At 61.6% G+C, this 115,343-nt stretch carries 91 protein-coding genes and 1 other RNA gene (2 of these 92 cut by a window edge); 39 read left to right on the top strand and 53 right to left on the bottom strand.

Annotated elements, in window-relative coordinates:
• Positions 1-812: the 3' portion of a M48 family metalloprotease gene (locus tag Pan216_RS14075; protein WP_145258596.1), read on the top strand. The gene continues 1,111 nt to the left of window position 1, outside the view; only the last 812 of its 1,923 coding nucleotides appear in the window; the start codon falls outside the window, past its left edge; it ends in the stop codon at positions 810-812.
• Positions 813-950: 138 nt separating this feature from the next.
• Here Pan216_RS14075 and Pan216_RS14070 read toward each other — a convergent pair whose 3' ends face one another.
• The gene (locus Pan216_RS14070) at positions 951-2,159 is read right to left on the bottom strand and encodes an alpha/beta fold hydrolase (RefSeq protein WP_419192507.1); all 1,209 of its coding nucleotides are present in this window, start codon (positions 2,157-2,159) and stop codon (positions 951-953) included.
• Positions 2,160-2,479: 320 nt separating this feature from the next.
• Between Pan216_RS14070 and Pan216_RS14065 the strand changes: the two genes are divergently transcribed.
• The 3 genes from Pan216_RS14065 to Pan216_RS14055 all read left to right on the top strand — a co-directional run bounded on the left by Pan216_RS14065 (position 2,480) and on the right by Pan216_RS14055 (position 8,295).
• Complete coding sequence (locus tag Pan216_RS14065) at positions 2,480-3,247, top strand: ABC transporter ATP-binding protein (RefSeq protein ID WP_145258595.1); 768 nt, start codon at positions 2,480-2,482, stop codon at positions 3,245-3,247.
• 71 nt (positions 3,248-3,318) lie between these two features.
• Positions 3,319-6,033, top strand: a complete 2,715-nt coding sequence (locus tag Pan216_RS14060) for a Gldg family protein (RefSeq protein WP_145258594.1) — start codon at positions 3,319-3,321, stop codon at positions 6,031-6,033.
• Positions 6,034-6,078: 45 nt separating this feature from the next.
• The gene (locus Pan216_RS14055) at positions 6,079-8,295 is read left to right on the top strand and encodes a DUF4340 domain-containing protein (protein WP_145258593.1); all 2,217 of its coding nucleotides are present in this window, start codon (positions 6,079-6,081) and stop codon (positions 8,293-8,295) included.
• Positions 8,296-8,380: 85 nt separating this feature from the next.
• Here the strand turns inward: Pan216_RS14055 and metG are convergent, their stop codons facing one another.
• The gene (metG, locus tag Pan216_RS14050) at positions 8,381-10,057 is read right to left on the bottom strand and encodes a methionine--tRNA ligase (RefSeq protein ID WP_145258592.1); all 1,677 of its coding nucleotides are present in this window, start codon (positions 10,055-10,057) and stop codon (positions 8,381-8,383) included.
• 737 nt (positions 10,058-10,794) lie between these two features.
• On the opposite strand from metG, the gene Pan216_RS14045 reads away from it, so the two are divergent.
• The 6 genes from Pan216_RS14045 (at position 10,795) to Pan216_RS14020 (ending at position 17,302) form a co-directional block, all read left to right on the top strand.
• On the top strand, positions 10,795-13,761 hold the full coding sequence (locus Pan216_RS14045; protein ID WP_145258591.1) for a tetratricopeptide repeat protein: 2,967 nt from the start codon (positions 10,795-10,797) through the stop codon (positions 13,759-13,761).
• Positions 13,762-13,772: 11 nt separating this feature from the next.
• Positions 13,773-14,225, top strand: coding sequence for a flagellar export chaperone FlgN (flgN, locus tag Pan216_RS14040; RefSeq protein WP_419192506.1), 453 nt, complete (start codon positions 13,773-13,775; stop codon positions 14,223-14,225).
• Positions 14,226-14,230: 5 nt separating this feature from the next.
• Complete coding sequence (locus Pan216_RS14035) at positions 14,231-14,671, top strand: flagellar basal body rod protein FlgB (protein WP_145258589.1); 441 nt, start codon at positions 14,231-14,233, stop codon at positions 14,669-14,671.
• 76 nt (positions 14,672-14,747) lie between these two features.
• Positions 14,748-15,173 (top strand): flagellar basal body rod protein FlgC, encoded by a 426-nt coding sequence (flgC, locus tag Pan216_RS14030; RefSeq protein WP_145258588.1) that lies wholly within the window; start codon positions 14,748-14,750, stop codon positions 15,171-15,173.
• 30 nt (positions 15,174-15,203) lie between these two features.
• On the top strand, positions 15,204-15,497 hold the full coding sequence (gene fliE, locus Pan216_RS14025; protein WP_145258587.1) for a flagellar hook-basal body complex protein FliE: 294 nt from the start codon (positions 15,204-15,206) through the stop codon (positions 15,495-15,497).
• 197 nt (positions 15,498-15,694) lie between these two features.
• Positions 15,695-17,302, top strand: coding sequence for a flagellar M-ring protein FliF C-terminal domain-containing protein (locus Pan216_RS14020; protein WP_145258586.1), 1,608 nt, complete (start codon positions 15,695-15,697; stop codon positions 17,300-17,302).
• Between the two features lie 85 nt (positions 17,303-17,387).
• Here Pan216_RS14020 and Pan216_RS14015 read toward each other — a convergent pair whose 3' ends face one another.
• On the bottom strand, positions 17,388-18,653 hold the full coding sequence (locus tag Pan216_RS14015) for a molybdopterin molybdotransferase MoeA (RefSeq protein ID WP_419192505.1): 1,266 nt from the start codon (positions 18,651-18,653) through the stop codon (positions 17,388-17,390).
• Between the two features lie 158 nt (positions 18,654-18,811).
• Here Pan216_RS14015 and Pan216_RS14010 point away from each other — a divergent pair, with 158 nt between their 5' ends.
• The 3 genes from Pan216_RS14010 (at position 18,812) to thiS (ending at position 22,167) form a co-directional block, all read left to right on the top strand.
• The gene (locus Pan216_RS14010) at positions 18,812-19,663 is read left to right on the top strand and encodes a metallophosphoesterase (protein WP_419192504.1); all 852 of its coding nucleotides are present in this window, start codon (positions 18,812-18,814) and stop codon (positions 19,661-19,663) included.
• An 18-nt stretch (positions 19,664-19,681) separates the two neighbouring features.
• Positions 19,682-20,776: an FAD:protein FMN transferase gene (locus tag Pan216_RS14005; RefSeq protein ID WP_145258583.1), complete on the top strand. Its 1,095-nt coding sequence runs from the start codon at positions 19,682-19,684 to the stop codon at positions 20,774-20,776.
• A 368-nt stretch (positions 20,777-21,144) separates the two neighbouring features.
• A complete protein-coding gene (gene thiS / locus Pan216_RS14000; RefSeq protein ID WP_145263976.1) occupies positions 21,145-22,167 on the top strand; it encodes a sulfur carrier protein ThiS in 1,023 nt (340 codons plus the stop codon).
• A 154-nt stretch (positions 22,168-22,321) separates the two neighbouring features.
• Here the strand turns inward: thiS and pstS (Pan216_RS13995) are convergent, their stop codons facing one another.
• From pstS (Pan216_RS13995) to aroB, 3 genes are all read right to left on the bottom strand, one after another.
• The gene (pstS, locus tag Pan216_RS13995; protein ID WP_419192503.1) at positions 22,322-23,470 is read right to left on the bottom strand and encodes a phosphate ABC transporter substrate-binding protein PstS; all 1,149 of its coding nucleotides are present in this window, start codon (positions 23,468-23,470) and stop codon (positions 22,322-22,324) included.
• A gap of 523 nt (positions 23,471-23,993) precedes the next feature.
• Positions 23,994-24,863, bottom strand: a complete 870-nt coding sequence (locus Pan216_RS13990; RefSeq protein ID WP_419192502.1) for an MBL fold metallo-hydrolase — start codon at positions 24,861-24,863, stop codon at positions 23,994-23,996.
• A gap of 41 nt (positions 24,864-24,904) precedes the next feature.
• The gene (gene aroB / locus Pan216_RS13985) at positions 24,905-26,014 is read right to left on the bottom strand and encodes a 3-dehydroquinate synthase (protein ID WP_145258580.1); all 1,110 of its coding nucleotides are present in this window, start codon (positions 26,012-26,014) and stop codon (positions 24,905-24,907) included.
• 254 nt (positions 26,015-26,268) lie between these two features.
• On the opposite strand from aroB, the gene Pan216_RS13980 reads away from it, so the two are divergent.
• From Pan216_RS13980 to Pan216_RS13970, 3 genes are all read left to right on the top strand, one after another.
• Entirely contained in the window at positions 26,269-28,071 is a 1,803-nt protein-coding gene (locus Pan216_RS13980) for a flagellar basal body P-ring protein FlgI (RefSeq protein ID WP_145258579.1), read from the top strand.
• A 283-nt stretch (positions 28,072-28,354) separates the two neighbouring features.
• On the top strand, positions 28,355-31,975 hold the full coding sequence (gene smc, locus Pan216_RS13975) for a chromosome segregation protein SMC (RefSeq protein WP_145258578.1): 3,621 nt from the start codon (positions 28,355-28,357) through the stop codon (positions 31,973-31,975).
• A 277-nt stretch (positions 31,976-32,252) separates the two neighbouring features.
• The gene (locus Pan216_RS13970) at positions 32,253-33,233 is read left to right on the top strand and encodes a hypothetical protein (RefSeq protein ID WP_145258577.1); all 981 of its coding nucleotides are present in this window, start codon (positions 32,253-32,255) and stop codon (positions 33,231-33,233) included.
• On the opposite strand, the gene Pan216_RS13965 is transcribed toward Pan216_RS13970, so the two are convergent.
• Both Pan216_RS13965 and Pan216_RS13960 read right to left on the bottom strand, forming a co-directional pair.
• The gene (locus Pan216_RS13965; protein WP_145258576.1) at positions 33,124-35,355 is read right to left on the bottom strand and encodes a DUF11 domain-containing protein; all 2,232 of its coding nucleotides are present in this window, start codon (positions 35,353-35,355) and stop codon (positions 33,124-33,126) included. The two genes, Pan216_RS13970 and Pan216_RS13965, sit on opposite strands and share 110 nt — an antisense overlap.
• 410 nt (positions 35,356-35,765) lie before the next feature.
• Entirely contained in the window at positions 35,766-36,854 is a 1,089-nt protein-coding gene (locus tag Pan216_RS13960; protein WP_145258575.1) for a PA0069 family radical SAM protein, read from the bottom strand.
• A gap of 255 nt (positions 36,855-37,109) precedes the next feature.
• Between Pan216_RS13960 and Pan216_RS13955 the strand changes: the two genes are divergently transcribed.
• Both Pan216_RS13955 and Pan216_RS13950 read left to right on the top strand, forming a co-directional pair.
• Positions 37,110-37,343 (top strand): hypothetical protein, encoded by a 234-nt coding sequence (locus Pan216_RS13955; protein ID WP_145258574.1) that lies wholly within the window; start codon positions 37,110-37,112, stop codon positions 37,341-37,343.
• Between the two features lie 100 nt (positions 37,344-37,443).
• Entirely contained in the window at positions 37,444-38,337 is an 894-nt protein-coding gene (locus Pan216_RS13950) for a deoxyribonuclease IV (RefSeq protein ID WP_145258573.1), read from the top strand.
• Positions 38,338-38,996: 659 nt separating this feature from the next.
• Here Pan216_RS13950 and Pan216_RS28360 read toward each other — a convergent pair.
• The gene (locus tag Pan216_RS28360) at positions 38,997-39,170 is read right to left on the bottom strand and encodes a hypothetical protein (RefSeq protein ID WP_419192501.1); all 174 of its coding nucleotides are present in this window, start codon (positions 39,168-39,170) and stop codon (positions 38,997-38,999) included.
• A gap of 115 nt (positions 39,171-39,285) precedes the next feature.
• Positions 39,286-39,498, bottom strand: a complete 213-nt coding sequence (locus Pan216_RS13945) for a hypothetical protein (protein ID WP_145258572.1) — start codon at positions 39,496-39,498, stop codon at positions 39,286-39,288.
• Positions 39,499-39,914: 416 nt separating this feature from the next.
• On the opposite strand from Pan216_RS13945, the gene Pan216_RS13940 reads away from it, so the two are divergent.
• The gene (locus Pan216_RS13940; protein WP_145258571.1) at positions 39,915-40,130 is read left to right on the top strand and encodes a hypothetical protein; all 216 of its coding nucleotides are present in this window, start codon (positions 39,915-39,917) and stop codon (positions 40,128-40,130) included.
• Positions 40,131-40,483: 353 nt separating this feature from the next.
• Here Pan216_RS13940 and Pan216_RS28355 read toward each other — a convergent pair whose 3' ends face one another.
• Together Pan216_RS28355 and Pan216_RS13930 are read right to left on the bottom strand one after the other, a co-directional pair.
• On the bottom strand, positions 40,484-40,729 hold the full coding sequence (locus Pan216_RS28355; RefSeq protein WP_419192500.1) for a MoaD/ThiS family protein: 246 nt from the start codon (positions 40,727-40,729) through the stop codon (positions 40,484-40,486).
• The gene (locus Pan216_RS13930) at positions 40,726-43,662 is read right to left on the bottom strand and encodes an FAD-binding and (Fe-S)-binding domain-containing protein (protein WP_145258569.1); all 2,937 of its coding nucleotides are present in this window, start codon (positions 43,660-43,662) and stop codon (positions 40,726-40,728) included. Before Pan216_RS13930 ends, Pan216_RS28355 begins: the two co-directional genes overlap by 4 nt.
• A 155-nt stretch (positions 43,663-43,817) precedes the next feature.
• Between Pan216_RS13930 and ispF the strand changes: the two genes are divergently transcribed.
• Genes ispF through Pan216_RS13915 form a run of 3 tightly spaced genes read left to right on the top strand, consistent with a single transcriptional unit; the run spans position 43,818 to position 46,410 of the window.
• A complete protein-coding gene (gene ispF / locus Pan216_RS13925; protein ID WP_145258568.1) occupies positions 43,818-44,315 on the top strand; it encodes a 2-C-methyl-D-erythritol 2,4-cyclodiphosphate synthase in 498 nt (165 codons plus the stop codon).
• Positions 44,312-45,922, top strand: coding sequence for a cysteine--tRNA ligase (gene cysS / locus Pan216_RS13920; protein WP_419192499.1), 1,611 nt, complete (start codon positions 44,312-44,314; stop codon positions 45,920-45,922). Before ispF ends, cysS begins: the two co-directional genes overlap by 4 nt.
• The gene (locus Pan216_RS13915) at positions 45,898-46,410 is read left to right on the top strand and encodes a crossover junction endodeoxyribonuclease RuvC (protein ID WP_145258567.1); all 513 of its coding nucleotides are present in this window, start codon (positions 45,898-45,900) and stop codon (positions 46,408-46,410) included. The genes cysS and Pan216_RS13915 overlap by 25 nt, the downstream gene beginning before the upstream one ends.
• A gap of 363 nt (positions 46,411-46,773) precedes the next feature.
• Here the strand turns inward: Pan216_RS13915 and Pan216_RS13910 are convergent, their stop codons facing one another.
• The 14 genes from Pan216_RS13910 to Pan216_RS13850 all read right to left on the bottom strand — a co-directional run bounded on the left by Pan216_RS13910 (position 46,774) and on the right by Pan216_RS13850 (position 58,082).
• On the bottom strand, positions 46,774-47,292 hold the full coding sequence (locus Pan216_RS13910) for a hypothetical protein (protein ID WP_145258566.1): 519 nt from the start codon (positions 47,290-47,292) through the stop codon (positions 46,774-46,776).
• Positions 47,289-47,564 carry a hypothetical protein gene (locus Pan216_RS13905; RefSeq protein ID WP_145258565.1) on the bottom strand — a complete coding sequence of 92 codons (276 nt, stop codon included), beginning with the start codon at positions 47,562-47,564 and terminating at the stop codon, positions 47,289-47,291. The genes Pan216_RS13910 and Pan216_RS13905 overlap by 4 nt, the downstream gene beginning before the upstream one ends.
• A gap of 206 nt (positions 47,565-47,770) precedes the next feature.
• Positions 47,771-47,908 carry a hypothetical protein gene (locus tag Pan216_RS28350; RefSeq protein WP_419192498.1) on the bottom strand — a complete coding sequence of 46 codons (138 nt, stop codon included), beginning with the start codon at positions 47,906-47,908 and terminating at the stop codon, positions 47,771-47,773.
• A gap of 39 nt (positions 47,909-47,947) precedes the next feature.
• On the bottom strand, positions 47,948-48,811 hold the full coding sequence (locus Pan216_RS13900) for a hypothetical protein (RefSeq protein WP_145258564.1): 864 nt from the start codon (positions 48,809-48,811) through the stop codon (positions 47,948-47,950).
• 476 nt (positions 48,812-49,287) lie between these two features.
• A complete protein-coding gene (locus Pan216_RS13895; protein ID WP_145258563.1) occupies positions 49,288-49,833 on the bottom strand; it encodes a hypothetical protein in 546 nt (181 codons plus the stop codon).
• A gap of 66 nt (positions 49,834-49,899) precedes the next feature.
• A complete protein-coding gene (locus tag Pan216_RS13890) occupies positions 49,900-50,484 on the bottom strand; it encodes a hypothetical protein (RefSeq protein WP_145258562.1) in 585 nt (194 codons plus the stop codon).
• A 323-nt stretch (positions 50,485-50,807) separates the two neighbouring features.
• Positions 50,808-51,935 (bottom strand): A/G-specific adenine glycosylase, encoded by a 1,128-nt coding sequence (gene mutY, locus Pan216_RS13885; RefSeq protein ID WP_145258561.1) that lies wholly within the window; start codon positions 51,933-51,935, stop codon positions 50,808-50,810.
• Positions 51,936-51,980: 45 nt separating this feature from the next.
• Positions 51,981-53,156, bottom strand: coding sequence for an FHA domain-containing protein (locus Pan216_RS13880; RefSeq protein ID WP_145258560.1), 1,176 nt, complete (start codon positions 53,154-53,156; stop codon positions 51,981-51,983).
• Between the two features lie 400 nt (positions 53,157-53,556).
• The gene (locus tag Pan216_RS13875) at positions 53,557-54,378 is read right to left on the bottom strand and encodes a flagellar hook-basal body protein (protein WP_145258559.1); all 822 of its coding nucleotides are present in this window, start codon (positions 54,376-54,378) and stop codon (positions 53,557-53,559) included.
• A 218-nt stretch (positions 54,379-54,596) separates the two neighbouring features.
• On the bottom strand, positions 54,597-54,947 hold the full coding sequence (locus Pan216_RS13870) for a YbaB/EbfC family nucleoid-associated protein (RefSeq protein WP_145258558.1): 351 nt from the start codon (positions 54,945-54,947) through the stop codon (positions 54,597-54,599).
• A gap of 22 nt (positions 54,948-54,969) precedes the next feature.
• Positions 54,970-56,757 (bottom strand): DNA polymerase III subunit gamma/tau, encoded by a 1,788-nt coding sequence (gene dnaX / locus Pan216_RS13865; RefSeq protein WP_145258557.1) that lies wholly within the window; start codon positions 56,755-56,757, stop codon positions 54,970-54,972.
• A 281-nt stretch (positions 56,758-57,038) separates the two neighbouring features.
• An RNA gene (ffs, locus tag Pan216_RS13860) (signal recognition particle sRNA small type) lies at positions 57,039-57,136 on the bottom strand.
• A 47-nt stretch (positions 57,137-57,183) separates the two neighbouring features.
• Complete coding sequence (locus Pan216_RS13855) at positions 57,184-57,723, bottom strand: peptidylprolyl isomerase (protein WP_145258556.1); 540 nt, start codon at positions 57,721-57,723, stop codon at positions 57,184-57,186.
• Positions 57,724-57,866: 143 nt separating this feature from the next.
• The gene (locus tag Pan216_RS13850; protein ID WP_419193643.1) at positions 57,867-58,082 is read right to left on the bottom strand and encodes a hypothetical protein; all 216 of its coding nucleotides are present in this window, start codon (positions 58,080-58,082) and stop codon (positions 57,867-57,869) included.
• 63 nt (positions 58,083-58,145) lie between these two features.
• On the opposite strand from Pan216_RS13850, the gene Pan216_RS13845 reads away from it, so the two are divergent.
• A complete protein-coding gene (locus Pan216_RS13845; protein ID WP_145258555.1) occupies positions 58,146-58,556 on the top strand; it encodes a VOC family protein in 411 nt (136 codons plus the stop codon).
• A 276-nt stretch (positions 58,557-58,832) separates the two neighbouring features.
• Here Pan216_RS13845 and Pan216_RS13840 read toward each other — a convergent pair whose 3' ends face one another.
• Positions 58,833-60,239, bottom strand: a complete 1,407-nt coding sequence (locus Pan216_RS13840) for an FAD-dependent oxidoreductase (RefSeq protein WP_419193642.1) — start codon at positions 60,237-60,239, stop codon at positions 58,833-58,835.
• 82 nt (positions 60,240-60,321) lie between these two features.
• Positions 60,322-61,230: an alpha/beta hydrolase gene (locus Pan216_RS13835; RefSeq protein WP_419193641.1), complete on the bottom strand. Its 909-nt coding sequence runs from the start codon at positions 61,228-61,230 to the stop codon at positions 60,322-60,324.
• A gap of 517 nt (positions 61,231-61,747) precedes the next feature.
• On the opposite strand from Pan216_RS13835, the gene Pan216_RS13830 reads away from it, so the two are divergent.
• The 3 genes from Pan216_RS13830 to Pan216_RS13820 all read left to right on the top strand — a co-directional run bounded on the left by Pan216_RS13830 (position 61,748) and on the right by Pan216_RS13820 (position 64,067).
• A complete protein-coding gene (locus Pan216_RS13830) occupies positions 61,748-62,425 on the top strand; it encodes a hypothetical protein (RefSeq protein ID WP_145258554.1) in 678 nt (225 codons plus the stop codon).
• Between the two features lie 158 nt (positions 62,426-62,583).
• Positions 62,584-63,423, top strand: a complete 840-nt coding sequence (locus Pan216_RS13825) for a C1 family peptidase (RefSeq protein WP_419193677.1) — start codon at positions 62,584-62,586, stop codon at positions 63,421-63,423.
• Between the two features lie 284 nt (positions 63,424-63,707).
• Complete coding sequence (locus Pan216_RS13820; RefSeq protein ID WP_145258552.1) at positions 63,708-64,067, top strand: hypothetical protein; 360 nt, start codon at positions 63,708-63,710, stop codon at positions 64,065-64,067.
• A gap of 277 nt (positions 64,068-64,344) precedes the next feature.
• On the opposite strand, the gene der is transcribed toward Pan216_RS13820, so the two are convergent.
• A complete protein-coding gene (gene der / locus Pan216_RS13815; protein WP_145258551.1) occupies positions 64,345-65,712 on the bottom strand; it encodes a ribosome biogenesis GTPase Der in 1,368 nt (455 codons plus the stop codon).
• A gap of 1,084 nt (positions 65,713-66,796) precedes the next feature.
• Between der and Pan216_RS13810 the strand changes: the two genes are divergently transcribed.
• From Pan216_RS13810 to Pan216_RS13800, 3 genes are all read left to right on the top strand, one after another.
• On the top strand, positions 66,797-69,067 hold the full coding sequence (locus Pan216_RS13810; protein WP_145258550.1) for a putative PEP-binding protein: 2,271 nt from the start codon (positions 66,797-66,799) through the stop codon (positions 69,065-69,067).
• A 44-nt stretch (positions 69,068-69,111) separates the two neighbouring features.
• Positions 69,112-69,987, top strand: coding sequence for a radical SAM protein (locus Pan216_RS13805; RefSeq protein ID WP_145258549.1), 876 nt, complete (start codon positions 69,112-69,114; stop codon positions 69,985-69,987).
• Between the two features lie 213 nt (positions 69,988-70,200).
• On the top strand, positions 70,201-71,211 hold the full coding sequence (locus tag Pan216_RS13800) for a DUF1559 domain-containing protein (protein ID WP_145258548.1): 1,011 nt from the start codon (positions 70,201-70,203) through the stop codon (positions 71,209-71,211).
• A 158-nt stretch (positions 71,212-71,369) separates the two neighbouring features.
• On the opposite strand, the gene Pan216_RS13795 is transcribed toward Pan216_RS13800, so the two are convergent.
• On the bottom strand, positions 71,370-71,795 hold the full coding sequence (locus Pan216_RS13795) for a DoxX family protein (RefSeq protein WP_145258547.1): 426 nt from the start codon (positions 71,793-71,795) through the stop codon (positions 71,370-71,372).
• A gap of 470 nt (positions 71,796-72,265) precedes the next feature.
• Entirely contained in the window at positions 72,266-73,618 is a 1,353-nt protein-coding gene (locus Pan216_RS13790) for a hypothetical protein (RefSeq protein WP_145258546.1), read from the bottom strand.
• A gap of 639 nt (positions 73,619-74,257) precedes the next feature.
• On the opposite strand from Pan216_RS13790, the gene Pan216_RS13785 reads away from it, so the two are divergent.
• Positions 74,258-75,043 carry a hypothetical protein gene (locus tag Pan216_RS13785; RefSeq protein ID WP_145258545.1) on the top strand — a complete coding sequence of 262 codons (786 nt, stop codon included), beginning with the start codon at positions 74,258-74,260 and terminating at the stop codon, positions 75,041-75,043.
• Positions 75,044-75,161: 118 nt separating this feature from the next.
• Here Pan216_RS13785 and Pan216_RS13780 read toward each other — a convergent pair whose 3' ends face one another.
• Positions 75,162-76,370, bottom strand: a complete 1,209-nt coding sequence (locus Pan216_RS13780) for an ExeA family protein (RefSeq protein ID WP_419193640.1) — start codon at positions 76,368-76,370, stop codon at positions 75,162-75,164.
• A gap of 357 nt (positions 76,371-76,727) precedes the next feature.
• On the opposite strand from Pan216_RS13780, the gene Pan216_RS13775 reads away from it, so the two are divergent.
• A complete protein-coding gene (locus Pan216_RS13775; RefSeq protein WP_419193639.1) occupies positions 76,728-77,297 on the top strand; it encodes a sigma-70 family RNA polymerase sigma factor in 570 nt (189 codons plus the stop codon).
• Between the two features lie 78 nt (positions 77,298-77,375).
• Positions 77,376-79,148, top strand: coding sequence for an anti-sigma factor family protein (locus tag Pan216_RS13770; RefSeq protein WP_145258542.1), 1,773 nt, complete (start codon positions 77,376-77,378; stop codon positions 79,146-79,148).
• Between the two features lie 65 nt (positions 79,149-79,213).
• Here the strand turns inward: Pan216_RS13770 and Pan216_RS13765 are convergent, their stop codons facing one another.
• The 6 genes from Pan216_RS13765 to Pan216_RS13740 all read right to left on the bottom strand — a co-directional run bounded on the left by Pan216_RS13765 (position 79,214) and on the right by Pan216_RS13740 (position 87,264).
• Positions 79,214-80,665: a glycogen synthase gene (locus tag Pan216_RS13765; RefSeq protein ID WP_145263962.1), complete on the bottom strand. Its 1,452-nt coding sequence runs from the start codon at positions 80,663-80,665 to the stop codon at positions 79,214-79,216.
• A 67-nt stretch (positions 80,666-80,732) separates the two neighbouring features.
• Positions 80,733-81,806 carry a molybdenum ABC transporter ATP-binding protein gene (gene modC / locus Pan216_RS13760; RefSeq protein ID WP_145258541.1) on the bottom strand — a complete coding sequence of 358 codons (1,074 nt, stop codon included), beginning with the start codon at positions 81,804-81,806 and terminating at the stop codon, positions 80,733-80,735.
• Positions 81,793-82,494, bottom strand: a complete 702-nt coding sequence (gene modB, locus Pan216_RS13755) for a molybdate ABC transporter permease subunit (RefSeq protein ID WP_145258540.1) — start codon at positions 82,492-82,494, stop codon at positions 81,793-81,795. Before modB ends, modC begins: the two co-directional genes overlap by 14 nt.
• Complete coding sequence (modA, locus tag Pan216_RS13750) at positions 82,491-83,264, bottom strand: molybdate ABC transporter substrate-binding protein (RefSeq protein ID WP_145258539.1); 774 nt, start codon at positions 83,262-83,264, stop codon at positions 82,491-82,493. Before modA ends, modB begins: the two co-directional genes overlap by 4 nt.
• Positions 83,261-86,392, bottom strand: a complete 3,132-nt coding sequence (gene glnE / locus Pan216_RS13745; protein ID WP_145258538.1) for a bifunctional [glutamate--ammonia ligase]-adenylyl-L-tyrosine phosphorylase/[glutamate--ammonia-ligase] adenylyltransferase — start codon at positions 86,390-86,392, stop codon at positions 83,261-83,263. Before glnE ends, modA begins: the two co-directional genes overlap by 4 nt.
• 158 nt (positions 86,393-86,550) lie before the next feature.
• Entirely contained in the window at positions 86,551-87,264 is a 714-nt protein-coding gene (locus Pan216_RS13740) for a cytidylate kinase-like family protein (RefSeq protein ID WP_419193638.1), read from the bottom strand.
• Positions 87,265-87,445: 181 nt separating this feature from the next.
• Here Pan216_RS13740 and Pan216_RS13735 point away from each other — a divergent pair, with 181 nt between their 5' ends.
• Positions 87,446-88,009 (top strand): adenylate kinase family protein, encoded by a 564-nt coding sequence (locus Pan216_RS13735; RefSeq protein ID WP_145258536.1) that lies wholly within the window; start codon positions 87,446-87,448, stop codon positions 88,007-88,009.
• 5 nt (positions 88,010-88,014) lie between these two features.
• On the opposite strand, the gene Pan216_RS13730 is transcribed toward Pan216_RS13735, so the two are convergent.
• The 5 genes from Pan216_RS13730 to pstS (Pan216_RS13710) all read right to left on the bottom strand — a co-directional run bounded on the left by Pan216_RS13730 (position 88,015) and on the right by pstS (Pan216_RS13710) (position 92,756).
• Positions 88,015-88,581 carry a VOC family protein gene (locus tag Pan216_RS13730; protein WP_145258535.1) on the bottom strand — a complete coding sequence of 189 codons (567 nt, stop codon included), beginning with the start codon at positions 88,579-88,581 and terminating at the stop codon, positions 88,015-88,017.
• 353 nt (positions 88,582-88,934) lie between these two features.
• A complete protein-coding gene (gene pstB, locus Pan216_RS13725) occupies positions 88,935-89,759 on the bottom strand; it encodes a phosphate ABC transporter ATP-binding protein PstB (protein ID WP_145258534.1) in 825 nt (274 codons plus the stop codon).
• A gap of 11 nt (positions 89,760-89,770) precedes the next feature.
• Positions 89,771-90,661: a phosphate ABC transporter permease PstA gene (pstA, locus tag Pan216_RS13720; RefSeq protein ID WP_419193676.1), complete on the bottom strand. Its 891-nt coding sequence runs from the start codon at positions 90,659-90,661 to the stop codon at positions 89,771-89,773.
• Between the two features lie 8 nt (positions 90,662-90,669).
• Positions 90,670-91,614 (bottom strand): phosphate ABC transporter permease subunit PstC, encoded by a 945-nt coding sequence (pstC, locus tag Pan216_RS13715; RefSeq protein ID WP_145258533.1) that lies wholly within the window; start codon positions 91,612-91,614, stop codon positions 90,670-90,672.
• Positions 91,615-91,721: 107 nt separating this feature from the next.
• Positions 91,722-92,756 (bottom strand): phosphate ABC transporter substrate-binding protein PstS, encoded by a 1,035-nt coding sequence (pstS, locus tag Pan216_RS13710; RefSeq protein ID WP_145258532.1) that lies wholly within the window; start codon positions 92,754-92,756, stop codon positions 91,722-91,724.
• 263 nt (positions 92,757-93,019) lie between these two features.
• Here pstS (Pan216_RS13710) and Pan216_RS13705 point away from each other — a divergent pair, with 263 nt between their 5' ends.
• Together Pan216_RS13705 and Pan216_RS13700 are read left to right on the top strand one after the other, a co-directional pair.
• A complete protein-coding gene (locus Pan216_RS13705; protein WP_145258531.1) occupies positions 93,020-93,712 on the top strand; it encodes an ABC transporter ATP-binding protein in 693 nt (230 codons plus the stop codon).
• Positions 93,709-94,506 carry an ABC transporter permease gene (locus tag Pan216_RS13700; RefSeq protein ID WP_145258530.1) on the top strand — a complete coding sequence of 266 codons (798 nt, stop codon included), beginning with the start codon at positions 93,709-93,711 and terminating at the stop codon, positions 94,504-94,506. Before Pan216_RS13705 ends, Pan216_RS13700 begins: the two co-directional genes overlap by 4 nt.
• Before the next feature lie 192 nt (positions 94,507-94,698).
• On the opposite strand, the gene egtB is transcribed toward Pan216_RS13700, so the two are convergent.
• Positions 94,699-96,024 (bottom strand): ergothioneine biosynthesis protein EgtB, encoded by a 1,326-nt coding sequence (gene egtB / locus Pan216_RS13695; RefSeq protein ID WP_145258529.1) that lies wholly within the window; start codon positions 96,022-96,024, stop codon positions 94,699-94,701.
• A gap of 646 nt (positions 96,025-96,670) precedes the next feature.
• Here egtB and egtD point away from each other — a divergent pair.
• The gene (egtD, locus tag Pan216_RS13690; RefSeq protein WP_145258528.1) at positions 96,671-97,669 is read left to right on the top strand and encodes an L-histidine N(alpha)-methyltransferase; all 999 of its coding nucleotides are present in this window, start codon (positions 96,671-96,673) and stop codon (positions 97,667-97,669) included.
• Positions 97,670-97,915: 246 nt separating this feature from the next.
• Here the strand turns inward: egtD and Pan216_RS13685 are convergent, their stop codons facing one another.
• The 3 genes from Pan216_RS13685 to Pan216_RS13675 form a co-directional block, all read right to left on the bottom strand.
• A complete protein-coding gene (locus Pan216_RS13685; protein WP_145258527.1) occupies positions 97,916-98,422 on the bottom strand; it encodes a GNAT family N-acetyltransferase in 507 nt (168 codons plus the stop codon).
• Positions 98,423-98,437: 15 nt separating this feature from the next.
• On the bottom strand, positions 98,438-98,908 hold the full coding sequence (locus Pan216_RS13680; protein WP_145258526.1) for a cupin domain-containing protein: 471 nt from the start codon (positions 98,906-98,908) through the stop codon (positions 98,438-98,440).
• Between the two features lie 200 nt (positions 98,909-99,108).
• Positions 99,109-103,503 carry an AAA domain-containing protein gene (locus tag Pan216_RS13675; protein WP_419193637.1) on the bottom strand — a complete coding sequence of 1,465 codons (4,395 nt, stop codon included), beginning with the start codon at positions 103,501-103,503 and terminating at the stop codon, positions 99,109-99,111.
• 366 nt (positions 103,504-103,869) lie between these two features.
• On the opposite strand from Pan216_RS13675, the gene Pan216_RS13670 reads away from it, so the two are divergent.
• Positions 103,870-104,673 carry a TrkA C-terminal domain-containing protein gene (locus Pan216_RS13670; protein ID WP_145258524.1) on the top strand — a complete coding sequence of 268 codons (804 nt, stop codon included), beginning with the start codon at positions 103,870-103,872 and terminating at the stop codon, positions 104,671-104,673.
• 705 nt (positions 104,674-105,378) lie between these two features.
• On the opposite strand, the gene Pan216_RS13665 is transcribed toward Pan216_RS13670, so the two are convergent.
• A complete protein-coding gene (locus tag Pan216_RS13665) occupies positions 105,379-106,416 on the bottom strand; it encodes a sensor histidine kinase (protein ID WP_419193636.1) in 1,038 nt (345 codons plus the stop codon).
• Between the two features lie 992 nt (positions 106,417-107,408).
• Between Pan216_RS13665 and Pan216_RS13655 the strand changes: the two genes are divergently transcribed.
• On the top strand, positions 107,409-107,831 hold the full coding sequence (locus Pan216_RS13655; RefSeq protein WP_419193635.1) for a DUF4112 domain-containing protein: 423 nt from the start codon (positions 107,409-107,411) through the stop codon (positions 107,829-107,831).
• 155 nt (positions 107,832-107,986) lie between these two features.
• On the opposite strand, the gene Pan216_RS28345 is transcribed toward Pan216_RS13655, so the two are convergent.
• The 5 genes from Pan216_RS28345 to Pan216_RS13635 form a co-directional block, all read right to left on the bottom strand.
• Complete coding sequence (locus Pan216_RS28345; RefSeq protein ID WP_419193634.1) at positions 107,987-108,157, bottom strand: hypothetical protein; 171 nt, start codon at positions 108,155-108,157, stop codon at positions 107,987-107,989.
• Positions 108,158-108,538: 381 nt separating this feature from the next.
• Positions 108,539-109,207, bottom strand: coding sequence for a response regulator (locus Pan216_RS13650; protein ID WP_419193633.1), 669 nt, complete (start codon positions 109,205-109,207; stop codon positions 108,539-108,541).
• Between the two features lie 510 nt (positions 109,208-109,717).
• A complete protein-coding gene (locus tag Pan216_RS13645; protein WP_419193632.1) occupies positions 109,718-110,566 on the bottom strand; it encodes a gamma-glutamyl-gamma-aminobutyrate hydrolase family protein in 849 nt (282 codons plus the stop codon).
• A complete protein-coding gene (locus Pan216_RS13640) occupies positions 110,538-111,884 on the bottom strand; it encodes a carboxylate--amine ligase (RefSeq protein WP_419193631.1) in 1,347 nt (448 codons plus the stop codon). Before Pan216_RS13640 ends, Pan216_RS13645 begins: the two co-directional genes overlap by 29 nt.
• 412 nt (positions 111,885-112,296) lie before the next feature.
• Positions 112,297-113,742, bottom strand: coding sequence for a sigma-54-dependent transcriptional regulator (locus Pan216_RS13635; protein WP_145258518.1), 1,446 nt, complete (start codon positions 113,740-113,742; stop codon positions 112,297-112,299).
• A 537-nt stretch (positions 113,743-114,279) separates the two neighbouring features.
• Between Pan216_RS13635 and Pan216_RS13630 the strand changes: the two genes are divergently transcribed.
• Positions 114,280-115,343, top strand: the 5' portion of a protein-coding gene (locus Pan216_RS13630) for a hybrid sensor histidine kinase/response regulator (RefSeq protein WP_419193630.1). It continues 1,687 nt past the right edge of the window; the window shows 1,064 of its 2,751 coding nt (coding positions 1-1,064); its start codon is at positions 114,280-114,282; its stop codon lies off the right edge, out of view.

The raw sequence follows: 115,343 nt of genomic DNA, 5'->3' as shown, positions 1-115,343 counted from the left end.
TCCTGCTCCCGGCGCTGCTCGGGGCAAACTTGACCGCTCCCCGGTCGACGCACCTACGCTATGCCTCGGCACTCCTGGCGGAATTGCCGACCAAGCTACGACAGGCCTCGGCATCGGTCGACTCGGCCCAGGCCCTCGCTTGCGCGTTGCTTCTGTCCAAAGGCCGCGGCGTGCGCGAACGTCAGTGGGAAGCGCTCAAGAACGAGATTCCTCGTGGCGTTCTGGAGCAAATCCCGCCCTTGATGGGGGAGGTGGCGGACCTGCCACGCTACGCTCGGTTGCCGCTCGTCGAGTTGGCGATGCCGTCGCTGCGTCAGTTGTCGCGATCGGCACGGAGGGAGTTTCTCAATGTCGTCGACAAGCTGGCCCATGCCGATGATGAACTCGACGTGTTCGAGCTTGCGCTGAGTTACACCATGACCCACCACCTCGAGATCGACACCTGGGGAGGCAAGGCCGGCTATCACAGTCTGCGTTCCCTTCGCGATGAGGTTTCGATCCTGCTCTCTGTTCTCGCGGAGATCGGCCATCGGGATCTGGCGAAGGCCAGCCTAGCATTTCAGGAGGGAGCCAAGCGGCTCGGCTCGGCTGCGGGCGAGTTGACGTGGACGCCAGCCGGGGCGAAGGGGCCCAAACTATTCGCGGCAACTTTTCCCACGATCATCAACGCTTCCCCCGCGATCAAGCGGCGGATCTTGGAGGCGTCTGCCGCGTGTATCGAATACGACCGCAAGCTGTCCGTCGACGAGGCCGAACTGATGCGGGTGATCGGCAGCGGCTTCGATTGTCCGATCCCGATGCTGGTTCGGTGAGGGGGAAAGGTGAAGGGGGATGCGGGGCCACCATTCGCTTGGAGGGACGAGTACACGGGAGAGTCGTCCAAGCATGCCCACGCAAGCGTGAGCATGGCACCCTGACCTTTGATTCGACGAATTGTCCCGATCTGACCTCTACGACTTCGCTTTGGCCTTCTGACGGGCGCGACCTTGGCGGCGCTGTTCCCGAGGGGCTTCGACGATCGGTTCGTCGGAGATCTCCACCTCTTCGCCGCGCAGTTGCTTGTCGAAGAATTGGCCGATCCGCTTGTTGACCTCGGGGCTACGAAAGCCGCCGTGGCCGCCGCCTCGCACCTTGATGAGGGTCGAGGAGACGCCCGCTTCTTTGAGCTTCTTGTGGAGCTTTTCGGACTGGTGATAAGGGACGAGCTTGTCCTCGGATCCATGGATGATCAGGAAGGGAACGTCGCTTGAGGAGACGTGGGTCGTCGGGGAGGCGTCGCGGGCGACTTCCTTGGTCTCTTGCAGCGGTCCGCCGACGAGCTTCGATTCCGGGGAGTTGGGCGCATCGTGATCGAACGCGCCTGATCCCTGGCTCATCGTCAAGAGGTCGGCCGGGCCGTACATGTCGACGACACAAGCCACTCGGCTGTCTTGCCCGGTGTGCCCACCGAGTTCTCCCTCCAGGGCCGAAACATCGCCACCGGTCCCGAGCATCGCGACGAGATGTCCCCCGGCCGAGGTCCCGATCACCCCGATACGTTCGGGATCGAGATGATATTTCTCGGCGTTCGCCTTGATCCAGCGAATCGCCGCCTTACAGTCGTGGATCTGCGAAGGCCAGCTTGCCTCGTCGGTCAGTCGATAGCCGACGCTTGCTCCGGCGTAGCTGCCAGTCGCGACGATGGGAGCCACCCGCGCGACCCCCGAACGTTTGTCGCCGTTCTGCCAGCCGCCGCCATGAATGAAGACGACCACGGGCAAGGGCTTGTCGCTCTTGGGGGTCTTGGGAAGAAGCAAGTCGAGCCGCTGCCGTGGGTTCTCGGTCCCGGCGTAGGGGAGATCTTGCTTGAGGTCGATCTCCTCGGCGAGGCGCCGCATTCCCGTGGCTCCTTGCCGAAATCGTTGGCGGGCCTCCTCGAATTCCTTCCGCGTCAGCGTTCCATCGCTGTTGGTGTCGGCTCTACCGAAGAGTGTCCGAGCCCGCTGCGGGAGATCCTCGAGAGCGACCTTTCCGTCGCTATCGCGGTCGAGGCGGGAGAAGACGTCGGTCGTTCGGCCAGGGCGCTGCTTGCGAGCGTTCTCCTTTTCCTTGGCCTTTGGAGTCTCCGGCGGAGCCGCCATCAAGAAGCAACTGCAAGCGATGAATGCGAAACTCGACATGACCCCATCCTCATCTGATCGGTAACGGTTTCCCTTTCGGCGGCGTGCCGAGCGTTCAGCGGCAGCGGCGTCGGGTAACCAGAAATTGCGGTCGTGGCCGCCGCCATTGATTAAACTCCGGACTCGGAGGCAGGTTTCGCACTTGCTCCACAGCGTGGTGGACGACTTTTCGTTTTCCGAGCCACAGAAGACAATTGACGGCGAATTGGTACACGAATACACCTACAGGTGCGAGCCACGCCCCGTTCACCGACGGGCGCGAGGGTTCGCATCGGTCTGACACGCCAGGGGACGCGAGCGGACCAACCGGACAATCCTGAATGACGGATTCGACATCAACCCGAGAGGACGCGGTGAGTACACAGACATCCGAATCTCCGGCCATTGTCGCTGACGGCATTAGCAAGATCTACGGATCGTTCGCGGCGATCCGCGAGGTTTCCTTCACCATCCCGCGCGGACAAGTCGTCGCCTTTCTGGGCCCCAACGGCGCCGGTAAGTCGACGACGATGAAGATTCTCACCGGCTACATGTCGCCAACGCGCGGCCACGCCTACATCATGGGCCACGACGTGAGCCACGATCGGCTCGCCGTCGCCGGCTACGTGGGCTATCTTCCCGAGAATGGTCCGCTCTACCACGACATGACGCCGCGGGCGCTGCTGCGTTTTCTGGGCCAAGCTCGCGGTCTCTACGGCAGCCGGCTGAAGGATCGCATCGAGGCGGTGGTCAAGCGATGTGCTCTCGAAGCGGTCATCGGTAAACCGATCGGCAAGCTCTCCAAGGGTTATCGCCAGCGGGTGGGGATGGCGCAGGTGCTGCTTCACGAGCCCGAGGTGCTCATCATGGATGAGCCGACCGCGGGACTCGATCCGAATCAGATTCGCGAGGTGCGCCAGACGTTGAGAAACCTCGGCGAATCGAAGACAATCCTGCTCTCGACGCATATTCTCCAGGAAGTCGAGGCCGTCGCCCAGCGAGTGATCTTCATCCATGAGGGACGCATCGTCTTCGACGGCAGCGTCGACGACTTCAAAGCTCAAGGCGACATGGACGCCAAGTTCGCGGAGTTGACCTCCGCCGCGTGAACCTACCAAACGAACGTGTCGTTTCTCGCCGGTATCAAACGTTGAACGACTGACGATGGGGAGCCAGCAACGTGCAGTGGAATGTGGTCCGCGCCGTCTTCGCCCGAAACTTTATCAGCTATTTCAGCAATCCGATCGGCTACTTGTTCATCACGGCCTTTGTCTGGGGCTGTGCCTACTTCGCCTTCTGGCACAACGATGCCTTTTTCGCGAGTAACTTGGCCGATCTCGAGCAGCTCAACACCTTCTTTCCCTACTTGCTGCTCTTTTTCATCCCCGCGATCACCATGTCGACTTGGGCGGACGAACGCCGCTCGGGAACCGAGGAACTCCTCCTCACGCTCCCGGCGAGCGATCTCGAAATTGTCCTCGGCAAGTACTCCGCCAATCTCGCGATCTATACCGTCTCGCTGATCTTCTCGTCGAGCAATGTTCTCGTCTTGGCCTATCTCGGTGATCCCGACATCGGGCTGATGTTCAGCACCTTCCTCGGCTACTGGCTCATCGGCGCGGCGCTGCTCGCGGTCGGCATGATCGGTTCGCTGCTGACGACCGGCGTCACTGTGGCGTTCATCGTCGGGGCGGGGTTGTGTCTCTTGCTCGTTTCGAGCGACGAATTGGCGGTTATCTTCGCCCGCAACAGTCTCCTACGCGAGATGATCGAGAAGGTCGGCGTCATCCATCAGTTCGACGACTTCGGCAAGGGGCTCGTGCCGATTTCCGGGCTCCTCTACTTCGCGGCGATCATCGTTGTCGCGATTTACGTCAATATGCTCCTCCTAAGCCGTCGCCATTGGGCCGGCAGTGAGGGCGCATTGCTGCAGTGGACGCACGGCCTGGTTCGCTCGGGGGCTCTCGCCCTCGCCGCGGTCGGTTTGGTGTTGCTCGTCAGCCGGGTCGGAACCTACGCCCGCGCCGACGTCACCGAAGAGCGTATTCACTCGCTTTCCCAAGACACCAAGAAGGTGCTCGCCGAGATTCCAAGCAACAAACCGGTCTTTGTCGAGGCCTTCGTCAGTCCCGCCTCGATGATCCCGACCGCGTATGTCGAAACCTATCGTGACTTGATCGATTTGCTCCGCCAGTACGACGCTCGGGGCGGCAGCAATCTCCATGTCCGCATCATCGAGACCGAGCCCTTCAGCGAGGAAGCCCGCGACGCGGAGCGCAACTTCGGCATTCAGCCGGAAGCGGTCGTCGTGGAGGATGATGGCCGATTCGCCCAGGAGAACCTCTTCCTCGGCATCGCTTGTCGCAGTGGTCTCAACGAGCGGACGATTCCGTTCTTCTTCCGTGGCTTGCCGATCGAATACGAACTGACGCGGCTGATCCGAACGGTCACCGACGAGGCCAAACGCAAGGTCGGGGTGCTGACGACCGACGCGGGGCTCTTCGGCCAGTTCAACTTCCAGTCGATGCAGCCACCGGCTGACTGGCAGATCGTTCAGGAACTTCGGCAACAGTATGACGTCGTGCAGGTCTCGCCCGCCGAGCCGATCGTCGCGGAGATCGACTGTTTGATCGTGCCGATGGCGTCGTCGCTGACCCAGCCGGAGATGATGAACCTGATCGCCTATGTCTCCGCGGGCAAACCTGCATTGATCCTCGACGATCCGGTGCCGTTCATCAATCCGGACCTGGCTCCGCGCGAGCCGAAGCGTCCGGCGAACTCGCCGATGATGGGCCGTCAGCCGCCGGCGCAGATGAAGGCCGACCTGACGCAACTCACCAAACTGCTCAACATCGAGTTCGACACCGGCCGGATCATTTGGCAGGACTGGAATCCCCATCCGCAGTTCAAGGATCTTCCGCCCGAGTACGTCTTCATCGGCTCGGGCAGCGGGGGCGGAGCCTTCAATGAGGAGATTCCGATCACCGACGGGTTGCAGGAAGTCCTCATGCTCTACCCTGGGGCGATCCGGCCTGGCCCGGCGAAGAGCCCGACGTTCGATCCGCTGCTGACGACCGGTCTCTTGACGGGGACGATTCGCTACTCCGACGCGTTCACCAGGTCGCTTCTCGGCCGGGTGCCGAACCCCAATCCTCGCCGGACGCCGACGCGCACGGAGTATGTGCTCGCGGCCTACATCACTGGCCCGTTGGCGACCACCGCGAAGTCCCAGACTCCCGGCAACGCCAAAGACCAGAAATCGCCCGAGGGCGGGGCCGAGGCCAACGTCATCTGGGTCGGCGATCTCGACATGATCTCCGACTTTTTCTTCGATCTTCGTCGAGCCCGCATCGAGCAACAAGACGATATCCAGTTCGACAACGTCACGTTCATCCTCAACTGCGTCGACTTCCTTGCCGGGGATGAGTCGTTCGTCGAACTCCGCAAGCGCCGTCCCAAACGCCGCACGCTCGATCGGCTCGTCGAGATGACGCAGTCGGTTCGTCAGGAGTCCCGCCAAGAGGAACTCAAGGCGGAGGAGAACTCGCAGAAACAACTCGACGAAGCCCAACGCCGTCTCGACGAGTCGGTGCAGAAGATCCGCAACCGCACCGACATCGACGCTCGCTCCAAGGCGGTGCTGATCGAGAATGCCCGCCGGACGGAGCAACGTCGTCTCGACGTCCTCAAGGCGGAGATCGAGGATCAGAAGGCGGGCCGAATTCGCCAGATCCGCGCCGATCTGCAGCGGCAACTTCGGGCCGAACAACGGGGAATCAAACTCGCGGCGGTCTTGCTGCCGCCCATTCCCGCCCTCGTCCTGGGACTGATCGTCTTCCTGGCGAGGCTGCGTGGCGAGCGCGAAGGGGTCGACCCCAAGCGACTCGTTGGCTAGGTGGTAGGAGTCGAGACGTCTCCAAGGAGATAGGCAGGCAGTTTCATGACTGAGTTGCAAAAGACAGGTGTTTACGTCGCGGTCGCGTTTGCGTTGCTGTTGCTGGCCTTCGTCACGCAACCGAGAGTGACGCGGGATCCGGCCATCTTCGACGACACCGGCGAGGGGTTCTACCCCGAACTGACCGATGCTTCCATCCCCAAGGCGCTGGAAGTCGTCGCCTACGACGATGAGCTGGGACAGGCCAAGCCGTTCAAGGTCCAACAGGGCAAGGATGGCCGTTGGACCATCCCGTCGCATCACGACTACCCCGCCGACGCCGCCGACCGCTTGTACAAGACCGCCGGGTCGATCATCGGCCTGCGCAAGGATTCGGTCATCTCCGACAATCGCGAGGAGCACGATCTCTACGGCGTGGTTGATCCACTTGAGGACGACAGCAGCCGCAAAGGCTGGGGCACGCGCGTCAAGCTGTTCGACAAGGACGGCAACGTCGTCTCCGACCTGATCTTCGGTGAGCCGGTCGAGGGCCGCGAAGGCTTCCGATACGTGCGCGTTCCCGGCAAGGATCGCGTTTACGCGGTCAAGTCGAGCGACGTCGATCTTTCCGCCTCTTTTAGCAATTGGATCGACACCAAGCTGATCGACGTGCCGTCGGGGACGTTCGACAAGATCGTGCTCAACGACTACAAGCTCGTTCCGGTCCGTGGGGCTCTCGGGCTCGAGAACCGTGGGTCGACCACCCTCGAGAAGGAAAAGGGCAAGTGGGCGGTGACCGAGCTTGGCAAGGATCAAGTGACCAACGAGACCGCCGCCAAGGAGATCGCCACCGCGATCGGTGACCTGAAGATCACTGGCGTCCGCAAGAAGCCTGCGGGGATCAAACCCGACTTGCGACTTCCCGAGGGCATCCAACTGGCGATGTCGATGCAGAACCGGGGCTTCTACGTGTCGAACGGGCGCGTTCTCTCGGAGGATGGCGAGGCGGTCGCCGAGACCGATGACGGGATCGTCTACACCCTCCGCTTTGGCGGACTCGCGGTCGCGTCGGGCGACGAACTGACCGCCGGCAGCGAGGATGAAAAGGCGATCAAGTCCAAGGACGACGAGGCCGCCAAGGACGAGAAGGACAAGCCAGCCAAGCCGAAGGGACAGGAAGTTCGCTTCCTGCTTGTGAGCGTCGACTTCGACGAGAGCAAATTCCCACCGATCGCCGATCCCGAGCCGGCCGCGTCCGACGACGAGCCCGCGAAGGAGGAACCGACCGAGCCGAAGGAGAAGGAAGACGGCGAGGCCGAGGCGAAGAACGGCGACGACTCCGCCGCCAAGGAGAAGGCGAAGAAGGAAGCCGAGGCGAAAGCCAAGCAGCAGGAGGTCGCGCGCAAGCGAAAGGAACGCGAGCAGAAGATCGCGAGTGGGAAGAAGAAGGCCGAAGAGCTCGCCGCTCGCTACGCGGAGTGGTTCTACGTCATCCCGAATGATTCCTACGCGAAGATCATGGTCGCTCGGCCGAAGCTGATTGAACTCGACAAGAACTCGACCAATCCCGGCACGCCTCACGGCAACCAGATCATCCCGACGGTCCCGCCTGGAGCGTCGCAGCCGGCGTCGACCGGGCTCCCCGCCATGACAAAGGAGGTTCCGCCGACGTCCCCGAAGGGGACGGACAAGCCGGTCTCCCCGAAGGGGACGGACAAACCGACGAGCCCGGAGCCCCCGGAGAAGCCCGCCGCACCGGCCGAGTCCAAGGCGATGCCCAAGAAAGAGGCCTCCGCTCCCAAGCCGGAGAGTCCAAGCACTCCCGCCAAGGAGAGTTCCAAGACTCCTTCCGCAGAGTCGAAAGAGTCGCCCAAGACCCCCGCGACGGAGTCGAAAGAGTCGCCCAAGACCCCCGCGACGGAGTCGAAAGAGTCGCCCAAGACCCCCGCGACGGAGTCGAAGGAGTCGCCCAAGACCCCCGCGACGGAGTCGAAGGAGTCGCCCAAGACCCCCGCGACGGAAAGTCCCAAGGCTTCCAAGGAAGAAATGAAGCCGAAAGCGGAAGAGCCGAAGAGCCCCACCCCAGCGAGTTCGCCGAAGGGGGAAGAGCCCGGTACTCCGAAGAAGGCGGAGACGCCGAAGGAGTCGAGCACCCCAAAGAAGGCGCCCGAGCCAACGAAGGCCGACGACGCCGGCGAATTGAAGGACTCCTCGAACGCTTCCGATCCCAAGGAAGCGTCCGACGCGAAGAACGCCGACTCCGAAGAGAAGCCCGCCGACTAGACCTCGACCGGAACCCTCACGGACCCGAACCCGCCGAAGGTGGGTTCGCCCGTGTCACGACAGCGTCGCCCGCGAGGGGGGACGATTATTTCTTCTCCTGCTCCTGGAGCTTCTTGAAGAGCATGGTCGGATCGGCAAGGGCCGTGCCCGCGGGAAGCTCCGTCGTGGCCTGGTCCCACTGAAGGGCCGACTCGTCGAGTTGGAGCATCTCCAGACATTTGCGGGCGGAGAATGGCAGGAACGGCTGCATGAGCACCATCAGCGCGCGGACGACCTGCAGGCAGACGTTGATCGTCGTGCCACACGCCGCGAGGTCTTCCTTCCGCTGCGACCACGGCTTCTTCTCGTCGAGATACAGGTTGCCTGCGCGGGCGAGCGCCATCACTTCGGTGAGCCCCGCCTTGAAATGAAATCCCTCCAACTGTTCGGCGACCTTTTCCGCTTGCTCGCCGCATAGCCGCAAGAGCTTCTCGTCCACCTCGCTCCTTGCGCCGACCTCGGGGACCTTGCCATCGAAGTACTTGTGGGCGAAGGTGATGTTCCGATTGACGAAGTTGCCAAGCGTCGCCAGAAGCTCGCTGTCATTGCGCACGAGGAACTCGTCGGGATCGTACGCGGTCCGCGCGTTTTCGGGGGCGATCGCGGTGAGATAGTAACGCAAGGGATCGGGATCGAACTCGGTGAGGTAGTCCTCAATCCAGACCGCGGTCCCGCGGCTCTTGCTGATCTTCTCCTCATCCTTGCCGGGGAACTTGATGTTTAGAAAGGAGTTGGCGACGACCTGATGCGGGAGCTGGTAGGTTCCCTCGGCCATCAACATCGCGGGCCAGATGATCGCGTGGAAGACGATGTTGTCCTCGCCGATGAAGTGGACGATCTTGCAGTCGGGACTCTTCCACCACTCTTCATAGTCGGACGGCGATCCGCCCTGGCGCTCGAGCAGCGTCGAGGAGAAGGAGACATAGCCGATCGGGGCGTCGAACCAGACGTAAAGAACTTTGCCCGCCGCATCGGGATCGTCCAAGGGAACGGGGATGCCCCAGTCGAGATCGCGCGTCATCGCCCGTTCGGGCAGGCCGAGTTTGATCTGCCCTTTGGCGAAGTTGAGCACGGTCGGTCGCCAGCCCTCTCGCTCCTCAAGCCACTGGGCAAGCGGTTCCTGGAACTCGTCGAGTCGCAAGTACCAGTGAGTCGTCTCGCGAACCTCCGGCGTGGTGCCGGAAAAGACGCTCTTGGGATCCTTGAGTTTCAGGGGATCCATTGAGTGGCCGCACGCCTCGCACTGGTCGCCGTAGGCCCCCTCGGCCCCGCAGAGGTAGCAGGTTCCGGTGACGTAGCGATCGGGCAGAAAGCGATCGGCTTGGACGTCGTATAGCTGGCTGGTGGTTCGTTTGGTGAAGTATCCCTTGTCGTAAATCGACTTGAAGAACTCTTGGCTAAGCTCGGTATGTCGCTCGACGTAGTCGGGCGTATGAGTTCCCCCGAAGACGTCGAAGTCGATACCAAGCCCCTCGAAGGCCCGTTGTTGGGAGGCGTTGTATTTGGCGACGATCTCCGGCGGTGTCAGTCCCTCCTTCTGGGCGCTGAGCGTGATCGCGACGCCATTGTCGTCGCTGCCGCAGACGAAAAGAACGTCGTCGCCGCGGGAACGCAGGTAGCGGACATAGATATCGGCCGGTAGGTAGGCGCCCGCGATGTGGCCGACGTGAAGTCGCCCATTCGAGTAGGGGAGGGCACCGGTAATGAGAAATCGACGTGTCATGGCCTGTTACTTTTCCTTACCCAACGGTTTCCGACTTCGGCGCCATGGCCGAGTCGACATCTTGCCGACTCCGGTCGACTTCGTCAATCGAGGGCGGAATCTCCAATCCACGAAAACGCGGCCTCGGTCCGGTGCGCAACTTTGGCGTGCGTCCTCGAGTCGTCGCCAGGGAACTGATGGCGTACCCCTACCGCGAACGAAGAAACGATGCAAATGATGCGCCCGCGAAGAGGGGCGTTTCTCGTCGTCGCCTTCGGTCGGGATCCCATTTCATCTTGACAAATTCGTGCTCGAAACCGATAGGTCCGCCACCAATCGAGGAATACCACTACTGAGACGCAACGCCAGCAAACGGTTCGGTGCCGCTCCCATTTGGGGACGCGGCCCGTTGGCCATCGAACGATCGAGCCGGTGGTCGGCTCTCGTGATGCTGGCTCAACGGTGATGTTGCCTTCTTGTGAAGAAGTGGGCGCGTGTCGCGGCAATCTCGTTTCGGGGACGAGGTGTCGCCGGACTTGTGGCGTGGCACGATGGGTGTATCTCCCCAACAGTGAGAGCGGGGTAAGATAGGAGTCGAGGAGTACCTGTACTTGATCGTCGGGCATTCCGGTGGTGGGCAAGGAGTCATCAATCTGTATCCGCCGACTGAGGAGCAGTCCGCGGCGTCCGGAGTCTTGCGGCTGGCAAGGCTCTAGGCGGGAGGGGGCACTTTCGCGGGCAGTAATGGACACCCTTCGATGGCGGAGCAGGGCTACTTCAGCGAGCACGAGGACGCTTCCGACTCGTTCGACCTGTCGCGCCATTGGCCCATTCCGGCGTTGGTGCTTGGGGCGTTGATGTTGGGGGCGGTGGTCCTGCTTTGGAAGGGCCCCATCGATGCTTGGCACCGATTTCAGCTTCTCGAGGCAATGCGGGAAGCTCGGGAGTGGTACGAAAGCCCGACCCGGGCCGAACAAGCATGGGGAATGCTCGACATCCTCCGGGGGCGGGTCGAGAGTGGGATCTGGAGGGAGCCGTCGTTGCGGGGGGAAGCCGACTTTTTTCTCGGCACCGCTTACCGCGACTTGTCCCTTCGGGCCCAGGGTGAGCCGGAGACCCGGTATCGTCTCCGAGCCTTGGGTTACTTTCGATTGGCGAAGCAAGAGGGCGTTCCCGAGGAGTTTCGTTTGCCGTTTGCCGAAGCGTACGGCGTGACGCTCTTTGAGGAGGATCGCTACGCGGAGTCGAGCGAGGTCTTGCAGATGCCGCTCGATTGGCGCCGGCGTATGGCGGCGCTGATCGACCGACGCTTGGCGCAAGTGGCTCTGCTGGAACTGCCTCCGCGGATCGAAGACGCCAAACGACTTGTCGAGCGTTGGAAGAACATTCCGGGCCTCTCGACCAAGGAGATTGCCCGGGCGACGTCGGTGGCGAACAACATCGACGAAGGAACACTCAAACGAGGTCGGGAGCTACTCGACCAGTTGCCGGTGTACGGCAAAGAGCAATCGCAGCTTCGCGATCTCGATCGTCAACTGGATGACGATATCGGTGCGGACGAACTGGAGAAGGCGCGCCAAGTGCTTGTGGCGCAGCGCGAGTCGAACGACGAAGGGCTTTCACGCTTGCTGAAGACACTTTCGACGTCATCGACCCGAACGGTTCCTCCGCGGCTGGAGACGGCGCTCGAGTATGCGGCCGAACGTGCGAGTCTGTCCGCGCTGGGCGAGGCGGAACGTGCGGATGCTCGCAATCGGGAGGCGGAACTGCTGCTCCAACTCGATCGTCCGGTCGAGGCTCGGTTCGCGCTGCTCGACGGGAAAAGTGATCGCGAGTCTCAAGCCTCCGCGATGACGCGTTTTCTGCTCGCCGAATCGTTCTTCGAGGAGGGTAAGCAGTTCTCTCGTCCTGGGGGAGAGGAGAACGCCGACCTCAATCGGTTCAGCGACTTCGCCGGCGCGGCCGATGAGGTCCGTCGCTGGCTCCGCGCGGGGACCGACGAGTTGATCGCGAGAGTCCCATTCGTCTCCGAGGAGCGAAAGCGACACTGGCGGAGCGAGCTAGTGCCGCGATTGGCGCCGTCGAGTATGCGAAGGTTTGTCGCCGATGCGGCCCACGCCAGCGCCGAGGGGATTCTCGGACAACTGGTCGACGAGAAGGATCATCTCGATCGAGAGTACCTCGGACGGGCGCTGTTGATGCTCGGGTCGAGCGAAGCGGCCCTCGGCGATTTGGCGAAGGCGGCGGAGACCTTCGATCGACTGATCAAGCGGTATCCGGACACGGACTTGGAACGGGCGGCGCTCTTTCGACGCGCGGACGTCTTGCGGCGGCTGGGGTCGCCGGACGCACTCGACGCGTTCGCCGACGCGGTGACGGCGTCGAAGGCGGTCAACGTCTATCGCAATCGCTATCTTCCGCTGGAGGAGTTGCGACGGATCTTCGAGGATGCGTGGCTTTCGGCGATGGAGGCCAACAAGCCGCGCGAGGCGATCGCCTTGGGGACACTCTACGGCAGTTTCGCTCCCCCTGGAGAAGCCGATGAGTTCGTCGGGGACGCGAGCAAGAGTTTGGCGCAGCGACTTCAAGCGTCGGGGACGTCGGCGGACGACAAGCTCGCCGAGCAGCGATATCGCGAGGCCGGAGAGGCTTACCGCAAGGCGGCGTGGGAGAAACGCACGACGCTACAGTACGCCGACTATCTTTGGCAATCGGCGGTCGCGTTTTTCGATGGCGAGGACTATCAAGCCGTCCGGGCTCCGCTCGACGAGTTCCTGTTGATCCATGGTCGCGGCGAACGCGATCTGCTCGCTCGCATCTACCTGGCGCGGTCCCAAATGGCGCTTGGGGAACTCGTCGACGCGAAGGAGACACTCGAGACCGCGCTGAAGCGGGATCCGCGATCGCCGAACCGGTTCGAGGGGCGACTGTATCTCGCTCGCGTCTATCGCGACATGGCCCGGCTCCTGGAGCTTGAGGGAGGGACGCCGACGCCCGAAGGGAAGGACCAACGACGTCAGTTATTGGAAGCGGCGAAGGATGTCTTGCTCGCGAACACCGATGGGCGGACCCCGGATCTCGAGCCGAGCGCTCGGGAGTGGCGGCTGTCGCTGTTCGAACTGGGGGAGGTGCATTACTCGCTTCGCGATTTCGATGACGCGATCTCCTTATTGACCGAGGCGGTACGCCGATTTCCGAACGATTCGCGGGTGAGTGACGCGCTCTTCCTGATCGCCCGGTCGCATTGGAGCAAGGCGGACGAGTACGGGGAGCGATCACGAGCCGAGGAGGTGCCGCGGCTTCAAGCCGAGTTCCGGCGTCTCGAAGACGACCAACGGCGCGCGGCGCGGGATGAATACACGCGGCTCGCACGACGGTTGATCGACGAACAACAGCGGCGGCCACTGACCGCCTCGGAGCAAGAGCTAGCGTATCGCTCGCTCTTCGGTGTCGGTGAGGCCAGTGAAGCGCTCGGCGAGACCGACGCGGCGGTCGCCGCGTATGAGGAAGCGGCGCTGCAGTTCTCCGACAGCGCGGAAGTGCTGACGGCGCTGTTGCGAACCGCGAACATCTACTTGGAATCGAATCGTCGCGAGGACGCCCTCAGCGCGATTCGCCAAGCCGACACGATCATCAAGAAGCTCGACGATGCCGCGTTTGAAAAGTCACGGCTGAAGAAGGCGGACTGGGAACGACGCCTCGCGGCCCTGGTCAGCCAGACATGAAAGGACCGGGTGTGAACGACAGCAACCTCTCGGAGATGCTGGAGTACTTTGGGCAGGAGCAGGCGTGCTACACGTCATTACTGGATCTGTCCCGCCGACAGCGGTCCATCATCGAATCCGGTGATGTCGACGCGTTGATGAACGTGCTGCAGGAAAAGCAGCGCGTCCTCAATCGCGTGACGAGCATCGAGAAGAAGCTCCGCCCCTACAAGGAGAACTGGCCGCGGCTCAAGCAGGGCTTCGACGAGAACGATCGCCAAGTCGTCTCCGAGGCGCTGCGCACCGTCGAGGAACTGCTCGCCGAACTGATCGCCTCGGAGAAGGAGAGCGAGGATCTCCTTCGTGGTCAGCGCGACGAGGTTCGCCAGGAGCTTGTCTCCAGCGTGCACGGTGGCAAGGTGCATCAAGCCTACACCGGGCAGCAGGGCGGCGAAGAGGCACGGTTTCTCGACATCAAGGAGTGACGTCGATGAGCCTGCTCAACCTTCTCAACACGAACGCGACGAGCATGCTCGAGCACGTCGTCGCCTTCACCGGCGATCGCATGAAGGTGATCGCCAGCAACATCGCCAACATCGACACGCCCCAGTACCGGATGCGCGACCTCGACGCGAAGTCGTTCGATCGGGAACTGGCGGGAGCTCTCAAGCGGAGCGAGCGGGTCAACGCCAATCTGCCGATGGTCGATTTGCCGTCGGTCGACCAGGTGGCGAGCTTCGAGGCGTCGGCCGATTCGCCCGATGCCCAGAAGCTGCGTGGGATCGTCTTTCACGACGACAACGACCGGAGCGTGGAGAAGCTGATGGTCGCGATGCAGCGCAACGCGGACCGCAACTCGCAAGCGGCCAATCTCTTGCGAAATCAGGTGCGTCTGCTCCGTTCGATCATCGCCGAGCAGGTCAACACGTAGGCCGACGTCAAACGCGATCGAGGGCGTCCTCGAGCCAGACCGGTGACGCCGCAATCCCTGGGAAAGGAGTTCCCCGATGGTGAGTTCGATCGAGATCAGCGCCAGCGGCCTGGTGGCCCAGCGTCTGCGGATGAACACGATCGCGACCAACATCGCCAACGTCAGTACGACCCGAAACGAGGCCGGCGAAGCCGAACCGTTCGTCCGCAAGCGAGTCATCTTTCAAGTCGGCATCCCCGGGCAGGACGCGAGCGAGGGGGTTCACGTCTCCTCGGTCGAGGATGACGTGCCGGGAGAGTCCCCGACCGCGGCGCCCTTTCGGCTGGCTTACGAACCAAATCATCCGGACGCCAACGACGAGGGTTACGTCCGTTACCCCAACGTCGACTTGGCGCGCGAGTTCGTCAACGCGCTCGAGGCGAGCCGAGCTTACGAAGCGAACATTCAGGCGATTGAAGTCTTCAAGGCGATGGGCAGCAACGTCTCACGCCTTCTCGAGTGAGTCGAAAGCCGCTAGGTGGGAGGAGAAGTGATGAGAATCGATCCGACCGGCGATGTGGGCCAGTTCCCCTTGGCGCGGCCCACCCAAGCGACCGATGCGCCCAACAGCTCGTTTGTCGACGTGCTGGGGCGGGCGGTGCAACAGGTCAACGCCAAGCAGTTGCACGCGGAGAACATCATCGAGCAAGTGGCGTCCGGGGAGGAGATTCCCTCCGCGGTGGTGGCCTCGGCGGTGGTTCAGTCCGACTTGGCGTTCCGGACGATGATTCAAGTTCGCAACAAGCTGGTCGAGGCCTTCAACGAACTGCGTCAGCTTCAGGTCTAGGCGCTTCCGGTGGGCCTTGACTCACTGCGATGGGCGGTTATCGGAGGCACTGGCTGACGAGCAGCCAGTGGCACCCAGCGTGGGGCGAACTCGACCCACCCTCTCGGACGATCGGAAGCACAGGTGACCTAGCGTCGGGTGGACGCTAAACAATCTCGTTCGCGGGAAGCATTCGGGTACGGGAGAGCACGCTCACGATGGCGACCGACGGGACGGAGACGGCCGAAACGACCACCAACCGCGGGGTGTTGGACTACTGGAACGACCTGTCGCTGAACTCTCGGGTCGCGCTGGTCGGTCTCGTGGGGGCGGTGCTCGTCGTCATCGGGTTCGGGGTGACGATGGCCGGGCAGGGCGATGTCGCGCTGAGCCCGTTGCTCGCGGGAGACTTCACCCCGGTCGAGCGATCCCAAGCCCTCAAGGCCTTCTCGCAGGCCGGGCTCAAGAACTACGTCTACGACGGTGCCACGATCCTCGTTCCCTCGAACGAAGTCCCACGTTACCTCGCGGCCCTGAGCGAGAACGACGCGCTGCCGGGCAACTTCTACAAAGCGATCGACGACTACATCACCAATCAGCGAACCTGGTGGGCGAGCCAGACCGAGTCCGAACGACTCTTCAGTGTCGCCAAGGAGCGGATGCTCGCCTCGGCGATCGAGACCTTTCCCGATATCTCCAATGCACTCGTCACGGTTACCCAGGTCCCTCGCTACGGGCTGAGGCGAACGGGTATCCGCAAGGCCTCGGTCAAAGTCACGACCATCGGCAACAAACCACTCGGTCCCATGGTCGCCGAGGAGATCAAGAACCTCGTCGGCAACGCCTTCAGTGACCTGACCCCCGCCCGCGTGGAAGTGGTAGGGGGAGGGATGGCCGGCCACAACGCCTCCTCGGGAGACGGCGACACCTGCGTTCCGACGGAACTCGCGGGGATGAAGAACGAACTCTTGCAGAACAAAGTCCTCTACGCTCGCTGCATCGAGGACCGCATTCGACGCATGCTCTCGTACATGCGGGACGTCGAGGTGGTGGTCAACGTCGAGGTCGAGAACGAACGCAACGTTCAGCAGCGACTGGTCGAGTTCGATAAGGGCGCCGTCAAGGAACAGGACACGTCGCAGATGTCCTCCTCGTCGCGCCGGGGTGGTCCCGCTCAGGGCGAGCCGGGGGTTCCTCCCAACGTCATTCCTCCCGGCGTCCCCAACCAGGGGGCCTCCGCCAGCGTCAGCACCCAGGAGGACACTGAGGAGGAGTCGAACACCTCCTACGACAACAATCAGGTCGAAACGACCAAACAGTTCCAGGACTTTCCGATCAAGTCGGTCGGCGTCGTGATCAACGTGCCGCGCAGCTATCTGGACGCGACCGACAACCCGGTCGATCCCACGCAGATCAGCGAAGCGGTCGCCTCGCTCGGCTTTCCCGGCTTGACCGCCGACACCGTTCGCATCGTTCCATTCACCGCCCCGGAACCCGAGGAGGTCACCGAACCCTCCTTCAGTGTCATCGAGCTCCTCGTCGACAACGGCCGATCGCTAACGCTTGGCCTCTTCGGCCTTGTCGCGGTGATTGTCGCGGCGCTGATCGCGCGTCGGGCGATTGTGCCGCCACTTCCCGAGATTCCCGAGTTGCCGGCGCAGGACGACGAGGGAACGAGCGACGAGGACGAGGATCTACTGCCCCAGGTCGAGACCTCCGAGCAGCAAAAACGCGTTGGGCAGATGAAGACCTCCATCCAACAACTCGTCGACTCCGACCCCGACAGCGCGGCGGCCATCGTTCGCCGCTGGGTCCAGTCCGAATAACGCCTTCGTCAGTCCCAAAATGTCGGGTGCCACTGGCTGCTGGTCAGCCAGCGCCCAAGGTGTTGAGGCTTCACCAACACCTACTTCAGATAGGAATATCCTCGATCGTGTTGGGCTCTTCCTGGGCGTCGTAGTGATGGAAGACGACCTCACAGCCCTCGGCAAGGCTCTCCACGTCAGCGGGGACGAGAAGGAACCCATCCGCCTTGGCGGTCGAGGAGAGAATCGACGCTCCCCCCATCAAGAGGGGATAGACCTCGCCCGCCTCGTTCAGCTTGGCCCGAACATAGTCGAATCGACCGACTTGGGACGCGATCGGCTGGGCCAGACGCCGTCGACTCGTCGGGTAGGGGAGATGCGTCGGCATCCCCTGAAGGTGCCGAACCGTCCGGCGCGCGATCAAGTCATACGCCGCCAGACAAGCGACGGGGTTGCCCGGCATCAGGAAGACCGGTCGCCCGTCGATCTTGCCGTATCCCATCGGCCGTGCCGGTTTCATCGCGATGCCGTGAACGATCAAATCGCCAAGTTCCGCGAGCAACCGCGGCGCGTGATCCTCCTTGCCGACCGACGTTCCCCCCGAGACGAAGAGACAGTCCGCATCGCAGGTTCGGAGGGCCTCTCGTAGCACCTCCGGGTCATCCGGGAGAATGCGCGGCGACCCCTGCTCAGACGCGAGGACGATGCCCCCATCGCGTTCGACCAATGTCCGCAAGATGATCGAGTTTGTATCGACGATCTGAAAGGCGCTGGGGAATTGGCCGGCGTTCACGAGCTCATTTCCGGTCACGAGCATCGCGACGCGTGGTTGACAATAGACGGCAAGGCTGCCGAGTCCCGCCGCCGCGGCGACGGCGACATCCTGCGGGCGCAGGGTGCGCGGAGGTTCGAGGATCGTCGATCCCGCCGCGACATCCTCGCCGATCCCCGAGACATTCTTGCCCAAGGGCGGGGCTTCGAGGATGTGGACCTCGTCGTTTTCCTGACAGGTCATCTCCACCATGACGACCGTATCGGCGCTGTCGGGCACCGGGGCGCCGGTCATGATGCGGATGGCTTGTCCCGCTTGAAGGGGTCGAGTGGCCGGACGGTTGGGAAACGACTCGTCCACGATGTGGAGAACTGCGTCGCCGGCGGTGCCCGCGAGCGCGATATCCTGGCTGCGGACCGCGAACCCGTCCATCGCCGCGCGGCGAAACCCCGGAACATTCGCTTGGGCGATCACGGGACTGGCCAGACGCCTTCCGACGGCACGCTCGAGCGGAACCGATTCCGTTCGTAGCGGATAGGTGCTTTGGTCCAGCAGTTGAATCAATTCGGCGACCGCAGTGAGTCGACCAAAGCCTTTCATCCGGACGTCTCCACCCGTCATAATATTTCCATGTCCGATTGATAGGGATGTGGACCGATAACCTTCCACGGAGAATGATCGACCGCTGACTCGTACCTTTATAGGCGGCTTCGGTCCGGTGGCGGCGTTTCAAGGGGATAGGAGTACCGCGAACCAAGGTGGATGCCGAGAAACTAATCCGAACGATTCGAAACGCCGCTATCTGCCTGCGAGCGACGCGCGGTCGCCGGGGCAACGTGGTTCACCTCGACGATGCCGACGACGTGGTGATCGGCGGCGACCTCCACGGCAATCTCGACAACCTGCGAGGCCTGCTCGAACTCGCCGACCTCGAGAAGAGGACGAATCGCCATCTCGTGTTGCAGGAGTTCGTCCACGGCAGCGCTCGCTACCCCAATGGGGCATGCACTTCCCACCAACTCTTGGATGTTCTGGCGACCCTCAAGTGCCAGTATCCGCACCGAGTCCACCTCTTGATGGGTAACCACGAACTCGCGGAATGGACTGGTCGACGAATTGCCAAGGATGGGGTTTCCTACACCGAGTTGTTCGTGGCGGGAGTGGAAACCGCGTACCCAGGTTGTACCGAAGAGGTAATGGCGGCCTATCGCGAGATGATCTCCTCAATGGTGTTGGGAGTTCGAACGCCGAACAGGATATTCGCGAGCCACAGCTTTCCCCCTCGGGAACGACTCGACGAGTTCGACGTAAGCCTCCTCTCGGGCTTTGGGATCGCCGAGCCGCAGCTCGAGCGACGCTCGAGTCTCTACTACCTGCTGTGGGGACGCGACGTCTCTGCCGAGGCGGCGGACCGCTGGGCCGAAGTCGTCGATGCCGACCTTTTCGTGACGGGGCACATCGCGTGCGAACAGGGATACAGTGTTCCCAATCACCGCCAGGTGATCGTCGACTGTGTTGATGAGCCCGCCTGCTGCGTGGTTGTCTCCGCGACGGAGGCGATCGAGCATCAGCAATTGAGGGAAAGTGTCGTTGTCTTGCCGGGACGCTGACACTCGTGGGAACCGACCATGCCGTTGACCGATCCATCGAAGCGACGACCGAACAAGGTCCTGCTCGCGCTGCTGGTCTTCATGCTCGGCGCCGTGGCCTTTCGCGCCATCACTCCTCGTTCCAAACCCGAACCGGTCGTGGTCGAGGGCGAAACGATGGGAACGACCTATCGGGTCGTGCTCGATGCGAACGTTTCCCCCAAACAGAAACTGCGCGTCAAGAAGGCCATCGACAAGCTCCTCGCGAAGATCAATCGTCAGATGTCGACGTACGACCCCGAAAGCGAGATTTCGCGGTTCAACAACTCCACCTCCACCGAGTGGGTCAACGTTTCTCTCGGTTTCGCCAAGGTGGTCGAGGAGGCGAAACGGATCCACGAGCAAAGTGGTGGCGCGTTCGACGTCACGGTCGGTCCGCTGGTCGACCTCTGGGGATTCGGCGCCAAGGGCCGACGCGATGACCCGCCCACGGAGGAGGAAATCGGTGAACTGCTCGATTCGCTCGGCTCCGACCGGCTCGAGGTGCGGCTCAGTCCCGCGTCGCTTCGCAAGAGTGTCGGCACTCTTCGGGTCGACCTGAGCGCCATCGCCAAGGGGTACGCGGTCGACGAAGTGTCGACGTTTCTGCTGTCGCGGGCTTACCGGCGTCATTTGGTCGAGATTGGCGGAGAAGTCGTCGCCCGTGGCGCCGCTCCCGGCGGAGGTCCATGGCTTGTCGGCATCGAGACGCCCACGAAGAGTCCGTCCGAAGGGCAACGCGTCGGCAAGATCATTCGGCTGAACAACCGCGCCTTGGCGACATCGGGCGACTACCGCAACGTCTTCGAGGCGGATGGCCGGCGGTTCTCCCACACCATCGATCCACGCGACGGGCAGCCGGTCACGCACGATCTGGCCAGCGTCAGCGTCGTGGCTCCAACGTGCGCTCTGGCCGACGCGTTGGCGACCACGGCGATGGTGCTTGGCCCCGAGAAAGGGCTCGCCATGCTGAGCGGCCTGCCGGATGTCGAAGCCCTCTTGCTTGTCCGCGCCGCCGACGGAACCTTCAAGGAAGTCCCCACCGCGGGCATGGAGGCGTTGATGGCGCCTCTTCGGTCGCCCGCACCGCGTTGACAAGCCCCGATCGTCGCCTTTAATGAGCATTTGAACGCGTGCGTCGATGGGGCGTCGATCCGTTCGACACCCGCCGCCGTCCGCGCTTTCCGGTACCCTCTCGGGTGGTGCCTTTCGGGTGCCCATGCCCAGGCTTGCGTGGGCATGCGGAGAGGATTCACGCTTGCGTGGGCATGCGGAGAGGATTCACGCTTGCGTGGGCATGCGGAGAGGATTCACGCTTGCGTGGGCATGCGGAGAGGATTCGGCCGAAGGCGGCGGTATTCCGAGTACGCTCGGGGGCCGCGAGCCCACCCTGCGAGAGAGCCGGACAACGTGTTCAACCAGTGCCTATTTCTCGAACGACCTGTCAGTGCGAGGTTTCGATGATGAACGTCACCGTCAACGGTGAGTCCCGCGAAGTTCCCGACGGATGCTCGCTCGAGGATCTTCTGCGAACGCTGGATTTACCTCGCGATCAGGTCGCCGTCGAACGCAATCTCGAGATCGTGCCGAAGCAGCACTACCAGGCATGCCGCTTGGAGACCGGCGACCAGCTCGAAATCGTGACGCTCGTGGGAGGTGGGTCGGTCGATTCGCCGGAAGCCCCGAGTGACTCGGATTTGGACGAGCCGCTTCGTCTCGGGGACCACGTCTTTCACAGCCGCCTCTTCGTCGGTACCGGCAAGTATGCCACGTTCGCCCAGATGAAGACTTGCCTGGAAGCGAGCCAGACCGAGTGCGTGACGGTGGCGGTTCGGCGGGTCAACCTGCGGGATCGCGGATCGGAGTCGCTGCTCGACTACATCGATCGCGACCGCTGCCTGATCTTGCCCAATACCGCGGGTTGCTACAGCGCCGAAGACGCGGTGCGCTACGCTCGCCTGAGCCGGGAGGTTCTGGGGACCAACCTCGTCAAGCTCGAGGTCCTGGCGGACGAACGCACGCTCTTGCCCGATCCACTGGCGACGCTTCGCGCCGCCGAACTGTTGGTCGAGGAAGGGTTCACCGTCCTTTGCTACACCTCCGACGATCCGGTCATGGCGCGTCGCTTGGAGGGGGCGGGAGTGGCGAGCGTGATGCCGGCGGGAAGTCCGATCGGCAGCGGGCAGGGGGTGCTCAACCCAAACAATATTCGGATCATTCTCGAAGAGGCGAAGGTTCCGGTTATCTGCGACGCGGGGGTCGGGACCGCGAGCGACGTCGCGATCGCGATGGAACTCGGTTGCGCCGGCGTCTTGCTCAACACGGGAATCGCGCACGCCCAGGATCCGATCCGGATGGCGCACGCGATGCGACATGCTTGTGAAGCGGGGCGGCTCGCGTATCTGGCGGGGCGGATTCCGAAGAAGCTCTACGCGACCGCGTCGAGTCCCACCGAAGGTCACATCTCCGGGATCAAACCTCAGTAGCCAGCCGTGGCGAAGGGTGACATGCTCTCGTTGGCGCCGGCAGACGCCCGCGGGCCAGACGTCTTGCGTCTTGCCACGCGAGCGTAGGTTTCATCTACAAACCCACTCTGGCGCTCGTCCCATCATCCGACGCCCGAGGTAGCGTTCGGGTGGTCTACTTGCTGGCGGGTTGCTTGGCGTCGGCCTTCTTCGAGGGCGCCTTTTTGGCTGGCGGTGCGGCAGCGTCCGCCTTGTCCTTGGTGGAATCGGGACTCTTTTCCGTCTTGGACTGGCCGATGGTTTCGACCGCTTCGAGCACCGCGGTCGCGACGTGCTCGGGGATCGGTATGTAGCCGAGCGGTTCAGCGTGCTGCTGGCCATCGGTCATGCAATAGCGGATCAGGGCCTTGAGGTGGACCGCTTCCTGAAGTTCCTCGTACTCCTCGTAGAGCAACAGCCACGTAAAGGTGACGATCGGGTAGGAGTTTTGCCCCTGAGGATCGGGAACTTCAATCCGCAACTCGGGGGTGATCTTGACCTCTTGCAGAGCCGCTTTGCCGTTCTCGACCGTCGGGGGAACGAAGTTGCCGGCCGCGTTCTGGACGTGGGCCCGAGGCATCCCGGCCAACTTGGCGTAACTCGATTCGACGTAGCCGATTGCTCCGGTGTTGCGTTGGATGAGACCGGCGACCTCGCCGTTGCCCCGTCCGCCGATGCCGACGACCGGCCAATCGACGCTCAAGCCTCGGCCCACCTCCTTGGCCCATTGCGGGTCGACGGCGCTGAGATGATTGGAGAACGCGTACGTCGTGCCGCTATCGTCGGCGCGATAGACGGGGATGATTCGAAGGTCGGGAAGCTCGACGTCGGGGTTGTCCTTCTCGATGCGTTCGTCGTTCCAGTGGGTCACGCCACCGTTGTAGATCCCGGCATAGACCTCGCGGGAGAGCTTCAGGCCCTCGCCGACTCCAGGAACGTTGTAGGCGAGGGAGACGTTGCCGGCGGTGACGGGCAGGAGTTGGACGCCTCGCGGCACCTTCGCCATCTGCTCGTCCGACATCGGGGCGTCACTGCCGCCGAAGTTGACCATCTGATTCATGAACTGTTCGATGCCGGCGCCGCTCCCGAGGGCCTGGTAGCTAACGAGCACTTCGGGGCGAAGGTCGTTGAACTCATCGAACCAGCGATCGTAGATGGGAGCGGGAAAGGTTCCCCCGGTCCCTTGATAGGTATTGCCGTTCTCTTGCGGGCCGGATTGTGAGCATGAGCAGCAAACAACTGCCGCAAGCGCGATCGCGTTTCGAAGGAGCCGTCCGGCCTTCATCTTGGGGAGTCTCCAATGGGTGCAGCTCGACAGTCCCAACTCTAAACGTCTGCACAGTAGCTGGCCACGTGGCGGGGCCATTTTCAACAAGTCTTCACAATTCGCCCTTAGAGCCCGTTGATTGAGCACGAAGGGAGCTACTGGGAGTATTCGGTCAAGAGTGTAGATACGATCGGATTGACTTGTTTCCAGTGGGAGAGGCAAACGATTCAATTCCACGTCAACCAGATGGGGATGTGGTTGTTGGGTCGTACCATTGGGGCTGGAACGATCCGCGAACGCCGCCGCGTGAGACTTGATGACCGCGACACCTTGTCGCGGGGGGGGGTCGCGACTTTCGCCCGGCCATCGGCGAGTCATTCGTTGGGGCATGCCGACAAGTAGGTCCTCCTCCTCGGGGACGAGGCGATCGGTGTCTTCAGCGCCAAACGAGAAGCGATCGAGGAGGGACGGCGCCTGATTGGGGAGGCGCGCTCCCTGATCCAACGGCTTTCGAAGAGCACCTCGCGTCGGTGTTGGGCCGCTAAATCCACAAGAGCAGACGCCCGCGAAGCGAGGCGGGAAGCCGACGCTCGACCATGCGGCGAATCTGCTGTTCGTGGTAGCGCGTGCTGAAGTGACTGGCGATGATCAGTTCGTTTTCGAAGCGATCGGCCCGCTCGACGATGTCGTCCAAGTGCATGTGCCCGAACTTATGAATCTTCTCGCGACGATGGCCGGCGGCGACGAAGGTCATCTCGAGGATGAGAATACGCGAGCGATAGCAGTCGGGGTTGGTGTCGAGGACGCTCGGGTTGCTGTCGCCGATGAAGGTCACCAGTGGAAGGCGAACCTCGTGGGTGACGTCGACTCCCGAGAGTCTTAGGTCGCGGATCTCGTGACCTTCGAGCCCCAGGTACTCTTGCTTGAGTTTCTTACGCCGATCCCAAACCGTATAGCCGAGCGACGGGATGGTGTGGTTCGTCGCGAACGAAGAGAGGACGTGCTCCCGCGAGAGATCGAACTCCTCGTCGGCGCGGCAGGGAACCAAATTGCACGGAAGACGACCGCGATCGAGCCGTTGATAGGCGCCGAGCAGCGTCTTGACGTCATTGACCGCCGAGGCCGGCAGATAGATCGTCGGCGGCGCCATCCGCATCAAACGCCGTCGCGCGACGTAAACCGGAAGCGCCGCGATGTGATCCATGTGGGCGTGACTGACCGTCCACGTCGGCGTCGTCATGAAGGACCAGGGTTGCAGCCCAAGATCGAACCCGATCTTCAGCTCGACGACGCGCCAGTAGGTCTGCACCGCGGCACGCGAGTAGCCCTCGATCGTCAGATCCTGATGTTGGTGACGGCGCACCGGGGCGTTATCGACTTGGATGTCATCCGCTTCGTGGGGTAGATCCAAGGCCGCATGCTCCGTTTCCTCTGGACGCGCGGGTCGTCGACTCATCCGCTGATCACCTCTAGCATCGAACGCTCGACCATTTCCGGGTCGACATCCTTGACGGTATCGACATGGCCGATCTTCGTGGGCAGCACCAGTCGCAGCTTGCCGCCCACCGTCTTCTTGTCACTGTACATGATCCCCAGCAACTCGCCGGGATGGAAGGGGCGAGGCAAACGGATCGGCAATCCGAGCGTCGACCAGAGCGTCTTTTGTCGCTGGTTGAGCGAGGGGTCACATCGATCGAGCATCTCGGCCAACTTGGCCGCCGCCACCATCCCGACCGCGACCGCCTCGCCGTGCAGCATCAGCGAATAGTCCGACGCCGTCTCAAAAGAATGGGCGTAGGTATGCCCGTAGTTGAGGATCGCGCGCCGGCCGGAGGTCTCGCGTTCGTCCTCGGCCACGACTTGGGCCTTGAGCTGGCAGCTGCGCGTGACGATTCGCCCGAGGACGTCGGCCTGCTTCGCCACGATCGCCGGCGTCGTCTCTTCGAGCCAGGCGAAGAACTCCTCGTCCATGATCACGCCGTATTTGACCACTTCGGCCAGGCCCGCCCGGAAATCCCGCTCGGGCAAGCTGTCCAGCAGTGCCAAATCGCAGACGACCAGCGTCGGCTGATGGAAGGCGCCGATCATGTTCTTGGCTCGGGGGTGATCGACGGCGACCTTGCCCCCCACGGAGGCGTCGACCATCGCCAGCAGCGTCGTCGGCACTTGGACGAAGTCGATCCCGCGGGCGTAGGACGCGGCCACGAAGCCGGCGAGATCGCCCACGACGCCACCACCGAGAGCGACGACCGCCGAGTGACGGTCCGCCTTGATCGCGACCAGCGTGTCGAGCAGTTGGGAGTAGTGCTGGAGCGTCTTGGAGCCTTCTCCGGCGGGAATGACGGCCAGATGGGCTTCCAGGCCCGCTTCCCGGAGCGACTTGATCGCTCGCCCGCCGTGAAGGGGCGCGACGTTGGTGTCGCTAACCAGGAGAATCCGCTGTCCACGGATCCGTTGCTTCACCAGGTTGCCGAGGCCGTCAAGTCGGTCGCGTCCAATGTGAATTTCGTAGCTTCGCTCGGCCAAATCGACCGGCACGACCGTCTCCAAAGCGGCCTCCATCAGCAATGAGTCGTGTGTTGGGTCTTTCTTCCCCGTCGTTTTCAATCTACGGGCGCTCCGGAGCCCGACAAGGTTCGGACCGGCTTGACTCAATCGCTCCAAGGATCTATTGCGGCTGATCTTGGGGGATTCTCGCGACGGACGGTTTGGTCGGCGAACCTCAAGCTAGATCGACATCCAACGCACCGTGTGGCCTCGATGGTGAATCGGGCCGACGACTTTGCGTGTCCTCAGATGCGATAGGGAGATCTTCGATGCGGCATGGAGGCCCGGTTCGTTCGGTTGCTCATGGTATGGGCGCGATGGCCCTCGCGGGATGGCTCGCGACCACGGTCCTGGCCGCTTCCGAGAAGGGCCCCCTCGACTATCCGATGGTTGGTGATCGCACCAGCATGGAAGGTCTGCTGCCGATCAAGGTCGAAGGCCTCGGCCTGGTCGTCGGCCTCAATGGCACCGGCAGCGATCCCCCCGCCAACCAGGTTCGCGACCGCATCATGGAGATCATGCGCAAACGCAACGTGGTCAAAACCGAGCATGTGCTCGCCAGCAAGTCGACCGCGGTGGTGTTGCTGCGGGCCTTCATTCCGCCAGGCGCTCGCAAGGGCGACCCGATCGACGTCGAGGTCTACGTTCCCCCGGGTGATCCCGCGTCGAGTCTCCAAGGCGGACGACTGCTCGAGGCCGAACTCTCCGAACAATTCGTGACCCAAAGCAAAGCCGCTATCGGCGGCGACTCTCTGATGACGGTTGGGGGGCCGATCCTCGTCTGGGGTGACGCCGATGACGGATCGCTCAAGAAGGGCAAGATCCTCGGTCAGGGCCGCTCCAAAATTGATCGCAACTTTCGCGTCATTCTCGATCGGGAGGATCGCTCCGCCCGGCTGACGCGAATGCTGGCGGTCAAGATCAACGAACGCTTTCACTCGCCAGGGCAGGGGATTCGCGAAGGACTTGCCACCGCGAAGGACGAAAAGATCATCGAGTTGAAGCTCGATTCCCGCTACCGCTACGACATCGACCGCTTTCTGCACGTCGTCCGCCGGATCCCGATCAGCCGCTCCGAAACCTTTCGCCATCGCTTGCAAGAGGAATTGGCCGATCGGCTCAACCGGCCCGAATGGGCGCTCGAGGCCGCGCTACGGCTCGAAGCCTTGGGCCGAGTCTCGAGCCCGGTTCTCAAGGATGGGCTTAAGTCCAAGAACCAACACGTCAAGTTCGCCTCGGCCCAGTCGCTAGCGTACTTGGGGGATGGCTCCGGCGTGCAGGTCCTCGCGGAACTCGCCAAGAGCGATCCGCTCTATCGTGCTTACGCTCTCTCGGCCCTCGTCGCTCTCGATCACCCCATCAGCAGGATGGAGTTGAGCGAGTTGATGAAGACCGAGAGCGCCGAAACTCGCTACGGAGCCTTTCGGGCTCTCCTGGCACTCGATCGCTTCGATCCGAACGTCCGGGGAAAGAACGTGGGCGAGGAGTTCAGCCTGCACCGAGTTCCTTCGGAAGTCTCGCCGATGATCCACCTTTCGCGGAACTTTCGGCGTGAAATCGTGCTGTTCAACTCGAACCATCAGCTCCGGACCCCGCTTAGTCTGCGAGCCGGGAAATTCATACTTCTGAATGCGGGTGCGGACAACAAGGAGATCCATCTCGCCTCGTTTCGCCCTGGTCCCAAGGGCACCATCGAGCAGCGCGCGGTCAGCAGCCTTCAGGTGGGGGAGGTGATCGAGAAGATCGTCGAACTTGGTGGAACGTACCCCGACGTCGTGGCGATGCTGCAACAGGCCTCGGAGACGGGCAATCTTCCTGGACGATTGGAAATCAACACGCTGCCTAAGAGTATCTCCCTGTCCCGACTGGCCGCGATTGGCGGAGATAGGGGTCGCGAGGGTCGTTCCACTCTTGACGGCGACGCCCCGAGCCTTTTCCGGGTCACGGATTCGAATTCGGCTTCATCAAAGCCTAAAATGACTACGGCTTCCAAGCCTGATGAGGACGAGGACGTGGAAGAGGAAAAGCCGAAACGCTCCCGGTTCAACATCTTTCGCCGCTTCGCCGACTAGGTATTGGTCCTAGTGCTTTGTCAGAACCAAAAGGTTGGGTGGCACTGGCTGCTTGTCGGCCAGTGAGAAGTGATCGTGGATTCACAACCCGAGATCTCGCGTTTGACGCAGCACTAGTGCGTCTTCGGGTGCCATGGGCTGCTTGACAGCCCGTGAGAAGAGGTTGAGACCTACCTCGGCCGAAGTTCAGACGTTGAAAGAACTCTCGTTCGTTTGCTAATCCTGAGGAATCTCGTCCAACGCGCCGCGCCAAGAGCGGACGCAAAGCGGCGTTGGTGGTTGCATGCTCAAATGGCTCCAACTCGTCGGCTTCAAGAGCTTCGCCGACAAGACGCGCTTTGGCTTCGGGGACGGCGTCACCGGGATCGTTGGTCCCAACGGCAGCGGGAAGAGCAACGTCGTCGACGCGATTCGCTGGATTCTCGGCGAACAAAGCGCCAAGAGCCTTCGCGGCAAGGAGATGGCCGACGTCATCTTCAACGGTTCCTCCACCCGCCGGAGCCTCGGCCTCGGCGAAGTTTCCCTCTGCCTGGACAATTCCCGCCGCTACCTTCCCGTCGAGAGCGACGAGGTCGTCCTGACCCGCCGCGTCTATCGAAGCGGGGAAGGCGAATACCTCATCAACAACCGACTCGCGCGCCTGCGCGACATCCGCGAACTCTTCCTCGGTACCGGGGCGGGGGCGTCGACCTACTGCATCATCGAGCAGGGCAAGGTCGAGCGCATGCTTCAAGCTTCGACCAAGGACCGCCGGCAGATCTTCGAGGAAGCGGCCGGGACGAGCCGGTTTCGCGCCAAGAAGATCGAATGCCTTCGCCGACTCGACCGCGTGGAACAGAATCTCGTCCGCGCCCAGGACATCTGGGAAGAGGTCGACAAACAACTTCGGGGCCTGCGCAGTCAAGCCGGCAAGGCGCGTCGCTACAAGGAGATGTCCGATCGGCTGCGCGAACTGCGCTTGCAGGTCGGAGCGGCCAACTTCTACGAGCAGTCCCGTGAACTCAAGGCGATCGAGGATCAACTCGGCGGCGCCGACGAGGAGACCACCAAGAGCGAGGAGCGCCTCAAGGAGTCCCAACGCCGTTTTCGTGAGTTGGACGAGACCCTCACCGGGCAGGAAGAAGCGATTCGCGAGGTGACCGAACGACTCTCGGCGGTGCGCGAGCAGACCGCGACGCTCGAGTCGGCCGTCGCCAGCGATCGCAGCCGCCACGAGGAACTCTCGGCGGAAACCAACGACGGTTTCCTACAGCTTCGTTCGCTGCGTCTTCGAGCCAACCAAGCTCGGGTGGAGCACCGGCAGCATCGCGAGCAAGTCGCGACCGAAACGACCCGGCGCGGCGAAGCCGCCGAGGAACTCCAGCGGCTTCAGCAAGAGGCCAAGCAACGATCACAGGAACTCGAACAAGCGACCAAACGCCTCGAGGAGGACCGCGCCAAGTCCGACGAGGTCATCAAGCGACTCGCTCGATTCGAGAACGAGCAGTCGGCGATCGAAAGCCAGCTCGCGATTCTTTGGCAACAGTCCGAACGGCTCGCCGAGAAGTACGCCGACTACGATACCGGCATCCGCCGGCTCCAGCGCGAACAAACTCTCCTGCGACCGCAGGCCTTGGCCGTCGAGGCCCAAGTCGGTCGGCTGCGTAACCAGGGCGGGACGCTGCGTCGCGACCACAAGCGATTGCTCGAACAGCGCAGCGATCTGCTCGATCGCCTCGCCCATCTTCGCGATCGCCGGACGGCCCTTTCGAGTCGCGCCGAGGTCTTGGAGAATCTCGCGGTCCGGCATGAGGGATTCGAGGGGGGCGTTCGCCAAGCGCTCAACCGCAAGGCCGCCGGCCAAGAGATCTGGCGCCCCGTCCTGGGGGTCCTCGCCGAGTGCCTCGAGGTCGACTCCGACCATGCCGATCTTGTCGAGTTGGCCCTCGGTCCTCGGGCCCAGGCGCTGATCGTTCGCTCGACCGAGGAGTTGTCCGACGAGTTGTTGCACGCCGCGAGAGAACTCAACGGCCGCGTTCCCTTCCTGCTCATCGACGACGGGTCGGGCGATCATCTCGACGTCTTCCCCGATGAGATGGACGCCCTCTGCCTGGCGGACCTGATTCGCTGCGCGGACGAACTGCGTCCGTTGGTGGAAAGGTTGCTCGGGACGACCTTTGTCGCCGACGATTTGGCCTCGGCTCGTGACGCGGCCTCCCGCTTCGCCGATCTGCGTTTCATCACGCCGCAAGGGGACTTGCTCGAGCCGGGCGGATGTTTGTCGGTCGGCCCGCTGCATCGTTCCCAAGGACTCCTCTTGCGGGCGGCGGAACGACGGGAAATCAAAGGCGACATCGAGAAGACCGAGGAGGAGATTCGCGTCGAGGAGGTCGCGCTGGCCCGGCTGGATGCCTCGATCGACGAGATGGAGTCGACGCTCAGTTTGCAGGACGTGCTCGAGTCGACGTTGTCGGAGCAGGCGCGGCATTTCGCTTCCGTTCTCGGCCGCAACGTCGATCGTTGCCAGGAACTGAGCCGGTCGCGCAAAGCCGCCGCAAGGGAACGCGCCGAGAACGATCGCGAACTTGATCAAGTCAACCAACAGTCCGACGACGTCGAGAAACGGATCGCGGAGTCGCACGATCAGCTTGCCGCCTTCTCTTCGGGGATGTCGCGAACGGAGCAGGGGGTCGAGGAACTCCGCGCCCAAATGGCGGAACTCAACGCGACGATCAGCGATCGCAAACTCGAGTTCGCCAAGGCCGAACAGCGGTTGGCATCGCTGAGCGCCGGCCTCGATCAAGTCGCCGCCGCGGAGGTCCAGCGGCAACAGGAACTCCAGGACCACCTCGCCCGATTGCAGACCGCCCGCTCGCGCGGCGAAGCGGTCGAAGCCCGACTGCTGCTCAACACCGCGGCGCTCGCGGAGCTCTATCATCAAAAGGACGGGATCGCGTCGGTCAACGGTTTCGACCCGGCGCGGGTCGCGAAGATGCGCGAGGAACGCCGCGTCTTGAGCGCGTCGATCGAATCCGATCGAACGGCGCTCGACCAACTTCGCTCGCGTCATCATAAGGCGGAGCTGCGGCTGACCGAAGTGCGGATGAGACGCGACAATCTCGTCGCACGGCTTAGCGAGGACTACGACATCGACGCCTCGACGCTGATCGGGGCCGATTACGAGCCTCCCACCGAGCCCCTTGATGAGGCGCGTTCGGAGATCGATCAGCTCACCGCGAAGATCAGTAAACTCGGCACCGTCAACACCGCGGCGGTCGAACAACTCGACGACTTGGAAGAGCGGAGCGGCACGCTGCGCCACCAACTCGATGACCTGCAAGCGGCGAAGAAGCATCTCGACAGCGTGATCGCCCGCATCAACGAGGAGAGTCGCCGGCTCTTTCTCGATACCTTCGAGACCGTCCGCGAGCACTTCCAGGACCTCTTCCGCAAGCTCTTCGGCGGTGGCAAGGCGGATCTGTTGCTCGAGGACGACGCCGACGTGCTGGAAGGGGGAATCGACATCATCGCCCGTCCTCCCGGCAAGGAACCGCGGAGTATTTCGCTGCTCAGTGGTGGCGAGAAGACGATGACGGCGGTCGCGATGCTGATGGCGCTCTTCCGCTCCAAGCCGAGTCCCTTCTGCGTGCTCGACGAAGTCGACGCCGCCCTCGACGAGGCCAACATCGGTCGGTTCACCGAGATGTTGCGCGAGTTCCTCGACCAGTCGCAGTTTATCATCGTGACTCACTCGAAGACGACGATGGCCAACACCGACGTGCTCCACGGTGTCACGCAACGCGAGCCGGGCATCTCGACCCGCGTGTCGGTTCGTCTGGAGGACATCGGTCAGGACGGTCGCATCAGTGATGAGGCCGGCGCCGAGGAAGAAGTCGAAAGCGCGGCGGAAGAATCGTCATCCTGACGAATGGCCCGCTGTCAACTTCCTCGTGCGAACATCCTTCACTTCTCCTAACGAACATGAGTGGAATTGGAAGAAAAGCGATTCTTCCGCGCGGCATCCGCCATTTTTATCCTCGCCCCTTCGCCCAATCGCGTCGTCGGCCGCTCGCAGCGGATATGTTCCCCTTGGAAGCCGGATGCGATCTATTCATCACCGCCTGATGAGATCGCCCCTTGGCACCCGCTGATCGGACGGCCGAACAGTGTGAGGAGACCATTGGGCGGGTTAGAGGGAAATCATGCTGCTGACCACGACGCGGCGCGTACTCCTGTCGACACTATTCGCGGCGCTGGTTGTCTCGACCAGCGGTTGCTGTGTCGGTTACTACGTCAAGCCGTGCGGCAATCCGATGCAAGGTTGCTGCGCCAAGCACAAACACAAGCACAAGCATTGGAAGAAGAAGAACAAATCGTGCTGCTGCCCCTGCAGCGCCAGTACGGTGGAGCCGGCGTGCACCATCTGCGGCAAGGAAGACGTTTCCTACGCTCTGCCGGCCGTCGAGGAAGCGGGCGGTGAGATCTTCATGCAGACGCCCGATGGTCAGCTCTTGCCGATGCCCAACGACGGGGCGATGACGCTGCCGCCGCCGCAGTGCGAGGGTTGCTTCTCGGCGCCGAGCATCCACATCGAATCCGTTCCCGATGGGCAGCCGCAGATCAGTCATGCGCCGCCGGTCGATGACGAGCCCCGTTGGGAGTCGTTCCGGCCCGCTCCCAAGCCGGAGAAGAGCAAGCCCGCTCCGAAGAGCGAGCCGAAGAAAACCGAGTCGGCCCAGAAGCAAGTCAAGCCTCGCAAGGGGTCGCTCGCGTTGCGGGTCAGCTCCGATCCGGGGTTGGTCGCGGTGGGTGAGGAGATCACGTTCGAGCTGACGTTGCTCAACGAGGGTAACGCTCCGATCGAGCGGGTCGACCTCGCCGCTCGCGTGAGCGAGAACGTCGACATCACGTCGATCAAGCCGGCTAAGACGGGAACGTCTCAGGGCGGCTTGGTCACCTTCGAGCCGATCACCAACCTGATGCCGACGTCGATGCCCCTTCGCTATCAGATTGTCGGAAAAGCTCTCAGGCCGGGAGCGGCTCGGATCAGCGTCGAGGCGGGAAGCTCGGTGCTCAGTTCGGGTCCGTTGACACGGGAGGCGGCGACACAGGTGACGGACGACGAGGAGCCGGGGGCTTCGACGCAGGAGGAAGCGGAGGAGACGTCGTTGGCCGCGGAGTAGTCTCCTCTTCGATCAACGTGCTCTCTTCGACCTTTAGTCCGTTCTTTCCCAATGTCTGGTGATGCAACGTCACCGAGATCCTGCCTTCGCCCGCCTTCTCGGCCGTCACCCAAACGTCGACGGCCATCCGATCTCCCGGGGCCAACGTTTCGATCGGCCCCAACCGCAGCACTTTCCCTTCGATCTTCTCGCGAATCGCCCCCTCGACACGCTCGAGTTTCAGGTGTGGCGCCATCGTGACGTCGAGATCGAGCCCCTTCGCACTGTCATTGCCGCGATTGCGGACAACGACGCGGTAGGCGAACTCCTCGCCGATCTCGACCGGATCGCGTTGGTCGGCGACATCGAGTTCCAACGACGCGTAGCCGCGCGCGTCGAGCCGGTCGGCCTGGGTGGCAAGCAGTTCATTGCCGCGTCGCGCGACTGTCACCACTTGTTGTTGCTTGAGCGTCTTAGTCGGACGGGCGGCCAGCGTCATCGTGACCGTTTGCTTGGGAGCCAACTTGAGGTTCTTCCACGTCACCAAGCCGCCATCGACCACCGCCGGCGGGGTGGTTTTCTCGATGGTGACTCCCGGCGGAAGGGCCTGCGAGACGCTTAATCCCTCAAGAGGGAGAGGGCCAACGTTGGCGAGGGTGGAGAGGACTTCCAACTTGCCGCCGACGCGACTCCCGGCCGGCACGGATTGCGTCAATTTGACGGCCGGTTCCGCGAAGAGAATCTTCGCATTGGCTGACGCGAGCAACTTGTCGGCCCCAAGGATGTCGAACCGAACATCACTCGCGCCTGGCTTGCCGCTCTTAATGGTCCTCGTCCAGGTCCAACCCTCCGTCGTCCGCTCGGGGCCGGTGCCGTCGAGTAGTTCGATCTCCTTTCCGCCGACAACGAGCCGGAGTCGACTACCGTCGAGGGGTTGCGAGCACGTCGCCGCGATGGTGTACGTCGCGACGCGACCGACCTCCACGAGGGAGGGGCCCGCGGCGCGAGCGCGGAGCTTGGGGACCTCCCAGCGGACGGACGTCTTGGCCGACTGCAAGACGGTGACGATGCCGGGGCTCGACTGCTTGCCGATTAGCTCACACGAGAGTTCGCAGGTGCCGGTCGCGAACCCGGCCGGCTCGACGGGAAGGGACGCTTGGCCCTTGGAGTTCGTGGTGACATCGATCGACTTGGCGTGTCCGGGCAGGTGGGCCGGGCCGCTCTTGGTCAAGGTGTAGCGGACGGTGTATCCGGCCAGTGGCTTCGATTTGTCGATATCCCTGACTTCGGTCGTCACCGTGGCCGGGTTGCCCGCGACCGCGGCGATCGGCTTGGGGAAGGTCGCGACCGCGGAGTCCCAGTGGACATTCAGGAATTGCTGACGCGTTTTCGGGTTCTCGATGCCTTCGACGAGAACCGTGAGGACCATGTCGCCCGCCTGCCTCGATTCGCACAAGCACCAAGCTTGGCCGATGCCGACGTTGACGCCGGAGAGTTCCTTGCCGAGATCGACTTGGTGAGCGGTCGCGGCGGTGAAGGTTCGCGCGAAGGTCGGCAGAACTCGCTCCCCGGCGCGGTTCGCGTCATCGGCCTCGGGGACCTTTGAGATGTGGGCGGGGCTTTGACGGTCGATGATCCAGTCGACTTGGGCGTTCGCGACCGGCTTACCCTCTTTGTCGACGACGGTCGCGACCAGCAACAGCGGCGTGCCGACGCGAAGGATCGATGGCGGCTGGGTCACGGTAAACGCGACCGGTGGCACCACCTTGAGCAGCGCCGGGGCCTTCGGCTTCTCGAGGCCCGTCTGGATCACGCTCTCGTCTCGTCGCTCGAACCGGGGAGCCTCGTTCCGCTCAAGCGGCAGTGCCGACAACTTCGGCATGCTCGCCAGGGCGGGGGACGGCTTCTTCGGTTCCTTCTTGGGTTCAGGCTCGACGGGGGGCGACGGTTCCGGAACTGGTGCGGTGCCCTTGGCGATCAGAGGCGATTCGCCAATCGTCGAGGTCGTCCGAAGCACGATCGCCAGCAGCGCGACGATCACGATGGCGACAATGGTGCGGATCACCGCTCCCAGACGCGGTCGATTGTCGTATGCGGCTTTCTTCTCGGCCGTTTCGCTCTCGGACCGGTCGACATCAACCACGTTGGCTTTCCTTGCATCTCGGCAGTTTCGCTACGTCGCCTCATTTGCTTACCCCATTGGGAGAATTCCGGCAACACGAGTCGGCCGTTGGGGTTTGGGCGAACTTGTCTCAAGGACTCGTCACGTCCCCCGGTCGAGGAACGGAGATTCCGGTTGGTTGGGCGAGACCTATTGCGTCGAGTCTAGCAGGAGGGCGGACGGAACCGAAGGGCTACTCCCCAATGAATCGGCTCCCTGTCGCCGGACAAGCGTCGGCGCTGTCGGCAAAACTGCATCGGTTTCGCCAAATTGCCACCGTTTCGGACAAATCTTCGCGCCAAACGCGCCGATCAGCCTCCAAAGGGAACGCTATTCCCCCAATCCGGGACCGTTTCGCGCAAAAACGCGCCCAGGTCGCGCACGGAGGTCGTCTATTCCTCGAAAAGCGTCAGTTGCCCATCCAGCCTCGGTCGGCGGAACTGACTCGAGTCGAGCGGCGGCGGCTTCATCCGAAAGCCGAGCTTGGTCCGGAAGAGGTTGAAAGTCGCTTGGATCTGTTCGGCGATCGGCCCGCTTCCTACCAATCGCTTGGAGAAACGGGTGTCGTTGAGCTTGCCGTCGCGGCAGGCCATGATACGCTGCTCGACTCGGCTCGCCCGATCGGGAGCATGCCGCGAAAGCCAGTCGAGAAAGATCGGCCGAACCGCGTGGGGAAGCCGCAATAGGACCTTTCCCGCGGCGATGGCGCCCGCGTCGCGCGCCGCCTTGAGGATCGCGGGGATCTCGTGATCGGTCAGTCCCGGGATGACCGGGGCAACCATCACGCCCGCCGAAACGCCCGCGTTGGTCAATTCCTCGATCGCACGCAGTCGGCTCTCGGGACGCGGCGCCCTCGGTTCGAGCGTCGAGGCGAGCTTGGGATCGAGAGTCGGCACGCTCAGGAAGACATGGATCAACTGGAGAGCCGCCATCTCGGCGATCGGGGCTAGATCGCGAAGTAGCAGACTATTCTTGGTGATGATGATCAGCGGTTGACGGCAGGCAAGAGCCACATCAATGCAACCCCTTGTCAGCACAAGTTTTCGTTCGATTGGCTGGTAGCAGTCGGTGACCCCCGACAATGCGACCGGCTCACCTTGCCACGATCGCTTGGCAAGATGGGCCTCAAAAAGCCGCGGAGCGTCCGGCTTGTAGAGGATGCGCGTCTCGAAGTCGAGGCCCGCGTTGAGTCCGAGATACTCATGCGTGGGGCGGGCGTAGCAGTATGCACAGCCGTGCTCGCAGCCGCGATAGGGGTTGAGGCTGAAGCGAAATCCGACGTCGGGACTGTCGTTCTCGGAGATGATCGACTTAGAGTGGTCGGGAAGAAACTCCGTCGTCCGCTTGCGCCATCGCTCCTCGAGGTCCGACTCGTATTGCAGGTGCTCGAAGTCCTCCTCGTGGCGGTGGGCTTCGAAACGGTTGGGAGGATCGATGGATGAACCTCGCCCTTTGAGGGTCTGTCGTCGTCGATAGGACATGAAGACGTTGCTCCCACCGTGGGGGGTACCCGCAACCCGCATTGGTGTTCAATTGTACACTTTATGGGCGGCGTGAGAATTCCAGTTAGGTAAAGATTTCCTAACATCTTGAAGCGAAAAGGTTTGTGCTGCGACGGATTTGGCCGCCTGCGGGGTGCTCGCTTCGGCGATCTTGGTCCGATGGTGCTTTGCGGAGCGCTAGGCATTTCGCTAAACTGACTCTTTCCCTGCGACATAGAGAAAGGTTTCAAACAAATGGCTGGAACGCGTGACCGCGATATGCGGCTTTCCGATCGCCTTCCTGTTGACTGGCGGAAGCGAATCTCCGCCTATCGCGGTGCTCCCTTGCAGCACTACCGGCGGGTCATGAAGACGTTGGCGTCCTTCGATTGGATGACACAAGAGGAACGAGAACGAGCGGCTTTCGTGATCGTCGAGAAAGAGCAGCTTCGCGAACAGGGGCAATCCCTGGAAGAGGACGACGAATAGTCGTCGAAGCGGATCGCATCCCACCTCATGGCCCGCTCGTTCCGAGTGTCGGCCCATCACCCATCAGCTAGCCGGGAACGGATTCGGACGAAGGAAGCAGATGCCGATCTTTGGTTCACACCTCTCAATCGCGGGAGGCTACTACAAAGCGGCTCAGGAGGCTGGCCGCTTGGGGCTTCAAGCGGTTCAGATCTTCACCAAGAACAACAATCAGTGGCGGGCCAAGCCTCTCGTCGAACAGGACGTCGAACTGTTTCAGAACGCGTTCGCCGAGGCTGGGCTGCTCCACGCGATCTCTCACGATTCCTATCTCATCAATCTGGCCTCGCCGGACGACGAGCTTTGGAACAAATCGATCGATGCGCTGGTGGTCGAATTGGAGCGGGCCAAAGCGTTGGGTATTCCCCACGTGGTGGCCCATCCGGGAAGCCATCCGGGTGAGGAGTCGGTCGGGTTGGCTCGAATCGCCGCCGGACTCGATCAGGTCTTCTGCCGCACGGCGGAGCTCGCGGCGACGGTGGCGCTCGAGACGACCGCGGGGCAGGGGAACAATCTCGGTCATCGCTTCGAGCATCTCGGGGCGATCATCGAGCAGTGCGCGTATCCCGAGCGCCTGACGCTCTGCGTTGATACGTGTCACATCTTCGCGGCGGGTTACCCACTCGCGCCAAAGAGGCGCTACAACCAGACCATGCGGGAGTTGGAGGAAGCGGTTGGCTTCGATCGGCTCGTCGCGGTGCATGCCAACGACAGTAAGAAAGCGTTTGGAAGCCGCGTCGATCGGCATGAGCACATCGGTCGCGGGTTCTTGGGGCTGGAGCCGTTCGAGCACTTGGTCAACGACCGGCGTTTTCGCGATGTGCCGCTCTACCTCGAAACGCCCAAGGGAGAAGATCCCGAGACCAAGCGGCCTTGGGACACGATCAACGTCGAGACCCTTCAGGGACTGGTGAAGAAACGCCCGACGACGAAGCGTTCTCAGTCGCAAGCGTGATGAATGCGGCCGAAGGCTATGGCGACCAGTCCCCCGCCTCGGCGACCCCCGGTTGATTCAACCGGGGCCGACGCCGTCGGCTGGAAGTCTCTTGGGCGACGCCTGTCGTGGGGGAACCATCCGTTCATGGCGTTCAACCCCCACCCGCGACTTCTTGCGTGCTTCGCACGCCCCGGTAGCGAAGCAACCGGGGGTAGCCGAAGAGGTTGTAGCCGAAGAGGTGACTTTTAGCCGAAGAGGTGACGCCCCGAAGGGCGACCCCCGGTTGATTCAACCGAGGCCGACGCCGTCGGCTGGAATTCTCTTGGGCGACGCCGGTCGTGGGGGAACCATCCGTTCGTGGCGATCAACCTCCACCCGCGACTTCTTGCGTGCTCCGCACGCCCCGGTAGCGAAGCAACCGGGGGTGGCCGAAGAGGTTGTAGCCGGAAAGGTGACTTGTGGCCGGAGAGGTGACTTGTGGCCGGAAAGGTGACGCCCCGAAGGGCGACCCCCGGTTGATTCAACCGGGGCCGACGCCGTCGGCTGGAATTCTCTTGGGCGACGCCGGTCGTGGGGGAACCATCCGTTCATGGCGTTCAACCTCCACCCGCGACTTCTTGCGTGCTCCGCACGCCCCGGTAGCGAAGCAACCGGGGGTAGCCGAAGAGGTGACTTATTCAACCTCCACCCGCGACTTCTTGCGTGCTCCGCACGCCCCGGTAGCGAAGCAACCGGGGGTAGCCGAAGAGGTTGTAGCCGGAGAGGTTGTAGCCGGAGAGGTTGTAGCCGGAGAGGTTGTAGCCGGAAAGGTTGTAGCCGGAAAGGTGATACCCCGCAGTGAAGGTCACCAAGCCGGGTGCCACCATGGCCCACGTTTGCAGGGGCGACGCAACTGGATGCTCACCATCGGAAATGGTTGCGCAGCAAGCGTTCAGACGCGGGAGTATCGGTTCGCGGAGGCGAAGGTCACGCGGTCTTCAGGGCGGCCGTGGCTCGCAGGTCGCGACGGATCATTTCGACCGGTCGGATCGCGGCCATCGCCCGTCGTCTGGCGGCGGCTTGCTTCAAAAAATCGTTCGCGAGCGAGAGGTCGCCGGAGGCTTCGGCGCTGCGGGCTTGTTCTTCCTTGGCAGCGGCTTCGGCCGCCCATCGCTCAAAGAGGACTTCGTCGTAGATCATGGTTCGTGCTTCCCACCGCCACGGTGAATGTTGTGTGGCGTGAACGATCTCAAGCAGAATTCAGTACGGAAAAACGGGGCCTCGACCACCCTTGGTGGTGAATATCAATGAAGTTTTTTTTGGTCGAGGCCCCTTTCGACCAAAACAACATCGGCTTTTGTTCGCTCGACGTTGAGAAAGCGGAACGCTTCCCACCAATATTTGGCGTCACTAGGAGTGCGGCGTTGGCGAACGAGCCGGTTGTGACGGGCCTGGCAGCCCGTTGATCTATTCGCTGCCGGCTGCGACGGGCGGCATGGGGGTAAACGCGTTGATTGATGACGCCGCGATGGTAACGTAGCCATCGGCAAGCGGGGCTCGTTTCCCGACGAATCAAGTGACTTCACGCGTCGTGATGGCGAAGGGGATCTCAGGGCATGTCGAAACTAGGTGTGGCGTTGTCGTTGGCGGGATTGATCGCCGTGTTGAGCGTCGGAATCCAACTCCTGCAGTCGACCCCGAAGCCCGGCTCGCCGGGGATGCAGTGGGACGGCTACAATACCGACCCCTCCGCCGCGAAAACGCCTGCCGAGAAAGAAGCCGCTCCCAAAACATCGGGGGAGAAGGAGGAGGCTGACGGCGACTCGACCTGAGCGAACCACGAGGTTCGTCGGATGAGAATCCCCTTGTCGGATGCCCCCTCACCCCAGTAGATGGGAATTTGTCCTCTCCTCTCCTTGGGGAGAGGTCGGCGAACGTCGTGAGCCGGGTGAGGGAGTTTCCGGCTCGGGAGGACAAGCGATTTTTTCGAAGACGAACCCCCTCACCCCTAACCCCTCTCCCACAGGGAGAGGGGAACAAGAGGCTCACTCTCCCACAGGGAGAGGGGAACAAGAGGCTCACTCTCCCACAGGGAGAGGGGAACAAGAGGCTCACTCTCCCACAGGGAGAGGGGAACAAGAGGTTCACTCTCCCACAGGGAGAGGGGAACAAGTCAGGACGAGGGCTAACCGCCGCTGACGGGCGGGATGCACGCGACCTCATCTCCGTCGGAGATGGCCGCGTCGTCGGAGACGTAGGTCTCGTTGAGGGCGAACATCGACCGACCGACGATCGGCCCCAGATCGGGGAACTCGTCGACGATCTTCCCACGTAACTCGCCGATGGTGGCCGCTTGGCCGACTTCCATCGTCACGTCCGACGTGCCCGCGACTTCCGCGGCCCCCGCAAAGAGAAGCAAGTGAATCTTCATTCGTCGAGCAACGTCCCCTTGGGGTGGCGAAAGATTCGCTCCGGCCGCGTGACGAGCCCGTAGGCGACGGCGAACCATTTCGCCGGATGAATCGTCCTTTTCCCCGTTCCTTGTTCCATTTGAAGCCGACAGGCCGAGCATTGGGTCACGCCGAAGTGCGAGTCACCTCGGGCAAAGCGGTCGAGCAACGCCTTGCCGGCGCGGAGCGAATCCTCGCTGGTGTTGTCCCGCAAGCCGTGCAGGCCCGCCATGCCGCTGCATCCGAGGTCGATGTCGATCACGGAAAGCTCCGGGATGCGACTGAGCAGACGGCGGGCGGAGTAGGGCGGAGCGAGCACCCGCTGGTAGCATGGTTCATGGTAACCAATCGTGAGGGGGATCGGCTTGAGGTCCGCCTTGAGGCCCCCCGCTTGGTTGAGGATGCCGAGGTACTCGGTGAACTCGTAGCTAACGCGACGGACGAGTTCGACATCGACATCGTCCAGCAGGTTGGCGGCGTCGTCTCGCAGCATCACGATCGCCGAGGGTTCGGTGCTGATGATCGTGAAGCCCTCTCGGGTGAGATCGGCAAGGACGCGAAGGTTCTCGCGGAGTTTGACGCGGGCATGCTCGAGGTCGCCGGCCAGGAGCGGGGCCATGCCGCTGGCACCCTGCTGAGGCGGGACATAGACGCGATGGCCCAAGTGCTCGAGAACGCGGACCGCGCATTCGCCGAGGTGGGGATCGTTGTGATTGACGAAGGTGTCGGCGAGGAAGGCGATCTTCTTTCGCGGGGTGCCGGCAGGAGGCTTCTTCGTCCAGCCGTTTCGCGCCGCTCGACGCAGGAAGGTCTGGTGGTGGAAGCGGGGGAGGCGTCGGGTTCGCGAGAGTCCCCACATCTTCTCGGCGAACCAGCGAAAGGTTCGGTTGCGCAAGAGCCGGTTGGCGAGGATCGCGTTGGCGCTGGCGCGACGCGACCAACGATCGATGTTGGAGAAGAACCAGTCGCGTCGGCTGAGCCCCGACTCGGCGACGTTGGCCGCTTTCGCCTCGAGCATGAGTTTGGAGATGTCGACGGCCGAGGGGCATTCGACCTTGCACATCTTGCAGGAGACGCACAGATCGGCGACGGAGCGCAACTCGTCGCTGCCGAGCAGCGTCGGGTCGAGACGCCCCGTGAGGATCTGACGCATGAGGTTGGCTTTGGCCCGCGGGCTCGCCAGTTCCGAGTCGTCGATCTTGAACGAGGGGCACATGCGGATCTCGTCGCGTCCGGTTCGGCAGCCGCCGCAGCCGTTACAGCGTTCGGCCATGTCGACGGCGGAGAGCCCTTTCCAGTTGAGGACGGGCAGGGCGGACTCGGCGGAGGGGGATCGGTCCGCGTTGCGTAGGGCCAGGATCGGGAAGTCGGGAACCGCGCCGACGATTTTGCCGGGATTGAAGAGGTTCTCGGGATCAAAGAGTGTTTTGATGCGGCGAAACGCGGGATAGAGTTTGGGGAACTGGCGCGGGATCAGTCCAGAGCGCAGCAGTCCGGCTCCGTGCTCGCCGAGGCTGGTGCCCCGACAGTGGATCGCGGCCTCGCTGACCTCCTTGGTAAGGGCCTCGAGGAGGGTGCGGTGATCGGCCCGGTGGATGTCGAGCAGGGGGCGTGTGTGGAGAATGCCGACGCCGGCGTGGGCGGTGTAGGTCGCGGTGACGCCGTGCCGCTTCATGATGTCTTGTACGTGCCTTAGGAAGGTCGGAAGCCGCTCTGGAGGGACCGCGGTGTTCTCGACGAACGCGATCGGTTGGGGCTTTCCGAGCGATCGCCCGATGTCGCGAGTGGCCCGGTCGCGCATCTCCCAACAGAGAGCGAGTTCCGCGTCGGTCTCGACGACATTGGTCGACAGGACATAGCGCTTCGCGCCGCCGAGTTTTTTGGCGACTTGGTCGAGGCGCGCCCGCAGGGCCTTGGCGTTGTCGGCCTCGAACTCGACCAGAAGCATGCCCTCGGCCGAGTCGGGGATCCAGCGACGATAGCGCCGATGCGACTCCCGGACGACGCTCAGCGATCGGCGGTCGATCAGTTCGCACGCGGAGGGTTGGAAATCGAAGGTCTCGAGCACCGCGTGAGCCGCCGCGTCGAGGGTGCTGAAGGAAGTTAGGACGATGCCGCGCAGGGGTGGTTTGGGCAGCGTCGCCAGTTCCGCTTCGACGATCATCGCGAGGGTTCCCTCGGAGCCGACCAGCAAGCGTGCCAGATCGACGCGTTGGCGGTGGATGACGTCCCGGAGGTGGTAGCCGCCCGGCTTGAGCAGCGTCGCGGGCTGTTCGGCGCGGATCTCGTCCGAAAACCGCGAGAGCGTATGGGCGACACGGCGGGCGAGCACCTCGGCGGTGGAGGTGCCGTTTTTGCCTGGCGGTTGGTCCATGCGTTCCTGGCCGACCTCGATGATCTCCCCGGAGGCGAGGAGGATCTTCAGTCGGCGGACGTAGTCGCGGGTGGTGCCGTAACGCAGGGAGTGTGGTCCAGCGGCGTCGGTGCCGATCATGCCCCCGATGGTGCAGCGGTCTCCGCTGATCGGGTCGGGCGGGAACATGCGTCCCAGGGGGGCCAGTCGCCGCTGGAGGTCGCGCCAGCGAGTTCCCGGTTGGACGCGGGCGGAATATTCGCCGACGTCGAGGATTTGATTCAAGTAGCGACTGGTGTCGACGACGAGCGATCGTCCCAGCGATTCACCAGCCAGGCCGGTCCCGGCACCGCGCGCGTGGATCTTCAGGCCGAACTCGACGGCATATTTGACGATCCCGACGAGTTCCTCGTTCGTCTTCGGGGCGATGACGGCCAAAGGTCGGACTTCGAGGATGCTCGCATCGGTGCTGAACGCGGCGAGAGAGAGCTCATCGACGAGGATGTCGCCCGTGACGATGTCGTGGAGATCTTCGACAATCTTTCGCTGCTGTTCGTCCAACGCTCAATCCTGGCCAGGTCCCGCGTCTCTCTTGGTCGCATTCTACGAGTCGGACGGGCCGCGCAGTCGCATTGCCAAGAAGGTTCTCTCCCATTAGTATTCAGTCGCGCGGGTTTAGGGCCGTGCGGCGGTATGGGAAGAGGAAGGATTCCAGCATGGTGACGCCGATGCGCGTCGGTCACGGTCATGACACTCACCGCTTCGGGGAGGAGCGACCCCTGCTGATTGGCGGGGTCGAGATCCCTCATCCGATCGGTTTGGTTGGCCACAGCGACGCGGACGTGCTGTTTCACGCGGTCACCGACGCCCTCCTGGGAGCGACGGGGCAGGGAGACATCGGCGAGTGGTTTCCCGACACCGATCCGGCCCACAAGGACCAGGATTCCCGCGAATTGCTCGCGGACGTCGTCGCCTCGGTTCGGAAACTCGGGGCCGAGATCGTGAACATTGACTGCACGATTCACGCCCAACGTCCGAAATTAAGCCCTCACAAACCGGCAATTCGCGAATCGGTCGCGAGAACGCTGGGTATTCCGGCCGATCGAGTCAATATCAAGGCAAAGACGGGCGAAAAGGTCGGACCGATCGGCCGCTCGGAAGCCATCGTCGCCGACGCTGTGGTGCTTGTTTCCATGGAAGGAACAGGTTCGTGATTCAAAAAGTCGCCAATCAAGAGAACGCCGAACGTCCAACCACGGACACCGAGAGTGATGGGAAGTCGATGAGCACACGGATCTACAACACGCTCAGTCGCCAGAAAGAGGTCTTCGAGCCCGTCGTCCCTGGGAAAGTCGGTATCTACTGCTGCGGCCCCACGGTCTACGCCCCGAGCCATGTCGGGCATGTCGTCGGTCCCGTCATCTTCGACACCGTCAAACGCTTCCTGCGTTACCGGGGTTACGACGTCACGTTCGTGATCAACATCACCGATGTCGACGACAAGATCATCAACAAGGCCGCCGAGGAGAAGACGAGCACCGAGGAACTCGCCGAGCGGATTACCGCCGACTACATCGAGCATTTGGGACGGCTCGGCGTCGAGGTCGATCACTTTCCGAGGGCGACGAAGTACATTCCCCATATGCTCGCGATGATCGAGACGCTGGTAAAGAAGGGCTTCGCGTACCCCTCGGGTGGCGACGTTTACTTCGACGTCACGCGCCATCCCGCCTACGGGAAGCTCAGCAATCGCAACATCGACGAGATGATGGCCGGCGCCCGCAAGGAGGTCAGCGACCTCAAACGCCATCCCTCCGATTTCGCCCTCTGGAAGGGAGCCAAGGCGGGCGAACCGGCTTGGGAGAGCCCATGGGGCCCAGGGCGTCCGGGATGGCATATCGAGTGCTCCGCGATGAGCATGGACCTGCTCGGCGAGACCTTCGACATCCACGGCGGTGGCCTCGATCTCTGCTTCCCCCATCACGAGGACGAGATCGCCCAATCCGAGTGCTGCACCGGCAAGACCTACGCCAAGTACTGGATGCACAACGGGCTGATGCAGTACGGCGACGATACCCGCAAGATGGGTGGTCGCTGCATGGCGGAGGAGGGGGATATCGCTTCGCAGGAAGCGGCGAAAATGTCCAAGTCCAAGGGCAACATCGTCACCCTCGCGAAGCTCTTGTCCGACTATTCGCCGGAGCTGATTCGCTTCTTCCTGCTGTCGACGCACTATCGCAGCCCGATCAGCTTCAGCGACGAGCGGCTCAAGGAAGTCGGGGCTCTCTTGGAGAAAGCCCACACCTTCGCCGAACGCTACGAGCAGGTGATGGGATCGGCGTTCTACGAGCTCAAGGCGCCCCAGACGTGGGCGGAAGCTCCCTTCGAGGCGGGCGGCTCGGAGTTCCTCGGTCGCGTGGTCGAGCTCCGCAATCGCTACCTCGAGTTCATGGACGACGACTTCAACACCGCCGGCGCGATCGGCACGATGGCCGAGCTGATCACCTTGCTCAATCGCCAGGCGGGCAGCTACGAGAGCTCCAAGGACGAGGCGACAAAGACGGAGTTCGCGGCCGGCGCCGTGGTGCTCAAGGAACTCGCCGACATCTTGGGGATTTTGACCAAGGCTCCCGAGTCGGCCGGCGGGGACGATCAGTTGACCGCGTCCTTGCTGGACTTGTTGCTGAAGGTCCGTCAGATGGCTCGCCAGGAGAAGAGCTTCGCGCTCTCCGACGCGATCCGCGATGAACTCGCCGAGCTTGGCGTGACGATTAAAGACGGCAAGGAGGGGAGCAGCTGGAAGATCGAGTCCTCTCACTAACGCCCGGTATCGTCGTCGGTTTCGACCCTGGCCTCGAGCGGACCGGTTATGGGGTGCTCGACGGCCGCGCGCCAAGTCCAGTCATCGTCGAGGCGGGAGTGATCAAGCTCTCGCCGCGCCGGTCGTTGGGCGAGCGCCTCGAGGAGTTGCATGCGACCGCCGCGGAGATCCTCGAGGAGCACCGACCCTCCGCGATCGCGATCGAGGATCTTTTCCACCACTACGAGCGTCCGCGGACCGCGATCCTGATGGGGCACGCGCGAGGAGTGCTCTTTCTCGCCGCGGCTCAATTGGGCGTCGAGGTGAGTGGCTATTTGCCGACCAAGGTCAAAAAGCACCTCACCGGCAGCGGGCGGGCCAACAAGGAGCAGATGCAGCTCGCGATCCAAGCCCAGTTCGGCCTGGCCGAACCTCCTCAGCCCTCCGATGTCGCCGATGCCTTGGCGATCGCTCTGTGTCATCTCAACCTGCTTCGTTGTGCCGGGTGAAGTGCGACGGGCGCGCCAGTGCGCGGCCAGCGATCGCCGGTAGCGTAGTGGTTCATCTACGCCCCGAGTGTCAGGTTCTCCTCACCTCTCCTTGGGGAGAGGTCGGCGAACGAAGTGAGCCGGGTGAGGGAGTCCACGACTCGGTAAAACACGGTTTTTTACGAAGACAAGCCCGCTCACTCCTGGCCCCCTCTCCCACCGGGTGAGGGGAATCATGCCGACTGACACCTTGAGATACCCTGACCCACGAAAGAGGCCTCCTGCTCGCAAGAGTCCCGCAAAAACGACGACAAGCCCACGCGAACGCGGGCTTGTCACCATCGTTTTCAACAGTTCACCGACTGCCTGCGAACATTCGAGCGACTACGCGGTCTGTGCTCCGCCGGAACTGCGGAAGACGGTCTCGTAGAGCTTGCCGATTCGGTCGAAGACGTACGCGACCGCGACGACGGCCGTACCGGTGAGAAAACCCTCCCAGACGGCCGGGACGATGATCGCTTCCAGATCGACGCTCCGGTGAGCGAGGTACTGGAGCAGGGAAGTGCGCGATAGGAGCACCGCCGACGCCAGGAACCAGGCGACACCGACACTTCGGAACAACTTGTCCATCGCGAACCAATGCTTGATGCCTCCGAAGGCATACCCGATGACGACGATGCTCAACATCGTCGATCCCAGTTTCGGTCCCCAAAGCAGGCCGTCGGCGAAGCCGATCAGCCCGGCGATCGCGAACGCCAGCGGGTGTTCGATCGTGATTAGCGCCAAAATCGCGATGACCAGCACCCCGTCGGGCAGAAACTCCCACCCCTGAAGCTCGGGACCGAGGACCGTCTTCGCGGCTAGTGTGGCGTACACGAGCAGTCCCCACTTGATCCAATTCATCGATGCCTCCCGGAAGTCGACTCTTGAAGGGTAGCGGTTTGCGTCGAAGGGACGCTGCGCGATGCCTGACGGTATAGCCGGTATGCCTTGACGCTCGCCCACCGGACCACTTCACTTCCCGGGGCGAGCGCTTGCTCGACGCCGCGGCGAAGTGGTTTGACGGTTGAGGGAGAGATCCAAAGCAGGCCGGTCGCCATCCCGGTCATCACGAGAAAGATCCAGAACGGGCGCAGCCCAAAGGGAAGCCCGCCCTCCGAGGATGATCGTGACATGGTGTTGCTTCTCGGCTAACGGTTGTGATACTCCACGATTGGGATCGGCGAACCGAGGCGCCTTGCCATTCCAAAAACGTCGAAACGCCCCCGAAGAAGACCTTGAGGGCGTTACGTTGTGCGAGTTGTTCGGTTCGGGGATCATGCCGGGAGGACGCGGTCCTTGAGGGTGAACCGTGTCGGAGAAGCTGGCAAAACCTCAACCGCTAGCTGAGCGAGCTGTACTCGATGTACATCAAGAGCGTTGCCAGGGCGGTCGCGACACAGGTCGCGATCAAGATGAGCGTGTAGACGTCGAATCCAGGCTTCTGAACCGGAATGCCTTCGCGTTTTCGTGCCATCATCGTGGACGACTCTCCTCCATCGGGACGCGGGGACCGTTACTACTCCGCGTGAATCATGATCCTAGGGCCGACGCGATCGTTGGGCTGAATTAGTCCACTGACCGAGATCGGCTGGACGACCGACTTGGTCGCCTCGGTGGTGAAGACCTTCACCTTGCCGAGATACTTCGGTTCAGGGGTCGTCCGCCAAATCTCCAGCGACTGCCCCTGGCGTAGGCCGTCGTCCTCGCCGAGGCTGATCTCGACAAAGCGCCCGGTGTCGTGAACTCGCGTCACGATGCCCTCGACGTCCGGCGGGGGAGGCGTGCCCTCTTGCGTCTCCAGTTCGATCGCGCTGGGAAGCTGACCCGTCTGCCGTTTGACGTAGGTCTCGAGCTGGGTCAACTGGCTGGCGATCTGCTGATTGCGGTTGGTCGCAATCTCGAGATTGTTCTTCGTCTGAGCGAGTTCGTCTTTCAGGTCGGTGTTCTGGGTGACCAGTTCCGTCACGCGCTCGTTAAGCTCGTCCCGCTTGGAGCGGAGGGCGTCCACTTCCTGCTTGCGCTGTTGCTGCTCGATGGTCGCCGACTGAATGCCCTCGTTGAGCTTCGAGCCGGTGCGGCGAGCGTTGTCGGTCATCGTGATCTGGCTGTCGAGGTCTTCCTGAAGTCGTCCGACTTGATCCTGAAGACGCTTGAGGTCGAGCTCGGCTTGCGCCTTGGCGTCGTTAAGCGACTTCTCGACTCCCTGTTTTTCCGACTCGAGGTCGGAAAGCTGTTGTCGGGCGCTACTGAGATTCTTCTTCGTCGAGTCGAGCTGTTCCTTGAACTCGACGCGAGCCTGGTAGACAAAGAAGGCGAACGATAAGAAGACGAAACTCAGGACTGCATTGGCGACCGCGAAACCCTTGCCAACTGCGTTCATTCCCCAAACCTCCACGCCATGACATGGCTTCCGACCGTTCCCGTCGATTCTCATCGGGTCGGGTTAGCTTCCGTACCGGCATGATTTCTAGTATGGCAGATCGTGTGAGCCGGCGATACCCTCGGGTGCGTTGCGACGGACTTACAGCCGGAATCCTCATTCCCGTCAACCCGTATTACGCAGAAAATGGGCGAATGATCGGGAATAGAGACAAAGAGGATCGCGATTGGGTGGAATCTCCCAACGTGGGGGCAGCTTAGGGGAGAAGGGGGGAGTCATTGCCTTTTCCTCGCGTTCATGGCCGATTCCGGTGCCATGACGCCGCACGCTTGCTTGGGCAATCAAACAGATTCACGCTTGCGTGGGCATCCAAAGAGATTCACGCTTGCGTGGGTATGTGGAGGAGACTTGGCGGGAGGGATAAATTCCGGGTGCCACGGGCTGCTTGTCAGCCCGTGGGAGCGGTCGATGAAGTACTAAGACTTGTCCTTGAGTTCAGTCAGACGCTTCTGCATCAGTTCATTGCGGCGTGAAGCGGAGGAGAGGTAGTTCTGAAGTTGCGTCAGCTCATTGCGCTTCGTCTTGCGGGTAGCGTCGAGGACTTCGTTTTCCTGCTGTAGCGTCGCCAAGTCGCTTTCGAGGTTGCGAACGACCTCGCGGGCCCGCCCCTGCTTGGCGAGAAGCTCGAGCAATTGAGCCTGCTTCATGTCTCCCTCGTCGGCGGTGGCGACGTGCTGCTTGCGCAGGCGTTCGATCTCGCCGTTGAGTTGCTCGATCGTCTTGGCGTTGTCGGCCGAGGCGGTTTCGACCTTCTTGGTGGTCTCCTCGAGCTGCTTGGCGAGGGCATCGACCGAGGCTTGCATCTCGGTCTTCTTCTGGTTGAGCTTCTGCGAGACCGCTCGGACGGCGTCCCCGCGTGCCTTGAGGTCGACCCGGCTCACGCGAGCCATGACCGATGTGCCCAAGCAGGCGCAGGCGAAGAAGAAGTTCAGGATGAGCAGGATTCTTCCGGCGAGTGCCATGCGTTGGCCTCCTTCGCGTTTCCCGCGGCCATGTGGGGGCGGCCGCTGGGAAGGTCGTGGGTGTTCTTATTTGCCAGCGGCGGTGCCCAACATGGAGAGGCGATCTTCGCTCGCTCCCTCCAAGCGAACGAGTTCGCGATAGTTCTCTTGGATCTCGCGGAGCGTTTCGATGAGCTGTGTGCGGGTTTTCTCAATCCCTTCCTCGAGCTGCGCGATCTCCCGCGTTCGTTCGCCCTTCTCGGCGCCGTCTCGGGCGATGACCCCTTCGAGATCCATCGCCTCGGTGGTGCGGTTGGCGATCTCGTTTTCCACACTCCGCGTCGCGACCCCGACGCCGCGAACGCGATCTTCTTCGTCGTTGATCCGGTCGGTCAGGCTCGCGATCATTCGTTCGCGAAGTCCCTTCTCGTTGAGGCCGGTGGTGACGACATGGATCAAGGAGTCGGTGGAACGGCCGATGTCGTCGAGAAGAACTCGCTTCTCGCGCTCAAGCGTCAGCACCGACTCTTCCAATTGCGGAATCCGCTTGGCATCGGCCTCGATCTTCTTCCAGGTGTCGAGTCGATGTTGAGCGACAGGCGCGAGCAGCAGCATGAAAATCGACGCGAGAAAGAGATTCAGGACAACGAATACCTTGGAGGCCGTGCTCATGGATTCCACCCGTCCTTGACTTGCCAATACCGCAACCGGCGTCGGCGGCGAGAAGTCCTCAATGCCCCTGTGGCGTTGGGGCGTTGCGGTGTCATTCGATTGATTCCCGGGATGAGGAGTCTGATCGCACTCGACATGCCGGGCGAAGAGAGGAGGGGAGCGAACGAAGGAGAAGAAGACGTTCTTTCACCACCTCTAGTCTATCTTTCCGCGCTTTTGTCCATTCTCCAAGCAATTCGAGCAGGATTCCTCGCCCAAATCGACCGATTTTCCTCCCCGACAGTCACAATCACCCCCAAGGGAACTCCAGGTCGGACTCGCCGTCAACGTTTTCGCGATTCATCCAAGAGTGTGCCTTGGAAGCTTGGGGACTCTTGCACGCTGGCCACCAAGCGGCGTTGCGGCGAACTGAACGGGAGCTTCGTCAGTGCCTCGGGCTCCACCCAGCGAGTCGATTCGTCGGGGAGCCGCGTCCCTTCGTTAAGAAGGACGTCGAAGCACTTGAGATGGACGCGATAGTGCATGATGCCATGCCGAATCGCCTTCCGCTCCGCGCCCAACGTCGCCTGGCCGGCGCAGTAAGTTCGAATCGCTCGCCAAGCCGCGTCGGTCCAATTCTCGGCGTCTGTCCGCTCGACCCGCGGAAACTCCCAGAGGTTCGCCCAGGGGCCGGTCTCGGGTCGCTTGGAGATCAGCACCTTGCGATGGTGCCAGATGACCACCGAAACATGATCGACGTTTTCTTGAGCCCTCTTTTCGGGAAGTTCGGGGAAACGCTCGACAAGCCCTTCTTCGTGGGCCCGACAATGCGTCGAAACCGGACAGCGATCACAAGAGGCCTCGCGCGGCGTGCAGATTGTCGCCCCGAGGTCCATCAACGCTTGGTTGAAGTCTCCCGGTTCCTTCCGGGGCAGGGCCTCCTCGGCCACGTGCCACAGATCGTTGCTCACCGGCGGCTTGGTTGGATCGCCCCTCATCGCACAGATACGACTCCAGACCCGCAAGGTGTTGGCTTCGAGAATCGGAACCCGGGCGCCGAAGGCGAAGGAGGCGATCGCGTTGGCGGTGTAACGTCCCAAACCGGGAAGGGCTCGAATCGTCTTTGGATCCGAAGGCATGACCCCGTCGTGTTCCTCGAGGATTCGTTTGGCGGCTTGATGCAGAAAACGCGCACGTCGGTAATAGCCGAGCCCCTGCCACGCATGCAGGACGTCAGCTTCCGACGCGCAAGCCAGTGAATCGATGTCGGGAAAACGAGAGAGAAACTCATGGAAACGCCGCTCGACGGTCGCGACGGTCGTTTGCTGAAGCATCACTTCCGAGACCCAAACGTGGTAGGCGCTGGACGACTCGCGCCACGGTAGGTCTCGACCGTGCTTGCGATACCATCGGAGAAGGGCTCGCCGAAAGTGCGGCAGGTCGGCCGCGGCGAGCCAAGTCTCAGCGTTCAAGGGGGTTGCGGGAACTCGTTGGAGATTGCGGTGTCGGACGAAAGATTACTTGGAGCCGTCGTCGGCGTCCGAGTCGGTTCCCCCCGAGCTGCTGTCGCTGTTCGAGTCGGCGAGCATCAAGTCGTTGTCGTTGAGCAGGATGTCGTCGAGATCGTCGAGGACGTCGGCCTCGCTACTGGAGGCGTTGGCGTCGATCGTGTCGGCGTTGCTCATGCCGGGAGCCATCTCGTCGTCAAAGAGGCCGTTGAGGTCATCGTCCTCGGCGAAGCTCTCGCCCTCGGAGGTATCATTGGCGGAGAGATCCGAAACGGTTTCCGCCTCGGCCGTCGGGGCGGCTGGTTTCGCCTCTTCGTCGCTGCCACCAAGATCGGGGAACTGTGAATCGTCGTCCGATCCACCCTCGGCATCCAGGAGGAAGTCGAGGGCGTCGTTGCTAAAACCGCTCGCTTGTTGTTCGTCGACGTCAAGAGCCGCGCCCATGACGTCTTCCTCGTCACCGGTTCCTTCGGCCACCTTCGGCGTCTTGCGTTTCTTCTTCTTGGCGTCCGGCTTCTTCGGCGAGACTTCCTCATCGGAAGCTGTCGCCTTGGCGACCGGCTTCTCCATCTCTTCGGAGTCGCCTTCGAGGAGTTCCCCGAAGTCACTGTCGTCGAGCGCCGGATCGCTCGAGGCCGCGGCTGGCTCAGGGGTCGGATCGGCCGTTGGCCGCGGGGTCAATCCAGCCGCTGAATCGGCCGACGGATCGGCGAGAGCCTCGGCGAAGAAGTCCTCCTCGGCCTCGGCGTCGTTGTCACTCAAGGCGGCTTCCACTTCGACCGGTTCCGCGGGCGCCGCGCTCTCGGCGGGAGTTTCATCTTTCGCGGGTGCGGCCTCGGTGGCGGCGGAGGCCGTCGGGGCGGCCGACGAACCCGTTGACTCGGCGGAAGCGGGGGAGATGACTCGGGTCTGGAAGACCAACTTTCCAAACGTGATGATGTCACCGTCGTTCAGGAGAGTTGGGGAGTCGATGGTCTGGCCGTTGACTCGCGTCCCGTTGGTGCTGCCGAGATCGCGGATGAGCACTTCGTTGTCGGTAATCGAAATGACACAGTGCCGCTTGCTGACAAGTGTGTTGTTGGGGCGGAGATGGCAACGGGGGTCTCTGCCGATAAAGAACTCCGTTCGTTTGATCGGAACTTCGACGCCGGGCTTTCCCTTAAGGCAGACAAGACTCACCTGCATCGTTTTATTTTCCTCTCACGGAACTCCAGCCGGCGAACAAAGGGAATGAACCTTGGGGCCTGTCCGGATGAAGCGCCGTGATCGATCGCGCTTACGCAGGCTCCCGCAGCTTTTCACCGAGGAGCTGAGACCCCCGACGTGAATGGCAGCGAGGATCCATGTCCCCCCTCTTCCCAAACCTAATCCGTCGACCTCCGGCTTGCAACCCAAATGTGGAACACATCTTCGGGAAAGGGGGGCCTGGTGTTGCGGTTGCGGCGCGAGGAATGAAAGGAGGATGGTGCGTCCAGGAGTCGTTGCCATCAAGGGCGGAATTCGCTTGACCGCGTGGATCGGACGTTGGTCCGAAAGAGTGATGAGGGCTCGAGGGGATCCAGCCGGATGGGAATGGCTTGTTGACTTACGTCTGTTGGAACAAATCGAGGGTCGTCGTCAGCTCCTCGTTGGCGGTTTGAAAGGCCTGGGCACTCGATTGGAACATCTGACTCGCCTGGATCAAATCGACCAGCTCGATGGTCAGGTTTACGTTCGATCCCTCGAGCGTGTTGTCCAAGATTTCGGTGTCAATGAAGTCCCCCTCGAGTGGGAAGCCGTCGATCGGGTCTCCGGAGCTACCCGAAGGGACGTAGAACGTTTGACCAAGCTGAACGAGGCCATCGGGATTCTGAAAACGCGACAGTTCGATCCGCCCAATGGGGTCGGGATTGTTTCCCTCGAAAACAAATCCGTCTCGACTGACACTCGCGCCCCCTGGATCGCCGGTGAGCGTGATCGGGGGATCGATAGGGTAGGAGACGTTGTTGATCTCGAGCCGAAGTTGGCCTTGCGCTCCGGCGGCCTTGGGCTCGAAGGCGCCGTTGCGGGTATAGAGGATGTTGCCGTCGGGATCGGTCACGCGAAAGAATGCCGGGAAGTCGCTCTGGGGACTGTTGATGTAGAGGTCGAGTGGCAATCCCTGAATGGGAGGCCCTTGATTGTAGTTGGTCGTCACGCTGACGACTTGAACGCCGTCGCCGAACTCCTTGCCGAGAGGGCTCTCGGTTTGCGGATTGAGCCCGATCCCCGGACTGAGGATCAAGTCATAGAAGAGATCGGCGAAGTCGACGCGTCCCGACTTGAAGGCGGTCGAGTTGACGTTCGCGATGTTGTTGCCGACGACGGAGACTTTGGTTGTCGCTCCCAACATGCCCGTCGCGGACGTCTGTAGCGCGTCGAACGACACGTCGCTCTGGCCTCCGCGGGAGATTCGCCGGTGACTGCCCGTTTCGCGGAAGTTCCTCCTCAAGCGCGCGGCCCCGGAGTCACTTCCGTCTGATGGAAGTAGTCTCGGCGATTTCGCGGAGACGAACGCTGACCAATACCGCGAAGAGAAGCGGCAACCCCGCGGGAGTGGGGCGGTTGATCACGTCGTTACGATCGTGCGGAGCGAAAGGCGATCGGTCAGGGCTTGGGAATCAGGTTGCCGAGAATACCGGAGAGGTCGGGCATATCGAGTTGTTCCCCGAGTCGCTTCTGCATGTACTCGGCCGATTTCTGCTTCGCCTCGACGATGGCCGAGTTGGTGGCGGAGACGATCAGGTCCTCGATCAGCTCGCGATCATTGTCCTCGACCAGCTTCGGATCGATGGTGCAGTTGATCATCTGCTGGGCGCCATTGACGCGAACGATCACCATGTCGGCGCCGGCTTTGCCCTCGAACTCCATTTTGGAGAGTTCTTGGGTCGCGGCCTGAACTTCCTCTTGGATCTTGGAGAGGTTGCCCAGGTTTCCGAGCATCTTGAAGAGATTCATGAATGGAAGACTCCGTCTCCGGTCAATCTGATGGTCTCTCGGCCGAAGCGGGCCGAATCGATTCCACGCTCTTTAGCTGGGCGTCGAGGATCTCTTGGGCGCGAACGACAAGCGGATCCTTGGCCGCCAACTCCCGCAACTTTCCATAGACACCCGGCTTGGCGATGCGTGTATTGTTGGGGTCTTCCGCCCCAAGTTCAACGCGCACCCGAACGCTCTTTCCCGCGACCGCGCTGCACGCGGTCTCGATCCGGGCCAGCCGTGCGGGATCTTCGCAATTCTTCTTCGATGCGGCGAACTGACCCGGGAAGTGAAAGACGATCAGTTCCGGTTCGCGCAATTCCAAACGGTTGGCGTTCGAGAGGGCCGTGACCGCGACGATGTCCTTGAGCTGTCCGCTCGCCACTTTCCAGAATTGATCGACGTTTTCGGGCGTCAGCTCCATCGAGGGAACCGCGGGCGTTTCCTGAGGGGGGGATTTCGAAGCACCGACGGGGGGAGGAGTCTGGCCGCGAGCCATCGGGGGCGCGCCGGCGCTCGGCGCGGGAGCCACAACCGGTTGGCTCATCGCGGCCGGTTCACCGGGGTCGACTTTTTTTTTAGCCTTCGGGGCGGAACTGGGCGCGGACGAGACCATCGGCGGCGCCGAAGTCATCATCGTCCCGAGATTCAGGAAGTGATCGAGTCGGCAGAGACGAACGATCGTCATTTCCCAAAGGATGCGCTCGTGGGTGCTCGCCTTCATCCGGGCCCGGCAAGTCGCGACCAGATCCATCATCTCGAGGATCTTCTCGACCGAGGCGCCAGTGGCTTGTTCGGTCATCGTCGGCCGCATCCGGTTGGGCATGCTCACCAGTTGCACGTCCGGAGCGATCGAGACCGCCATCAAGTCGCGGAAGTACGCGAGCATCTGTTCGGCCCACTCGCCAAGCTGAATACCGGTCTCGGCGGCCTCGGTGACTTGTGTCAACGCGTCGGCGGTGCGGCCTTCGAAGATCGCCGAGGCGAGGGCGATGACCCGTTCCTCGCCCGCTGAGCCGAGGACGCGATGCACGTCGTCGACCCCGAGAGAGCCCGAGGCGAACGCGAGGAGTTGGTCGAGTAGGGACTGACTGTCACGCATCGAGCCGCCGGCGCGGCGGGCGATCGCCTCGAGGGCTTCGGGCTCGGCGGAGAACCCTTCCGATTCGGTGATCGCTTTCAGGCGGTCGACGATGCGTCCGAGTTCGATCCCCGAAAAGTCGAAGCGTTGGCATCGCGAGAGGATCGTGATCGGAATCTTCTGCGGCTCGGTCGTCGCGAAGAGGAACTTGGCGTGGCCGGGCGGTTCTTCGAGTGTTTTGAGCAGGGCGTTGAAGGCCTCACGCGTGAGCATGTGGACTTCGTCGATGATGTAGACCTTGTAGCGGCTTCGGCTCGGGCGGTAGTTGACCCCTTGACGGAGTTCGCGGACTTCCTCGATGCCGCGATTGGAGGCTCCGTCGATCTCGATGACGTCGACATCGTCGCCGCCGGCGACGGAGACGCAGATGTCGCACACGCCGCAGGGATGAGTGGTCGGACCTTGTTGGCAGTTGAGGGCCTTGGCGAAGATCCGCGCCATCGAGGTCTTGCCGACACCGCGGGCTCCGGTGAAGAGGTAGGCGTGAGCGACGCGGCCGGTCTCGATCGCGTTGCGCAGCGAGTGAGCGACGTGCTCCTGGCCGATGCACTCCTCGAACTGCTGCGGGCGGTAGCGGCGCGCAAGAACGGTATAGGCGGCCGAAGCGGCACCGGCGGTTGCGTCGTCAGACTCGTCGACGGAAGCCATCGTTGTTTCGTCCGAGGGTCTTGGAGACGGACCGATCCATCGTCATGAGGGGAAGTCGAGTCGAACGTTCGAGGTCGCGTCGCTCGCCCCAATTGCCGTTGGCCTGAGGAGAACGATCACTGGGCGAACGGTCATGTTCGCTCGACCGGTAGCCCAGCTGCTCTCGCTGGCTGACGATCAGCCTGTGGCCCCGGCGTCAACGGCGGCACGATGGGCTCGTCACACGGATCACGGGCGCCTTCGAGAGCGAAGAAGGCGAGAGAACCATCCGGCCCGGGAGGACAGGTGGGAGCACCCACGGGCATGGAAGAGTAAGCTTATGGCTGCTGCCGTCAAGCCCTGACCAGGTTCACCACTTCCCATCCAGCAGGGTCCCACCCGTCCTCACGGGTCGGAGGTTCTCTCGGAACTCCTTATCGTACGCGCTTATGCGGCCGTTTCCAACACCTCGACCTTTTTGATCACGACATCTTCCTTCGGCCGATCGGCGGCGCCGGTCGCCACCTTGCCGATCGACAGGACGACCGCGAGGCTCTCGTCGTCGGCGGTCTTGCCGAACGCGGTGTACTGACGATCGAGGTGCGGGGCGCGGGCGACGCAGACGAAGAACTGCGAGCCAGCCGAGTTCGGATCACTGGTGCGGGCCATCGAGAGGACGCCTGGGACGTGCTCGCGATCGTTGAACTCCGCGTTGATCGTGTAGCCGGGGCCACCGCGACCGTCGCCGAGGGGGCAGCCGCCCTGGATCATGAAGCCATCAATGACTCGGTGAAACTTCAGTCCGTCGTAGAAGCCGATCTTCGCCAGGGCCGCGATGTTGGCGGCGTGGCCGGGAGCGACGTCGGACCAGAGGTCGACGGTGAAGTCACCCTTGGAGGTCTCGAACTTGAGCTGGTACTTCTTGCTGGCGAAATCGAGTTCGGCCGCCGCTTTGTCGACGTCCGCTTTGCAGTTTTGTTTGTCCATGAGTGTTCCCCGTCATGAGAGTCGTTAAGGTCGAGACACTTGTGCTTTGTCAATTCCCAGGATTTAGGTGCCCTTGGCTGCCATTGAGCCAGTGGGAACAGTCCGTAGCGATCGCTGGCCGAGTTCTCGCGGTTGACCGATCGCTACTCGTCGTCTTCTTCCTGAAGCTCGGCTTCGGCCAAGTAGTCCTTGAAATCGCCGATCTTGTAGGAGATGAACAGGCAAGCGTGATGAAGCGCCTGGTACATCGGGTCTTCGGGGTCGTCGTTGTATTCCTTGCGAAGTTCGAAGAGCTTTGCGAGTACTTCCTCGGCGCTGATCATCGTGAGCCAACCTCGTCGTGAAATGGCGAAGAGCAAGACTGCTCCTTGTCGGCCCGCTGTTGTATGAGGACCGCGACCGAATCTCCAACGGAGAAGCCGATGCGACCGATCCAGCGAATCGTGGAAACCGCGCTGTGCGTGGACGATCTCAACGCCGCCGAGGCCTTTTACCGCGATGTCTTGGAATTTGAGGGGAAGGGGAACGAGGCGGGACGACACGTCTTCTTTCGCGTCGGCGCTGACAGTGTGTTGCTCTTGTTCAGCGCCGAGAACACGCGGAAAGGGGAATTGTTGCCACCTCACGGAACCTCCGGTGCCGGCCACGTCGCCTTTGGCGTCGGCGCCGAGGAACTCGACCAATGGCGGCGCAAACTGGAAAGTAAGGGCGTCGCGATCGAACACGAACAGGTTTGGTCGGAAGGCGTTCGCTCGATCTATTTTCGCGATCCCTCGGGCAACTTGCTCGAGTTGATCACCCCCGGATTGTGGGGCCTGCCCAGCGGCTGGTAGGGGCTGGTTTCGCCGATTAGTGCACCGTCAAGACCCTGATGCCCGGGTGCCACTGGCTGCTCGTCAGCCAGTGAGAACGAGCGACATCCCAAAGCTGGACCTTTGACCATGCACTAGCAGCCCGTTGATCGATTCGCTACCGGCTGCGAACGGCTCTCTTGACCAATCTCGGCGTTGGAAAACCTCGACGAATCGACCGATTGGCCTGCGCTTCTCCTCCTTGATCTTGGCCAACATGGCTCGTTTTCGCCTTGGCCCGCTTAGATCAACCGACTGCTAGCCGAGATTCCGCACGCGCTGGAGCTCTGTCTCAAGCTCCGAGTACGCCACTTCGTGAGGCATCCGCTTCGACCGCGCCGCGAGGGCCGAGGTAACGCCTGCCGCTTCGCCCATCGCGACCGAGTTGCCCGTCACCCGGTAGCTGGCGTGGGAGAGGAAGTCGCCGCTGATGCAACGACCGGCCAGCATCAACCCGTCGACGTCGGCGGCGATGAGCGCCCGCAGCGGAATGTCGAAGGCCTTCGCTTTGATGCCGTGGTTGCTGTAGGCGCTCTTGCGATTATTCTCCATCGACGTGGCGTGGACATCGACGCTGAAGGTCGAACGGCAGATCGCATCCTGGTGACGGGCGCCCTTGATCACGTCATCAACGGTCACGAAGTAACGACCTCGAATCCGGCGGCCGTCGCGAATGCCGATCTGCTCCGCGGTTGCGATAAGCCGTGTTCCGTCCCATTTACCGCCGAGCTTGTTGAGCGCGCGGGCGACCTCGAAGAGTTCGCGCCGGGCGTTGATGGTCGCGTCAGAGATCGCCTCGGCGTCGAAGGGCTTGATGCCGTATTCGTGGTTGAGCATCACCGCGGCGATCGGCCCCTCCATGTGCCAGAGTGTCGGCTTGCCATAGGTCGGCTCCATGCCGGCTTTCTCGATCTCCTCTCGAAAGCGATCCTTGTTCTTGCCGCTTCCCTTGAGATTCGTGTAGTCCGCGAGTACCTCGGGGTCGGCGGTGATGAATCCCATGAGAGACATCGGCTGACAGGGGCAATCCTTGTCGCGGCCGACTTCCCAGCGGCAGCCGGCGAGGGCTCCGACATCACCGTCGCCGGTCGCGTCGATGAAGACGGGAGCCTGCCACGCTTGTCGGCCCGCTTTCGACTCGGTGAGAAGGGTCGTCATCCGCTTCGAGTCGTCTTTCAGGACCCCAACGGCACGGGTGTGAAGCTGTGTCTTGATGCCGAGTTGCTTGCAGAGGTCCTCGAGAACGATTTTCATCGCTTCGACGTCGTACATGTAGTTCTTGACGCCGCGGTTGGCGCGGGCGTCGTACTTGTCGAGGCGAGTGACGAGTTCCTTGTTGAAGCCGGGCTTGTCGGCATCGATGACGAAGGAGAGAGCCCCGCTGGTCCAAACGCCGCCGAGGCAGCCGTGCAGTTCGAAGAGACGGACCTTCGCTCCGGTCCGCGCCGCCGCGATCGCCGCGGCCACTCCCGCCGGCCCGCCGCCACAGACGATGACGTCCGCGTCGGTGTTGACGGGGATCTGACGTTCCGGCTCGGTGACGGTGTCGCCCTTGGACTCCTCGCCGATCGCGAGGCTACCCGCGCCGAGGACGCCGGCGCTGGCCCCGATCATTTGTCGTCTCGTCAGTTCCCCGGCCATGGTCAGCTCCTTGTCTCGTCTCACGTGTTGACTCGCCGCCCCGGGCCGATTGGTGCGACCATAGGTAGGCAAGGGTTGGATGTTCGGCGTGAATCATTGTCGGCGGTCAACGTGCCCCGCTGCTTTGATCCTTGATGATCTCCGAAATGAACTTGAGGGTCAATGGGCAGCTCGGATCGACCATCGAGCCATGGGTGAAGCCGTCGAGTTCGTAGAGCGTGGTGTTCGGATGTCCCACGGTCTTCATGAGCGACTCGAGATAGGCGTTCTCTTCGTAGCGTGTGGGGATCTCGAGGTCGCGATCGCCGGTGATGAGCAGTAGTGGGGGAGCCTCCTTGCGGACGTGAAAGAGGGGGGCGAACTCGTCGATGATCGGCTGGTTGCGGCTGATGCCCCGTTCGTCGCGAACCGTGAAATGCGTGATGGTGTGGCCGCTCAAAGGAATCAGGCCCGCCAGATCGTCGGCGTCGATGTCATGAGCCGCGAGCCAGCGTTTGTCGAGGCCGACCATGCTCGCGAGATAGCCGCCCGCCGAATGCCCGGAGACGAAGATGCGATTCGGATCGCCGCCAAACTTCTCGATGTTGTTGAAGGTCCACGCGACCGCCGCGGCGGCATCCTCCAGATAGGCCGGGCACTTCGCCTTGGGATTGAGGCGATAGTCGACGGTCACCACGCCGATCCCCGCGTCCCGCAGGCCCTTGGGGATGAACCGCGAGCCCCCCTTGAGTCCGCCCCCATGAAAGAAGACGACCGTCGGAAAGTCCTTGCGGCCGGTCGGCACGTACACGTCCAGGCTGCAACGCTCCTTGGCGTACTCGTCCGGAGCCTCCTTGCCGTAGTAGGGAATGCTCTCTTCGAGGCGATAAGCGGACTTCTTCTTTGCGGCGTCCTGGGCATGGGTGGAAACGACGCCAGCGGTAACGCCGATCGCCAAGAGGAGGACTGTCGTCAAGCCGCGAGTCAAGTGGAAGTTCATGCGGATGGAGACTACTCCAGCTAGGTGTTTGGTCATTCCGGGTGGTTCCGGAGGGGCAATCGAGAACGCCGTCGAGGCGTGAAGAGACGAGAGTATACCTAGTGGATGCGACGGTCGCAAATCGCGGCGGGTCTCGAATGCGGCGTGAGACGGAAGAGCGGGCGCGAGCTGTCGGTTCTCCAGAGACACTTTCGAGAAAATTTGTGTCCAGTCTTCCTCGTCTGTGCAGGCTGCCAAGAGGTGGTCCGAATCCGAAAGTTGTGATTCACGTCAACTGACCGGGGTGGTGGAGTTGTCGCCCCATCGGCAGCCGTGGAGAAACGCGCAATGGCTTCGTGAATGCGAGCACAGCCATGCGACGGCGACTGCGCGTCGGGAGCCCACTCGAGATCGTGAGACCGACGGCCATCTTCATTTCTTCACGAACACAAGAGTGAGGCCGCGCGATTCATCCCTACAGGCAGGCATCATGGACATCGAGACGTTCTCCAGTTCGAACGTTCGCGTACTCGGCTCCGAAGAAGTTGCCCGAAGGGCGGAGCCTTGTCTAGCGTTGCTTGGTGAAGCGGCCCGCTACGCGGAACAAACGGGCGCCGATCGGTGGGATTTCGCTGTCGAACTCGAGGAACTGCTTCGAAGAGGGCTCTCGCGACACGAGCTTCGCCTGCTCGTACGTCGAGGAATGATCGAACACAAGCGTGAAGTAACCGCCGACGGACATCAAGGTCGCGTCTTTCGTCGTACGGGTGACTTGGCGTTTCCCGAAGGGACCTGTTTTGTGCTCGCCGAAGTAGGAGGCCGCTTCCCGCATGACGATGACCGCACTCTCCAAGGGAGACCCCCGGAAGGCATCGACCTTCCCGATGAGATCCCGTCCGCTCCCCGTGCTGTCCTGACGCTCTCCAGCGAGTCCGAAGGGCTTCCCCATTGGGACTCCGACCGGCGAGTTCTTCGGTTTGACGATGTCATTGTCAAACGTTTCAAGTGGCCGGCGCTCAACCAAGAGGCGATCCTCAATGCGTTCCATGAAGAGGGTTGGCCCGCCCGCATCGACGATCCCCTTCCTCCGCTCCCCGAGCAAGACCCCAAACGCCGCTTGAGCGATACGATCAAATGCCTCAACCGCAAGCAGAAGAATCGGCTCCTTCGATTCTCTGGCGATGGAACCGGGGAGGGAGTGTTCTGGGAATTCATTCACGTCGCGCCGTCGGGAAAGAAATGCGGCCGGTAGTCGCTCGGTTGCTGGCCGAGCACTCCCGTACTCTTCCGTAGTCCTTCCAGGATCTCCGTGATATACGTTTCGTGTAACACGGCAGGACACCGTCCTATTTGGAGTTCCGTGCCCCAGTAGAGATAGGGCAACTCGTGGCAACGCATTTTCCCGAAGGAATGGGGTGGATTCCTGATTTGCCCGATCCGAGGGACTACACTCACCGACAACAAGATGTTCACCGCCGTCTAACGAAACTAAAAAACCTCCGGCGAAGACGATTACCGGCGGCGGTCGACCTTCGGCGAGACGAGGGTGGGTATTATTTCACGCCGCCTCGCGATCAAGGTCCCCTCAATGCGTCGACGGCTTTTGCCGTGCTTAGCCTTGTTGAGTACTTCGAGCGGCGTGTATGCGGACGGACGTTTCAAGGGTCTAGTCGGTTTCTCTATAAAGTCACCCGGAATCGCCTGCGGATGTCGGGGGATACCGGGGCCGACCTAAGAACGACCTTGAAGGTTCTCACGCAATTCGGGGTGCCTCCCGAGGAACACTGGCCGTATGATATTCATCGCTTCGATGACGAACCGAGTTCTTTCCTCTACAGTCTGGCAAAGCCCTTCGCGGAAGTCGTCTACTTTCGTCTCGACCCAGCGAATCAGGACGGAACGGCTACGTGGAGCGTCCTGCAGTCCTTCCTTGCCGCTGGTTTTCCCGTCGTTTTCGGCTTTCCCGTGCCAAGTTCTCTCTCTCCTTCCCCCGACATTCACTATCGCCCAAGCCTCGATCGCTTCCTCGGCGGACAAGCGGCGCTCGCCGTCGGCTACCAATGCAATCACTATGGGCGAGGGAAGCACGCCATTCTGATCCGTAGTTCCTGGGGATGCCAATGGGGAGACCGTGGGTATGGATGGTTGCCCGTCGGGTACGTCTTGGACCAACTGGCTTCAGACTGCTGGGGAATGCTCGCCGATCGATGGCTCGACGGTGACGAGTTCGTCGCGCCGCAACATTGTTAGGTTCAATGTCCTTCAACCGTGTCGTTTCACAACTTGAGCCAAGGCGTCTAGCAGGTTGTTGGGACGAGTGGGCTGGACAGGATCATCTTGGTCTCCCGCAAACTGATCTTGGCAACTAGCTGGTTCCCGGTGATCCGCGTGTTTTGTACCTGTTGCCTTCGCCATCGCTTCCGTAGTCGCCCCAGGGTGGCGATGTAAGATACCCTCCGTTCGAGAGATCAAGAGAGCTCACTTGATGAAGGTTGTGGTGTTTCAGGTAAGAACCTTGTTAAGGAGATGGGTAGATGTCCAAGAATATGCACGATATTCTCGAGGCGACGGCGACGATGGTGGACAAGAAGCTCGAGCCGACCGATCACACGACGTACTTGGTCACCGTGAAGAACAAGAGCTGTCGTTTCACGGCGAACAACGTCGCGGCGACGGTTACCTTGAAGGGTGGGGGTGTCGACGGCCTCACGCTCACGCCCGATGATCGCTACTTCGGCAACATCAGCCCCGGTAGGTCCGTGACGAAGGAGTTCTCGATCAACACCGAGCGCGTCACGCCCGGCGACTACGAACTCTGCAGTCATTTCAACTTCACGGCGTCCTTCGACAAGTGCGAAGGAGAGAAGACCGGGTTCGTCGTCGAGGAAGATTAACCCCGCTCGCGGACGGTTGAACGAGGCGGAGCCGGCTGGGAACGGTTGTCTCGACTGTTTTCCGCGTGGAAGAACCTCGGCGCGCCGTCGGGGTCGCCCGCGGTTCTTCTCCTTGATTTTGGCCGAGATCGACCCTTCTCGGTTCGGTGATCGCGACCGTCTGCCAGACCAACGCCGCCAAGGGCGCCGCTTCACGGCGCCCTTGTTCATAGGGGAAGAAGGAGAACGGTACTCGACGGGCAAGGGGCGGTCGTCGGCTCCGGTCGGTCTCCCCTCCTCACGCCTCCATCGTGGTTCCCTCGTCGAGGTCGTCTTCGGCTTTCGACTCGCGTTTGCGGAGGTAGAGCTTGATGGGGATCTCGGGGAAGGGGCAGGCGTCGCGGATGAAGTTTAAGAGGTAGCGGCGATAGGTTTGCCCAAAGAGCGTCGGTTCGTTGCAAAAGAGGACCAGCGTCGGTGGCGTCACGGCGGCTTGGGTCGCGAAGAAGACCTTGGGACGCTTGTTCTGCCGGACCGGCGGGGCTTGCTGCTCGATCGCCCGCTTGACGAGCCGGTTGAGTTCGCCGGTGGTGATGCGCTCGTGTGCCTGGTGGAAAAGGCTTTGGCTCAGGTCGAGCAGGGCGTGGACATTCTTGCCGGTCTGAGCGGTGATGAAGGCCCGCGGCGCGAAGGTCAGTCCTGGGAACTCCTCGTCGAGATACTCGTCATAGTCGCTGGTGACGACGTCCTTGTCCTTCACCAAATCCCACTTGTTGATGACCAGAACGCACGGCTTGTGCTGCTCTTCGACGTATTGGGCGAGGTTTTTCTCGACCTTCGTCACCTGCTTGGTGGCATCGAAGAAGATCAGTACCACGTCGGCCCGGCGGATCGTTCGCTGCGATCGGGCCAGGCTGTAAAACTCGATGCTGTCGACAAGCTTGCTCTTGCGTTTGACGCCCGCGGTGTCGATCGCGAGGAAGGCGCGGTTCTGGTGCTCGAAACGAACATCGACGCTGTCGCGCGTCGTGCCGGGCACTTCGCTGACGATGACCCGTTCTTCCTGAGCCAAGCAGTTGATAAAGGTGCTCTTGCCGACGTTCCGCTCGCCGACGACCGCGATCTTCATCGCCACGCTGGGATCGACCGGGCCCTCGTCGGGTATCTCCTCGGGAAGGAGCTTGTGAACCGTTTCGAGCAGGGCGACCTTGTTTTGGCCTCCCGTGACGCTGACGGTGAGCATCGGCCAACCGAAGCGGGGGAATTCGGTCTCGGCGTCGAGTTTGAGACTCTTGTTATCGGCTTTGTTCGCGACCAGGAGCAGGGGAGCCTTGAGGCTGCGGAGCTTCCGCGCGACCAGCTCGTCGAGTCCGGTGATCCCCTCTTGAGAATCGACGACGAAGAGGATGACCGAAGCTTCCTCCATCGCAGTGCGGATCTGTTTTTCGATGTCGTCGGTGAGCCCGTCCTTGTCGATCACGCCCATGCCGCCGGTATCGACGAGCTCGAAGTAGCGGCCGCCGTGCTCGGTCAGGTGGTCGACGCGGTCGCGGGTGACGCCGCTGGTCGGGTCGACGATCGCGACGCGATGGCCGATCAGCCAGTTGAAGAGAGACGATTTGCCGACATTGGGTCTGCCGACGATGACGACCTTGGGAATGGGCACGAGCGGGGTTCCTTGATGATTCGTCACCCAATCAGTTCGAACGCCCTTCGGCACCGTCGACGGGTTCGGTTCCACGAATTGGCTCATTAAATCGGATAGGCTCGCACAGGCAAATGGGGAGAGACGACGGGGGCTGCCTTGGGAATAGCCCAGGAAGCGGGAATGAACCGCAGAGCTCGCGGTGGATCACGGAGGGGAAGAGGAGTCTTGTAGGGTGGGCCTTGGCCCACCAGTTCGTCCGGAAGAAGAGTGGAAACAAGAAAGGAACCGCAGAGGTCGCGGAGGGTCACAGAGGCGAAGTGGAGTCGGCGGTTTGATACCTCAACAAGACGAGCCCCGATTGCTCTGCTGCCGGGGCGGCGCATTTGCAGGAGGGCTTGGGGTAGTACCTCGAGCAGAGGTGACGTGGGTCTTGACCCGCCGGGTCGGGTTGGATGATGATGAATCGAACCTCAAGAGGCGCGCAAAGAGTGTCAGAGCATTGGGGGGCACCGGCCAATCGTGGGGCATTTCTCGCCGTTTGGGGGGGGAGGCTTTGCCCAGTTCATGATGGCGTCTCTTCGTCGACACGTTGGCGGGATTTGTCAGGCATCCTGAATTCGCACATTGCATCCTTTAGGACAGGCATCCGTTTGTCAGGCGTGGTAACCCATGGTGGAGACGACGGTTGTGTGGCTGGAGCCGTGGGAAGGGCCCTGGTTTGTCAGGTCAAGAGATCACTTGGTGGCGAACTGGGGACAAAATTGGCACCAAGTGCGCAGATTTGAGGCGAAGTGTAATGAGAATGGGCAGAGAACGACAGTCGCTGTCCCTTTTTGTTTCTTTTTGGGCGATTCGAATCACCTGCTGAACGAGATTACCTGCCTTGGTTGACGGAAATCCTTACCGGATAAGGCCTCTTCGCCACAGGAAACGTTGCGATGTCAAGAGGCGGGTTCCGTCTGTTGCCTCAAATGTTAGATCCATACGAATGGAGCACCTTATTCGAGTATTCGGCGGCCAAGGGACGGCATGACAGTTGCTGTCACTTTGTGATGCCGCCTCGGGGACCGCGCCACCTCCAGCAAAGGAACATCGAAGACCGTTGATCGAGATTCCGGATACGCAACAAGAGACGATGCTTCTCCTCACGCTTGGTGAGGTGAGCGATCTCGTGTCCAACAGCCACGACCTCGACGAGACGCTCAACAATATTGTTCGTCATATCCAAACCCGTTTTAGGACAGACGTTAGCTCGGTTTACACGCTCGACACCGGGGCGCGGGAACTGACGCTGCGCGCAACGGTCGGATTGGCGCCCGATTCGGTGGGCCGAGTCAAGATGCCGGTGACGGAGGGACTCGTTGGCCTGGTCGCCGAGCGAAAAGCTCCCGTCTCGGTGGATGATGCGAGTCGGCACCCTCGCTACCGCTACTTTCCCGAAGCGGGGGAAGAGGCCTACCAGTCGTTCCTCGGCGTTCCGCTGATTCAGGGTGGGGTCGTCCAGGGGGTCCTCGTTGTCCAGCACGTCGAACAGCGAAAATACTCGGCCAACGAAGTCCGGATGCTCGTCGCGGTTGCCGCGCAGCTAGGCATTCTCGTCGCCAATTCGCAGCTCACCCAGCAGCTTTCCGAGGGTGTTCGGCGCCAGGCCGAGGGGAATGCCCACGAAACGCCGACGATTCCGGCAGCCCCGCTTAAAGGAGTGATCGCTTGCCCTGGGTATGGAATCGGTCGAGCGATCCGGTTCGAGGCCTTCGATTTCGCCGATCCAGACATCGTCACGCGGTCACCGGGTCCGGCGCAAGAGGAACGCGATCTTCTATTTAAGGCGATCGCCGACGGTCAAGCCGACCTCGATCGCGCTTCGCGACACCTGGCGGAATTGCTCGGCGAGGAGTTCGGGGCGTTGCTGCAAGCTCAGCGACTGATGCTTGAGGATTCCTCGGTTCAGCGGGATTTAGTGCGGCTTGTCGACAACGGAGCTTCGGTGGAGCGAGCGGTCGTCAGCGTCGCCCATCAGTACCTCAAAGCGTTCCAAAAGCTCGAGAATCCGTTCTTTTACGAGCGAATTTACGACATTAAGGACGTTTTTCGGCGCATTTTGAACCATGCGCTGCCCAAATCGGACGAAAAGCAGTCCGATGACGCCATCGTCGTCGGCCACGAAGTCTCCCTGCTGGAACTCTTCAGTTGCGACCTCAGTCGGGTCCGCGGAATCGCGGTCGAGAAGGGGGGAATGCACAGCCACGTCGCGATCCTCGCGCGAAGTTTGGGCATCCCGATGCTTACCCAAGTTGATCGGCTGCTTTCCTACGTTCGTGCTGGGGCGGAAATTCTCGTCGATGCGGAGATGGGGCTCGTCTACCTTTCGCCGACCGACGCCCATCGCGACTTAGCTAGGCAACTGGCCGAACAGCGCTCGCTGCCGGCGCCCGAGTCGAATGGTGAACCGGTGCCGACGCCGATCCGGTTGGAGACGACGGTCAACCTCTTCCCCGAAGTCAAGCGAAGCATCGAATGCGGCGCCGAGGCGGTTGGGCTCTATCGCAGCGAGTTTCTCGAGCTGGCGCGGCGGTCGTTCCTCACCGAGGAGGAGCAGTACGAAGTCTACCGGAAGATGATCGGCGAGCTCAACGGTCGTCCGATGACCATCCGAACACTCGACTTGCGCTCGGAGAAGCTCTACGGGATCGCCGACTTGACCCGCGAGTGCTGGGAATGGCGACTCGTCGACCAACTACCGCACGTTCAAGATGTGGTTCGGACCCAGCTTCGGGCGATCCTCCGCGCGGGCAAGGGGGGGCCGGTCCGGATCCTCTTTCCGATGATTACGACCCAGCGGCAACTCAATCGGGCGCTGATTCTGCTCGACGAGGCCCGGGAGAGCCTTCGCGAGGAGGGGGTCGCGTTCGCGGAGGAGGTGCCCGTCGGCATCATGATCGAGGTCGCGGCGGCCGCATTGATGGCCGAGGCTTGGATCCCGCGCATCGACTTCCTTTCGATCGGCTCCAACGACCTATTGCATTCGCTTCTGGGAATTGACCGATCCGACGATGGGCTGGTCGATTTGAAGACGCCACTGGAGCCGGGCTACTTGCGCCTCGTTTGGCGGGTCATCGGACACGCTCACGCCGCCGGCAAGCCGGTCACGATCTGCGGCGAGGCGGCCAGCGATCTTGACGGCATTCTCGCCCTCTACTCGCTGGGTGCTGACGCCCTCAGCTTGCCGCCGGGGCACGTTCAACAAGTGCGCACGATGTTCGCCAGCTTGCAGTTGCCGAGCGAACCTCGGCAGGTTGGCCAACGTCTTGTCGAAGCAAACGATATCGCTGACGTCAAAGCGATCCTCTCCGAGGAGTTCCGTAGCATGTAGTCGTGGCAACGTGACAGCCTGCCCCAATTGGATTCGACGCCCCCATGGATTCTCAGCCCCTACCGATTCTGGAACAACATCAGGCTCATCCGCGCTCCTTTCGTTCCCACCGCTACGTCTACCCCGTGCTGTCGAGACGTTCGAAGGGCATCAGCGTCGGGATCAATCTCAACCCCGACAAGATCTGCAACTTCGACTGTATCTACTGCCAAGTCGATCGCCGCGAGGACTCGGACCTTCGCTTCGTCGCCACCGACCAGCTCAAAGAAGAACTCGAAACGACCCTCGATTGGATCGCCTCGGGCAGGCTCTTCGAGGACGAGGCCTTCGCGAGCGTCCCGGAGCCCCTGAGGCGACTCAACGACATCGCTTTCTCCGGCGACGGCGAACCGACGACGTTTCGGAACATTGACGAGATCGTTTCCACCGTGGCCGGCATCAAGCGCCGGCGTGGATTGGACGAAGTGCGGATGGTATTGATCACCAACGCCAGCATGTTCCATCGCCCCGTCGTCGCCCGGGCGATCGAGGTGTTGATGGAGCATCGGGGCGAGATCTGGGCCAAGCTCGATGCGGGCACGGCGGACTACTTTCGCCTGGTCGACCGCACGCCGATCCCCTTTGAGCAGATCCTCAACAATATCCGTCTTGTCGCTCGTCAGCATCCGTTGGTGATTCAAAGCCTCTTTGTGCGCGTCGATGGCGTAGGACCCTCGGAGGAGGAGATCGCGTCGTATGTCGAGCGTCTCTCGGGGCTCTTGCGACGGGGGGGCAAACTCAAGTTGATTCAGGTCTACACCGTCGCGCGGCGCCCGGCCGAGGACTACGTGACGTCGCTTCCCTGCGACGAAGTCGACGCCATCGCCGAGCAAGTCCGCGACCGGATCCCCACGCCCGTCGAGGTCTACTACGGTTCGTGAGTAGCCGTTTCCGATCGGACGAACCTGTGGTAACATCCTGCATATGTCGGCCCATTCGTCCGACGGGTCGCGCCGCGAGTTGGCACCCGAGGCGAAGAGAGATGGAACCGGCGATGCCTTCCTCTTGTCGAGGCGTTTTCGCCAAGTCCGGTTGGGGACTACCTGCCCAACGATGCTTTCGCCATCCGAGTCCGTTTTGGAGTCACGATCATCATGAAACGAACGAGTCGATTCGGCTTTACCCTCGTGGAGCTACTGGTCGTGATCGCCGTCATCGGCATCCTGGTCAGTCTGCTCCTTCCCGCGATTCAGCAGGCCCGGGAAGCGGCCCGGCGGATGCAGTGCACCAACAAACTCAAACAACTCGCCGTCGCGCTGCACAACTACGCCGACGCTCACAGCGTCCTACCGCCCACTGCCGTCAACAAGTTGCCGTTCGATTGTCCCGGCGGGCTGGGCTACAGCGTCGATTCCGAAGGGAACGGGCAGGCTCCATGGACTGTCCTGGTGCTGCCCTATCTCGACCAGCAGCAGCGCTACGATCGCTTCAATCTCAACGTGAGCTTCACGCCCTATCTTACCTCGCCGGGCACGAGTTACGGTGTCAACCGCGACCTGCAAAACGAGTTGAATCGGAGTTACGTTTGCCCGACCAATCCCGTTTCCAGTTCCGCGACCGAAGAGAACGAAAACAACTATCTCGCGGTCATGGGTGGGGGTACGAGTGCCGAGGCCTGTTCGTTCCACTCGGGAGTCTTGCGTGGTCTCTGGGACAACGGGCTGATGTACGTCAACTCGAGCCACGGCCTTGAGGATGCGACCGATGGGACCTCGCGAACGGCGCTCTTGGGAGAGTCGAAGTATCAAATCTCCCGGGTGACCGGGGCCGCCGCGTCACAGGCGGGAGCCGCGCGCACTTGGGCGACGACCGCACGCAACGGCGCGACTGGTCCCGATCCACAGGCCGTTGCCTTCAGCGAACCGATCAACCAACCCGAACGCGACTTCGATCCGCTCAACGCGGGGGTGATTCCCGCGGCGACCAATAAGGTCAGTTACGTCTGGGGCGTGGTGAACCGGGCAATGGGGAGTTTCCATCCCGGTGGCGCCAACCTCGCGATGGCCGACGGCTCCGTTCACTTCCTCTCCGATGCGGCCGACATCGCGATCCTCCAGAGTCTCGGCAAACGCGACGACGGCGGACCGCTCGAAACGGGACTCTGAACGCTTGGAAGGAGCGCCGCCCCTACGGGGCTCTGATCTGGGGCTGACTGATACCTGGCACTCACGTACCTGGCTACGTGATGCCGCCGCGATCGCGGCTAGGAGATGGACTCGCTTGTCGTTTCCATCATGTGAGTGACGGTAGCGTCCGGGTTTCGTTACGCCCTATTGCCCTTGATCCCCAAATAGGTCGCGGTGAGCAGCATGATGGTGGGGAACTCGGCGCCGCCGAGAGGATAGTCGGGCGCGGGGGTGAAGCTCCAACGGCCCCAGTGCTGCGTGAGAATGGCGACCGCCATGATCGGGACGTACGCGAAGGCGCCCAAACGCGTGATCCAATGGCCGAGCATTCCCGGAACGAAACCGCCGACGAGAATCGCCATCGCCGCGAGGGTTTCGACCATCGTCGCCATCACCGCGGCCCCGTAGGGCAGGTCCATCCGTTCCGCGAACGCATCGAGCGCTCCGTAACGGGGCAAACTGTGCGAGAGAAACGACGCCGCAAGCCCGACCCGCAGGAGCCAGTGGGCATGACCCGCGACACGTTCCACCAATCGATCGAGACTCTCGAAGACTTGTTTCATGGCGTGTTCCCTCGAGGGTGATCTTGCTCTTGTACGGTCTTGGCTCCCGATTCGTTGGTTCATTGCCGAAAGACCTTTCGGGTACCATGCCCATGTTCGTCAAGGGCATGCGTGAAACGCCATTTCTTTGGCAAGCTCCCGCTCGAGAGGTAGACGGGGCTTCATGGAGCGAACTAGGCTCCGTCTCAAAAATCGGCTCTGGCTTCGGCTGGCCAAGTTGCCGCGAGACTTTGTCGGTCTGCATCGACGAATCCAATGGATTCGCCTGTTTCGACCACCTCGTCCCCCACCAACTCGCTGTGCCTCGGGCCGACGATTAACTCTTGAGACGAAGCCTAGCCCAACAGGGCACTCGCGGACCGTTCGTAGCCGGCAGCGAATAGATCAATGGGCTGCCTACCCGTCAAGAAACGGAAGAGCCCCCGAGGAGAGGTCGGGGGCTCTTCGTAGACAGGGATCGAGTCGGCGGCTTAGTAGCCGAAGATCTCGCCGAGCAGATGACGGCGGCTCTTCGGAGAGCCCGACTGCTTGGCTTGACGCTCGGGAGACTCGATGACGATTCCCTCCTCGGCGACGACCTCGGCGGTGATGAGCGCGACCTCGCCGGAGACCCGCGGCGCGGCCTCGTCGGTTTCGACCTCGGCGAGCTTTTCGCGACGCTCGCAAGCCCGGCAGCGGCTACCGAAGGTCCGCTTACCGAAACGCGGACGGGCGCTGCCACGACGATGGCGAGCCGGAACATATTCCTCCTCGATCACTTCCGAAACGAGTGGCTCCTCGACGCGGGTCTCGACGCGGGTCTCGACGGCGGCCTCCACCGGCTCCCGCGGAACCCCACGATAGCCCGCCGTGTGCGTGACGGCGGTGGCGGTAGGCGCGGGCGTCTCCTGGACGACCTCGTGGCTGACCGTCTCGGTCACTTGCTCGGCCGGCTCATCCGACTTGCTGGCACGCGACCAGGAGCGAAGCCAAGAGCCGAGCGACGAAGGGCTATTGGTCGTCGTTGTGTCCGGAACGGCCTTGGGAGCGACATCGGGCTTGGCCTTCGGCACGGGATCGGGCGTCGGCTTCTTCTCGGGGGCCGGCTTGACCTCCTCGGCGGGTTCGTCCATGCACATGCCGGGAGGCGGTTGACGCTTCGAGAGGCATTCCTCGATCATGATCGTGGCGAGTTCGCGAACGCGGTGCGACTTCTCCTTCAGGCAGCCGGTCTCGTCCCGCTCGAGCAGAAGATCGTTGAGCCGTTCGATGACCTTCCGCTGGCACTGACAGCCGCGGCAGTCACAGCGACATTCCGACTCGCACTCGCAGCTTTGTTTGTGACCGTGCAAGTGGGAGAAGTGCTTCTTGCCGCACTGCTTGCGAAGGGCCTTGAGGGCCGCGAAACGTACGACCTCGGTGCAGTCGTCCAGCGACGCGAGCAGGGCGTCGACGACTTCCGGGTAGCAGTTACAATCGAGGGTGCCGAGGTACTCGATCGCCTTGACCTTCAAGGGCGCTTTGAGCTCTTCCTTCTTGAGCTTGTGGGCGAGCCCCATGGCTCCCGGCTCGTTGGCGAACTTGTCGGAGAGGAGCGACGGTCCCAAGCCGAGGGCGCGGCCGACGGGGCCGAGGACCCGGTTGGCGGCCTGGCCGAGGGCGCTCTTGAAGATGTTCTCGTTGATGAAGTCGAAGGCTTGGCCGATGCCAAGGAAGTCGAAGATCGAGCAGCATTTCTTGCTGACGTTGACGGTGGTCGCGCCCGCCACGGCTTGTTCCTGCGCATAGGTCGGGAGCGTAGTCACAAGGCACAGAGCGGCCGCTAATAGTGCTTTTCTCATCATCAAAGGATCCTTCCTTTGTTGGGTGTTTTCGGCATCACCTTCCGAGCGAACGAGGGCGTTCTTTCTCGCAAACGTCCCGTTGCCTCGTTTCCGCGGCGGTTTCCCACGCTAGGAGGATGATCGCCCGTACCAGTCGATTCCCCTGTTGGTCTTGGTCCACACTCGCCGTACCAAGGATCCCGACACCAATGCCTCGGGACTTCGTCCATGGTGTGGGGACGACGGCTACTTCCTGAATCGGTCCAACGTCAAGACTGCTTGAAAGTCAAACGACTTGCTCGGGTCGCGTTAAAGGAAGGGTGTCGGAACGTTGGTCGTTTCCGGCGCAATCCTCAAGCTTTGACAGGGAACCATTGCCCGTCGCGACGCGAGCGATCCGTCAAAGTTGCCGTAGTTGGGACAGGGCCTACAAGTGGGGGAGAATCGGACGCGAGCCGGGAAGTGGCCGGCATCTTCGATCGAGTTGCTCGCGGGGATGGTCGACCTGAAAAGAACAAGGGGCCTCGCCGTTGCGCGGCCACCTCGATCGTTAGGGAAAACATCGCAAGCTCGGTTCGGCCACTTCCGAGGAAGGGGCCCGGGACCGAACTCGAAGACATGGCTCACGGCGGTTCGCCCCGCGACAAAGGAGTTGTCAACATGGATCGACACGTTTGGAAGGGAGTCGCGCTCTCCTTATTGTCGCTGTGCTTGAGCGCCAGCGAAGGGATCGCGGGGGGACACGACAAGAAGGCCTGTGGTCCCAAGCACTACAAGCTCAAGGATCACGACAAGTGCTGCTCGAAGAAGATTTGTGGCCCCAAGTGCTACAAGTCGCCCAAGCACCGCGTCTCGGCCTGTTACGAGTGGAAGCTGTGCGAGACGGAGCAGACGGTCTTCACGGTTGAGTACAAGGAGATCAAGAAGAAGGTTAAGCGACCCGTCATCAAGGAAAAGGTTCGCGACGTCTCTTGCAAGACGTGCAAGCCGTTCGCCTTCACGACGATGCGCGAGTGCCCCACGCCTTGCTATAAGCAAGAGACGCACAACGACATGATCGAAATCTGTCACCACGTGATCGACGAGTGCGGCTGCTCGCAGAGCTACACCGAGATGGTGCCGCGGGTCGTGACCTGCTTGGTCAAGGAAATGGTGCCGATTTTGGTTCCGACTCTTGAGTGGACCTTGATCGAGGTCGAGGACGTTCACCAAGAGAAGTACCTCTACCAGGACTGGGAAGAGGTCGAGGTGACGATGCTCGTTCCGGTCAAGACGCCGAAGGTCATCGTGTCGAAGGTCTGGAAGAAGTGCCCGGTCGAAGCTCCCTGCCAAGAGTGTGCCGCGTGCGAGGCGGAGGCTCCTTGCGAGGAGTGCGGGGTCGAAGCCGGCCAGGCGCTGGACTTCGAGCCGATTGAGGAACTCTCGATGCCGGTGATCGTCAAGTAGACGATCTCGGGTTCGACATCACGATCAGGAAGGCAGTGGGGGCGTTGGCCCCCACTTTGGGTTCTTGACGAAGCGAAAGCTCGCGGAGTGCTCTCTTCCCCAATTCCTAACCGCCACTCTACCGGCTGAAGAGCGACGAAACCCGTGAACTCTTCTTCTGGCCGGATGGCACCGAGACGTTTCCCTTGGTGGCGGACGCTTTCGAGGACTCGGTGGAGGCATCGGTACTGTAGGTCGGCAAAGAGTCTTTGGCTTTCTTCGACTCGGGAGCGGCGCCGAGGGCCCCAAGGCGAGCCTCGCGATCGGCATCGATCACGACGTCGTCGAACTCGTCCTCTTCGTCCTCGCTGACACCGACACCCACTTCGACCACGCAGGGTTCTTCTTCGGGCAGCTCGTCGGCGAAGTCATCCTCCTCGGTGTCCGAAACCGACGGCAAGCTCGACTCGGCGTGGTGGGATGCTTTGTCGGGGGACTCGGGCTGCGGCTCGAACTCGGTCTCGACTGGTTCCTCAGGGGCGGAGATCCCCAAGGTCGCCGCGGCCTCGTGGATGAATCGCGAGTCGATCGTTCCCGATCCCGCCCGGTAAGAGAGCTCGAGGGCTCGTTGGCAGAGCTGATTGACGCGACGCGGGATACCTCCGGAGATCTCGAAGACATCCGCGAGCGACTCGGCGGTCATTATCGACTCCGAGGCTCCGCCGACACGCTCGAGGTGAGCGTGGATGTAGGAGGCGGTCTCCTCGTCGGTCATCGGAGCTAGTTCCCGTACCAGCGAGATTCGCTGACGGAAGGATTCCAACTCGGGCGAGGAGAGAGTCTCGACCAGGGAGAACTGGGCGAACAGCACGACGTGCAGGGCGCGGGCGCTGCGTCCCTCGAGGTTGGTGAGCATCCGCAGCTCTTCGAGGTTCTTGGCGGAGAGGTGCTGGGCCTCGTCCACGAAGAGGATGGTTCGGCTACCCTTGCTGAACTGTTCCATTAAAAAGTCGGTCAGATTTAGTCGGCATTCCTGCTCCTTTTTGCTCTCATAGGGGAGAGAGAGGTCGTAAAGGAAGGCTTGGAGCAGGGCGTGGTTCGAGGGAAGATGCGTATTGGTGACGAACGCGGCGGCATAGGATTGATCGAGGCTTTCGAGAAGCCGTCGACACAGGAGAGTCTTGCCGCTTCCCGGCGTGCCCAGCAGCAGCCCGAAGCCGTCTCCCTGTTCGATCCCATCGCGCATCGCGTTGAAGGCGTCCTCGTGTCCGGGCGTCGGAACAAAAGCAGCCGTGTCTGGGGTGCTTGGAAAGGGTCGTTGCCCGAGTCCGAAGAACTGCAAGTACATTTCAGCGTCTCCCGGTCGCGTCGCGGAGAGGCTCTCCTCCTGGGCCGCGAAGCTCCAAGTAATGAATCGAGTCGCACGGCCGGATTGCTTGAGGAGAAAAGCGTCAGGACCGTCACAATCGGCGAAAACCATCAAACGGACAGGGGCAACCGGATTTCTCAAGCAAAAGTCGTAGCGATCGTTCTTCTTTTGGGGCCGACGCGGGGAAGATTGGGGTCTTCCTAATACCTGAGATGCAAAGAGGTTACGACGGGCGGTGTCGATTCCCGACTTTTCGGAGTCCTTTTCCGTCCGCGAGTTGGATTTGGGGAACCACGCGTACGGAAACAGCGTCCAAAGGGTGATGGGAGAGAGTGGGTGAAAGAGCGTGATCAGACACTCATCGATGAGTGCCTAGCAGGCCGGTCCGAGGCATTCGGCGAATTGATTCAGCCGTACCAGGACCGTCTCTACAATATGCTCTTTCGGGTTGTCGGCCGCGAAGAGGATGCGGCGGAGTATTTTCAGGAGGCGATGGTTCGGGCATTCCGGGCGCTACGGCAGTACCAGGGAGGCTCGGCCTTCTACACCTGGCTTTACCGCATCGCGATCAACGTCGTCTTCACCGACCAGCGTCGACGCCGCCCGCGAGCGACCGCTTCGAACACGTCGTTGCTATCGTACGACCTACCCGATCCCAACGAATCAAACCGTCCCTCGGCGGGAATTGAGGTTCGCGAGAAACGCAAGCTGGTCCAACAGGCTCTCGCGGACATCCCCGAGAGTTTTCGGGCCATCCTCGTCTTGAAGGACATCGAGGGGCTGCGATACGAAGAGATCGCGGAAGTCCTGGACATTCCGATCGGGACGGTCCGCAGTCGGCTGCACCGAGCGCGAAGCGAAATGCGCGACCGGCTCAAACCGATGTTGGAAAGAGGTTCGCTCTAGCAAGAGCTGGGAATTGGGCGAGTCGGCGAGACCAAGCTGCCGATGGTGAAATCGGTGTTCTAGTGGCGGAAGGGTAACATGAGCACGCACGAGATGGAGCCGCTGCTCGGCGCATATCTCGATGGCGAATTGAGTCACGAGGAGTGCCTCCAAGTCGAGGCTCTCTTCGAGGACCCCGCCGCGCGCGCTTACCTTTCGGATATCCGCCGTATCAAGTCGATGCTGAGCCTTCTTCGGTGCAAACGTGCGCCCACGGCGATGATCGCCCGCTTGCACGAGATGCTCGAGGGCGATCCCTGTCCCTTCATCGAGCAGGAGATCGCGTCGCTGTTGGACGGGGAGCTTTCCTCGGCCGATGGCGAATCGCTTCAAGCAAGCGTGCTCGAACGTCCCGATGGTCAGAACGCGCGCGATGTCGTTACCGAGCTGAACGATCTGCGCGATCACCTCGGCTCGCTGCCGGTGGTTCCGGTACCGAGCGCGGTCAGGGCGTCGTTGGATCAGCGGCTCGCGGCGGTTACTCGCGAGGAGTCGTCGGAGATCTCGCAGGCATCCGATCCGGAACTCGTGGCCGCGATGGTCGACGGCGAACTCGCTCCCGAAGAGGCGGCCGAGCTTCGCCAACGCCTCGACCAGTCTCCAGAGGATGTTCTCGAGGCCAACGAGGTCTCGTCGTTGAGCCGTCTGCTCGCGAGCCTTCCGATTCAGCCGGTGCCCGAGGCCGTGCTCGAACGACTCTCCGCTCGGCTGCAACGACGCCGTCGGCCAGCGGGAACCTCGCCCACGACGGGTTCACGTCGCTGGACGTTGGTTGCGGGTTTTTCGGCCCTCGCGGCGTCGTTTGTCTTGTTGCTCTCGCTCCCGAATCGCAGGCACGATTCGTCGCCACCTTTGGCCGATGGAGGACTCTTGCCGCCGACGATCGAGGACTTGCCACGGACGCGGATAGCGTTCCCCGGTGGCGGGCTCGTCGTCGAAGGAGGCGACGCGGAGAGTCTCGCTCTGGAGGATGCGGTCCCGTCAGTCGAGGCGGAGCCAGGCGGTTCGGCCGACGGAGCACTCGTCGATGCCGACCGGTCCACGCTCGGGGCGGCGCGATTGGTAGCTAATGGCGTGGGTGAGCCGGACGGCGTGATCCGGGTCGCGCCCTCACAGTCGGTGATCGATTTCGAGCCTCCCACTCGCGGGAGGGGCGAGAGCGAACTGATTGACGATGTCGAAGTGGCGAAGAACCTTGGGTTGCCGATCGACGAGTTGGCATTGATGCAGCCTGGGCAAGTCGTCGAACTTGACGACCAGCAAGTGACGTTGGTCTGTGTCGACGTCGAGCGCGTCTTCAATCGGCTTCGGGTCGTCTTCTTCCAGAACGACGTTCGTTCCTCGTCCGGACCGGACACCCTTCACGCGGAAACGCTCGTGGTCGAAGTGACCGCCTCGCCGGACCAGTTGAGTTACGCGTTGGCGGATCTGTGGGCCCAGGAACGCGAGGGGATGCTGATCACCCAGGTCGAAGTCGAGGCTCCCGACTCGTCGATGACGCGGATGCGTGCGGTCCCGCGCGTCGAAAAGTTGGTGGTGGCTCCGCCCGTGGTCGAGCCAGGGCGCCGACAGGCCGAACGTCGCTTGGCGGCGAAGGCCCGCTCGCTGAAGCTACCCAGTACCGAGAAATCGACGGTGGTTCATGCTCGACCCGCGTCGCCGGAGATGTTGCCTGGCGCGGGGTGGGCGGCGAAGCCGAATGAGCTGTTGCGGCCCAACCGGGATCAGTCACCGTTGATTCGATTCACGATTGTGATCACGCCGGAGCAGGGGGGGCGATCGTTGCAGCCTCCCACTTCCCGTCGCGGCTGACCAAAAGGGGGATGTCGGACCACGCAGGCCGTGCCACGCCGTTCTCGTTCGAAATGATCGACCGCCTAGCTGCGTCGTCGTTCGATCGCCCAGCCGTAGAGTTCTTCGTACCGCATTGCCGCGTCGGACCAGAGGTAACGCTGCCGCATCGCGCGATCTTTCATCATCTCGAGATGATGAGGACGATCGTAGAAGGTGGATACCGCCCACCCAATGCTATCGCCGATCGCCCCAGGCGATAGATCGTAGAACTTGAACCCATCCCCATCGCCGGTCCATTCGTCGTAGTTGGCGACGGTGTCCTCGAGTCCACCCGTGGCGCGGACGATCGGTAGCGTGCCGTAGCGCTTGCTCGCGAGTTGGCTCAGCCCGCACGGCTCGTAGCGCGAAGGCATCAGCAGGTAGTCACATCCCGCCATCACGAGATGGGCCAAGCCGAGATCGAACCCAATGAAGGCTCCCGCCTTGTCCGGAAAGCGTGAGGGGAGCTCTCCGTAGAAGAAGTGGGCCCAGACCTCTCCCGTACCCAGAACGACGAACTGAAGGTCCATGTCGAAGATGCGCGGAAGCGCCGAAGCGAGGACATCGACCCCTTTCTGGTAGGCCAAGCGAGTCACCATGCCGACAATCGGCACGTTTTCGCGAACGGGAAGGCCCATTTCTCGCTGAAGCTGGGCCTTGCAGTATCGCTTGCCTTCGAGGTCGCCCGCGTCGAACCGCCGCTCGAGAAACTTGTCACTCGACGGGTCCCACTCACGGTAGTCGCATCCATTGAGAATGCCGACCAAGTCGGCGGAGCGATCGCGCAAGACGCCGTCGAGGGCCCAGCCGTGCTCGGGTAGTTGGATCTCCCGAGCGTAGGTGGGGCTGACGGTCGAGACCTTGTCCGCGTAGAGAATGCCTGGCTTGAGGTAGTTGAGCTGGTCGTAGAACTCCAGGCCGTCGGGCGTGAACCGCTCCCAGCCGAGCTGGCTATGGATGATCTGGTCCTTGGGAAAGACACCTTGATAGCCGAGGTTGTGGATCGACATCACCGACGCGGTGTTGTAGAGCAGCGGGTGATCGGCATCCCAGGTCTTCAGGTAGACCGGCACCAACCCGGCTTGCCAGTCGTGGGCGTGCATCACGTCGGGGGCGAAGTCGATCGCCTTGCACAATTGGCAGCATGCCCGCGAGAAGAAGGCGAAGCGTTCGGCGTTGTCGTCGTAATCCTCCCCATCGTGCTGGTAGAGGGAGACTCGCGCGAAGTACTGATGGTGTTCGATCAAGTAGACGGGAATGTCCGTCTCGGGAAGTCGCGTCTCGTGGACGGAGCACCACTGTTCGCCGAACCCGAGAGGAACCCCAATCGTGTCGACGCGAGGATGGATCTCCCATCGGTCGCGGTCGATGCAGCCGTGGAAGGGCATGACGATCCGCACATCGTGTCCGAGATTCCACAACTCCGCCGGCAGTGACCCGACCACATCCGCGAGACCGCCCGTCTTGGCGAAGGGAGCAACTTCGGACGAGCACATCAGAATCTTCAAAACAAGGAGTCCTCAAGGTAGGAGTTCGCACCGAGCCATCGTAGTGATGGGAGTCTTAGTGGACCAGCGTGAATGACCGTGTCTTGACAAGGCATCTTACCTGTCGCCCCGGCCCAAGTTGAAGCTCCTCGCACGCCTCCCTTGTGATTTCCGCCCACAGCGCGATCCCGACGTCGACGCCGACGAGCACCCGGTCGCGCAGCGGCACCAGATGATCAACCGTTCCCTCCAAACTGTTGCGGATGCTCGACGACTCCGGAACGGTCTGGCTCAGGCTCACCGTGTTGGGCGCGAACGTGATCCAAACATCGCTTTTCCCCGCGGGAGGCTCGGGCAAGTGCAGCGTCTGTCCCTCGCATTGACCGATCCAGCTCCCCGACTCATCCCGGCGCAGGTGGGTCACGTGAAGGAGGTTGGATGGACCCAGGGGGCCCTCCAAGGCGAGTTGACGCTGCCGCGACAATGTCAATGCTGTCGGCCCCATGTCCACGACGCGTCCCGCGTCGACCACGACGACTTCTTCGGCCAGCCGGCGAACCTCCCATTGGTTGTGGCTGACGTAGATCGTCGGCAGACGCCATTCTTCGAGGACGCGCTCGAGGTATTCGAGGATCTTCGATTTGAGGGTCTCATCAAGGGCCGCCAAGGGTTCGTCCATTAGCAACAGCGACGGACGTCGCAACAGCGTCCGACCCAGCGAAACCCGCTGTCTTTCCCCACCGGAAAGGGCGTTCGGCGAACGTTTGAGCAGTGGGGCAAGTTCCAGGACCTCGACGACCCGGTCGACGGAGATCTCGCGGGGGGAGTCGAGGCGATGCTTCCACCCAAAGAGGAGGTTGCGTTCGACAGTCATGTGGGGAAAGAGGCGATCATCCTGAAAGACCAAGCCGACCGAGCGACGTTCCGGAGAGACGACCAGATGGTGGGTGGTGTCGAGCCACGTCCGCTCGGCGAAGCGGATCCGACCGGAGTCGACGGGCAAGAGTCCGGCGATCGCCGAGAGGATGCTGGTCTTGCCGCTTCCCGACGGCCCAAAGAGGGAGGTGACGCCGGCCTCGGTCGCGAAGGAGACCTCGAGCGAGAAGGTGCTCGTCAATCGACGGCGAATAGAGACGTCAAGCCGGAGCATGGGACGGGTCGCGATGTTCCACGAGGCCACCAATGGCGAGCGCCGCGCCCGCCAACAACACGGAGAGAAGAGCGAGGTGCCCCGCGGCGGTCAGGCCGTCGGGACGCTGAATCTCGGTGTAGATCGCCAGAGGAATGGTCCGGGTTTCGCCCTCGATATTGCCGGCGAAGAGGATGGTCGCGCCGAACTCGCCCAGCGATCGGGCGAAGCCGAGGAGACAGCCCGAGATGATCCCTCGCATCGCCAGCGGGAGGGTGATCGCCCAAAAGGTCCGGCAAGGACCGGCTCCGAGACTGCGCGAGGCGACCTCGAGCCTCGGGTCGACCGCATGAAACCCGAGTCGCATCGAGCGGACCATGAGTGGAAACCCGACCACCGCCGCGGCGAGCACGGCGGCCCACCACGTAAACGCGACCGAGATTCCGAACCACGCGTCGAGCCATCGGCCGACCACCCCATTGTTGCCCAGCACCAGCAGCAGGAGGTAGCCCACGACCACCGGGGGAAGCACCAAGCCGAGATGAATCGTCAACTCCACGAGCGACTTGCCGGGAAATCGGCGCCGAGCGAGCACGTAAGCCAGAGCGATCGCGGGGATGATGCTGAGCAGGACCGCCATCGACGCGACCGAGCAGCTAAGCCAAACCGCTTCGCGCTGCGCCGCGTTGAGAAAGACCGAGCCGGTCATGGGGAAACCTCGAGAGGTAGAAACCCGTGTTTCATCAGGATTCCGTGTGCTTGCGACGATTGCATGAAGTCGAAGAACTTCCGGGCGGGAGCATTCTTCTCGCCTCGTTTGGTCAACATCAGAGGGTAGATGATCTCCGCGTCGGGGGCAAACGGCGAAATCACGTCGACGTCGCCGCTGATCGCCGCGTCGGTCGCGTAGACGATTCCGGCGGGGACCTCTCGTCGTGCCACCAGCGCGAGGGCGTGGCGGACGTTCTCGGTTGCCAGTACCTTGTCACGCACGTCTTGCCAAAGGCCCAACCGTTCGAGCGCCCGTTTGGCGTAGATTCCGGCGGGAACTCCTTCCGGATCGGCGATCGCGAATCGCGTGACTTTGTCGGAGGCCAGATCCTCCGGAGTGGTGACGGACCAATTGTTGCCCGTGGGGACGATCAAGACGAGCCGATTGGAGACCAAGTCGACCGAGCTGGCAACAAGTCCCGATCGTTCGAGCACCTCGCGCCACTCGATGTTGGCGGAGAGGAACAGGTCCGCGGGAGCCCCGTGCTCGATTTGCCGCGCGAGGGTACTCGAGGAGGAGACGCTCAATCGGCAATCGACCCCGTGGGCCTCCTCGAAGGCTCGGACGATCTCTTCGCAGGCGTCGGTCATGCTAGCCGCGGCGAAAAGGGTGATCGTCGCGGTAGGAGCGGAGGGGCCTGGAGGGGAACACGACGCGCAGGAGCAGAGAGTCAAGCCGACGATCAAGAGGTGGGCGACGCGACTCATCGGCGCGTCCGTTCCCGCTCGAGTTCGAGGCAGTGACGAAAGTGTTGCCGAATCGCCTCGGTGTGTTGCTTGTAGCTCGCCGTGAGCTGTTCGGCCGCGTCGGCTCCTTCGTACCCAAGCCGCAGCGCCAGCTTGGTCAGGGCCTCCTTCGTATCGGGCATCTCTCCCGGGGCGAGGTTGTGGACGATGCGCAATCGGCTGTCGACGGCGCGCAGGAAACTGTAGCCCTCTTCGAACGTCTTGACGGTCTCCTTGTCCCAAAGTCCCGCACGGCCGATCATCTCGAGCGACTTCCACAGGTTTGGTTCAAGGATCTCCGGCACCTTGCCGCCGTGACGGAGCTGAATCATCTGCACCGCGAACTCGACATCGACGATGCCGCCCGAAGCGCGCTTGAGGTCTTGCGGACCACGGCTCGCTTCGAGACGTCGGCGCATGCGGTCGATTTCGTCAAAGTAGACCCGCTTCCATCGGAAGCGGCAGACCGCGTTGCGGATCGCGGAGTTGACGCGGTCCGCGAAGTCGAGGTCGCCATGAATCGCCCGCCCTCGGGTCAGCGCCAGTCGTTCCCAGACATGGCTGCTTCCGCTCGAACGGTAGTAGGCGGAAAACTTCTCGAGAGGCAACGCGAGGCTTCCCGATTGCCCCGATGGTCGCAGTCGCAAGTCGATGGAGTAGAGACGCCCCATCGGTCCCATGTGGCCGGCCGTTCGCACGATGCGTTGAGCGAGTTCGGTAAAAAACTGGTGGTTGCTCGTCGGTTCGCGGAGCAGCCGCTTACCGTTGGCGTTCGTCATTCCGTCCTTGTCGTAGACGAGCACGAGATCGAGATCGCTGTGGTACATGAGTTCGCCGGCGCCGAGAGTGCCGAGCCCAATCAAGCAGTAACGCGAGATGCGCGAGGGGCGAGTGGCGTGGCGTGGTTCGCCGTACTGCTCGACGAGACGATCCCAACAGTAGTCGGCGATCGAGGCGATCATCGCTCGAGCCAGTTCGCTCAACTCCCGCAAGATCTCTTGCTGCGTCGTCTTTCCCAACACGTCGCGAATACCGATCTCCAGGGTCCAGGTGTTCTTGAAGCCATGAAGAATGGGGTCGAGTTCCTCGGCGCCCTTGAGCAGGTGATCCAGTTCCGCCTTCAGGGAGTCGAAGTTCGCGACCTTGTTCATCGCCAGCGAATCGAGGAGTTCATCGATCATTCCGGGATTGTTGATCAAAATCTCCGAGAGGTACTGGCTCCACGAGCAGAGGTTGACGTACAGCCGCAGTAGGGCGGGGTTGATACTGAGGCTTTCCCAAAGGGCTCCCTTGGCACCGAGCGACGCGGTCACTTTCTCCAGGTTGACCAGCGCCATGTCGGGGTCGGGAGCTTCGCTGATCTGCTTCATCAGTCGCGGGGCGATGCTCGCGAGAAAGTGCCGGCACCGAAGCGAGGAGAGAAAGGGAATGTCCTCCCGCGCCAAGAGCGTCAAGTTCTTGTAGGCGAGTGGGATGTTCGAGAAGAGGTAGCGTCCCAGGGTCTTTTCGATCCGTTCCTGTTCCGGATTGGGATCGAAGATCAGATCGGTCTCCGGTTCTCCCTTGGCCTGACGGTCCGGGTCGGGAGGGAAGAGGTCGAGCATCAACCGGTTGAGGATGGCGCGGTTGCGGGCGGTAAATCGCCGTAGATCGCCGACGAACTGCTCGCTGGGTGGCACCGTGTTGCCCGAGAGATATCCGAGACGAAGAGCGAGCTTGTTGAGTTCGGACGGGGATTGAGGAATGCGGTGGGTTTGCAGATCGAACATGAACTGCAAGCGGTGCTCCGCCTTGCGAAGGAAGCGGTACGCGGTCTCGAGCGAAGTCAGTTCATCCGAGCGAATACAGCCGGCATCGGCGAGCTTACGTAGTGCCTTGATCGTATTGCGCTCGCGAACCGCGGGCAGAACCCCGCCATTGATCAACTGCAAGAACTGAACGACGAACTCGATGTCGCGGATGCCGCCGTGACCGGTTTTGAGGTCCGTATCTTCCGCGCCGGCGGTGCGCGTCTTCTCTTGGATGCGGCGTTTCATCGCCTTGAGGTCGTTAATTTCGGCGTAGTGAAGATGACGGGCGTAGACGAATGGAGCGATGAGCTTAAGCAACTCGTCGCCAAGCTTGTAGGAGCCCGCGATGGAACGGGCTTTCACGAGAGCCTGACGTTCCCAGTTGCGTCCAAAGCGTTCGTAGTACGCCAGGGTGTTGGCCAGCGACAAACAAAGCGGAGCCTCGGCCCCGTGTGGCCGCAATCGCAAATCGACGCGGTAAGCTTGTCCATCCTCGGTCAGGGCGGAGAGGTAGCGCACGATCTCCCGAACGACGCGCGAGTAGAACTCGTAGTTCTCCAGAGGCGGCTCGCCGTCGGTCTTGCCGTCGACATCGTAGACGACGATCAGGTCGATGTCGGAACTGTAGTTGAGTTCGCGACCACCGAGTTTTCCCATGCCCAGCACGACGACACGCGCCAAGCGACCGCTGGGGGAACGGGGTTCGCCGTGGCGCTGTGAGATCTTTTGGTAGGCGAGCGTCAGCGAGACTTCGACCAGGCAGTCGGCAAGATCCGAGATCGACGCGGTGATTCGTTCGAGCGGTTCGCCGAGGATGATGTCGCGGTAGCCGATGCGCAGTAGCTCGCGTTGGCGGTGGCGACGGATGAGCCGAAGGGCGCGTTTCTCGTTGCCCGGTTCCTCGTGAATCTCTCGGAGGATGCGGCTTCGCTTCTGACGCGGGTCGATCGGGCGGTGACCGTGCTCCCAGAGAAAGTCGAAGTGCTCCGGATGACGGATGATCAAGTCGCTGAAGTATTGGCTCGACGCGAAGAGTTGAATGAGGATGGCCAGCGCGTGCGGTTTGTTGAGCAGGAACGTGATCGTCGCCGCGGAATGTTCGACGCCGTCCAACATCCGTTCGATGTTGTTGAGCACCATGTCCGGATCGGCGGAGGAGGGCAGATACTGGGCGAAGCGCCGGCAAAGGTCGACCACCAACTCGTCCGGGATCCCGTGTCCGGCGATCGCGGCAATGTTGCGCCTGGCGGCCGACTCATCGGTGAACCGACAACGCTTGAGCCAATCGCTATCAAGAAATGTCTCAATCGAATCGGGCAAGGAGTCGCGACTCCGTTCTCAACGGGATGGGAAAACTCAATGGAAACGGCGATGCTCGGGCAACAGCCCATCGCCGTCATCGTGTCCGAGCGACCTAGCGTCCACGGGAGATGGTGACCCTAAACGGCCCCCTCGATGGCCCGTTTAGGGATCGACTCCTATCTCTGTGGCGGCAACGAGTGCTCCAGGATGTGCTCCGCTTTGGCCTTGGCGGCGCTGGCGATCAAGGTCGCGCACCCCTCAAGTCCGAATTCCGGGACATTCAAAATCAGGTCGTACGAGGAGACATCCGTCGACGCCTTCCCGAAGGCTTGCTCAAGAAAACTCGATCGGGCGTCATCGCGTTCGCTGACGAAGCGCTCGGCCTCTTGGAGCGAGAGGCGTTCCACTTCGGAGATGTACGCAATTCGGTCTCGTTCGGGCGCGATCAGCCGAACGTGGAGGCGGACGTCGGTCGGCAAGAGAAAGCCCGCGCCGCGTCCGAGAATCACGCAGTTGCCGACCGCCGAAAGTCCAAGCACCACCTGGGCGAGCGGCAGAAACTCCTGGTGGCAGATGGGGGGATCGCCTTGGTGAATGCGAGCGACCTGTTCCTCGATCCACTCAAGCGCCGCCGGTGACGGTGATTCCTCGATGGTGGAGCAGTACTCGGGATGCTGGATCATGCATTCGAGGGTGTCTTGGTCGATCGACTGCCAACCGAGTAGCTCCGCCGTCCGTTGGGCGATGGCACGACCGCGCGAGCCGGTCTGGCGACTCACGGCGATGGTGATGCCCGGGACGAACGGCTCGGAACCGTCACTCTCGCCGGGTGCGTAGCCGTGCAGCACTGGACGGTGCAGGGTGTTCATCGCTCCACGATCATTGGTCACGTCGGGTTCCTTCCTCAACAGCTCGGGTCGGATCAGCATCTTCGAAGGCTATTCTACCACTTGAGAAGAGGGGGAAGACCGCCGCGGTTCGATTTCTTTCACGGAACCAAGCATCGACTGGCCGAGGGCTCCCATTCCCTACAATACTCGCGACTGACCTATACCCGCGAGGCGACGAACGATGCACAAGTATATCTTCATGGGCCCCCAGGGGAGTGGCAAGAGCACTCAAGCGGATCTTCTCAAGGCCGACTTCGATCTCGTGCACATTTCCGTTGGCGAGATCTTTCGTTGGCACGTCACCAATCACACCAAGACGGCCGCGCGGATCACGCGGATCATCGATGCCGGACAGTTGGTGCCCGATGAAGTGGTCGAGGAGATCGTCGCCAGTCGCCTGCAACTCCACGATTGGAACTATGGTTTCATCCTCGACGGTTTCCCGCGGAATCGCCCGCAAGCGGAGTTCTTCCTCGAGAGCTACGACATCGATGCGGTCGTGCTCTTGGATGTGCCCGAGAAGATCGCTCTGGAGCGGATCATGAGTCGGCATCGCTCCGACGACACGCCCGAAGCCGTTCGAGGACGGCTCGCCGACTACCACTCCAAGACCAAACCGATCATCGAACTCTTCTCCCACAAGGAACTCGTCTACCGAGTCGACGCGGGGAAGGGAGTCGAGGAGGTTCAACGGGAAGTCCGGGAGCGACTCGGATTCCCCTTGAACGTCGGTTCCAACGGCTGAGGGGCTCAGTTCTTCATCGGGCCGATCAGCTCGACGAAGTTGCCGTCGGGATCGCGGACGAGCGAGAGATAGAGATTGGGAAAGCCTTTCGGGAGTGGCACCGGTCCCTTGGCAAGTGACGAGACTTTCGTCTCCGCCAACCGCTCGAGAGCGCGATCCAAGTCCTTGACACGAATGGTCAGGTAGCTGAATCCAAGGCGGGAGACGATGGTCTTGTCGTCGTTGGAGGTCGCCGATCCGACGGGACTTTCCATCAGCTTCAGACGTGTCGCGGTGGGAGCTTCACCCAGAACGAAGACGCGGATGTCCAAGCCTCCGTCGACTGTCAGTCCCGCGTCACGGCAGAAGTCGGCGGCAACCTTGAAACCTTCGACCTCGGTGAAGCCGATCGTCTTGGTGTAGAAGTCGGCCGATTTCTCGAGATCGCTCACCACGACGCCCAGGTCGATGGTCTCGCTCGCGAACTCGCCGGTCGACGCCGCCGATTGCGCTGAATTCGGCGCGGCCCAGACGATCGTGACGACCAACGCCAGGGCGCCGCCAAGGACCACCAGCCAGTTTCTGTTCCTCATCGTTGAAAACCTCCGAAGCAGGGGAGAGTGGTTCATCGGCCGACGCCAAACCTCCTCCTTCGGAGGAAGGCGCGTGTCGAACGTTTGGCCATGGGGCTCGTCCGGTCGACTGGGGCTCATCCGACGGAAGAGCGTCGGCCCGCGAGATGGCATCTTACGAGCGTTGCGCGCACCGATCACTGGCCGCTGGCAAAGAAATGGCAACTCGTAGCAGACGTGAGTGAGAAACGCGAGAGGAGAGGAACGATTTCCTCGATGGGGGCGCCGCGCGTTGTCTGCGACGGGGCTGGAAGCGGAAGCGATCGCTGAGGTGGTTGCTCACCCCAGCGACCGAAGTGACATCGCGGTGACGCTCAGCCGACGTCGCCGTGGATATACTGCTTGGTGAACTCTTCCCGGGGATCGGTGAAGAGCTGGTCGGTGTGACCGTACTCGACGAGGTAGCCGGTACGTCCCCCTTCGCTGGTGTCAACGTAGAGGAACCCGGTCTTGTCGGCGACGCGTTTGGCTTGCTGCAGGTTGTGCGTGACGATCGCGATCGTGTACGACTCCTTGAGGTGTCGCATCAGCTCTTCGATCTTTAGGGTCGCGATCGGATCGAGGGCGGAACAGGGTTCATCCATCAGGAGAACTTCCGGCTCGGTGGCGACGGCGCGGGCGATGCAAAGACGTTGTTGCTGACCACCAGACAAGGAAAGGCCACTGGCGCGGAGCTTATCTTTTACTTCATCCCACAGGGCGGCATGCCGCAGAGCACGCTCGACGTGCTCGCCCATGTTGCCGCGAAATCCGTTGAGTCGAAGCCCGAACGCGACGTTGTTGTAGATGCTCATCGCGAACGGATTGGGCTGTTGAAAGACCATCCCGATGTGCCGCCGAACGGCGACCGGATCGACCTTCGGATCGTAGATGTCGGTGCCGCGGAAGTGAACGTGTCCCGAGAGGCGAAATCCCCTGACGAGATCATTCATTCGATTGAGGCAACGCAGGGCGCTACTCTTGCCGCAGCCCGACGGGCCGATGAAGGCGGTAATCGAGTTGCGGGTAAATGGGATATGGACGTCCCGGACAGCCTTGAACTTGCCGTAGTGGAGTTCGTCAATCTTGGCGTCAATGACGACATCTTGTTGGGCACCGGTCTCTCCGGCTGACGTTTCCGACTGGGTCGCGGTCGACATGTGGACTCCTGTCAACGACTCGATCTGGTAATGCGTTGCCCGATCAGGTTCACGGCCAAGACCAACATGACGAGGACCAACGAGGCACACCACGCCAGCTCGACTTGGTTCTTGAACGGCACGCTAGAGAAATTGTAAATCAAAACAGCCAACGATGCCGTCGGTTGTGCCAGATTACCATCGAACCAGTATTGATTGAAGAGCGCGGTGAAGAGCAGGGGAGCCGTCTCGCCCGCCGCTCGCGCCACGGCCAACATGACGCCGGTGAGCATGCCGGGAAGTGCCGTTGGCAACACGACTTTCCAGACCATCTGGGTTCGTGTCGCGCCCATGCCGAGCGCGGCTTCGCGTACTTTCATGGGAACCTGTCGCAACGCCTCCTCCGCGGTGAGCATCACGATCGGGATCATCAGGATCGAGAGGGCGATCCCACCGGCCACCGCGGAAAAGGTTCCCATCAGCAGGACGATGGTCGCGTAGGCGAAGACGCCCGCGAGAATCGAGGGGAGGCCCGTGAGCACCTTCGCGCAAAACCGGACCACCGAGGAGGTCGAGGAGTTTCGGCCGAACTCGGACATCTGAACCGCGGCGAGCGTTCCAAAGGGAACGGCGATGAGCGCCGCGACACCCACCATCACGATCGTCCCCATGATCGCGTTGCCGAAGCCTCCCCCGGTCATGCCGGCGGCGGGGGGCAGCTCGGTAAAGATCGCCAAGTTCAATCGCGCGATACCTCGCCAGATCAACATGAACAGGACCGATAAGAGCGGCACGAAGGCGAAGATCGCGATCAGTCCCGTCAAGATGCTCATCAGCATGCTGAAAAGCGTACGAAACGAGGTCATTGAACGATGTAGGCGTGGTTCAGGCATGGGTATCGCCAGGGAGGTCGCTTGCGGCATCTTGGTCATTAGTGGGCTCCCTTCATCCCGGCGGAGGCACGCCAAAGGATCAGTTCGCCGATCACGTTGACCAGCAGCGTAATCCCCATCAGCACCAGCGCCGCGTACATCAACGCTCCCACCTCGATCCCCTGAGCCTCGGGAAAGTGGTTCGCGAGCAACGCGGAGAGCGTGTTGGCGGGAGAGAGGACCGAGACACTGATGACGCCGCTGTTACCCACAAGCATCGCCAGGGCCATCGTTTCCCCCAACGCTCGTCCGAATCCGAGCACGATCGCGCCAAAAATGCCGGTCGAAGCCGCGGGCAGGACGATCTTGAAGATCGCTTCCCAGCGGGTTGCCCCTAGGCCTATCGCGCCCTCACGAAGTCGTGGCGGGACATTGACCAGTGCGTCGCGAGAGACCGCCGCGATCGTCGGCAGGACCATGATGGCGAGGACGATCGCCGCCGGCAGCATGCCCGGCCCGGCGAACGGAGTGCCAAAGAGCGGGAAGTCACCTAAGTTGTTGTGAAGCCAGTCCGCCATCGGGCGAATCAGGGGGATGACCACGTAGATCCCCCAGAGCCCGTAGACGACGCTCGGGATCGCCGCCAGGAGTTCGACGACGTTCTTTAGCAACGTTCGCCACGCGGGAGCGACGAAGTCCTCGCTGACGAAGATCGCGACGCCGACTCCGAAGATTGTGGCGAAGAGCAGAGCCAACCCGGAACTGTAGAGTGTCCCCCAGATTTCGGGCAAGACACCAAACTTCTCGCGGTTGGAGTCCCAGTGAGAGGTCGTCATGAAGGAGAAGCCGTAACGCTGTAGAGCGGGGAAGGCCGATTCCGTCACCTTGTAGACGATGAACAGCACCAGGGCGATCGTCGCCCATGCCATGAACCAGGTGAGAAAGCGGAAACCGCGATCCCAGGCGACGTCCAATCGACTCGGAGGGCGTGAATGGGAAACCATGCTTAGCAGTCTCACATCTTGCGGCTCCGGTTCCGCGAGGGAACCGAAGCCAAGTGGGCCAACATCGCTTTGTGATCTAGGATCGCGTGTGGGGCGATCGGTCTGCGCTACGGTTGAATCGACATCGCCGCCTTCTCGACCGTTTCGACAACCGAGGCAGGGAGAGGAATGTAGCCGAGTGGCTCGGCATCCTCTTGTCCTTGGTGCAGGCCGTACTTGATGACGTCCTTGAGCGCCTTGGCGATCTTCGGATCGTTGTATTTCTTATAGCAGAGAAGCCAAGTGTAGGTGACGATAGGATACGAGCCCTTACCTTCCGGATCGGGGATGAACGCTCGGAGGTTCTCCGGCAGGGAGGTATTGGCGAGGGCGGCTTGACCCGACTTGAGCGAGGGAACGACGAACTCGCCCGCCTTATTCTCCAGCGTCGCCATCGGAATGCCACCCTGCTTGGCGTAGCCGAACTCGAGGTAGCCGACGGCACCAGTCGTTTGCGTGATCAAGGCCGCGATTCCGGCATTGCCCTTGGCGCCGACGCCGGCGGGCCAGGCAACGGTTTGCCCAACTCCGCAGTCGCTTTTCCACTTCTCGCTGATGGATGACAAGTGATTGGTGAAACAGAAGGTCGTACCGCTACCGCCGGCGCGATGGACGACCGTGACCTTCAGGTCCGAAGGCAGGGCCGCGTCGGGGTTGTCCTTCTTGATGCGCTCGTCCGCCCAATCGGTGATCTCGCCGAGGTAGATGCCCGCGAGTGCGTCGCGTGACAGTTTCAGCGGCTCCTTGAGCGAGGGGATGTTGTAGGAAACGACGACACAACCGGCGGTCATCGGAAGAAGTTGAACGCCTTGCTTGACTTTGGCGATCTCTTCGTCGGTCATCGCGGCATCGCTGGCGCCGAAGTTGACCAATCCCTGAGTGAATTGCTGGATGCCGGCACCGCTACCGGTGGCTTGATAGTTGACGGTGACATCAGGATGAAGGCGGTGGTACTCGATGAACCAACGCTGATAGAGAGGAGCGGGGAAGGTGCCACCGGCCCCTTGAAGCGGCGTACCGCCGGCGCCCATCTGGCACGAAGTAGGAACCAAGACCAAGGCCGCCAAGGCCAACGATGCCGCCAAACATTTCAACCGAAACATTGATTGCCTCCCATGCGCCCAGATGATGTGCTCACCCTACTGACCTCTTTCGACCAGACTAGCCGAGCAATGAACCTTTAAGAAATCTTCACGACCGCCGTGACGATCCGATTTCGATCGTCTAGGATTCGACTGCCGAAGCTGTTCGCTTCTCGCGGGGTATATAGCGAATCGTCGACGCGGGAACATCGTTTGGTCCATGTTTCTCCCACGTCCGTGAAAGGCCGTTTCCATCCCAGTGAAGGGACCATAATCTACGTCTCATGAGATCCGACCTTGAAGCGGCCGCCATCGGCGTGCGTGTGGCGTCGAGGGAGCGTTGGCTTCTTCGCGACGTCGACTTTTCTGTCAGTTTCGGGGAACGCGTTGGCCTCTCGGGACCATCGGGAGGCGGCAAGTCGACGCTCTTGCGCGCCCTGGTTCTGCTAGACCCGCTCGAGAGTGGTTCGATCCGTTGGCGCGGAAACATCGTCGACGAACTCGCCATCCCGACTTTTCGATCGGAAGTCACCTACGTTCACCAGCGTCCCGCGTTCCTGGAGGGAACCGTCGAGGAGAATCTTCGACTCCCTTTTCAACTACGCGCTCAGTCGGGTCGGAAGTACGACGCCGAACTCGCGGTCCGGTGGCTGGAACGGCTCGGTCGCCCGCCGGAGCTCCTCACCCAGCGCGCCGATCGTCTCTCCGGAGGCGAGGGGCAACTCGTCTCCCTCGTTCGTGTGCTGCAACTGCGGCCATCGCTCTTGTTGCTTGATGAGCCGACCTCGGCGCTCGATCCGGAAACGTCTGGTCGCGTGGAGGAGGTCCTCGTCGGCTGGGTCAAGGACCGCCCCGACGAGCGCGCGTGCGTTTGGGTGAGCCACGACGCCGATCAAGTGGAGCGAGTTTCGACGCGCCGGTTGCTCTTTGCGAATGGACAGTTCGCGTCGCCAGTTGGAGAAGGGGCGTCGACATGAGCGCCGAGTATCTCTCGATGGGGTACGGCCAGATCCTGGCCGCGACCCTGCTCATCATCGTGAACATGGGCATTTCGCTCGTTCTAGGGCTCGCTCTCGAGAGGCGCTTGCTGGTCGCGTCGGCCCGAACGGTGGTGCAACTCTCGCTCTTGGGCTTTGTTCTCGGTTGGGTCTACCAACATCCCCAGTGGTACGTCTTGTTTCCGGTCGCGGGCCTGATGACGTTCGTGGCCGGGCATGCCGCGATTCGCCGGGTTCGTCGGACCTATCCGAAGGCGCTTGTGACGGGAACAACGGCGATGGCCGCGGGGAGTTGGTCGATCACGCTGATCGGGTTGATCGTGATTGTGCGACCCACACCTTGGTACGCGCCGCAGTACGCGATTCCGCTTCTGGGCATGATTCTCGGCAACACGCTCAATGGTATTTCGCTGGGAATCGACCGCTTCGGAGAGGAATTAGTGAACAAACGCGATCGCATCGAGACCTTGCTCGCCCTGGGAGCCACGCGTTGGGAAGCGGCTCACGAACCGATGCGCGAAGCCCTGAGAACTGGCATGACCCCGATCATCAACAGCATGTCGGTGGTTGGCATCGTTTCGATCCCGGGGATGATGACCGGGCAACTGCTGGCCGGTGTCGTGCCGGTCGAGGCGGTGCGGTATCAGATGATCATCATGTTCATGATCGCGTCGGGCACCGCGCTGGGGACCCTCTTGGCGGTTTTGCTTTCGTACTTCCGCCTATTCAGCAACAAGCATCAGCTGCTGGTCTCGCAACTGACGAGCCGTTAGCCGGCTGGTTGGTAAGTTCGCTCCATGACGTCTCGGCCCCTCAAATCGTGCGGGAGTTTGCCCAATCACCGGCGCTTCCCGCATGCGCACGGCGAGGGTGGGCAGGGCGGCCCCGAAGAGTCTCTTGGGAAATGAAGTGACCAATCAGGACAGTAGCTCGATGGCGCTCGTGAAGAAATTCCTTCGGAGGGCTCAAAATGCATCCCGGGCCAAACGGATCCCGCTGAACTGCCATCGAGCCGACGGTGGAAAGAAGTTGCGATAGGTCGATCGGATATGCCACGCGGCGGTGAGGCAACTTCCGCCCCGGAGAATCATCTGGTTGCACATGAACTTGCCGTTGTACTCTGATAGCGGCCCTTCTGGAGGTCGGTAGCCTGGATACGCGGTATAGGGGCTCGACGTCCACTCCCAGACGTCGCCAAAAAACTGAGCGGGCATGCGGTCGGGTCGGACGGCGGGTTGCGGATGAAGGCAATCCTCCTCGAGGAGGTTGCCGACGATCGGCTCGGAACTCGCGGCGGCTTCCCATTCCTCTTCGCGCGGCAGCCGCGCCCCCGCCCAGCGGGCGTAGGCATCGGCTTCATAGTAGCAGACGTGACAGACCGGCTCGTCGGCGACCAAGTCGCGGCATCCCGTGAGCGTGAAGATCTTCCACTCCGATCCATCGCGGAACCAGTAAGCGGGGGCCTCCCATCGTTCCTGGCGACATTGGGCCCAGCCATCGGAGAGCCACCATTCCGCTCGACGGTACCCTCCCGATTCCATGAATTCCAAGTACTCACCGACCGTCACCAAGCGGGTGGCGAGTGAGTATGGAGTAAGCAGGAGCGAGTGACGTGGCGATTCGTTGTCATACGCGAACGACGCGTCCGACGTGCCGACCTCCGCGACGCCGCCCGGATAGGTCATCCAATCCAACGAGACCTTCCCCTCGAGCATCGTCGACTCGGTCGGTCGGTAGATGGGCCTCAAGGGGTTTTGCCCCAGGACGCTCTTCAGATCGGTGAGAATCAACTCTTGATGCTGTTGCTCGTGGTGAAGTCCCACCGTGACCAACGGAGCGAGCCTCTCGAATGATTCCCGGTCGGAGCTGGAGATCCATTCCTCGACCAGTTCATCGATCATCGAGCGATACCGGTAGACTTCCTCGACCGTGGGGCGAGAGAGGAGGCCTCGGCTAGGTCGGGGAAATTGCTGGCCGAGAGAGTTGTAGTACGAATTGAAGAGATAGTCGAACTGGGAGGGGCCGAAGCGATCGGCGTCTCTCGTGTTCGCCAGGACCATCTTCTCGAAGAACCAGGTGGTATGGGCGAGGTGCCATTTCGTCGGACTGGCGTCCGGCATCGTTTGAACGACGTAGTCTTCGATCTCGAGAGGGACGCACAGACGTTCGGTTTCGGAACGGACGTGTCGGTAAGCCGCGAGAACGTCCGCACGCTTGGCGTCACTCGGGCGACAGTCCGAAAGAACTTGCGTGCGCTGGTTCAATCCGCTTCGCGCTGTCGACAAGGTCATGCCATCCTCCTTCGACCTGGTCACCGCGGCCATTCCCCCATTTTGAAAGCTATTGGGGGGGAGTGGCCGTCGAGATGGATAGGTTTCGAGCGATCGTGAAGCGTCATCAGCGTTCATGGCGTCGGGCACATTTCCGCGAGTCATGAAACCTTGGTGAAGCCTCGACCGAGCTTTCGGCCTCCTCATGGTATCGGAGTCGCGCCGATTCGCTTTGCCGATTATTGCCGCCAGCGCGAATTTTGACCAGAAGAGGACGGTTCGGCGAATGCCGTTCGGGTTGTCCCCACTTCCAGAAGCCATAGACACAATGCGAACGGGGCCGATTTCACGGGGCAGACCAACCGGACCGATACCGGACGCCCCACGTTGGGCACTTGGACGATTCGGGTCGAAGCGGACATTTTCAAGACGAACAGACCATGGCGTCTGGGCGTTTCTCGTCGAGAACCGACGCATGCCGCGACATGACCTACGATCACACTCGCTGCCTTTATGACGAATTACCGACAGTCGATGCGCAGACCGACCCAGGATCTGCCGGGAGGAGGCTCCCTAGACTGAAGCAAGCTCACACATAGCTGGCCCGTACCTTCTCGGTAGTCGCGTCGAGAGTTCACTCTTCGAAATCAAGGGAGCGTTTTATCACATGTCGACGGTTCAAATCAACGACCGCTTTCAGCTACACAGTCTCGAGCAAGAAGACGTCTTCTCCGTCTTGGTTCGGGACGTGCGCCATGGTTTGAGCAACGATCCGAAGTCCATCAGTTGCGTCCACTTGTACGACGAGATTGGTTCGGAGATCTTCGAGGAGATCTCCGCGATGCCCGAGTACTATCTACCCGAAGCGGAGTGCGAAATCTTCCGCGAGCGGGGGCGCGAACTCGCGTCCCTGTTCGATCATCCGGTCAGCATGGTCGATCTCGGCTCGGGGAGTTCGACCAAGACACGAATCCTGATCGAGGCGTTCCAAGACGTTCACGGCAGCGTTCGCTACTTTCCGGTCGATGTGTCCGAGACGATGCTCACCGAGAGTTCGCACGACCTCTTGTCCGACTATGACGATCTCGAGGTAATCGGAGTCGCCGGCGACTATGACGACGGGCTGCGGATCGCTGGGGAGCACGACGATCGGCCGCGACTGGTCGCGTTCGTCGGCTCGACCATCGGGAACTTCTACCCAAACGACGCCATTTCGTTGATGCGCCGCGTTCGCCGACTCTTGGGGCCCAAGGATCTCTTCCTGCTCACGACGGACCTGCGCAAGGAACGTTCGACGTTGGAGCAGGCCTACGACGATCCCCACGGGATCACGGCTCGCTTCAACTTCAATATGGTTGATCGCCTCAACCGGGAGTTGGACGCCAACTTCGATCTCGACGCCCTCGAGTTCCGGGCCGCGTTCGACGAGGAGGCCGGTTGGATCGACATGGGCCTCGTCAGCACGCGAAACCAAAAGGTTCGCCTCGACGTACTCGACATGGAGGTCGAACTCTCCGAGGGTGAGTTCATTCGGACGGAAATCTCCCGCAAGTTCACGCTTCCGGAAATCGACCAGTTGGCGCGCGAGTCTGGCATGAAGGTCGTCAACCAGTGGTTCGATTCCAAGAACCGCCTCGGCGTCAACATCTTGGCTCCCACCAACTAGTGCAAGTGCACTGGTCCATCTAGCCTTGGGGGGCCACTGGCTGCTTGTCAGCCAGTGCCAAAGGGTTAGGGTTGCACGAATACCAACTTCAAGTTGGAGCAGAGCACGAGTGACTTGCGGCTCCTTGATCTCGGCTTCCACTGGCTGCATGTCAGCCAGTGCGAGCTGAGCGAGGGCCCGTCTATGGGATTGGAATCCCCGGGTGCGTTGCATTTGCTTGCAACGGTGGCCAAAGGATCCCACACGTCAGCGTGGAACCCGATCGCGCGAGACTTCGGTTGGTGACGGAAGCGTCATCTCCAAGTAGTTTCCGCTTCCCGAAACTCCCCGTCCCGACTCGATCCATCCCTCCCGCCGGTAGAATTTCAGGGCATGGCGATTCATCGAGAGGCACTTCAGACGCGCGGGCCTTCCGATCCGTTCGACGGTCGCGTCGAGTAGGGCCCTTCCATAGCCGTGGCCGGTCCAGCCATTCTTCAGATAGAGGTGGTGAATGAACCGCTCGGGAACCCAACTCGCGGAAAACCCGATGGTTTGCTCGCCCAGGGTCGCGACGAGGATCAACTCACCGCTCGTTTGCCGATCGAAGTCATCGAACTGAAAGAGATTCGCGGCGAGCCAAGTGAACGTGCTCCGGCGTGAGGATAGATAGATCTCCCGGAGGGTGTCGCGGTCGGTTTCCACGAACTCCCGGATGTGCAAGCGTTCGTCGTGGGAGGAAAAGGTTTCCGTTGTCGTGCGTTCGCTGGCCATTGCTCTCTCCGGCGTCTACTGGAGAATTTCGACATCGTATTTCGCGCAAAGGCGCCGGATTGACGCGAGGTCATTGTCAGGTTGCTGGTCGACCTCGAGAAAGTAGTTCGCGAAGTTTCCAGGGATGATGGTTAGGTGAAGTTTGCCGACCTCCTTGGACACGTTCTGGAAGGTGTGCGGAATATCACGCGGCGCCACCAGCGTCGTTCCACGCTGAACGATCAACCTCTTTTCCCCGACGGTGAACTCAAACTCTCCCTCCAGGATGTAGAAGATCTCCGTCTCGTGCCGGTGGACGTGCAGGGGCGGGCCGTGTCCGGCGGGGATCTGTTGTTCGAGGATCGCGTAGGCTCCCCCTGTTTGTTCGCTTAGCACTTTGAACGTCGTCTGATCTCCCAGGACTCCGACCGACTTGCCCTCGCCGGGGCCCTGGACGATGGGCACCTTGGTCTCGGTTTGGGGGAGAAAGGAGGCTGGTTCGGTCATGGGGAACTTCTTCGCTCCATGGGCAACGGTTGTTGTCGAGCATCCTACCGGACTGTGGCGCCATCCCCGACATTTCGAGGGCGTCGGTCGCCCCTCCGTTCGCGACAAGACGCCGTGAGGGCTCCGCTCGAACGTTCCTGCTCAACCAAGGGTGCGTTGTACTCGTTTCCCGGCCCCGCCGGGTAAGGTCCGAATACTCGTCACTCATCATTCTCCGAGGACTGAACCCGCATCAAATCGGTGAGCATTCGCTGAAGATGATTGACGACGTCCGATCGCCGTCCCCACCACTGCGTGCTCCAAAGTGAATAGAGGTTCCAACCTCGGCTGCGGAGCACTCCTGCTCGCCACACTTCCCGGAGACGGGCTGAGCGTTCGGGGTCGAACCGGGGCCCATCACACTCGATCCCGAGCGTGAAGCCCTGTTCGAGGGGCTCCGACAAAACTCCCACGTCGATTTGGAAGCCTTGCGAACCGATCGGCCCTTGCGTCGAGAACCCAAGGTGTTCGAGCGTCTGAGCGACGTCGTTCTCGATCGAGGAGGGGGCGTGAGTCGACGCACCGTTGGCAAGACGCTCTCCGGTCCGCTGGAGGACGTGCGCTATTCCGGCAAGATCGTCTTCAGAAACGGCTTTCGCGTAGGCCAAGTAGAGCTGCAAGTACGCCGCGGGCGTAAGAGCTGACTCGTCCGAGGCGTCGGCGGTCAAAGCGTTGGCCACGTCATTGATCGGCATGCTGCTGACGATGATCACTTGCCGCTTCGCCCGTGTCACCGCGACGTTCAGTCGGCGTTCACCACCGACGGCACCGACCGGTCCGAAGCGACGGTAGAAGCGACCTTCCGTGTCGCGGCCGAAGGTCGTGCTAAAGATCATGACGTCGCGCTCGTCCCCTTGCACGTTTTCGAGGTTCTTGATGAAGAATCCGACATCTTGTCCCTCCTCTTCACGTGCCAACTCTCGTTTGTAGTGAGCATCGAGTTCGTCGTCACTCGCGCACGCTTCCTCGAGTACGTCCTCGATCAGTTCCCGTTGCGGTTGATTGAAGGTCACCACGCCCACGGTTGGCGGGGACGCTTGCGACATCCATAGTTCTCGCAGCGTCTCCACCACGGACTCCGCTTCCCGTCGATTGACCCGGCCGCGGTACTCACCCTCGACCGCGAGGTAGCGAATCGGCTGTCGCCCGTTGAGTGAGCTGACTTGAGCGGGTGGGGCCTCTAGCCGGTCCCCGTAGAAAGCGCGGTTGCTGAACTCGATCAACGCGGGGTGGCGGCTGCGGTAGTGAACGCGCAGGTATCGCTCGGGCAACGTGCCGATCGCGGCCGTTAGTAGGTCTCCCGCGTGAAGCAGATGATCGACACCAAGATGCTCGAGCTGTTGTTGACGTTCAATGGGTTGATCGCTGGCGGGTTCGTCCTCGTCGTCGCGATCGTCCTCATCCCACCGCGAGGAGAAGAAGCTGGTGGGGGGAAGCTGCTTCTCATCCCCTGACACGACGACCGTCCGCCCGCGAAAGATCGCCGGGATCGCCAATTCCAACGGACACTGCGACGCTTCATCGAAGACCACGACATCGAAGAGCCCCTGTCGCAGGGGAAAGAGTTCCGAGACGGTCGCCGGATTGACGAGCCAGCAAGGCCGCATCGCCAGGAGTCCCTCCGGCAGGCTGAGGGCGATCGCTTCCCGAAGACGCTTGGCCTCGCCGTACTTGGAACGCCGCATCTGAAACATCCGCTTCCAAGCGGCGTTCTTGTGGGGTGACTGTCGAGCCTTCCAGTTCGTGAGGATCACTTCCGCCTCGAGTCGTCTCTTCTCCGCGAGTCGTTGCTGGAGTTGCTCGACCTTGCTCGCGTGAGCCTCGGGGGTCATGGAAACGAGAATCGGTGACTTTCGCTGGGAGATTCGCTGCCAAGCGAGTGACGCGGAGTAGATCACCAAGGCGACCCACCAGGTGCCGTACGACGCTTCTGAGAGGTCGGACGGAGGCTGAGGAACCTGTTCGTTTGAGATTCGCGACTGCTCGTAGGCTTGAAGCAATGAGACGAGCGGCAAGAGCGGATCGTCGCGATTCTCCCAGAAAAGCGACCAAGCCAACAGGTCGTCGATGCGGTCCAGCCCGGAGATGACTTCGTCTAGCCAAGGATGGATCGAGTTCCCTTCACGGGCCTGGTGGTGGGGGACCTCAAACGCGGCTTGTTCGAAGAACGGGTCTAGTGCGGAAAATCCCTCAAAGAGCGACTTGAGCAATGGGAGTCGATCGAGTGATTGCCGCAAAGTCTCCCGCGTTGCCTCGATCCAGTCGCGGTCTTCGCGTTGCTCCAAGTCGACCATGAGCGCCGCGAGCCAAGGATGGTCCGACTCATGGCGTGTGAGGAACTCGCTTGTTGTCAGCTCTTCGAGAGCGATGGGAGGAAACGCGATCTGGGCCAACTCGTCCTCCGCGGGCGCGAACCCCGGAACGAGTTGCCTGTTTCTGGCGGCAAGGTCGATGCGAAGCCTGCGCGCGTGCACGTACTTTCGGATTTCACGTGAGAGCTCCCACACCGCGACATCGTCGGCATCGGGTTCGAGTTGCCGAATCGCGTGACGGGCGTGGCGGAACGAGAAGCTCATCCAACGCCACCAACGTCCCTCGTGGTCGAGTGCGGTCTTGGCGTTGCGGTCGAGTTGCTTGAGTTGCCGCTCGTTCAGCTCGCCGCAGTGCTGATCGAGACCAGGGTCGATGGGAGACTGCACGACCTCGTCGGCCAATTGGCACGCATCCTCGCACGCGTCCCGTTGCGACTCCCTGGGCTCGCTCGGATGGTCGCGTCTCTCCCGCAACCAACAGCGAAGCACGTCCGAATTCATCGCCGAGTCATCGTGGGCGGCGAGGGTTCGCAGCTTCTGCTCCACGCGAGTGGCGAGCTCTGCGAATTGCTCGGGAGAGCCGCTGATGGCGACCCCCGCGCCGGCGTTCGCGATGTGTTCGAGGTGCGTTTTGTCGCGTCGGCGGAGTTCGGCGACGGCGTTCGAAACATCGTCCCGTACCGACGCGATCATCTGGAAGTCGCTTGCTCGCTGTCGCCATGGGTTGGTGAGGGGCCTGGCTTGAGCGAAGAGTCTTCCCGCCTCCTCGATGCGAGGTTTCCAGACGTCGAGCTGCTTCGACGAGGTGGTTGTTAGAAAGCGTTGGAGAGTTGCGAATGGTCGGACCGTGGGAAACTGCCTGAAGGTGGCTCCCTCAAGCGCTTTCAATTCCCGGTAGGAGAGGCCGATCGCCTCATCGGCTTCGTGGAGGACGCGGGCGTAGGTGTCGAGTTCCTCCTCGAGCTGATGGATCTGTTCGGAGAGACGCTCCCGAGTCGTTGGGGATCCGTTGGGCGAAGAGGCGCCAAGCGTTTCGACCTGGTCGCGAATCGCGCGAAAGACCGGGAGTCGACTCTTCTCCGTGTCGGCGACTTCCAAGCAGAGGCCATCGAGACCAACTTGCTTGAGCTTTTCGAAGACGACGCGCGTGGCCGCGTGTTTCTGACAGACCATGAGCACCGTCCGACCGTGGGCCAGGGCATCGGCGATGACATTGACGATCGTTTGCGACTTTCCCGTTCCAGGCGGGCCATGCACCACGAGCCCCGGCTCCTGTCGCGATTGCCAGATGACTCGCTCTTGGGAGAAGTCGGCGTCATAGACCTGAAAGCGATCGGACTCGTGGGGGCGGATCGCCTCCTCGGCCGGGGGGAGGGCCGTGCCGCTGGTAAAGCCGGACGCGACTCCGTCGATCGAAGGAAGGTCGCGGATCTCCTCGATCTCGGCGAGAGTCGCCTCGTGCTGACCACGAAAGACGCCGACGACCGCCGTGTTGAGCAGCCGGGGGCTGTGCTGTGGATTAAGTAGCTTCGCTTTGGGGAGAGGTTCGAGCGGCGACTCGAGGTCCATCGACGGGGGATCGCGAAAATGGAGAGCGAGTTGGTCGAGGTGCTTCGACAGATCCCGCCATCGCAGGTCGTCGAGTTCATCCTCCGTGGGGCCGGAAAGGGAAACTCCGAGCTGGCGTCGGATCCAGCCAGCCATGGCGCGGTTGAATTTGGGCGGTCCCGCGCTCGCATCCCTCTTGAAGAGAACACGACCCTCGCGGGAACGATCGAGACGAACCTCAAGGGGCCAGAGGAAGACGGGGGCCAACGACCAGAGGCGATCGTCGTCCGGAGCCACGACGTAGAGCAGGGGATAGCCAATCCAAAGTGAATGAACTCCCGTCTCTCGGCGAAGGAGGTCGGCGTAGCGCTTGAGGCGGCGGTCGAGCTGGTCGTGAAGCCGGCGATGCTCCCTGACTCGCTCGGCATCGGGAGATGGCGAGAATGATTCTTCTCCCTCGGCCGAGACGATCGCATCGCTCCGGAGGCGCAACTGCAGGTCGATGCCGAAGGTGCCCTTGTCGTCGACGATTGCGCGGAGGAGTTGTTGGCCCATCCCTTCGGCGACAGAGTCGAACCGAAAGCAATCGACGATGCGACCGCTGCGCGTCGCGGTCGCCTTCAGAAGCGTACTACGCGTGATGGCTCCGAGGAGTCGTTCGTGGAAGTGGTCGAGCACGCGTCGATGCTGAGACATCGGTTCACCGGTCGATCTCGGGAAGTTGTCGAGAAAACAGTGTATCAAGTCGACGCGGTCACTGCGTCGATCGTGTGACGACTCTCGGTCCCGATGGGCGAAACAAGGAAAGTCACCTGGTTGAGGGAAGGCCACCATGACGGAAGAGGAGCCAACCCGTTGCTGACACGGCGACCTATTCCGGCCTGGAACAACCCTGTGGGAGGGAATGGATTGCGATCTCCAACGCATCATTGGCATGAGAAGTGCTTTCAGGAGTGTTTCTAGGTGAATTGAGCTTGCAATACCCGGCCGACGAACCCTCCGCGTTTCCAAACGCGGCGATGCCTCGGTCATCTCGACCATCAAACCCTTGAGGACGTCTTCATGTCGTCGCTACTTCCGATCGTTTCCTTGCTGCTGACCATTGTCGTTTCGCTGATTGTCGTTCGCGTCGCAACTCACGCATTGGTGCTCACTGGGCTGTCGCAGCAACTGGCACGGTTTCAAGCTCGTTCCGCGTTCACCGGGGCGGGATTCACGACTTCTGAATCCGAAAAGGTGGCCAAGCACCCCGTTCGACGGCGGATCATCATGCTGCTCATGTTGCTCGGAAACGCGGGAATCGTCACCGCAGTTTCCTCGCTGATGCTCTCGTTCGTCGAAACCGGCGAGGGAGTGACCGGCACGCTGACGTTCCGCATCCTGGCGATGGTCGTCGGCGTCACGATCCTGTGGCTCATCGCTCGGAGTCCGTGGATTGACCGGAGGACGACGGAAACCATCGAGTGGGCTCTCAAGCGGTGGACCGATTTGGAGGTTCGCGATTACTCCAGCTTGCTGCACCTCTCGCGAGGCTACGCGGTCGTGGAGTTCTCCGTCGAGGAGGGCGACTGGCTCGCCCGACGTCGACTCAAGGAACTAAAGCTTCCCGACGAGGGAGTCGTTGTTCTCGGCATTCAGCGTTCGTCCGATGAGTACGTCGGCGCGCCTTTGGGGAGGACGGAGCTTGTTCCGGGTGACGTCCTCATTCTCTATGGTCCGAAGGAGATCTTGGAGAACCTCGATCGTCGGCGCCAAGGGAGTGCGGGGAACTGGGATCATCACAAAGCCGTCGACAAGCAGCGCGAGAAGGAAGCGGAAGAGTCGCTGATGCATGAAGCGTCTCCGCAAGAGCAGGGTATTGAGTAGCTTCGATCCTGCCCACGCCACTAGCCGCGTTGGCGTCGACGGGACGACCGGCAGGGGCTCACTCTCCTCACCCACCACCAATTCATGATCGCGAGCGTGAAAAAGAGCCTCGACCCGGAACAAGCGTCGTTCGCGAACGCCAGTGACACGGCCCATGACATTCTTGGCAAGTTGCTCATCGTCGCTGCTACCGTTTTCGGGGCTCGGAGCTTCAACTCCTCACGGAGGATCAGTCAGTCGAAGGAAGCCAGCCGGAAGGAGAGGAATTGAACTCCGTTCGTGGATCGACGGCTAGCGAGAAACCGGTGTGGTCGTTGCTGGGAGCTCCCCTGGATCCTTCCATCGAAACCGATGCCCGAGATTGCGACGAGGGAGACTCGATTCTCTTGTGCACGGATGGTTTGGTCTCAACCGTAGGGGATGAGCAGATCGCGACAATTCTGCGCAAGGACCAGCCTGCTGAGTCGGCCTGTCGCGAGTTTGTCGCATTGGCGTCAGCGCGTGGAACGACGGCCGATGGGACCGCCGTTGTCGTCCGCAGGACAAATACGCCGTCGCTTTCCGAGCAAGCGGCGGGGCATGCGATCATCGAGGCCATCCTGGGAGCGTCCAGTGGCAGCGAGCCGGATGTTGTGCGGATGAGCCGGGAAGACTCGGCGACATCTAAGGCATCCCTGAAAGCGCGAGACAATTTCGCCGCGACCGCTAACGCGCCGTTTCCAGTTCGCCGGTTCTCGTCTCTTGGGGAGTCGTCTCTTTGACGAGGGGGATGCGAATGCGGAAGTCCGTGCCTGACGCACCCGTCGAGACCAACTCGATCGTACCACCCAACTCGATCATCGACTGCCGCGAGACGAAGAGGCCGATGCCCGTTCCGCTCTTTTTCGTCGTGAAGTACTTGTCGAAGATGCGCGATCGGATGTTGGCGGGGATTCGCGTGCCGCTGTCGCGCACGTGGATGTCCGCGAAGGATTCGCACGACACGAGTTCGACTTCGATTGTTCCTCCCCCGGCAAGGGCTTCGAGAGCGTTGGAGGCGACGTTGAGAATTGCTTGTTTGATTCTCGTCTCCGAACCGGAGCAGAGGAGCTGTTCCCCCGGGATGGAGGTCGTGATCGCGACGCGTTGCCGCTGAGCTTGAGGGGCGAGAAGTCGCGACACTGAGTGCGCGACTTGTCGGAGGTCGACAATCGAATCGGTGCGATTCGGAACGACCAACTCGTCCAGGAGCAGGGAGAGGGATTGGTCAAGCATACGAACCGCGTCTTTGATGACATCGAGGTACTCGTGATGTCGTCTGGCCTCATCCTCCGAGAACTTTGTCGATTGGTTCGCCAAGTCCTCGAGCAACCTCGCATAGAGGAAGATCGAAGAGACCGGAGTCCGCAGGTTGTGAATGATGGCTTGATAGAGGCGACCAACGTTTCGGAACTGCGTCGCCAGACGTAAGTCCCGACCGGAGAGTTCCTCGACCCGGGCATCGCGCAGCAAGACGAGCCCCCCCTCGCAACCCTCCATGTCGATGGTGTGAACCTCGACGTGAATGTCATGCACTCCATCTTCCCGGACGAGGCGGACGTTCTGTTCCTTGGGAGGCGTCATGTCCTTCGCGTGGTCGTCGCAGCATCCAATGTCTTCGGTCAATTCGTCGATCGTGGAACGCACGGGCTGGACACACGAGAGAATGTCGTCACCGGAGTGACAGCGAAGTAACTTCCGCGCGTTCTCGCTGATGAACTGCACGGTTTTCTCCCTGTCAATGAGTAGTACGCCGACGCTTGTGAGTTTGGCAAGTGTTCCAAAATACGGATCGATGCTCTTCCCAGACGTGCTGCTTTGCAGTGTTACCGACATCCGTCTTTCCCTCCAGGGCAAACCGTTCGGCAACGGCAACGCCGTCACCACTGTCACACGCCTCGCATTACCCATCGCGATTCGAAGCGCGTCGAAGCGTGTCGAAGATCGAACGGCGGTCACCGAGAACTCCCGAGGTCGCACGACCGATCTGCCGAGTGGCAGGCTGATGCAACGACCGTGCCACGATGGATCGGAACACTTTCGCTCGATTTGAACGAGTCGTCGTTTCGCCGCTGATCGCCCGCTCGAGAGGGAGAGCGACGACCTCGGCAACGTACTCCGCGAGAAGCGCGCCGCTCGTTCGACCATGTCGATTGGCTCGCAACCACCTTGGCTCCATTGGGACCAGAATGCGACCTTGCCAAGGCATGGGGAGCGTGAATCAGCGTGTTTCTTCGCGATTCGGGGATGGCATGGCGGTTGCTGATGTAGTCAAAGAGAGACATTGTGGTGAGCCAAGTCGACGCGATGTGATCGGATGTCGTGGCGTACAGCCTGACCGCTTGCTTGGCCTGGGAATGGAGCTGGGAAGAGTGATTGTACAGATCATCGGATGGGCGCTCTTTGGACTCATCTGCGGGGCGTTGGCGCGACTGTTGGTGCCGGGGCGACAAAATTTGGGTTGCATCACGACGAGTCTGTTGGGGATCGCAGGATCCCTCGTGGGCGGAAGCGTGGCCGCTTTGGTCTTGGACGGGCCCGGTTCGGGTATCGCGTGGGGCGGATGGATTCTCTCCATTCTCGGAGCGGTGTTGCTGCTCGTTGCCGTGGGCCGCTCGCGTTGACCTGGGAGCTCCGACTCAGGGACGGAGAAGGTCTATTCACCGCGCCGCGTTGAGGGTGGGATGCCGAACCAAGTGGATCAAGGAGAGTGCGAGATGTCAGACACTAGCATCGCGATCGCCGAGATGGATACACGCCAGAAACGACGATGGTCGTGGCTCGGTTCATCGAGCCGCCGCTTCGAGCGAATCAACCGGCTTGCTCGGTTTCTCGACTCTGCCGTGCATGTACCCGGGACGAACTTCCGTGTCGGCTTCGACGCCCTGATCGGTCTTCTGCCAGGTGTCGGCGACATTCTGTCGGCTGGACTGGCGAGTTACATCGTGTTCGAAGCGAGACAGTTGGGTGTTCCCAAACGGAAGCTCTTTCGAATGGTCTGGAATGTCGCCGTTGACTCGGTCATCGGTGCCATACCGATCGTCGGGGACTGGTTTGACATCGCCTACAAAGCCAACCGCAAGAATCTCGATATCGTCCGGGAACACCTAGGAGAGCGTCGTGATGCCGCTGACTCCTGATTGGCAGGTTCGTTGCATGAAACCTCGGCCCTCAGATCGTGCGTGCATTGGTCGAATCAAAGGTGTTCGCAGCGTGCCCCCTCCGAAGCTCCCGCTCAGCCGAACGGATGATCGTGGAGGGAACGTTCCCCGTTGGCGAGCGCACGTGGTCGTGCTCAACGAACTGGAGTTCGTCCGATCCAAGCAACAACGCCGAGAATGATGAACATCGTCGCGAGGATCGACCCGACATCAAGCCCCATCGGAACGATCCGGAGATAGGCACTCATCGCCAGAAAGACCGAACCGGAGATGAATAGTGCGCTCAGTGTCTTCAAGGTTGTCAACGACCTATTCACGTTTCCTCGCTCGCCGCAAAGTGTCCACCGTGCAGTGAGGTGACTAAAACACCCGAATCAGACTTCCGGCTGTTCGTCGACCAGTCGGGCCGACGATCAAGCCTTGAAACCACTTACAACGGAGAGTTGTGCTCGGCGCAAATCGTTCGTCACGTTCGTTTCACCGTGGGAGTGGTGTCCAGGGGACCGTTGGACCAGACAAAGTAGCCTACGAACGGTTGTTCAACACTCGCTTACGCCCACTGACTTCCACAGCATGCTGCCCAGCCGCCATTTCCATCGACACCACTCCGACAATGAAGCGACTCGGGGAGATGAGGGCCACATGCCATCACCGTTGTTCCACGAGTTTCGGGAGCCGCGAGAGACCTATCCGGAGTTCTCGAGAAAGACCCACTGGACCGCGGCGCGAACCAATTCATTGGCATCTTTGAAGCCCAGTTTCGACTTCACGTTATCACGGTACGCGTCGACGGTCTTGGGACTGAGATGAAGTCGTTCGGCGATCTCCTGGCGACTATGTCCACGTCCGACCAATTCGAAGACCTGAAGCTCTCGATCGGAAAGTCCGTTGACGGAGGACCATCCTTCCTCCTCGTGCTTGCTCCGGGTGATTCGTGAAACGATGTCATCGGTGGTCTTGGTGCTGAGGTAGAACGATCCAGTCACGACCTTCCGGATGGCGACAAGCAGTTCCTCGGCTGCCTCTTGCTTGTTGATGAAACCCGCGGCGCCGGCACGCAAGCATCGCTCCGCGTAGATCGCCTCGCTGTGGTTTGACACGACGAGCAGTCGCATTCGGCTGTCGCGAACACGCAGCCGTTTCACCACCTCCAGGCCGTTAGTCTCTTTCAGGGAGATGTCGACGAGGACGACATCGGGTTCCGCCGCGATGACCTCGTCCAACTCGGCGAGCGATCCCGCCGACTCCCCGCAAACGGTGAGGTCGTCGGCGTGCTCGATCAGGGCGCTGACACCGCGCCGGAAGACGGGATGGTCATCGATGATGTACACCTTGGTTAGCCGTGACTCTGACACCGCGATTCTTCCTGAAGATGAGAGACGACCAACTGTCTGGTTCGGTTCGATGGCACTGACTCCGCGAACGGTTTCTTCACTGGGCACAACGCTGAAGAGATGCGCGAGTCACGGGATGGCCTTCAAGGCGGACCTCCCTAGTCGCCTCGGAATCACTCACGCCACGTGGAGTGCGTTGGCTTGCGCGAGGCCGCCGCCAGCGTTGCCGGTCACCGCCTGCGGATGACGCACCTCCATAGCGTAGCAATTCTAGGCTCTATTCCCTGTCCTGTGTCGAGGGATGCAGGAATTAGGGAGTTTCCCTAGCAGTCCGTTGATTTAAGCGTGCCAGAGCGAGAACGAGCTATGTTGGCCAAGATCAAGGAGAAGCAACGAAGGCGAATCCGTAGATTCGTCGCGTTTCTTTGACGCCGAGATGGGTCAAGAGAGCCGTTCGTAGTCGGCAGCGAATAGATCAACCGGATGCCCGCCGATATCACGCGAGTGAAGTCGAGGTGACACCAAGACAGTCTATTCGATTTTCGCGAACTTCAAGGCGTGGGCCGGGGAGGCATGGGGCCGACCACAGGGGAGTCGTCCTCGTTCCTGGGCGGCGGCGACAAAGTCCTTGATGAGGGCCTCGTCGTGATGCTGAAACAGCATCAGTTCCGGATGCCACTGGACACCGACGACCCAATGGGCGGAGGAGAAGCGATGATGTTCGACGGCTTCGGGAAGACCATCATCCGACCAGGCCGAGATCGTCAAGCTGGTTGCCGGTCGAGCGACCGCCTGGGTGTGGCGGCTTCGGATCGCGGGGATCTTTCCGGTCCCGAGGACCTGCCTCAAACCCGCGTTGTCCACGATATCGACCGCGTGAGTCGTCCAGTGATGGTGTCGTCGGAGAAACAGGGGAAAGTCCCGGAAAGAGAAGAGGGTTCCGCCGAGCGCGACGTTGAGCAGTTGGCAACCGCGGCAAATGCCCAGGATAGGCATTTGGCGGTCGAGAGCTTGATGAATCAGCGCCAACTCGAATCGATCGCGTCGGGGATTGGGTCGACGCGATCGAGCTTCGGAGCCGTAGAGTCGGGGGGCGACATCCGCACCTCCACTCAGCAGAAGAGCGTCGGCACTGGCGACGAAGTCGCGAGCGATCGAGACGACGTCCTCCGGCTCGGGGCCGTCGCCGTGGTCAATGCGGAGAGGGATGGCCCCATGTCGTTGAAGGAGTCGGTAGTAGGTCAGCCGGTGCAATCCCAGAAGGTGGTACCAACATCGATCGAGCGACACCAGGACTCGCGCCGCCGGTCGATGGCCGATTCCCTTCAGGAGAAGGTCGTCTCCCACGAGTTCAGGCATCGCCGTCTGTCGTCGATTCACCAAATTCCCTCCATCTCGAGTTGCCTGACCGTCGGATCTCCTCGGGAAGTTGCCCGGTTCGCACCAGAGAACCGAGGACGCAGAGAAGTCCCAACAGGGCGAGAGGATCCTCTCGCGCCGAGAACTCCGCTTCCGCCTCTTGGTGTTCCCGCCACCATTGGTCGATGTGACTGATTCGTTCGCTCGGATCCAAGGATTGGAGCACGCCATCGCCCCACGTGCTCAGGGCTTCCCGCAGGGAGCCGTCGGCGAGTTGTTTCCACCCGTCGCGCAATGCTCGCCCCAGATCTGTTGAAGGGCTCGCGTCGGTTCTCTCCTGAAGGTCGGCGAGTAACGCGACGATGGGGACTCGCGTTCTCTTGCCGATCGCTGGGGAAGGGCTCGGCGGTACCTCGCCATGGGCGCAGAGTTGGAAGAGCAGCCACGGGTAGTCGATTCCCGACGCGACCGACTGGAAGAGTCCCCCCCAGAAGCGGGGATTGATCTCGATGAGATGGACCGAGTCGTCCGACGTCCCGTCCCAACGGAAGTCGAGTTGAACGACGCCGTGCCAGCCGATCATCGAAAGGAGTCGTGCCGAGACTTGTTCGAGTGGCTTGGCCGATACTGTCTCACGGAGGACCCCGAAGCCGCTCTCCGACGGAAACGTCTTGAGATTGCGATAGACCATGCTGGCGCGGACTTCGCCATGATCGCAGAGCATCGTGACGCAGTAGTCGTCCCCCTCGACGGCCTCTTGGAGCAGGACCGGCCGATGCTCGCTCACTCCGAACTGCTCGACGAAGCGGAAGAACGTCGCGTCCAACTCGTCTTGGCTTTCGACTCGCTCGATCCCGACCCCAGCGCAGGAGTCGGGCAGCTTCACGAAGGCCGGCAAAGCGAACGGACGCCCAAGGGACTCGAGATCGTCCGTCTTCGTCATCGTCGCGGTCCTCGGGACAGGCACTCCCAGAGCTCGCGCCGTTTCGACTAGTCTGTCTTTCGGGTAGACGCGGTTGATCGACTTGATCGGAGGAGCGGCCACCTTGATCAAGGGCTCGAAACGGTGAGCGTGTCGTGCGACGACGTATGTCAGATGGTTGACCGGCATGAGGACGTACGGAACGCCCTGGGGTGGCTTGAAGTCGAGGACTCGTTGGACGAGATCCTTGACAAACTCCTCCTCTCCGGTCTCGCTTGGGGCGTGAAGAAACGTTTGGGAGACGTGTCTTGAGAACGAGAGGGCCATTAGGGGAGTCTCGTCACAGCCGATGACTTCCACCCCTTGAGTCGAAAGACTGCGGGCGGCGATCAAGGACTGAAGACTCCTTCCATGCATCAGAATGACTCGTCCCGCGCTCATCAACACGCCTCAATTGGTCACATTTAAGTCTTGCTGAGATGTCTGATGCTCAAGCAAGATCAATGCCAACGAGTGACAACCCGGTAGCGGAACGTGAGGTCGGCCTGAGGCAAGCCGACCGACCAATTGGCGGGAGCCGATTGGTGTCGAGGCAACCAGACTGGTTTCCACGGAGCCAAGAATCGGCAAGTCGGCGGCCTGTCGCTTCGGCAGAAACTGGAAAAGGCAAAAAGGTTCCCATTCGCGATCGTCTCACGAATCGAAAGCGCGGCGGATTGGTCGGCCGATTCAGTTGCGATCTCTTTGGCCCGCACGTCGAAGGACCGAGTCGTCGATCGTTCCGTCCGAAAGCCCTGACAACGCAACCGATCGGTCTCTGAGGCGACGGCTAGCCTTCTTCCAGGGAGATGATGCGGTCGATGGAAATCCCCGCGATGGCGATCTTCTTGCGTAGGTTGCCGCGAGTAATTCCCAGGATTCTCGCGGTTTGCGATTGGTTTCCGTTGGTCGCCTGCAAGACGCGACTGACGACGTAGGCATCGAGAGCCTCAACCGCTTCGGCGTAGAGCGACTCAGAATCCTCGGCGAGTCGGCGTTCCACGAGGGGGCCGATGTCTGAGGGAGGCAGGCCGCTTGGAGAGGACGCGGAATCCTCATCGGTGTCGTGAGAACTCAGAACTTCCGGCGGAAGGAACTCCTCAAGTAGAATCTGCCCTTTGGCGCGGAGCATCGAGCGTTTGAGCACGCTCTGAAGTTCGCGGATGTTTCCTGGCCACGAGTGACTCTTGAGTCTCTTCAGCGCGTCCTCGGAAAAGGCCTTGATATCGCGACCGAACTCCTTCGCGAATCGCCAAAGGAAGTGGTTGAGCAGAACCCCGACGTCGTCACCTCGCTCCCGCAATGGGGGAAGTGACACGGTGATTCCGTTGAGCCTGTAGTAGAGGTCTTCCCTGAAGTCTCCCTCTTCGATCATCTCCTCAAGATTTCGGTTGGTGGCCGCGATGATGCGCACGTCGGTCTTGATGGTTTCTCGCCCACCGACACGCTCGAAAGTCTGGTCCTGTAGGAGGCGCAAGATCTTACTCTGTAGCGTGATCGGCATGTCACCAATCTCATCGAGAAAGATTGTGCCTCCCGAACACTGCTCGAACTTTCCGATTCGCTTCGCGTCGGCTCCGGTGAAGGCTCCCTTCTCGTGGCCGAAGAGTTCGCTTTCAAGAAGCGATTCGGGGATCGCTGCGCAATTGATGGGGAGGAACGGGAGGGAGGCCCGCTGGCTGAAGTGGTAGATCGCGCGGGCGACAAGTTCCTTGCCCGTACCGCTTTCGCCTCGAATGAGAACGGAAATGTTCTGAGGGGCCGCTTGCCCGATCAGCTTGTAAACCTCGAGCATCGAAGGACTTTCGCCGACCAACGTGTCCGCGTCGGGATCGGCCTGCGAGTCCTCCATCTGGATGGGGACGTGCATCAGGCGGCGTACTTCGGCGGCGCGGTCGACCAGCTCCCGCAGTTGCCGGATGTCCAACGGCTTGCGGAGGTAGTCGAAGGCGCCGACCTTCATGGCTTCAATTGCCGTGGCGGAATCGCCCTTGGCGGTAATGAAAATGATCGGCAGTTTGGGGTCGGCTCGACGAAACCGTTCGAAGAGTTCCAAGCCTGAGCTGTCGGGCAACATGATGTCGAGCAACAGGACGTCGGGTTGGACGGAACCGACGAGATCCAGTCCGGATGAACCATCCCGCGCGGTGATCACGGCAGTGTCTGAGTTGTCAAAAGCCCGCGTAATCATGTGGAGGACGGAGCGATCATCGTCGATGGCAAGAACTTTTGGCATTGGGTTCCAATTCCTCGGAGGTGAAGTCACCAACGGATGAGATGATGAGCCCCGTCTTTCAACGGAGCATTCTAGGGATTCCGGCGACGGTTCGTCTTCCCCATTGGCATGGTTTGTGCTTTCTGATTATTGGGTGGGGATCGTTTCCTAGGCCCACTAGGGCGTGGAGGCACCGATTCCCTAGTGCTCTGCTCCAACTGGAAGTTAGAGTTCGTGCAACCCTAACCCTTTGGCACTGGCTGACAGGCAGCCAGTGGCACCCCAAGAGCCAAATGGACCAGTGCACTAGCTGTCCTAGCTGTCCGTTTCGTCACGAGACCGCTTCGTGCGGTCGCGAGTGAACCCGTTCCTCTCATACTGGTCCGCCGCAGTGGGGCGGTCGAGGAACTTCCTGTTGTCAAGCCACTTAGAGTAAGATGTCACGCCGGATCGGATCGCGAGTGCCGCGAGGCTCTCTCCGCCTGAACGTCTCGGATCGACCGCTCCGACACGTGGATGCCGATCGTTCGTCCCTGTCCCCCCGATTATTGGAGAATCATGGATCTGACGGGAAACAACCAGACCAAGCGAGCGATCTGGGCCTACAGCATCGCCGTCCTCGGGGTCGTGGCCGCCGTCCTGTGGAAGTATGCCCTCACCGATTACACGGTCCTCGAGGAGAGTCCCTTCCTCCTGTTCGCCGGTTCGGTCATGCTCGCGGCTTGGTTTGGAGGCCTCGGCCCGGGGCTCGTCGCGCTGGCGCTTTCGTCCGTCATTGGCCTTTACCTCGATGTCTCGCCTGACGAGGACTTTCGACTCAACAATCTCGGCGAAGGAATCCGCTTGGGAACGTTCTTCGTGGAGGGGCTCTTTATCTGCGTGTTGTGCGAGGCGATGTACCGCTCGCGTCGCCGGGAGATCACGCGCGCCTACGAAGCTCAAAAGGCTTCCCAAGAACGACGTATCAGCGACGACCGCTTTCGGCAGCTCGTACGAATCGGCGGCATCGGTGTCTGTACAGGCAATTTGAAAGGGGAGATCTTCGAGGCCAACGATGTCCTGATGGAGATGTTGGGGCTCGAACGAGGTTCCCTCACGACACAACCGCTCGATTGGAAGGAATTGACGCCGCCGGAGTATCACGAATTGGATGCCCGAGCCGTGAACGAGGTGCAGACACTCGGTCGCTGCGAGCCCTTCGAGAAGGAATACTACCACGCCTCGGGACGGCGGATCCCGATTCTCATCGGCGTGACCAAACTCGACGACTCCGAGGACGGCTTCATTGCCTTCATTTTCGATCGTTCGAAGAACCGTCAGTCGCAGTTGCAGCTCGCCCAGGCCGAGGCGGCCGCGGACGAAGCCCGTCAGGTGAAGGTCGACTTTCTGGCCAACACCAGCCACGAACTGCGGACGCCGATGAATGCCATCATCGGCATGACCGATCTGGCCCTGACCGAAAGCGGTTTGCCGGAACGAGCGCGCGAGTATCTCCAGACGAGTCGGCAAGCGGCCGACGACTTGCTTAACCTGATCAACGACATCCTCGACTACTCGAAGCTCGGGTCGAAGAAGTTCACGCTGGAGACCGAGGATTTCGTCCTGCGCGACGCTCTCGATCG

Origin of the sequence: Kolteria novifilia, from assembly GCA_007748055.1 — a bacterium.
Lineage (GTDB): Bacteria > Planctomycetota > Planctomycetia > Kolteriales > Kolteriaceae > Kolteria > Kolteria novifilia.
Note: the sequence above shows the minus strand (reverse complement) of the source record. Positions and strands in the feature narration are given on the sequence as shown.

What these genes read in the sequence shown, in the direction of transcription:
- Pan216_RS28355 (WP_419192500.1), bottom strand. Translation starts at nt 40,729, where the DNA reads ATGAAGATTCACTTGCTTCTCTTTGCGGGGGCCGCGGAAGTCGCGGGC.
- metG (WP_145258592.1), bottom strand. Translation starts at nt 10,057, where the DNA reads ATGACACGTCGATTTCTCATTACCGGTGCCCTCCCCTACTCGAATGGG.
- Pan216_RS13890 (WP_145258562.1), bottom strand. Translation starts at nt 50,484, where the DNA reads ATGAGCACGGCCTCCAAGGTATTCGTTGTCCTGAATCTCTTTCTCGCG.
- Pan216_RS13845 (WP_145258555.1), top strand. Translation starts at nt 58,146, where the DNA reads ATGCGACCGATCCAGCGAATCGTGGAAACCGCGCTGTGCGTGGACGAT.
- modA (WP_145258539.1), bottom strand. Translation starts at nt 83,264, where the DNA reads ATGAGTCGCGTCGCCCACCTCTTGATCGTCGGCTTGACTCTCTGCTCC.
- Pan216_RS13635 (WP_145258518.1), bottom strand. Translation starts at nt 113,742, where the DNA reads ATGCCAAAAGTTCTTGCCATCGACGATGATCGCTCCGTCCTCCACATG.
- pstC (WP_145258533.1), bottom strand. Translation starts at nt 91,614, where the DNA reads ATGGTTTCCCATTCACGCCCTCCGAGTCGATTGGACGTCGCCTGGGAT.
- Pan216_RS14035 (WP_145258589.1), top strand. Translation starts at nt 14,231, where the DNA reads ATGAGCCTGCTCAACCTTCTCAACACGAACGCGACGAGCATGCTCGAG.
- pstS (WP_419192503.1), bottom strand. Translation starts at nt 23,470, where the DNA reads ATGAAGGCCGGACGGCTCCTTCGAAACGCGATCGCGCTTGCGGCAGTT.
- egtD (WP_145258528.1), top strand. Translation starts at nt 96,671, where the DNA reads ATGTCGACGGTTCAAATCAACGACCGCTTTCAGCTACACAGTCTCGAG.
- Pan216_RS13765 (WP_145263962.1), bottom strand. Translation starts at nt 80,665, where the DNA reads ATGTGCTCGTCCGAAGTTGCTCCCTTCGCCAAGACGGGCGGTCTCGCG.
- egtB (WP_145258529.1), bottom strand. Translation starts at nt 96,024, where the DNA reads ATGACCTTGTCGACAGCGCGAAGCGGATTGAACCAGCGCACGCAAGTT.
- pstS (WP_145258532.1), bottom strand. Translation starts at nt 92,756, where the DNA reads ATGTTTCGGTTGAAATGTTTGGCGGCATCGTTGGCCTTGGCGGCCTTG.
- Pan216_RS13910 (WP_145258566.1), bottom strand. Translation starts at nt 47,292, where the DNA reads ATGAATTGGATCAAGTGGGGACTGCTCGTGTACGCCACACTAGCCGCG.
- Pan216_RS13980 (WP_145258579.1), top strand. Translation starts at nt 26,269, where the DNA reads ATGCGGCATGGAGGCCCGGTTCGTTCGGTTGCTCATGGTATGGGCGCG.
- Pan216_RS13800 (WP_145258548.1), top strand. Translation starts at nt 70,201, where the DNA reads ATGAAACGAACGAGTCGATTCGGCTTTACCCTCGTGGAGCTACTGGTC.
- dnaX (WP_145258557.1), bottom strand. Translation starts at nt 56,757, where the DNA reads ATGGCTTCCGTCGACGAGTCTGACGACGCAACCGCCGGTGCCGCTTCG.
- Pan216_RS13905 (WP_145258565.1), bottom strand. Translation starts at nt 47,564, where the DNA reads ATGTCACGATCATCCTCGGAGGGCGGGCTTCCCTTTGGGCTGCGCCCG.
- pstB (WP_145258534.1), bottom strand. Translation starts at nt 89,759, where the DNA reads ATGTCGACCGCGACCCAGTCGGAAACGTCAGCCGGAGAGACCGGTGCC.
- Pan216_RS13785 (WP_145258545.1), top strand. Translation starts at nt 74,258, where the DNA reads ATGGATCGACACGTTTGGAAGGGAGTCGCGCTCTCCTTATTGTCGCTG.
- Pan216_RS13825 (WP_419193677.1), top strand. Translation starts at nt 62,584, where the DNA reads ATGGGGTGGATTCCTGATTTGCCCGATCCGAGGGACTACACTCACCGA.
- Pan216_RS13675 (WP_419193637.1), bottom strand. Translation starts at nt 103,503, where the DNA reads ATGTCTCAGCATCGACGCGTGCTCGACCACTTCCACGAACGACTCCTC.
- Pan216_RS13950 (WP_145258573.1), top strand. Translation starts at nt 37,444, where the DNA reads ATGCCGATCTTTGGTTCACACCTCTCAATCGCGGGAGGCTACTACAAA.
- Pan216_RS14020 (WP_145258586.1), top strand. Translation starts at nt 15,695, where the DNA reads ATGGCGACCGACGGGACGGAGACGGCCGAAACGACCACCAACCGCGGG.
- Pan216_RS13790 (WP_145258546.1), bottom strand. Translation starts at nt 73,618, where the DNA reads ATGATGAGAAAAGCACTATTAGCGGCCGCTCTGTGCCTTGTGACTACG.
- Pan216_RS13880 (WP_145258560.1), bottom strand. Translation starts at nt 53,156, where the DNA reads ATGCAGGTGAGTCTTGTCTGCCTTAAGGGAAAGCCCGGCGTCGAAGTT.
- Pan216_RS13805 (WP_145258549.1), top strand. Translation starts at nt 69,112, where the DNA reads ATGGATTCTCAGCCCCTACCGATTCTGGAACAACATCAGGCTCATCCG.
- flgC (WP_145258588.1), top strand. Translation starts at nt 14,748, where the DNA reads ATGGTGAGTTCGATCGAGATCAGCGCCAGCGGCCTGGTGGCCCAGCGT.
- Pan216_RS13680 (WP_145258526.1), bottom strand. Translation starts at nt 98,908, where the DNA reads ATGACCGAACCAGCCTCCTTTCTCCCCCAAACCGAGACCAAGGTGCCC.
- Pan216_RS14005 (WP_145258583.1), top strand. Translation starts at nt 19,682, where the DNA reads ATGCCGTTGACCGATCCATCGAAGCGACGACCGAACAAGGTCCTGCTC.
- fliE (WP_145258587.1), top strand. Translation starts at nt 15,204, where the DNA reads ATGAGAATCGATCCGACCGGCGATGTGGGCCAGTTCCCCTTGGCGCGG.
- thiS (WP_145263976.1), top strand. Translation starts at nt 21,145, where the DNA reads ATGAACGTCACCGTCAACGGTGAGTCCCGCGAAGTTCCCGACGGATGC.
- aroB (WP_145258580.1), bottom strand. Translation starts at nt 26,014, where the DNA reads ATGGAGGCCGCTTTGGAGACGGTCGTGCCGGTCGATTTGGCCGAGCGA.
- Pan216_RS13955 (WP_145258574.1), top strand. Translation starts at nt 37,110, where the DNA reads ATGGCTGGAACGCGTGACCGCGATATGCGGCTTTCCGATCGCCTTCCT.
- Pan216_RS13735 (WP_145258536.1), top strand. Translation starts at nt 87,446, where the DNA reads ATGCACAAGTATATCTTCATGGGCCCCCAGGGGAGTGGCAAGAGCACT.
- Pan216_RS13835 (WP_419193641.1), bottom strand. Translation starts at nt 61,230, where the DNA reads ATGACCAAACACCTAGCTGGAGTAGTCTCCATCCGCATGAACTTCCAC.
- smc (WP_145258578.1), top strand. Translation starts at nt 28,355, where the DNA reads ATGCTCAAATGGCTCCAACTCGTCGGCTTCAAGAGCTTCGCCGACAAG.
- ispF (WP_145258568.1), top strand. Translation starts at nt 43,818, where the DNA reads ATGGTGACGCCGATGCGCGTCGGTCACGGTCATGACACTCACCGCTTC.
- Pan216_RS13780 (WP_419193640.1), bottom strand. Translation starts at nt 76,370, where the DNA reads ATGTACTTGCAGTTCTTCGGACTCGGGCAACGACCCTTTCCAAGCACC.
- Pan216_RS13685 (WP_145258527.1), bottom strand. Translation starts at nt 98,422, where the DNA reads ATGGCCAGCGAACGCACGACAACGGAAACCTTTTCCTCCCACGACGAA.
- Pan216_RS13940 (WP_145258571.1), top strand. Translation starts at nt 39,915, where the DNA reads ATGTCGAAACTAGGTGTGGCGTTGTCGTTGGCGGGATTGATCGCCGTG.
- Pan216_RS13895 (WP_145258563.1), bottom strand. Translation starts at nt 49,833, where the DNA reads ATGGCACTCGCCGGAAGAATCCTGCTCATCCTGAACTTCTTCTTCGCC.
- Pan216_RS14070 (WP_419192507.1), bottom strand. Translation starts at nt 2,159, where the DNA reads ATGTCGAGTTTCGCATTCATCGCTTGCAGTTGCTTCTTGATGGCGGCT.
- Pan216_RS13640 (WP_419193631.1), bottom strand. Translation starts at nt 111,884, where the DNA reads ATGCATGGAAGGAGTCTTCAGTCCTTGATCGCCGCCCGCAGTCTTTCG.
- Pan216_RS13870 (WP_145258558.1), bottom strand. Translation starts at nt 54,947, where the DNA reads ATGAATCTCTTCAAGATGCTCGGAAACCTGGGCAACCTCTCCAAGATC.
- Pan216_RS14055 (WP_145258593.1), top strand. Translation starts at nt 6,079, where the DNA reads ATGACTGAGTTGCAAAAGACAGGTGTTTACGTCGCGGTCGCGTTTGCG.
- Pan216_RS13655 (WP_419193635.1), top strand. Translation starts at nt 107,409, where the DNA reads ATGTCAGACACTAGCATCGCGATCGCCGAGATGGATACACGCCAGAAA.
- Pan216_RS13770 (WP_145258542.1), top strand. Translation starts at nt 77,376, where the DNA reads ATGAGCACGCACGAGATGGAGCCGCTGCTCGGCGCATATCTCGATGGC.
- Pan216_RS13795 (WP_145258547.1), bottom strand. Translation starts at nt 71,795, where the DNA reads ATGAAACAAGTCTTCGAGAGTCTCGATCGATTGGTGGAACGTGTCGCG.
- Pan216_RS13900 (WP_145258564.1), bottom strand. Translation starts at nt 48,811, where the DNA reads ATGAACGCAGTTGGCAAGGGTTTCGCGGTCGCCAATGCAGTCCTGAGT.
- Pan216_RS13700 (WP_145258530.1), top strand. Translation starts at nt 93,709, where the DNA reads ATGAGCGCCGAGTATCTCTCGATGGGGTACGGCCAGATCCTGGCCGCG.
- Pan216_RS13960 (WP_145258575.1), bottom strand. Translation starts at nt 36,854, where the DNA reads ATGTCCTATCGACGACGACAGACCCTCAAAGGGCGAGGTTCATCCATC.
- Pan216_RS13670 (WP_145258524.1), top strand. Translation starts at nt 103,870, where the DNA reads ATGTCGTCGCTACTTCCGATCGTTTCCTTGCTGCTGACCATTGTCGTT.
- Pan216_RS14015 (WP_419192505.1), bottom strand. Translation starts at nt 18,653, where the DNA reads ATGAAAGGCTTTGGTCGACTCACTGCGGTCGCCGAATTGATTCAACTG.
- Pan216_RS13855 (WP_145258556.1), bottom strand. Translation starts at nt 57,723, where the DNA reads ATGGACAAACAAAACTGCAAAGCGGACGTCGACAAAGCGGCGGCCGAA.
- Pan216_RS13945 (WP_145258572.1), bottom strand. Translation starts at nt 39,498, where the DNA reads ATGATCTACGACGAAGTCCTCTTTGAGCGATGGGCGGCCGAAGCCGCT.
- Pan216_RS13820 (WP_145258552.1), top strand. Translation starts at nt 63,708, where the DNA reads ATGTCCAAGAATATGCACGATATTCTCGAGGCGACGGCGACGATGGTG.
- Pan216_RS13730 (WP_145258535.1), bottom strand. Translation starts at nt 88,581, where the DNA reads ATGAGGAACAGAAACTGGCTGGTGGTCCTTGGCGGCGCCCTGGCGTTG.
- modC (WP_145258541.1), bottom strand. Translation starts at nt 81,806, where the DNA reads ATGCTCCGGCTTGACGTCTCTATTCGCCGTCGATTGACGAGCACCTTC.
- Pan216_RS13970 (WP_145258577.1), top strand. Translation starts at nt 32,253, where the DNA reads ATGCTGCTGACCACGACGCGGCGCGTACTCCTGTCGACACTATTCGCG.
- Pan216_RS28350 (WP_419192498.1), bottom strand. Translation starts at nt 47,908, where the DNA reads ATGATGGCACGAAAACGCGAAGGCATTCCGGTTCAGAAGCCTGGATTC.
- Pan216_RS14045 (WP_145258591.1), top strand. Translation starts at nt 10,795, where the DNA reads ATGGCGGAGCAGGGCTACTTCAGCGAGCACGAGGACGCTTCCGACTCG.
- pstA (WP_419193676.1), bottom strand. Translation starts at nt 90,661, where the DNA reads ATGCCGCAAGCGACCTCCCTGGCGATACCCATGCCTGAACCACGCCTA.
- Pan216_RS13705 (WP_145258531.1), top strand. Translation starts at nt 93,020, where the DNA reads ATGAGATCCGACCTTGAAGCGGCCGCCATCGGCGTGCGTGTGGCGTCG.
- Pan216_RS14065 (WP_145258595.1), top strand. Translation starts at nt 2,480, where the DNA reads ATGACGGATTCGACATCAACCCGAGAGGACGCGGTGAGTACACAGACA.
- modB (WP_145258540.1), bottom strand. Translation starts at nt 82,494, where the DNA reads ATGACCGGCTCGGTCTTTCTCAACGCGGCGCAGCGCGAAGCGGTTTGG.